This is a genomic window from Allobosea sp. 10L417 (assembly GCF_056395485.1).
Genome location: NZ_JBFTJP010000013.1, coordinates 1 through 115343, shown reverse-complemented (window position 1 = coordinate 115343; position 115343 = coordinate 1). Strand labels below are relative to the sequence as shown.

Here is a 115343-nt window from a genome sequence, read left to right as displayed (position 1 = left end):
TCAGCGCGAAGTCGAACAGCCGATGCGTGTAGTCATAGGTCGGGCCGAGCACCTGCCCGCCCGGCAGATCCTTGTAGGTCGCCGACACGCGGCGGCGGATCGCCATCGCGGCCGTATCGAGCGGCTGGGAAGAGCCGAAGCGCGGCAGCGTCGTGCGATAGGCCCGCATCAGGAAGGCGGCCTCGATGACGTCGCCCTGCGACTGCTTCAATGCGAGCGCGGCGAGATCCTGATCGTAAAGCGAGCCCTCGTTCATCACGCGGGCGCAGGCCAGGGCCTGCTGCTCGCGGATCTGGGCGACGCTGATTTCCGGAACGGCGGGGTCGCCGCGGCGCGCCTCGGCGACGAGGTCGTGCGTGGCGAGGATGGCTGCCTCGCCGCCCTTGACGGCAACATACATCAGCGGGCCTCCTCGATTTGCGTCGAGCGCGGCAGGCCGGTCATGCCGTCGCCATGAGTGAGCACGACATCGACACCGAGCGGGTAGAGCGCGTTGTTTTCGCGCAGCTCTTCGACGAAGCCGGGGCGCAGGCCCTGCGGCGCGACCGTGCGCGTGCCGGGAATGCCTGGGCCCGAGAGGGTGAAGGCGGTGCCGCCCTCCAGCGCTGCGACCTGCACGATCACGGTGGTCGAGCGATCCGGGAACTGGTCGTTGCCGAGATTGAAGGCGGAAAGCTTCGGTTCATTTGCCGCGCCGTCGAGCACCGCGAACGCGGCCTCGGCGGGATCGTCGACCAGCGCGACACCGCAGTGGAAGCGCAGCCAGGCGCCGGCCGCGCCGTCGCGCAGGGCTGCGGGCAGCCACACCGGCGTCTCGTAATCGGCGAGCGACAGCAGCGCGGTCGCCGTAGCAGCGGCAAGACCCTCCGGCGGTGCGATCTCGGCTGCGACACGCTGCAGCGTGCCGGGCTCGGAGAGGGCGGCGAGCAGCGCGCGGAAGGCCGCCTGGGACTGGAAGACCGGATCGGAGAAGCCGGGAGCGATCATCGATTGCGATGACATCACGAGCCCCTGACCAGCGTGAAGAAATCGACCTTCGTGGCCGCGGCCTTGCGGGAGGCGAGCTCTCGGGCGGCCGCCTGCTGCGCCGCGAGAGCTGCGACGCCTTCATGCAGGCCGCCTTCGGCCTCGTCCTGAAGCCGGGCGTCGAGCAACGCGGCCAGCCGCGCCTTGCGGCCGTCGCGGCCGAGCGCATAGGAGAAGCCCATCCGTCCGGTCGAAAGGCGCACGACGCAGCGCGTAACCGTGGCCTCGCCCAGATTGAAGCGGCGGCCGGCACCGCCGGCGCGGCCCTCGACCATCACGGTTCCGGTTTCGGGGGCCTTGAGCACTTCATGGTCGGGTGGATCGCCCAACAGGGTCTCGATCTCGATGCGGGAGGCGCGCGCCAGCGTCGCCATCCAGCCTTGTCTCGCGGTTTTCTGGCTCATCGGCGCGGGCTCGCTGGTCAGTTCCGAATGTCTAGACTATGCTAGAAGAGTTGATGGCAAAGGTCTATACTTTTCGGATGAAATTTTGATGACGGATGCGGCAATCGCGGAACGGGATGGCGGAACAGCCTGGCGGCGCATCGCCGATGAACTGGCTGATGCGATCGGGCGCGGCGAATACAAGCTCGGCGACACGCTGCCGGCCTCGGTCGCGCTGGCGGAACGCTACGGTGTGCATCGCCACACCGTGCGGCAGGCCTTCCGGCATCTGGCCGAGCAGGGGCTGGTCACTGTCTCGCGCGGACGCGGCACGCAGGTGACAGCGCCGCGCCTGCCTTATCCGATCGGACGGCGCGTCAGCATGCGCACCAATATGGGCAAGCTCGGCATCACCGGCACGAGCCGCATGTTGTCGGCCGAGACGGTCGTCGGCGAGGCGGCGGCCTGCACGGCGCTGGGCCTGAAGCTCGGGACGCCGCTCTGGTGCGTGCGGGGCGTAAGCCTCGCCGATGGCGTGCCGATGGGCACGGGCACGCATTGGCTCTCGGTCGAGCGCTTCCCGGATTTCGACAAGGCCTATCGTGAGGCGGCCGGTTCTATCACGGCAGCCTTCAAGGTCTACGGCATCACGGATTATGTGCGCCTCTCGACACGGTTGACGGCGCGGCTTGCCGATGAGCGGGAGGCAGAACTGCTGGAGATCGCGCCCGAGGCTGCCGTGATGATTTCGACGGCGGTGGATGCGCTGCCGGACCTGACGCCGGTGCATCTGGTCTCGAGCGTCTTCGCTGCCGAACGCATGGAAATGGTGATCGAGCCGTTCGGGGATCGTTGAGGAGTGTCATGCTCGGGCGTGACCCGAGCATCTCAGGACGAAGAGCCGCCTCTTGCCGCGGGAGCTTCCCGGGTCTTCGCTTCGCTACGCCCGAGAACGACGGCCCAGGAGGTCAGTTCGCCCGCTTGCCGATGATGGCGAAGCGCAGCTTGCCGGAGAGGAAGTCGATGGCGGAGACGGCGGCGAGGATGAGCAGGATCAGGAAGGAGACCTGCTGCCATTCCAGCGTGCGGATCGTCTCTGCGAGATAGAGGCCGATGCCGCCGGCGCCGACGATGCCGATGATCGTCGAGGAGCGGGTGTTGGATTCGATGAAATAGAGCACCTGGCTCGCGATGACCGGCAGCACCTGCGGCAGCAGGCCGAAGCGGATCTCATGCGCCTTGCCGCCGCCGACGGAGGCGACGCCCTCGACCGCCTTGCGGTCGGCGGCCTCGATCGCTTCCGAATAGAGCTTGCCGAAGGCGCCGAGATCGCTGGTCATGATCGCGAGCATGCCGGCGAAGGGGCCGAGGCCCACGACGTTCACCCAGATCAGCGCCCAGATCAGCGCGTCCACGCCGCGCACCGTGTCGAGCGAGCGGCGGGCCAGGAAATGCACGACGCGGTTGGCGACGACGTTGCGCGCCGCGATGAAGCCGAGCGGCAGGGCGAGTGTCGCCGCCAGAACGGTGCCGAGAAAGGCGATGGCGATCGTCTCGAACAGCGCCTGCACGAAGATCAGGGCGCGGGCCCAGGAGCCGGGGTTGGGAGGCAGCATCAGGCCGACGAAGGAGCCGAGATTGCCGAGCCCGGCGAGGATCTTCCAGAGCGAGGTCTCAAGGGTCGTCAGCCCGTAAAGGAAGAGGCCGAGCAGCACGGTGATGGTGCCGATGGTGGCGAGCTTCGTCTTGAGCGAGCCGCGGATCGCGGCCTGGTGGCGGTTGACGATGTCGGCGCGCTCGGCCGGGGTGAAGGCGAGGCTCATCGACCGTGCTCCAGGCTGAGGAGGGCGTGGCGCAGGCGCTCGGTGCCGTAGTCGATCAGCATCACCGTGACGATGATCAGCAGCAGGATGGCGCTGACATCGGTGAAGTAGAATTTGCGGATGGCCTCGATCAGGTCCTGGCCGATGCCGCCGGCGCCGACGAAGCCCATGATCGAGGCGCCGCGGACATTGATCTCGAAGCGGAGCAGCGCATAGCTGGCGAAATTGGAGAGCACCTGCGGCACGACGGCGAAGCGCACGATCTGCCACCAGCTGCCGCCGGAGGCGGTGACGCCGTCGACCGGCTTCAGGTCGATGTTCTCGACCACCTCTGAGAACAGCTTGCCGAGAGCGCCCATGGTATGGATGGCGATGGCAAGCACGCCCGGCAACGGGCCGAGACCAAAGGCGATGACGAAGATCAGCGCGAAGACGATTTCCGGAACGGTGCGGCAGAATTCGAGAAAGCGGCGGACAGTGAAGCGCAGCCATGCGGACCGGCCGAGATTGGCGGCGGCGGCGAAGCAGAACAGGAACGCGCCGACGGCGCCGAGCACGGTGCCGACATAGGCGATCAGAATGGTCTGCCAGAGCAGCTTCAGCCAGTTCTTGAGGCCCCAATACCATTCCGCAAGGTCTGAGCCGAGGCTGGCGAGGCGCAGCGTCGGCAGTGTCTCGTAGATGTATTTCGGGAAGCGGTGGATGTTCGCGAAGAACTTGGCGAGATCGACCTCCGAGCCGCGCGCGGCCAGCAGGACGCAGACGATGAAGACGGCGGCGCCGATGAGCGCCTGGCGGCGCTTGGCCACGGCCGCCTGCCGATATGTCTCGGCATGGGCCAGGATGGCCGGGTCGTTGCGGTCGATCGCGAGGGTCATGGCGGGGGCGCTTCCACTCCGTCTCGGGACCGGCTGGTGCCGATCCCGGACAAGGGCGTCATTCCCGGGCGAAGCGAAGCGCAGACCCGGGAATCTCTGTCGGGAGATGCCCGGGTCAAGCCCGGGCATGACGTGCTGATGATTACGACGACTTCTTCTTGCGGAGGTCGTCGACGAACTTGTTGAGCTCGATGATCGGGTCGTAAGCCTTGTTGTCGACGGCGACGAGCGGGCCCTGCTTGCCTTCATAGATCTTGTCGAAGGCGGCCTTGTCCTTGGTGGCGAGGTTCAGCACCGCGTCGCGGATCTTGGCCTTGAGGTCATCAGGCAGGTCGGTGAGATAGGCCATCGGCGAGTTCACGATCTGCTCGGACTTGTAGATGATCCGGAAGTCGTCGGCCTTGACCATGTTCTTGCGGGCCATGCGCTGCAGGTTCGACTCCTGCTCGTCGTTCCACCAGTTGGCGGCGATGTCGACGGTGCCCTGCTGCAGGGCGATGACCGCGTTCTCGTGGCTGCCGGTGTAGACGACCTTGGAGAAGAAGGTTTCCGGCTCGATCTTCATCTGGTTGAGGACGAAGCGCGGCACGTTGTTGCCCGAGGTGGAGTTCGGATCGACGAGGCCGAGATTCTTGCCCTTGAGGTCTTCGACCTTCTGATAGGGCGAGTCCTTCTTCACGTAGAAGACGGAGTGGTAGCCCTTCGTGCCGTCGAGGTTGGTCTCGATCGCGAAGGCGTCGACCTTGGCGCCGGTCATGCGGGCGCGGGCGAAGGAGGCCGGGCCGTACATGCCGATATGGATGTTGCCGGCGCGCTGGCCCTCGATGATCGCGGCGTAGTCATTGGCGATGCGCAGCGTCACCTTGGTGCCGAGTTCCTTGGCGAGATAGTTCACGAAGGGGGTGTAGCGCTCGACCACGCCCGAGGCGTTCTCGGCCGGGATGATCGCGAAGACGAGCTCCGGATACTTCGCCTTCCAGTCCTGGGCAAAGGCCGGGGCAGCGGTGGCGGCGAGGCCGGCGACGGCGAGCTTGAGGGTATGACGACGGGTCAGCATTGGGTCTGCTCCTGGTTGCTGTCGGGATGCTCTTTTCGCGGCGACGGCCTTTGGCCGCGCCGGCGATCCTTCGCTTGTCAGGCGATCTTCTGGCGGGCGCGCTTCGCCTCGGAGGCGGCGATGGCATCGAGCGCGTCCAGCGCCTCGGCGCCGGCATCCTTGGCTTCGATGCCGTAGAGTTCGGCTGCGACCTCGCGCGTCAGCGCCTGCGGCACGTCGTCGAACACGACCTTGCCGGCCGCCATGCCGATCAGCCGGTCGCAATACTTTGCCGCGATATCGAGGTCGTGCAGGTTGCACATCACGGTGATGCCGTCCTCGCGGTTGATGCGGAACAGCGCGTCCATGACGACTTGCGTGTTACGGGGATCGAGCGAGGCGATCGGCTCGTCGGCGAGGATGATGCGCGGCTCCTGGACCAGGGCGCGGGCGATGGCGACGCGCTGCTGCTGGCCCCCGGACAGGGTCTCGGCGCGTTGTGCCAGCAGATGCCCCATATCGAGACGTTCGAGCGCCGCAATGGCGCGGATCTTGTCGTCTTGGGAGAAGCTCTTGACCAGCGTCAGGGCGGCGGAGCGGTGGTTCAGGCGCCCGAGCAGCACGTTGGTCAGCACGTCCAGGCGGCCGACGAGGTTGAACTGCTGGAAGATCATCGCCGTGTCGCGGCGCCAGCGCCGCAGCGAAGCCCCCTTCAGCGCGGTGACCTCCTGCTCCTCGCAGGCGATCCGGCCGGATGTCGGCTCCGCCAGCCGGTTGAGCATGCGCAGCAGAGTTGATTTGCCGGCTCCGGACCTGCCGATCACGCCGACCATCTCACCCTTGGGGATCGACAGCGAGACATTGTCGACAGCATTCTTGTCGCCAAAGCGCTTGGTCAGACCTTCGATACGCAGCATGTGATGGGTTCTCGCGCACGATGCGGGCATGAGCGCAGCCCCGTCCGGCCCTGACCGTGGGGCAACTCATCTCCATGGCGACGAGAGCTAGCGGCGGCTGATGACAGCGGCGTGACAGTGGCCGAAAGCGCGATCCGGTGACCTTGGATGGCCTCGTCAGAGCGCGTTCAGCAGCGCGTCGACGCAGGCGCGAACATAGGCTTTCCGCTGGGTGGCCGGCATCGGCTTCACCCCGAGAAGGCCGCGCAGTTGGTGCAGGCCGCGCAGCATGCCGACGAACTGTTCGGCGAGGAGATCGGCTTCGGCAAGGCCGAGCGGGCGGGCAACGCCGTGGCCGACGCGTGACCGTTCGATGAGCAGCGTCACGATGGCGGCGCTCATTCTCTTGGCGCCGGCCTCATAGGCAGCGCGGCCGAGCTCGGGAAAGCGTGGCGAGGCGCTGACCACCAGCCGGTGCAGATCGAGGGAGGCCGGACGCAGCATGAGCTTGAGCATGTCCTCGCCCAGCTGCGTCAGGGCGCTGCGCAGATCGGCGGCGGGCGACGCCTGCTCGAGCGGCAGAGTCAACGTTTCCGTGAGGCCGGCACAAATCGCCTTGAACAGCGCCTCCTTATCGGCGAAATGGCTGTAGATCGTCTGTTTCGAAACACCGGCCCGATGGGCGATCTGGTCGAGGCTCGCGCGCTCGAACCCCTCCGCAAGGAAGGTTTCGGCGGCTGCGCGGGTGATGGCGTCGTGCTTGTCGGGGCGCGCGCGTTCGGCGGAAAGGGATTTGGCCGGGTTCGTTTCGGTCTGGTCGGAATCGAGCAGGCGTGTCTTGGCGCCGTTTCGCCGGAGGGGTTTCGGCACGGGTCTTGCCTCGCCGCCTGCCGGTTCGGTGAGAGGGGTTGCCCGGTGTCGACGGAGGGGGGTGTCAGCCATGCTCCCGCACACTTGGCCTCTTATCAAACTAGACTGTCCAGTCTAAGATAGTCGCGCGGTATTGGAGCGTCCAGTCTTATGAAGCGGTTTGTTCTCCTCGTCGTGGTCGCGGCGCTCGCGGGCGGCGGCTATTACGCCTACCGCAACCAGCGCGCCGGCACGCAGCAGGCCCAGGCCAGCGCCGTTTCCGGGCCGCGAGCCGTGCCGGTGGAGGTGGCTTCCGTCGAGACGATGACCGTCAACGAGGAGGTCGAGGCGCTCGGCACGCTCGCCGCGGATGAATCCGTGATCATCGCTTCCGAAATCGCCGGCCGCGTCGTCGCTCTCGGCTTCAAGGAGGGCGAGCGGGTCAAGGCCGGTCAGGATCTGGTCAAGCTCGATACCGCCATCCTCGATGCCGAGCTGAAGCAGGCGCTGGCCGATCTCGGGCTGGCGCGCGACACCAACGAGCGGCTGAGGGCGCTGGTGCAGCGCGGCTCGGGCACGCAGGTCGCGCTCGACGAGTCGACGGCGCGGCTCGCGTCCAGCGAGGCGCGCGTCCAGCTTGCCAAGGCCAAGCTCGCGCAATCGACCATCGTCGCGCCGTTCAGCGGCGTCGTCGGTCTGCGCTCGGTCGGCATCGGCGATTATGTCTCCGTCGGCAAGCCGCTGATCGTGCTGACCAGCATCGACCCGATCAAGGTCGATTTCCGGGTGCCGGAGATTTATCTGAGCCGCGTCAAGGTCGGCCAGCCCGTCCAGGTGCGCGTCGATGCCGTTCCGGACCGGACTTTCACGGGCCAGATCTTCGCGATCGACCCGGTCGTCGACGTCAACGGCCGCGCGATCCGTCTGCGCGCCAACGTTCCGAACGGCGATCTCGCCCTGAAGCCCGGCCTGTTCGCCCGGCTGTCGATCACGGTCGACCAGCGCGAGAACGCCATGGTCATCCCCGAGATGGCGGTGGTGCCTGATGGCGTCGGCAAGATGATCTACGTCGCCGAGAACGGCAAGGCGCGCCGCGTCGCGGTCGAGCTCGGCAAGCGCCTGCCCGGCAAGGTCGAGGTGGTCGGCGGGCTGAAGCCCGGCATGCAGATCATCACCGCCGGTCAGATGCGGCTGCGTGACGGCAGCACCATCTCCGTCAAGGAAAAGCCCGTCCAGACGAGCCAGCTCTGATGAGCCTGTTCGAGCTCTTCGTCCGCAGGCCCGTCCTTTCGACGGTTCTGAGCCTGCTGGTGATGCTGATCGGCATCGTCTGCTATGGCCGCCTCACCGTCCGCGAATACCCGAACATCGACGAGCCGATCGTCTCGGTGCAGACGATCTATCGCGGCGCCTCGGCCGAGATCATCGAGACCCAGGTCACGCAGATCCTGGAGAACTCGATCGCCGGCATCGAGGGCATCGAGATCATCTCCTCGGCCAGCCGCCAGGAGCGCAGCCAGATTTCGGTGCGCTTCCGCCCCGACATCGATCCCGACGTTGCGGCCTCCGACGTGCGCGACCGCGTCAGCCGCGTGCGCGGGCGCATGCCGGAAGAGATCGACGAACCGATCATCGCCAAGGTCGAGGCGGATTCGCAGCCGGTCCTCTACCTGTCGCTGACCAGCACGCGGCACAGCCCGCTCGAGCTGACCGACTTTGCCGATCGCTTCATCGCAGAGCGCGTCCAGAACATCACCGGCGTCGCCGAGGTCCGCATTCTCGGCCAGCGCCAATATGCGATGCGCATCTGGCTCGATCGCTCGCGCCTCTCCGCCTATGACGTTACCGTCCAGCAGATCGAGGCGGCGGTTCGCGCCCAGAACATCGAGATTCCATCGGGCCGGATCGAGAGCAGCGACCGCGAGTTCACCGTGCTGTCGCAGACCGGCCTGGTCACGCCGGAGCAGTTCCGCGAGATCGTGGTGAAGGATGCCGCCGGCTTCCCGATCAAGCTGAAGGATCTGGCGCGCGTCGAGCTCGGCGCGCTCGAAGAGCGCAACGCGGCCTGGTTCAAGGGCTCGCCCTCGGTGACCGTCGGCATCGTCAAGCAGGCGACCGCGAACCCGCTCGACGTCTCGTCCGGCGTGCGCGCGGCGCTGCCCGGCATCATCGAGGATCTGCCCGACGGCATGTCTATCGCGGTCTCCTACGACAGCTCGATCTTCATCGACCGCTCGATCAAGGCGGTGTTCCAGACGATCATCGAGGCGATCGTCCTCGTCGTTCTCATCATCTTCGTCTTCCTGCGCTCGCTCAGGGCGACGCTGATTCCGCTGGTGACGATCCCGGTCTCGCTGATCGGCTCCTTCGCGCTGATGTATGCGTTCGGCTTCACCGTCAACACGCTGACGCTGCTCTCGATGGTGCTCGCCATCGGCCTCGTCGTCGACGACGCCATCGTGGTGCTGGAGAACGTCCACCGCCATATCGAGGACGGCATGGAGCCGAACAAGGCGGCGATCCGCGGCATCAACGAGATCGCCTTCGCCGTGGTAGCGATGACGCTGACGCTGGTGGCGGTCTATGCGCCGATGGCGTTCTCGACCGGCCGCACCGGCAAGCTCTTCATCGAGTTCGCGCTCACGCTCGCCGGCGCGGTGCTGGTCTCCGGCTTCGTCGCGCTGACGCTGACGCCGATGATGTGCGCCAAGCTCCTGCGTCACCACGACAAGCATAGCTGGCTGTACAATGTGCTGGAGCGTGGCTTCGAGGGGCTGTCGCGGGGCTACAGGGCCTCGCTGCGCGCTGCGCTCACCGTGCGTCCGCTCATCGTCCTGCTGGCGGTTGGCGTCGCCGGCGGCGGCTATTACTTCTTCACCCATCTGCGCTCGGAGCTGGCGCCGGTCGAAGATCGTGGCACGATCAACGTGATCGGCGTTGCGCCGGAAGGGGCGACCATGTCCTTCACGGCGAGCTATGCCCGCCGGGTCGAGGAATATTTCAGCAAGCTCCAGGAGGTGGATACCTATCTCGTCATCGTCGGCTTTCCCGACGTGACCCGCGCCATCGCCATTGCCCGGCTCAAGCCCTGGGAGGAGCGCGAGCGCAAGCAGCAGGATCTGGTCGCCGACATCACCCGCGAGCTCGGGCAGATCCCCGGCATCCGCCTCTTCGCCAACAACCCGCCCTCGCTCGGCCAGGGCAACGCCAACAGCAAGCCTGTTGAGTTCGTGCTGCGCTCCTCGGAGAGCTACGCCCAGCTCAAGAGCTATGTCGACCAGCTGATGCGGGAGGTCGCAGACTCTCCGGCGCTCTCGAACGTCGAGACGAACCTCATTCTCGACAAGCCGCAGATCCGGGTCACGATCGACCGGCAGCGCGCCGCCGACCTCGGCGTCGGCGTCGATGTCATCGGCCGCACCATGGAGACGCTGCTCGGCGGGCGACAGGTCACGCGTTTCAACATGAACAGCAAGCAGTACGACGTGATGCTGCAGGTCGCGGGCTCCGAGCGCAACACGCCGCAGGCGCTGCAATCGATCTATCTGATGGGCCGCAGCGGCGCAGTCGTGCAGTTGTCGAGCCTGGTCAGGATCGAGGAGACCGTCGCGCCCAAGGAGCTGGTCCGCTTCAATCAGCTGCGCTCGGCCACGATCACGGCGCTGCCTGCGCCCGGCTATTCGCTCGGCGATGCGCTCAAGGTGCTGGAGGACGCGACCGCACGCGTGCTGCCATCCTCCGTCCAGGTCGACTATTCCGGCCAGAGCCGCGAGTTCAAGCAGTCGGGCGCGAGCATCTTCCTCGTCTTCCTGCTGGCGCTCGGCTTCATCTATCTGGTGCTGGCGGCGCAGTTCGAGAGCTTCGTCGATCCCGTGGTGATCATGGTCTCGGTGCCGCTCTCGCTCACCGGCGCGCTCGCAGCGCTCTACTACACGGGCGGGACGATGAATGTGTACAGCCAGATCGGCCTGATCACGCTCGTCGGCCTGATCACCAAGCACGGCATCCTGATCCTGGAGTTCACCAACCAGCTGCGCGAGGAGGGCAAGGAGATGATCGACGCCCTCGTCGAGGCGGCGGAGCTGCGCCTGCGCCCGATCCTGATGACCACGGGCGCGATGGTGCTCGGCGCCGTGCCGCTCGCCATCGCCCATGGCGCCGGAGCGGAAAGCCGCTCGCAGATCGGCTGGGTCATCGTCGGCGGCATGACCTTCGGCACGCTGCTGACGCTCTATGTGGTGCCGGTCGCCTATAGCTATCTCGCCCGCAAGGTCCATGGCTCGCGCCACGGCGCGGATGAAGAGGCGCACGGGGCGCAGCTGCATCCGGCGGAGTAGAACGCTCCGGCGTCATTCTCGGGCGAAGCGTAGCGGAGACCCGAGAATCTCCGGACGGGACGGCGCAGGAGTCTCTTTCGGCATGAGATGCTCGGGTTGAGCCCGAGCATGACGGCGTCTGCCGCCTGACTTATCCCCGCCCCTCCAACCCATGCCTATGCTGCGCGCGTTCCATCCGACCGAGGGGCTTCGCGAGGCATCGTGGGCCGGAGGGGATTGCGGGCTTCACGCCCCGGGCCGTTGCGGGCCTGTCAGGCGTGGAGGTGCCGACTTCGCACGGGCCGAAACAGGCAGGCCCGCGCCCTCGCCCGGCGTCGAAGCGAGGCGGACCCCCAGATACCCGTGCGCGGAGCCGGGCAGCGCGAGGTCGTCGCTGTTCGACACCCATCGACATCGACTCGACATCGGCACGCAGCCGTCGACTGCGAACGCCGCAAGGCTCCGCGCATCCCTCGGATACGCTCGCCCGAAAACCCCGCAGGCTAGTCCTGTACGGGGCTTTCGGTGCGGGGGCCGCAGTGATGCCGGCTCGCTACTGCAGCCGCACCGAGACGCTCTCGCTCGCGCCGGTGCCGTCGATCACCGAAATCCGCATGAAGCCTTTGCCGGGCGGCTGCCACTGCGTCTCGCGCCGGCGCTGCGGCTCGGTCACCGGCGATCCGTCGACCAGCCAGGTATAGGGCGGCGACCCGCCTGCGGCCTTGAGGTTGAGCTGGCCCTTGCCGTCGAGGGCGGCGGCGGAGAGGTCGATGCGCGCGCCGTCTGGCGGGAAGGCGAGCTTGAGCGTCGGCGTCGTCATTGCCGTCACGGTCTTGGGCACGTCCTGCCGGAGATGCCTGAGCGGCGGCGGCAGATGGCCGGTGCTGGCGACGATCGCGTCCGCCGGCTGCGGGAAGGGCCGTGGATCGATGCCGAGCCGCGCGAAGGCGTCGAACAGGATCGGCGCCGCAACCGTGCGCCCGACCAATCCGGGCACAGCGCCATTATCGGCGCGGCCGACCCACACGCCGATCGTGTGCTTGCGGTCGAAGCCGACGGCCCAGGCGTCGCGATAGCCATAGGAGGTGCCGGTCTTGTAGGCGATGCGCCCGGGCACCGCATTGAGCGGCGGAGGCGCGCCGAGCAAGGTATCGGCGACATACCAGGCCGCGACGGGGTCGACGAGGCGCGGGGCGGGGCCTGACGTGGCCGCCTGCTGGCGGAAGCGTAGCGGCAGCATCTCCCCGCCGCGGGCGAGGCCGACATAGGCGCGGGTCAGGTCCTGCAGGGTGATACCGAGACCGCCGAGGCCTACCGCAAGGCCGGGTGCGCCGCTGTCCCTGGGCATGGCGATGGCGACGCCGGCATCGCGCAGCCGCGAGAGGAAGCGCTGCGGGCCCAGCGCCGAGAGCAGTTCGACGGCCGGCACGTTGAGCGAGAGCTGCAACGCCTTGCGGGCGCTGACCATGCCCTGGAAGGTCATATCGAAATTTTCGGGGATATAGATGCCGTAGCGCGCCGGCCGGTCCTCCAGCATCGTCTCGGGATGGGCGATGCCGTTGTCGAAGGCGAGCGCGTAGATGAATGGCTTCAGCGCCGATCCCGGCGAGCGCAGCGCCCGTGTCAGGTCGAGCGAGCCGGCGCGTTCGGCCGCGAAGTAGTCGACGCCGCCAACCGAGGCGCGGACCTCGCCCGTCTCGTTGTCGACTGCGAGGATCGCGATCGAGACTTGCGGGGCTAGCCCCAGGCTGCGCTCGCGGGCGAGGCCTTCGAGCGAGGCTTGCAGCCTTGCGTCGAGCGCAAGCTTGTGGACCCGCAATGTCGGTGCTTCCGCAACGACCTGCTCGGCAACATGCGGGCTCAAATTGGGAAACGGGCGGCGCGTGGTCGGGATCGGTTCGTTGCGGGCGGCTGCGACCTCGTCCTGTGTCGCGAGCCCGGCCTGCTCGACCCGCTCCAGCACGCGCTCGCGCGCCTTGCGGGCGGCCTCGACGAAGCGGTCCGGCCGGCGCGTCTCGGGCGATTGCGGGAGCGCGACGAGCAGGGCGGCTTCGGCGGCCGAGAGCCGCTTCGGCTCCTTGCCGAAATAGGCAAAGCTCGCGGCGCGCACGCCTTCGAGATTGCCGCCGAAGGGGGCGAGCGTGAGATAGAGGTCGAGAATGCCGGCCTTGTCGAAGCGCCGCTCCAGTTCGACAGCGCGTACTGCCTGCCGGAGCTTGGCGGCGAGCGTGCGCTCCTCGCGCGGCTCCAGCAGGCGGGCGACCTGCATGGTGAGAGTCGAGCCGCCGGAGACGACGCGGCCATTCACCAGCATCTGGCTGGCGGCGCGCAGCATGCCCAGCGGGTCGATGCCGTGGTGGTTGTCGAAGCGCCTGTCCTCGAAGGCCTTGAGCATGGCGAGGTAGCGGGGGTCGACATCGCCGTTGGTGACCGGCAGCTTCCAGCGCCCGTCCGCGGTGAGGAAGGGGCGCAGCAGCTTGCCCTCGCGGTCGAGTACCACAGTCGAGCGGTCGGCCGCGGCGGAGAGGTCGAGCGGGGGGAGCGAGCGGGCGTAGAGGGTGAGGGCGGTGGCTGCCGCGATTATCGCGACGGCAAGAACACCGGCAGCGATCCTCAGTTTGCGGAAGCGGCCAGGGCACGGCGTCATGCTCGGGCTTGACCCGAGCATCTCCTGATCGAGATTCTCGGGTCTGCGCTGCGCTGCGCCCGAGAATGACGGGTGTTCTGGTCCGGGGCCGATCATCACCGCACCGCCGTGATCTCCACCGTCCCGAAGCCGGTACGGCCGAAGCGATCCGGCCGGTACATGTCCTCGATCACGGCGGCGGGGGAGACGTAGCGGCCGGGCGAGACCGCCCGCGCGATATAGGCGACGGTGTAGGCGAGCTTGTCGCTCTTCGCGCCCGAGCGCTCGAAGGCGGCGACGAAGCGGTCGTCGCGCGATTCGGTATGCACCGGCGAGACCTCCTGCTTCAGCCAATCCAGCCCAGCGACCGAGGCGCCCTCCGTCAGGTTGGCGTTCTCGATCTCAAGGCCCGCTGGGACCGGATCGACCAGCAGCAAACGGCCATAGCGCGGCGCGCCTTCCGAGACGGTCAGCGCCACCACATAGCGCTCGTTCTGGCGCAGGCGGGCGGGATCGGCGCGCTCGCCCTTCATCGTGTAGATCACGCGCTCCAGCCCGAAGCCCTGGTTCAGGGCCGGCTCCGGCGCGGTCGGGATGCCCGCCACGGTGATGACCGCCTGCGCACTGGCCGCGCCGGGATTGGCGATGGTCAGGGGCTTCCCCTCCAGTGCTTCGGCGGGAATCGTGCGGTAGAGGGCGCCCTTCCGAGCGGTGCCGTCGACCGTCAGCGTCATGCCCTCGGCGTCCTTGGCCATGGCCTGCGCCGCCAGCACCATCCACATCTGCTCCTGTGTCGACGTGTAGCTGTAGCGGGCGCTGTTGCGGGTGGCGTCGAGGATCGAGACGGCGCGGCTGATATCGGCGCGCTCGCCGTTGGATTCGGCGATCAGGGCGAGCACGCCGGCGCCGTCGCGCAGGCGGGAGCCGTAATCGGGCCGCGACAGGCCGTCATCACCAGCCTGCTGCAGCAGCCCGAGCGCGCTGCCGAACGCGGCGCGGCCGCGGCCACGATCACCCAGTGCGGAGAGCGCAGCGCCGATCTGGGCGCGGGCGAGTGGCGTCGCGAAATCGCCGAGCTTGTTGTCTGCGAGGTAGCGCAGATCGCCCATCACCGGCCGGCCGTTGCGGGCGAGCACATAGAGCGCATAGGCGATACCGGCAGCCTCTTCCTTGTTGATCTCGCTGGTGTTGACGACCTGGTTGCGCAGGCGGTCGAGCGCGAGGTTGAAGGCGATCTGCGGCACGGCGAACTGCTTCTCGCGGGCCCGCGTCAGGAAGTCGGTGACGAAGGCATCGAGCCAGAGATCGTCGCCGCCGACGCCCCAGAGACCGAAGGAGCCGTTGCCGCCCTGGCGGGCGAGTACGCGCTCGATCGCGTTGACGACGCGCTCGTCGGCCTTGTCGTCGAGCGCGAGCTGCTCCAGCGAGGCGAGCTGGTTGACGGCGAGCAGCGGCAGCGCGCGCGAGACGGTCTGCTCGGTACAGCCATAGGGGTAGCGGTCGAGCGCCTTGAGCAGAGCGGGCACGTCGAGCGAGCCGAAGGGCGAGACGCTCACCGAGACCTGTCCCGAATTCGGCACGAGATCGGCCAGCAGATCGGCGGAGACGGTGATCGCTCCGCCATTGCCGGGGATGGCCCGGACGATCCGGCGTGCGATCGTAGCAGTCGAGGGCTGCACCCGGACCGCGAGGTTCTGCACCGTGCCGATACCGTTCGGTCCGGAAACGCGCACGTCGAACTCGGCGCGGCCGAGTCCGGCGGCGGTGACGGGGATCGTCATCTGAGTCTTGGCGCCGGCGCCAAGCTGCATGGTGCGGCGGGTGGCGTCGGCCGCGACGAGCACCGGGCCCTTCACGTCGAGATCGACGGTATAGGCGCCGGCCGGCCCCTCGACATTGTCGACCTGGAGATGGAAGCGCGACTGGTCGCCGATGGCGAGGAAACGCGGCAGCGTCGCCTGCGCGACGATCTGGTCGCGCACGATCACATCGGCGCTGGCCTGGCCGGTGCGCCCGGCCGACCAGGCGACGCCCATGACGCGCACCGAGCCGTTGAAGGCCGGCATGTCGAAATCGATCTTCGCCGTGCCGTCCGGCCCGACCTTGACCACGCCGGAGTAACGCGCGAGCGGCTCCTGCGTCGGCTTCTCGCCTTCAAGCTGGGGAGCCCCGTCGCCGCCGGTGCGGATCGCGCCGCGCGTGCCCTGCATGCCGTCGATCAGATAGCCGTAGAGATCGCGCAGCTCATGGCCGAGCTGGCGCTGGCCGAAGAAGAATTTGCTGGGATCGGGGCTCTCATAGCGGGTCAGGTTGAGGATACCGATATCGACGGCTGCGAGTGTGACGTAGGCGTCCTCGCCCGGTTTCATACCGGTGACCTTGACCGGCAGCGACAGCGTCGAGAGCGGGCGCACCAGCTGCGGCGCGCCGAGATCAACAGCCAGCGTGCGCTGCTCCTTGCCGATCTGGAACCAGGAAAGGCCGATGGCGCGGCCGGGCAGGCGCTTGGCGGCGGCGTCCATGGGCCTGTGCGCGAGCACGACGAGATAGGCGCTGGCGCCCCATTCCGCCTTCACCGGGATCGAGGCGCTGGTGCCGCCCTCGGCGATGTCGATGGTGCGGATATCCGCGACCTTGTCGGTAATCACCGCGAGCGTCGCCTTGCCGGCGAAGCGCGGCGAGAGGCGAACCTGCAGGCTCTCGCCATCGGCGTAAGCGGCCTTGTCCAGCGCGACGTCAAGCACATCCGGCGTATCCGCCGTCTTGTCGCTCTCATAGCCGACGCTGAAGGAGACCGAGCTTTCGGCCGCTTCAACGCCGTCAGAGGTCACGTCGAGCCGGTAATTGCCCCATTCGACCGGCGCGGCGATCTTTGCGCCCGCGGCTTCCGCCACCGCGATCTCGCCATCGGCGACGCGGCGGGTGGTCTTCACGCCCTCATAGTTCCAGCGGCCGTCCTGGAAGAACCACTGATAGTTGCGGCGCACCTTCGACAGCACCCATTTGACGCCGGGCCGGGCGATGCGCTTGCCGTCGCCGGTCGCCATGATCACTTCGAAATTGGCGGTCTGGCCGTTGCCGAGGTCGCCGTCCCTGAAAAGCTTCTTGACGCCGATGGCGGCGCCCTTCGGCACGATCGGCAAGGTGACGGAGCGAGCGATGGCGCGCCCGCCGGGTTCGCCGACGCGCACGGTCATCTCGACCTCGAGCGGGCGGTTGGTGTCGGGCTGCTGGACCGGGTTGGTGATCACCGCCTTGCCGGCGGCGTCGGTCGTGGTGCTCTCCTCGAACTCGCTCTGGACGGGCTCGAAGGCCTCGTCGGTGAGGCCGACCTGATAGTCCTTGAAGCCGGGGATGGCGCTGGCGCCCGCGGCACGGATGGTCATCGAGCCGGTGACCTCGAGCTCGGAGCCAGGCGCGCCGTAGAGATAGCGGGCGGCGACGTCGAGCTCGGCCGGCTGGCCGGCCTGAAGCAGTGGCGCCTTTGGCGTTAGCGTCAGTTCCAGCCGCTCGGGCACATAGTCCTCGACGAGGAAGGAGGTCTCGCCGATCGCCTGCCCCTTCGGATCGGAATAGGCGAGGACCCGCCAGGTGCCGGTCGCGGCGCCGGAGACGAGCTGGATCGAATGGGCACGGCCGCCGGCACCCTGATCCTCCACCTGACGGCGGCGATACTCGACGCCATCAGGACGCTTGACGACGATGGTCAGCGGCAGACCCGTGACGGCGGCGCCCTTGGCGTCGCGCAGCAGGGAGGTGAGATAGACCGTCTCGCCCGAACGGTAGACGCCGCGCTCCGTGTAGAGATAGGCGTCGAGGCCGGCAGGCGCGACGCGCCCCTTCACCCCGCGATCGGAGAGGTCGAAGGCGGTCTGCTTCAGGTCGAGGAAGCCGTAATCCTCGGCGAGCGAGGCGGTGACGAGGCCGGGCGCATTGCCGCCCTGGCCCTTGGCAAGCCCTGCATCGAAGCGGGCATAGCCGTTCGCGTCGGTCTTCGCCGTGCCGAGCACCTCGTTGTTGCGCGCGATGAGGCGAAGTTCCGCATTGGCCACGGGCTTCGCATCGGCGAGCGAGCGTGCCAGCACATGCACGCCGTCCGGGCCGGTGAAGGAGGTCAGGCCGAGATCGGAGACGACGAACCATTGCGTCGCGCGGGTCGAGCCGTCGTCATAGGAATCGCTATCGTCACTGACGGGCGCGGAGGCCGGCCCGCCCGAAGGCTTGGCGAACATCACATAGACGCCGGGCTTGAGACTGCCGACAGCTTCCGTGACAGGGAAGGCGGTGATCACGTCCTGGTTCAATTCGGACTTCACGTCCATCGTGCCGGTCCAGACGCTCTGGCCCTTATCGCCCGAGATCTGCTTTCCCGACCATGAGCCGAGCTGACCGAGGAAGTCGTCGGAATGGACGGAGTTGATCAGGTTGCGGTCGCCGATCCGCATGACCTCGAGGTCGAGCTTGCCTGAATTGACCGAGACGACCGGGATGCCCTGCTGGCCGGTGCGCGGCAGCACGTAGTTCTTGCCGGTGAAGCGCACCGAGGGGGTACGGTCACGGACATAGATCTCGTAATCGGCCGATTTCAAAAGGGTCTCGTCGGGAATGGCCGAGGGCACGCCCTGGCGGATGACGACGCCATAGCGCTCGCCATGCTTGAGGCCGTCGACGCAGATCTGGCGATCCTCGGCGCTGACGGCGAAATCGCCTTTTCCGCCGGAGATGGCGACATAGGGCGCGAAGTCGACGCGTCCGCGTGCCAGCGCTTCCGAGAACTCGAAGCAGGCGCGCGGGGAGGCGGCGTCGGAATCGGTCTTGTTTGAGATCAGGCGGAAACCGCGCTTCTCGCGCAGGCTCTCATAGGAACTCTGCAGCGCAGGGTTGGCGGCAAGGTCGAGGCTGAGGCGATAGGTGGTCAGCGCCGGGCGCCAGAGCTCGTTCTTCTCGAAGGTCTGTGCGAGCACGCCGAGCGACGCCGCCTCGTCGCTGCGGGTGGTCGCTCGGCTGTAGGCGAGATAGGCAGCGGCGATGGCGCGCTCGCGCAGCTCCCAGCGCTCGCGATAGTCGCGCGGTTCGATGGCGTTGGCGGCGCGCGCCATCAGGCGCCAGCCGGCGGAACTGCCGGAATCCGCGACGATCGCGGCATTGGCCTGGGGCAGGGCGGAGCGGGCATCGCCGCGGGCGAGCGCGATCTCGCCGGCGCGGACGGCGTCAGTGGCGGAGCGGTTCCCGGCCGAGACCTCGCGCTTCAGCCGCTCCTCCAGCCGCTGGCCGTCGGAGAGCAGGTCGTTGCGGACATAGGCCTTCTGGGCGAAGGCGGGTGCGGCCGAGAAGGTCAGGCAGAGGGCGAGCGCGAGACGGGAAAGCAGGGTCATCGTCGTTCCTCTTCGTCGGCCGGTCCGCCAGGATCAGCGGCAAAGGCTTCAGGCCGATGACGGCGTGAGACGGGGCCGGCAGGCTATCACCGCCCGGCGCGCGTTCAAGTCATGCGAATGCAGGTCGCGCCGGCGGGGCGCAAACCGCCAAAACTTCCGACGGAGCTGCTTTGCCATGGTTGCGGCGCGGCGCGTTCTGACGCTCAATGCCGCCGCTCTGCCCCCGCCTTGAGGACGAGATGATGCCGCGCGCCTGCCAGACCCGCCTGCGAATCGGACGAGCCCGCGCCGCGGCGCTGGCGCTCGCGCTGGTGGCCGCGCCGCATGCAGGCGCTTGGGCGCAGGCGCCCGGCGCGCAGGCCCAGGCTGCGAATCCGCAGATGGCGGCGGCGCAGGCGAGCTTCGAGGCCCTGCCCGAGGCCGAGCGCAAGGCGATCCAGAGCGATTTGATCTGGGCTGGTCAGTTCAACGGCGCGGTCAGCGGCGCCTTTGGTCCCCTGACCTTCCGCGCGATCAACACCTTCAAGGGCGCGCGTGGGTTGGCCGACGGTATGCTCCTTCCCACCGAGCGGGTCGCCCTGGCGAGGACCGCGCAGGTCGCGCGCGACCTGGCCGGCTTCCGCACACTGGTCGACGAGAAAACCGGCGTTCAGATCGGCATCCCGACGAAGCTCCTGCCGAGGCGTGACGCGACGCCTTCCGGCGGCAGCCGCTGGCAGAGCGCCGACGAGAAGGTCACGCTCGACACTTCAGCCTCGCCGCCGGGCGAGGACCTCGCCGCGCTCTTCGAGAAGGCGACAGCCGTCAACCCGAACAGTCCCCGCAAGATCACCTACAAGCTGCTCCGGCCGGAGTTCTTCGTTGTGACGGGCGAGACGCCGACCGGGCGGTTCTATCGCCGGCTCGCGGCCGGGCCGCAGGGGCTGCGCGGCTTCTCGATCGGCTACGACAAGGCGGTCGCGCCGATGGTCGACAGGCTCGTCATCGCGATTGCGGCGAGCTTCGAGCCCTTCCCGACCGGGGCGGTCCCCGCCGCGCCTCCGTCGGTCGCCGGTGCGGCCAGCCCGCAGGCCGGGCTGCCCTCGCAGGCGGTGCCGGCCGCGCGCAGCAACGAACGTTATGGCGTCGCGATCGCGCTCAATGAGCGGATGGCCCTGAGTGTCGCGCCAGCGGTCGATGGCTGCCGCAGCCTGCGCGTCGGTAATCGCGCCGGCAAGCTGCGCCTGAAGGACGATGCGAGCGGGCTCGTCCTGCTCGATCTCGACGGCACGGGTGCTACGAAGCCACCCGGCCTGCGCGCAGAGGCGCCGCGTGCCGATGAGGCGCTGGTGCTCGTCGCCTATGGCAATGATGCCGGCAAAAGGGTTGCTCTGGCACTGCCGGGGCAAAGCGTGCTGGCGGCCGGCGGCAAGCCTGCGCTGCGGGCGCCCCTGCAGCCTGGACAGGCCGGCGCCCCCGCCTTCGACCGGCAGGGGCGTCTGGTCGGGATCGTCACCGACAACCCCTCCGACAAGGTCCTGATCGCCGGCATCGCGCCGCAGCGCAGCTACGCGCTGGCCGATGCCGCTGCCATCCAGGCGATGCTCGGCAAAGCCGGCGCTTCGCTATCGCCGGCTGCGGCGGGCACCGAGCTCAGCACCGGCGCGGTGGTCGAACGCGTCTCGGGCAGCGTTCTGCCCGTCATCTGCGGCCTGTAGCATCCGACTAAATCGCTGGTTGTCACCCGCCGCGCGATCGGCTCAGATAAGCCGTCGTACCAAGGGAGCCCCGTCGCGGACGAGGAGCGCCCGTATACTAAATCGATTTAGCGGAGGAGATGGGGAATGAGTGATTTCATCGACAGGCGAACTGTGCTCAAGGGCGCGGCCGCGGCGGGCGCTGCCAGCCTGATTGCGGCGCCAGCCATCGCGCAGGCGAAGTGGCCGGCCCGTCCGATTACGTTGATCTGCCCCTGGGGCGCCGGCGGCGGCACGGACGCAACCGCGCGTATCGTCGCCGCTATGCTGGAGAGGGGGCTGGGCCAGCCCGTCAACGTGGTGAACCGGACCGGCGGCTCGGGCGTGGTCGGCCATTCCGCCATCGCGACCGCCGCCCCCGACGGCTACACCATCGGCATGCTGACGGTCGAGATCAGCATGATGCACCATCAGGGACTGACCGATCTGACCCCTGCGAGCTATACGCCGCTCGCCCTGATGAACGAGGATCCGCCAGGCGTGCAGGTCAGCGCGTCGAGCCCACACAAGGACATCAAGGCGCTGGCTGAGGCGATCAAGGCCGCTCCTCCCGGCAAGCTCAAGGCTTCCGGCACGGGCCAGGGCGGCATCTGGCACCTCGCGCTGATCGGCTGGCTGGTGTCGATGGGACTGAAGCCTGACCATGTCGCCTGGGCGCCATCGAACGGTGCCGCGCCGGCGATGCAGGATCTCGCTGCCGGCGGCATCGACATCGTCACCTGCTCCGTGCCGGAAGCCCGCGCCATGCTCGACGCCGGCAAGGCCAAGTCGCTGGCGATCATGGCTAAGGAGCGCAACCCGCAGTTCAAGGATGTGCCGACGCTGAACGAGACACTGGGCGTCAACTATTCCGTTGGCGCCTGGCGCGGCATCGCCGGGCCGAAGGGCTTGCCCGAGAACGTTCAGAAAACCCTCATCGCCGAGCTCCAGAAGGCCTATGAATCGAAGGAATTCCAGGACTTCATGAATGCGCGCGGCTTCGGCATGACCTTTGCCGACCAGGCTGGCTTCACCAAGTTCATGGCCGATGGCGACAAGGCGATGGGTACCGCCATGGCCGCCGCGGGCCTCGCCAAGAAGGCGAGCTGAACCGACGCAGCCAAAGCGCGACGGGCGGCCCGGCCGTCCGTCGCAATGCCTTTCAGGCCTGCGTTCCGCGTTGCGGGCAGGCCGCTCGGACAAGGTCGAACCGATGCGTTTCAACGACACCATCGTCGGCGCCACGTTCATCGTGCTGGCCGCGATCATGATCGCGCTGACATTTTCCTTCCCGGCATTTCCGGGCCAGAATTACGGCCCGAGCCTGTTCCCGCGCATCCTCGGCACCGGCATCATCCTGTGCTCACTGCTGCTGATCCTGCGCGAACGGCGTCTGCCTGCGGCGGTGCCATGGCTCGTCCTCGCCGATTGGGTCAGGCAGCCGCGCCACATCGCTTCCTTCGCGCTGATGCTGGCTGCGATGCTGTTCTATCTCCTCGCGTCAGAGGCGCTCGGCTTCATTCCCTGCGCCTTCCTGATCCAGCTCGTGCTGTTCCTGTGGTTCGGCGTCCGCCCGCTGACGGCGCTGATCGTGGCCGCGGCGATGACGGCGCTCGTCCAGTGGTTCTTCGGCAGCATGATGCTCGTGCCCCTGCCGCGCGGCATCCTCGACAGCGTGCTCTGAGGAGTTGGCGATGCAAGCGATCACGACTGCCTTCGGGCTCGTCTTCGACATCCAGGTCCTGGGCGTCATCCTCGCTTCCGCGATGTTCGGCATGTTCGTCGGCGCCATGCCGGGCCTGACGGCGACGATGGCGACCGCGCTGCTCGTGCCCGTCACATTCTTCATGGCTCCGGTGCCGGCGCTCGGCGCCATCGTCACCGCGACGGCCATGGCGATCTTCGCCGGCGACATTCCAGCCGCCATGCTGCGCATGCCGGGGACGCCGGCCTCGGCCGCCTATGCGGATGAAAGCTACGAGATGACCAAGAAGGGTCAGCTCGACCTCTGCATGGGCGTCAACCTCGTCTTTTCGGTCCTTGGCGGCATCTTCGGCGTTATCGTGTTGATCCTGCTGGCGCCGGTTCTGGCCGAGGTGGCGATCAACTTCTCGTCCTTCGAGTATTTCTGGCTGGCCTGTCTCGGATTGACCTGCGCCGTCTTCATCGGCACGGGCGATCCGGTGAAGGGGCTTCTGTCGCTGTTCGTCGGCCTCGCCATCGGCTGCATCGGCATCGACCCTGCGGCCGGCCAGCCGCGTTTCACCTTCGGCAATGTCGATCTGCTCTCCGGCATCAACTTCATTCCGACGCTGATCGGTATGTTCGCCGTGTCCGAGCTCCTGCGCGGTGCGGTCTCGATGGAGGCCGGCGCGACGATGGTCAAGCAGCAGGTCGGCAACATGCTGGCCGGCGTCGGGGCCGTCTGGCGGAAATACTGGAGGAACTTCTTCCGCGGCTCGATCCTCGGTACCGTCATCGGCGCGCTGCCTGGCGCCGGCGCGGACATCGCGGCCTGGGTTTCCTACGCCGTCTCGAAGAAGCTCTCGAAGGAGCCGGAGAAATTCGGCACCGGCCATATCGAGGGCATCGTCGATTCGACCTCGGCCAACAATTCCGCGCTCGGCGGTGCCTGGATACCGGCACTCGTCTTCGGCATCCCGGGCGATTCGATCACCGCTATCGTCATCGGCGTGCTCTACATGAAGGGCATGAATCCCGGTCCCAGCGTCTTTCTGCAGACGCCGGAACTGATCTATGCCGTCTTCATCATCTTCATCCTCGCCAACATCCTGATGTTCCCGCTTGGCTGGGCGGCGATCAAGTCGGCAAAGCAGATCCTCCGGGTGCCGCGCAACATCCTGCTGCCTATCATCCTGATCTTCTGCATGGTCGGCTCCTTCGCCATGACCAATTCGCTCTACGGCGTCGTCCTGATGGTGGTGATGGGGGTCTTCGGCTGGCTTCTGGAAGAGCACGGCGTGCCGGTCGCGCCGCTGATCCTCGGCCTCGTGCTCGGCGAGATGCTCGAGCAGAACTTCATGACCTCGATGATCAAGTCGGACGGTTCGTTCCTGGTGTTCTTCGAACGGCCGATCGCCGGCGTTCTGGGCGTCAGCACGCTCGTCATCTGGGGCTTGATGGTCTGGCGGCTACTGCCCTTCGGGCGCCGTCCCGCGGGGGCGCTGGCTGGGGACACGGCGGCGCCCTGAAGCGGCGCCGACCCCTCACTTCTTCAAGAACGCGGCGAAGGCCGCCATCGCCTCCGGCGAGCGCAGGCGTTCGCCGAAATGGCGGGCCTCCGTCGCGATGGTCTCGGCCACGGCCTGCGCCGAGCCGCGCTTCAGCAGCATCTTGGTGAGCGCGAGCGATTCCGGCGGCAGAGCCGCCAGTGCCTTGGCTTTGGCAAGACCGGCTTCCAGCGCCGTGCCGTCCTCGACCAAGGCATTCACGAGACCAGCTTCGGCGGCCGCCTCCGCATTGAAGGCCTCGCCCAGCATCAGCAATTCGGCCGCCTTCTTGGAGCCGGCGACGAGCGGCAGCAGGTAGCTCGATCCGCCCTCGGGGGAGAGGCCGAGCGTGACGAAGGGCAGGCGGAAGGTCGCGGAGCGGGCGGCGAAGGCGAGGTCGCAATGCAGCAGCATCGTCGTGCCGATGCCGACGGCGAAACCTTCCACGGCCGCGACGATCGGCTTCCGGGCTGTCGAGATCACCTCGAGGAAGTCGATGGCGATGCGCGGGCCTTCGCCTGAGGCGGCGGCGATGGCGAAATCCTTGATGTCGTTGCCGCTGGTGAAGCAGCCGCCGGCGCCCGTCAGCAGGATGGCGCGGATAGAGGCGTCGGCCTCGGCGGCGCCGATCGCCGCGATCAGCCCGGCATAGCTCGCCCGATCCAGCGCATTCTTGCGGTCGGGCCGGTTCATGGTGACCTGCACCACGCCGGCCGCGACGGTTTCGCTCAGCACTTCGCTCATCGGTCCGCTCCTGATTGCCCAGCCCGGATGACATGGCCCTTCGGACAGGGTCAAGCGAGGCCGGATGCGTCTTTCGTCGTCGCCCTGTGCTTGACATCGCGCGGTCCCGATTCTCCCTTGCCCGCCAGACGCCTTCGCTGCCTTGGTTTGCGAGTCGGGCGCGGGACAGGAATTGCGGAGAGCGTCGATGACGAAGGTTCAGCTTGAGATGTGCGGCCCGGTCGCGCTCGCCACCATCGACAATCCACCGGTCAATGCGCTTGGCGCCGCGGTGCGCGAAGGGCTCGCGAGCGCAATCCAGCAGGCGAACGCCGACGCTTCGGTGGTCGCGATCGTGATCGCCTCCGCCGGCAAGGCCTTCATCGCCGGTGCCGACATCAGCGAGTTCGGCAAGCCGCCCGCGCCGCCCCTGCTGCCGGACCTGCTCGACGCGATCGAGGCCTCGGCCAAGCCGGTCGTCGCGGCGATCCAGGGCATCGCGCTCGGCGGCGGGCTCGAGGTCGCGCTCGCCTGCCATGGCCGCGTCGCGCTGCCCGCTGCCAAGCTCGGCATGCCCGAGATCAAGCTCGGCCTCATCCCCGGCGCCGGCGGCACGCAACGCCTGCCGCGGCTGATCGGCGCGTCGAAGGCCTTCCCGATCATGCTCTCCGGGGAGCCGATCTCGGCAGGGCAGGGGCTCGAATACGGACTGCTCGACGAGGTCGTCTCCAGCGATGTCGTCAAGGCGGCGATCAGGCTGGCCGAGGGGCTCGCCGCCGAAGGGCGCCGTCCAGTCACGAGCGCGGATGACGACAGGCTGACCGAGGCGGATCGCGAAGCTTTCGAGGCGCTTGCCAAGGACGCGCTGAAGAAGGCCGACGGCATGCCGAACGTGCCGGCGCTGGTCGAGGCGGTCCGCAGCGCCTTCACCATGCCCTTCGCGGAAGGCCTGGCCGTCGAGCGCAAGCTGTTCCTGTCGCTGATCGCCGACGAGCGCTCCAAGGCGCTGCGCCATGTCTTCTTCGCCGAACGCGAGGTCGCGAAGGTGCCGGGCATCGGGCCGGAGGTGAAGCCTCGGGAGATCGCCAGCGCCGCCGTGATCGGGGCGGGAACGATGGGCGGCGGCATCGCCATGTGCTTCGCCAATGCCGGCATCCCGGTGACGCTGATCGAGACGGCGCAGGCGGCGCTCGACAACGGCATCAACCGTATCGGCGCGATCTACGACATCTCGGTTTCGCGGGGGTCGCTGACGCCGGAGGCGAAGGCCCGGCGCATGGCACTGATCAGGCCGGCCGTCGGGCTCGCTGCGGCTGCCGGCGCCGATATCGTCATCGAGGCCGCTTTCGAAGAGATGGGCGTCAAGCAGCAGATCTTCGGCGAGCTCGACAAGGTCGCCAAGCCCGGCGCGATCCTGGCCAGCAACACCTCCTATCTCGACGTGCCCACCATCGCGGCGGCGACGAAGCGGCCACAGGACGTGATCGGCATGCATTTCTTCAGCCCGGCCAACGTCATGAAGCTGCTCGAAGTCGTCCGGCCGAAGGGCGCGGCCGACGATGCGATCGCCACCGCCGTCGCGCTCGGCCGAAAGCTCGGCAAGGTGCCGGTCGTGGTCGGCAACGGTTTCGGCTTCGTCGGCAACCGCATGCTGGAGCAGCGCACGCGCGCCGCCGAGCGGCTGCTGATCGCGGGCGCCCTGCCGCATGAGGTCGATGCCGCACTGGTCGGTTTCGGCTTCAAGATGGGGCCCTTCGCCATGGCCGATCTTGCCGGCAATGACATCGGCTGGCGCTCGCGCAAGGCGCGCGGTCTGAAGGCGCCCGTCGCGGATGCGATCTGCGAGGCCGGCTGGTTCGGCCAGAAGACCGGGCGCGGGTATTACCTCTATCCGCAGGGGGCGCGCAGCGGCCAGCGCTGCCCCGAGGTCGAGGCGCTGATCGCCCGCATCTCGGCCGAGCAGGGCGTGACACGGCGCAGTTTCACCCAGGAGGAGATCCTGGCGCGTCTGCTCGACCCGATGGTGAACGAGGGGGCGCGCATTCTGGAAGCGGGCATCGCGGCGCGGCCGGGCGACATCGATGTGGTCTGGATCAACGGCTACAACTGGCCGGCCTGGCGGGGCGGTCCGATGTACTGGGCCGATACGGTGGGGCTCGACGTCATCGCGAAGCGGCTGGAAGCACAGGCCGCCGAGACCGGCGACAAGGCGCTGGAGCCGGCGCCGCTGCTGAAGCGCCTAGCCGCCGAGGGCAAGGGTTTCGCGAGCCTGAAGGGCTGAGTCGGATTGAGGCTCGTCATGCTCGGGCTTGACCCGAGCATCTCTCTCACGAGAGGCTCCGGAGCCTCCTCGGCCTGAGATTCTCGGGTCTGTGCTTGCGCTCCGCCCGAGAATGACGGCTCGCGGAAAGCGGGCTAGGGTCGCGGCCGTTTGCGTCATCTCAGGAGAGGCGATTGGCTTCGGGATTGTTTGCGCTGCTCGACGACGTCGCCGGCATAGCCAAGGTTGCGGCGGCGTCGGTCGACGATGTCGTGGCCCAGGCCGGCAAGGCGGGGGTCAAGGCGGCGGGCGTCGTCATCGACGATGCGGCGGTGACGCCCCGCTATGCCGTGGGCTTCGCCGCCTCGCGCGAATTGCCGATCATCTGGCGGATCGCGCTGGGCTCGCTGCGCAACAAGCTCATCTTCCTGCTGCCGGGCGCGCTCCTGCTCGCGCTGATCGCGCCCTGGGCGATCACGCCGCTCTTGATGGCAGGCGGCGCCTTTCTTTGCTTCGAGGGCGCCGAGAAGGTGCTGGAGCTGGTGCTGCCGCATGGCGCGCATGGCACCGCGAAGGCGGGCGAGACGGCGGGAGACCCCGCGGCCCTCGAACAGCAGAAGGTCGCCGGTGCGATCAAGACCGACTTCATCCTCTCGGCGGAGATCATGGCGATCACGCTCGCCGGCGTCTCCGACCAGTCGTTCTGGATGAAGGCGGCGGTGCTCGCCATCGTCGGCATCGGCATCACCGTTGCGGTCTATGGCGTCGTCGCGCTGATCGTGAAGGCGGATGATGTCGGTGTTGCGCTTGCCGCCAACCAGCGCCCCGCCACGAGTCTGCTGGGCCTCAGGCGGCCGAAGCCGGGTGAAGCGAGCAGGCTCGACCGTGCGCTGCGCTGGCTGACGCGGCCGCTCGGGCGCGGCCTCGTGCGCGGCATGCCCACTTTCCTCAACCTGCTCGGCGCAGTCGGTACGGCGGCGATGCTCTGGGTCGGCGGCGGCATCATCATCCACGGGCTGGAGGGCTACGGCCTCTCGGGCCTCGGCCGCGGCGTCCATGACCTTGCCGTGGCGGCCGGCCGCGCCTTGCCGACCGCGGTCGCCGGTGCCGGGGAGTGGCTGGCCGGGGTGGTGCTGTCGGCGGTCTTCGGGCTCATCGTCGGCGGCATCGCGATCGTCGCGATGCATTGGCTCGTCGAGCCGGTGCTGAAACTGTTCAGAAAGGGTGCGGGCAGGCCTGCACCCGATGCCAGGCGCGAATCGTAGCGGGATTTCGCCGTCATGCTCGCGCTCGCCGCGAGCATCCACGTCTTGAACACCGCCCTCGCCGGAGGAAGGCGTGGATGGTGGGGACAAGCCCGACCATGACGGGCGGTTGACCCAGCCTCAATCCAGCCAGCTGGTGAAACTCTCGACCGGCTCGCGCTCCGGCACGAGGCGGTTGGCCGGCGCATCCGCATCGGCCTTGCCGATGGCGATGCCGCAGACCACGACTTCGTCCTCGGGGATGGCCAGCTCGCGCCGCACGATCGGATGGAACTGCGCGAAGATCGCCTGGGGGCAGGAATCGAGGCCGTGGCCCTGCGCGGCGATCAGCAGGTTCTGGATGAACATGCCGAGATCGAGCCAGGAGCCGATTTCGAGATCGCGGTCGATCGTCAGCATCAGCGCGACCGGCGCATCGAAGAAGCGCAGGTTTGCCGCGGTCTGCCGCTTCATGCCTTCGCTATCGCCCTTCGCCACGCCGAGCAGGCCGTAGAGATCCCAGCCGACCTTGCGGCGTCGCGAGAGATAGGGCTCGCGGAAGCGTTCGGGATAGTAGCGGTACTCCTCGACGCCGGGGCGCTCGCCGGTTTCGAGCGCTGCGAGCAGCGCTGCTTCGAGGCTTGCCCGGGACTGCGGGCCGATCACCCTGAGCTTCCAGGGCTGCATGTTGGTGCCGGAAGGGGCCTGTGCCGCCAGATCGATCAGGCGGCGGACGAGATCGGGCTCGACCGGATCGGGCAGGAAGGCGCGAACGGCCCGGCGCGAGCGGATGGCGTGCTCGACGGCTTCGATAGGTGTCATCGCCGCGATCATGCTCCGCGTCTCCGGGCTGCTTGCTCCACCGCGTTGTGACAGAGCCGCCGGCCGTGCGCCAGAGACCGCTAGTCGTCGCTCAGGCCGGCAGGATGCGCCCGCGGTTGAGGATGTTGCCGGGGTCCAGCGTCCGCTTCAGCGATGTCATCAGGGCGAGTTCGGCATCCGAGCGGCTCATGCCGAGATAGGGCCGCTTCAGCACGCCGACGCCATGCTCGGCCGAGATGCTGCCCTGCTTCTCCCGGACCAGTGTGTAGACGATGTCGGCAAAGCCGGAGAGATCCCCAGTCTCGTCGTGGATCGAGAGATGCAGGTTGCTGTCGGCGAGATGGCCGAAGACGATCGGGAAGGCCGTGCCGCTACGCGCCTTGACTCGCTGGCGCAGCAAGGCGACCGCATCCGCCATGGCGCCCAGGGGAATGCTGACGTCGAAATGGATGCCGGGCGGCAGGTCGCGGTAGAACTCGTAATTCGCCTCGCGATAGGCCCAGAAGCGCTGCCGGTCCCGGCCCGACTGGGCGATCAGCACATCGTCCAGCAGGCCTTCTTCCGCCAGTTCGGCGAGCGCTTCCGCAAAGCTCTCCTCGCCCGTGCTATCCGAGCCCATCGCCGCCTCGACGACGAGCGTGACCTCGGTCTCCCCGGCGAAGGGAGCGGGCAGGCCGCCCTTTTCGATCGCGGCCTTCATGTATTCGGACCACATCGCCTCGAAGGCGAGCAGGCCGCCGCCGAGCCGCGCTTCGAGACGGTTGAGCGCCGCGAGAGCTTGGGCGACGCTGCCGGCGGCGCAAAGCGCCGTCTGCGTGCCGGTCACCGCTGGCTGGAGCGCCAGCAGCACACGGGTGACGACGCCGAGCGTGCCTTCGCTGCCGATGAAAAGCTGCGTCCAGTCGTAGCCGGCATTGTTCTTCACCACCTTCTTGAGATGGCCCACGATGCGGCCGTCGGCCATCACCGCTTCGAGGCCGAGCACGCTGCGCCGGGTCATGCCGTAGCGCAGCACCTGCACGCCGCCAGCATTGGTCGCGACATTGCCGCCGATCGTGCAGGTCCCGCGCGCGCCGAGATCGACGCCGTAGAGGAAGCCGGCCGCCGCAGCCTTCTCCTGCACGACCGCGAGCGGCGTGCCGGCGAGCACGGTCATCGTCCGCGTCACCGGGTCGACTTCTTCGACGCCGTTCATGCGTTCGAGCGAGAGGGCGACCTCGCCTGCCTGCGGCGTGGCGCCGCCGGCGAGCCCGGTCATGCCGCCCTGGACGACGACGGGCAGCGAGAAGCGCGAGCAGATCGCCAGCACCGCGGCGACCTCCTCTGTCGTCCGCGGCGTGACGAGCACGGCCGGCAGGCCCTCCGGCGTATCGGAGGCGTCCTTGCGATTGCGAGCGGGGATCGCCTCGCTGCTGCGCAGGCCACTGGGGCCGACCACCTCCGCCAGCGCCGCGAGCGCGTCGTCGGGAAAGGTCATGGCAGGCTCCGTAGGCTCGTCAGTCGGCTTTGCGCGCCGCGAGGAAGGCGGCGTGTTCCTTGACCAGATCGCCCGCCAGCGCCTTGGCGATCAGGGCGCGGGTGTTGGACAGGCCGTAGATCGCCGCGAAGGAGCCGAAGCGCGGGCCCTGATCCTCGCCGAACATCACCTGGTAGATCGCCTTCCACCAATCGCCGGAAACACCGGGACGCTCCGGCGTCGCGTTCTTGGCGGTGAGGTTCTGGTAGCGCGGGATGGCGCGGGCGATGTCGAGCGCCGTGTCCTGCACCATTTCGGGCGTAGCGTCCGCGGGCAGGGCGGCGATCGCCGCGTCGAGCTTCGTGAAGGCATCGCGCTCGACCTCGTCGGCCGGGCGGTAGCTCTTCGCCGGCTTCACGAAATCGCGGAAATAGGCGATCGCATAGCCGACCAGCGCGTCGAGGCGCGGATGGGTCTGCGGCGACATGCCCGGCGCATAGCGCTGGAGGAAGCCCCAGAGCACGGCCTTGTCCTCGGAATTCGCGACGGCGACGAGGTTCATCAGCAGGCCGAAGGTGACCTGCGTCCTCACCGCGTTCTCGCCCTCGCCGGCAGCAATCACCTCCGGTGCAGGCGGATCGCCGGCATGGATGTGCCAGACCGGGTTGCCGAGACGGTTCTTCCAGTCCTGCCGCTCATAGCCGTTGAGGAACTGGAGATATTCGTCGACGGCGCGTGGGATGACGTCGAAATGGAGCTTCTTGGCCTCGCGCGGGCGCTGGAACATGTAGAGCGCCAGGCTCTCCGGTGGCCCGTAGGTCAGCCATTCCTCGATGGTCAGGCCGTTGCCCTTCGACTTCGAGATCTTCTGGCCGAGATCGTCGAGGAAGAGCTCGTAGTTGAAGCCCTCCGGCGGCGTGCCGTCGAGCGCGCGGGCGATCTGGGAGGAGACCTTGACCGAGTCGATCAGGTCCTTGCCGGCCATCTCGTAGTCGACGCCGAGCGCGACCCAGCGCATCGCCCAGTCCGGCTTCCACTGCAGCTTCACATGGCCGCCGGTGACGGGGGTGACGAAGCGCTCCTTCGTCTCGGGATCGGCCCAGACGATGGTGCCGGCCTCGACATCGATCTCGTCGATCGGCACCTGCATGACGACGCGCGTCTTCGGGTGGATCGGCAGGAAGGGCGAATAGGTCGCGGCCCGCTCCTCGCGCAGCGTCGGCAGCATGATCTTCATCACCGCATCATAGCGGGCCAGCATCATGAGCAGCGTCGCGTCGAACTCGCCGGCACGGTACGCGTCGGTCGAGGACTTGAACTCGTAGTCGAAGCCGAAGCTGTCGAGGAAGGCGCGCAGCCGCGCATTGTTGTGGCGGCCGAACGAGTCGTGCGTGCCGAACGGGTCCGGCACCTCGGTCAGCGGCTTGCCGAGATTGGCGGCGAGCAGCTCCTTGTTCGGCACGTTGTCCGGCACCTTGCGCAGGCCGTCCATGTCGTCCGAGAAGGCGATCAGCCGCGTCGGGATGGTGTTGCCGGTGAGCACGCGGAAGGCGTGGCGCACCATCGAGGTGCGCGCGACCTCGCCGAAGGTGCCGATATGCGGCAGGCCCGAGGGGCCGTAACCGGTCTCGAAGATCACCGATTTCTTGCCGGATTTCTCGATGCGGGCCACGAGCTTGCGCGCCTCCTCGAACGGCCAGGAGGCCGAACGCTGGGCGGCGTCAACGAGGGCTGCGTCGAAGGCGGGCATGAGCGGCGGTGTCCTCTCCTGAACGGGAAAGCCATATCGCAAAAGCGAAAGAGGGGCTTTCGCAGATTGCCAAGGGCGCCGTCAATGCGCGAACACGGTTGAAATGCGGCAAACGAGGGTGCGGCCCCTCGCCGAAGCGGCTTGCCGGCTTGCCACGCCGGTATAGGGTCGCCCCTGCCTTATTCGCTTTAGACCATGCCTTGAAAGGATGCCGCCTTGGACCGCGACCTGCTCGAAAAGCTGACCGCGTGGCGACGACATCTCCACGCCAATCCGGAGTTGTCGTTGCAGGAGGCGCAGACCAGCGCCTTCGTGCAGGAGAAGCTGAAGGAGCTCGGCATTCCCTTCGCCGCCAATGTCGGCGGCCACGGCGTCGTCGCGACGCTGTCGCGCGGCTCCTCGGAGCGCTCTGTCGGCCTGCGCGCCGACATGGATGCGCTGCCGATCCAGGAGGTGAACGACCTCCCCTACAAATCCGGCAAGACCAACGTCATGCATGCCTGCGGCCATGACGGCCACACGGTCTCGCTGCTCGGCGCGGCGGCGCTGCTCAAGAACGACGAGAGCTGGAGCGGCACGGTGCAGTTCCTGTTCCAGCCGGCCGAGGAAGGCTATGGCGGCGCCAAGGCGATGATCCAGGACGGCGTGTTCGAACGCTTCCCGATGGAGCGCGTCTTCGGCCTGCACAACTGGCCGGGGCTGGAAGCCGGCACCGTCGCCGTGCATCGCGGCCCGGTGATGGCCGAGCCCGGCAAGTTCAAGATCACCTTGTCTGGCACCGCCGGTCATGCCGCCAAGCCCGAGCTGACGCATGATCCGATCACGGCGATGGGCCATCTGATCGTGGCGCTGCAGACCATCGTTTCGCGCAATGTCAGCCCGATGGACAACGCCGTCGTCACGATCGGCCAGATCCATGGCGGGCTCGCCTCGAACCAGATCCCGACCCATGTCTGGATCGAGGGCACCTATCGCGTCTTCACGGTTCCGGTGCGCGAGCGCGTCGTGCAGCGCATCCGCGACATCGCCAACAACATCGCCGCGACCTTCGAGATGAAGGCCGATGTCGATTTCTCGCTCGGCGGGCTGGCGACGATCAATACGCCTGATGAGGAGGACATGGCGGCAAATGCCGGCAAGGCCGCCGGGCTGGAGGTCCGCCGCGACATCTCCGCCAGCACCACCTCCGAGGATTTCTGCTACTTCCTGCAGGATCGGCCCGGCGCCTATGTCTGGATCGGCAACGGCCCTGCCGTGGACGGCGGCGAGCTGCACAATGACCGTTACGACTTCAACGACGCGATCCTGCCCGCGACCTCGGGCTGGCTCGCCGCGGTGGCGAAGCAGGCGCTGGCCAGCAACGCGCCGTAACAGCCGTTTCGTCCATCTGAGCCCTTATGCTGAGGAGCGCGCCCGAGGCGCGCGTCTTGAAGGGTGATCCAGATGGTTCCGGAACCTCCAGAAGCATCCTTCGAGACGCCATTCCCTGGGGAATGGCTCCTCAGGATGAGGGCTTGGGGGATCGGAGTTCAGTACGGGCTGACCGGGAAGAAGCGCAGATAGAGGCGGGCATAGGTCCCGTCATCCCACAGGCCCTGCAGCGCGTAGTCGATCGCGCGCTTCAGGGCGGGATCGTCCTTGCGCAGCAGGAAGGCGACGCCTTCGCCAAAATAGCGGCTCTCCAGATAAGGCCCGCCCGAGAAGGCGAACTCCCCGCTGCTGCCGGCGAGAGACAGCGACAGTGCCACGCCATCGGCGAAGACATATTCCGCCTCGCCGCTGCGCAAGGCGGCGATGGCCGCGCCGAGATCGGCACTCTCGCGCCGTTGCACGAACGGCATCAGCCTTTCGAGGAAGGCCTGGTGCGCGGAGTTGGCGACCACGGCGACGCGGCGGCCCTGCAGGCCGGCACTGTCGAGTGTCGAACGCGCATTGCCGCGCGTGGTGGCGAACCGGGCGGGGGCGCGAAAATAGAGATGGCTCGCGGCGAAGCGCTGCCGCAGCGCCGGCGTCAGGTTCATCGCGGCTGCCAGCACGTCGCCACGTCCCTCGGCCAGCGAATCCGGCAAGGTGTCGAAACGGCGCGGCTGGATCGTGCAGGTCCAGGCGAGCCTGTCGCAGACGGCGCGGGCGAGCTCGACCGAGAAACCGGTCAGCGCCCCGTCCGGCCCGGCGAAATGGAAGGGCGGGTAGTCGTCGTCGGTGAGGAAGCGCACCACGCGCGGCGGGCCGGGTTCCGGCCGGTCGAGCCGGATGCGCGGGTCCCAGAGATTGGGGATCGCGATGCGCGGCGGCTCCTGAGCCATGGCGGTCGCGGCCAGCAGGATCGAGACGGCGAGGGCGGTCAGCGCACGAAGCATCACGCGCATCTGGCGCCGGATGGGGCGGCGGATCAAGGGGAGAGGCCGCGTCATGCTCGGGCTTGACCCGAGCAGCTCCTAAGCCAGCGCCTTCCCGTCCTGCGATCCCCGTGTCGAAGCTTTGCTTCGCCCGGGAATGACGGAGCGACCTTAGCCGACGCTTGCCGCCGTCGCCTTCGCGCCCTTGTCGAGGAGCGAGGCGAGGTGAGCAGTCACCGGCTTCGTAAACCGCGTGTCACTCGGCAGGTCGGTTCCGAAGATGGCCTCGATGCCGGTGAGCGCCGCGACCAGCGCCTTGGCATCCCGCCCGGCTGCCTCGGCGCGGCGCTTCAGCTCGGCCGCCAGCGGATCGCGGACGTCGATGGCGCCGCCCTTCTCGTCGGTGCCGGTGACGTAGCGCATCCAGGCGGCCACCCCGAGCGCGAGATGGTCGATTCCGCCGCCGGCCTTCAGGCGTTCGCGGATGGTGCCGAGCAGGCGTTGCGGCAGCTTCTGCGAGCCGTCCATGGCGATCTGCCAGGTGCGGTGGCGGATCGCCGGGTTCTGGAAGCGGGCGAGCAGGGCCTTGGCATAATCCGCGAGCACGACGCCCTGCGGCGCCGGCACGGTCGGCATGATCTCGGCCCAGAGGCCTTCGAGGAAGCGGGCGAGGACCGGGTCGCCGCTGGCCTCGGCAACGGTCTCGTGGCCGGCGAGATAGCCGAGATAGGCGAGCGAGGAATGCGCGCCGTTCAGCATCCTGAGCTTCATGAACTCGAAGGGCGCGACTTCCGAGACCATCTGCGCGCCGACCTCGTGCCAATCTGGCCGGCCATCTGCAAAGACATCCTCGATCGCCCATTGCCGGAAGGGCTCGCCGATGACCGGGGCGGCATCGTCCAGCCCGATCAGCTTGGCGACCTCGGCGATGTCAGCATCCGTCGTCGCCGGCACGATACGGTCGACCATCGTTGCCGGGAAGGCGCCGTTGGCCTCGATCCAGGCGGCGAGCTCGTCATCCTGCAGCGCGGCGAAGTCGCGGACGAGGCCGCGCAGCACATGGCCGTTGGAGGGAAGATTGTCGCAGCAGAGCGCGGTGAACGGTCCGCGGCCTTCGGCCCGGCGGACCCGCAGGCCGGCCACGAGGATGCCGACGGCGGAGCGCGGCGCGTCGGGGTTTTCGAGATCGTGCAGAATGTCGGGATGATCCGCCTTGAGGCGGCCGGTCGCCGGGTCGTGGCAATAGCCCTTCTCCGTCACCGTCAGCGAGACGATGCGGGTTTCGGGCGCGGCCAGCCGCGCGATCAGGGCGGAAGGGCTCTCCGGCGCGACCAGCACATCGAGTACCGAGCCGATGATGCGCAGCTCCGGTCCGGTCGGGGCGAGCTTGAGGAGGGTATAGAGCCCGTCCTGCGGCTTCAGCCGGTCGCGCTGGTCGGGGCGCTGGAGGCTGGCGCCGATGATGCCCCACGCGCCGAAGCGCTTCTCGAGCGCATCCTCGGTATACTCGGCAAGATGGCCGCGGGCGAAGGCGCCGAGCCCGAGATGGACGATGCCGGGCTTGAGGGCCGTGCGGTCATAGGCGGGGCGGCGGATGGAAGCCGGCAGGCCGGCAAGGGTCGAAGCGGAGAGACGGGTCACAGCTTGTAGGCCTCCTTGGCGAGGCGATAGGCGAGATCATGGGCGACTTCAGCCGCCTCGTCCTCTTCCAGCCGGTGCTCGGCGACGAGCTTGGCGAGATAGGCGCAGTCGATGCGGCGCGCGACATCGTGCCGGGCCGGGATCGAGAGATAGGCGCGGGTGTCGTCGTTGAAGCCGACGGTGTTGTAGAAACCGGCCGTCTCGGTCGTCAGCTCGCGGAAGCGCAGCATGGCTTCGGGCGCATCGAGGAACCACCAGCCCGGTCCGAGCTTCAGCGCCGGGTAATGCCCGGCGAGCGGCGCGAGCTCGCGCGAATATGCGGTCTCGTCCAGCGTGAAGGCGATGACGGTGAGATTGCGCTCGTTGCCGACGGCGTCGAGCAGGGGCTTCAGCGCTTCAACGTAATTGGTCTCGGTCGGGATATCGCAGCCCATGTCGCGGCCGAAATGCGCGAACAGTGCCGCGTTGTGGTTGCGATGGGAGCCCGGATGGATCTGGAGGACGAGCCTGTCGTCCAGGCTCATCTTCGCCATTTCGGTCAGCATCTGGCCGCGGAAGAGGTCGGCGTCCTTGGCCGAAACCTTGCCCTTCAGGATCTTGGCGTAGAGCTTCTCGGCATCGGCATCCGAGAGATTGGCGGTACGGGCCGTGGCATGGCCATGGTCGGAGGAGGTGGCGCCGCGTTCCTTGAAATAGGCGCGCCGTTTGCGATGGGCGGCGAGATAGCCGGTCCAGCTGCCGATATCCTCGCCGGTCAGCTCACCGAACTTCTCGAGGTTGTCGGCGAAGCCCTCGAATTCCGGATCGACCACGCTGTCGGGCCGATAGGCGGTGACGACCTTGCCGCCCCAACCGGACGAGCGGATCATGTCGTGCCATTTCAGATCGTCGAGCGCGCCTTCGGTGGTGCTGATCGCCTCGATCTTGAAGCGCTCGAACAGGGCGCGGGGCCGAAGCTCGGGCTCGTCCAGCTTGGCGGCGATCTTGTCGTAGATCCGGTCGGCGCTCTCAGGCGTCAGGCGCTCGTTGATGCCGAAGACGGTCGAGGTCGCGTGCTCGAACCAGAGCCGGGTCGGCGTGCCCCGGAAGAGATGCCAATTATCGGCGAAGAGGCGCCAGATCTTGCGCGGGTCGGTCTCGACTTCGCCGCCATCCTTGCGGGCGATGCCGAGCTGCTCCAGCCGGATGCCTTGGGAATAGAGCATGCGGAAGATGTAATGGTCCGGCTTGACGAAGAGCGTGGCCGGATCGGGGAAGGCGTTGTCCTCGGCATACCAGCGCGGATCGGTGTGGCCGTGCGGCGAGATGATCGGCAGGTCGCGGACGGTGGCGAAGAGCCGGCGCGCAATGCCGCGCGTCACCGGATCGGCGGGGAAGAGGCGATCGTCGTGCAGCAACATGGGTGTCTCCATCGGTCGCGTGATCGATTTCGCAATGTCGGAGCGGGATCGATGTGAAAGACCGCTTCCCACTTTTTCATATCCCGCTCTAGAGCCGGCTGCGACGGGGGTCAATCGTCTGGTATACTAGTGCGCCAGATCTTGTTTCTGCCCAGCGGGGATTGTGCCGGAAGCAGGCTTGCGCTCGCCGCGCCTCCCGCGCCATCCTCGCGCCGCAACGGCATCGGAGCGATGGATATGACGACGCGGCGTGAACTCCTGGCTGGCGCGGGGCTGGCGGCGCTGGCGGCGCAGCTTCCCGTCGTCGCGCTGGCGCAGGCGAAGGACAGCGTCACCATCGCCCAGACGCTGGAGCCGCCGACACTCGATCCGACCTCTGGTGCTGCCCAGGCGATCCGCGAGGTGACCCTGCAGAACATCTTCGAGGGTCTGGTGAAGATGGACCGGACCGGCAAGCTCCAACCTTGCCTCGCCGAGAGCTGGGAGATCGCGGACGACAACGTCACCTATCGCTTCAAGCTTCGGCAGGGCGCGACCTTCCATGACGGCACGCCCTTCACCGCCGAGCAGGTGAAGTTCTCCTTCGAGCGCGCTGTCGCGCCGGATTCCACCAACGCCCAGCGCCAGCTCTTCACGCCGATCGCCGAGATCGCGACGCCCGATCCGGCGACGGTGGTGATCAAGCTCAAGCAGCCCACCGCGAATTTCCTCTACGGTCTCAGCTGGGGCGATGCCGTGATCGTCGCGCCGGCGACGGCTTCCAGCAACAAGACCAGTCCGGTCGGCACGGGCCCGTTCAAGTTCGTGCGCTGGAACCGTGGCGACCGGCTCGAACTCGCCCGCTTCGACGGCTATTGGGGCGAGAAGCCGGCGCTGGCCAAGGCGATCTTCCGTTTCATGTCCGATCCGCAGGCGCAGGTCGCGGCGCTCAGGGCCGGCGATGTCGACGCCCACACCAATCTCTCCGCGCCCGAGGCGGTGCCGCAGCTCAGGGCCGACCCCAAGCTCAAGGTCACGATCGGCCGCACCGAGGGCGAGACCATCCTCGCCACCAACAACGCCAAGCCTCCCTTCGACAAGCCTAGGGTGCGACAGGCCATTGCCCATGCGCTCGACCGCAAGACCATCGCGCTCGGCGTCTACGGCTTCGACGTCAGCCTGATCGGCAGCCATTTCTCGCCGCTGCATCCGGCCTATGTCGATCTCACCGGCACCTACCCCTATGACCCCGCCAAGGCCAAGGCGCTGCTGGCGGAGGCTGGCTTCCCGAACGGCTTCAACTGCACGCTGAAACTGCCGCCGCCCTCCTATGCCCGCCGCTCTGGCGAGATCGTCGCGGCGCTGCTGGCGCAGATCGGCATCAACGCGTCGATCGAGCCGCTCGAATTCCCGCAATGGCTGGAGCGCGTCTTCCGCAACAAGGACTACGACCTCAGCATCATCGCCCATACCGAGCCGCTCGACATCGATATCTACGCGCGGGACGATTATTACTTCCAGTACCGGAATCCCGAGTTCAAGGCGCTGATCGCCAAGATATCCGGGACGCTGGACGAGGGGGCCCGCAACGAGCTCTACAAGCAGGCGCAGCGGATGCTGGCTCAGGACGCGGTCAACGGCTTCCTCTTCATCCTGCCGAAGATCACGGTCGCGAACGCCGCGCTCGACGGCGTGTGGACCGACTGGCCATTGCCCGTGACGCCGCTGGCGGAGCTGCGCTGGCGGTGAGGCCGGCGACAGGCGGCAGAACGCCATGATCGGCTACATCCTGCGCCGGTTCGTCGCGCTGGCCCTGACCCTGCTCGCGGCGGCGCTGGTCATCTTCATCGTGCTGGAGGTGCTCCCGGGCGATCCGGCGGCGGTGACGCTTGGTCTCAACGCCTCGCCCGAAGCACTGGCGGCGCTGCATGCGGAGATGGGGCTCGACAAGCCGGCGGTGCTGCGCTTCCTCCTCTGGCTTGGCGGGCTCGTCACCGGCGATCTCGGCCTGAGCTACACCTATCGCGTACCGGTGGCGCAACTCATCGCCGAACGCATGGCGGTGACGCTGCCGCTCGCGCTGATGGCGATCGGGCTCGCGATGGCAATCGGCATCCCGCTCGGCATGCTCGCCGCCTCGCGCCGCGGTCAGCTGGCCGATGCCGGCGTGATGGCCTTCGCTCAGGCTGGGCTGGCCATTCCGAATTTCTGGTTCGGCCTCCTGCTCGTGCTCGTCTTCGCGGTCGGGCTCGGTTGGTTGCCGGCCGGCGGCTTTCCGGGCTGGCAGGCGGGCTTTGGTACGGCGCTGAAGGCGCTCCTAATGCCCGCGCTGGCGCTCGCCTTGCCGCAGGCGGCGATCATCGCGCGGGTGACGCGCTCCGCGATGCTCGACACATTGCAGGAGGATTTCGTCCGCACCGCCCGCGCCAAGGGCCTCAGTGAAGCCGTGACGATGCGCCGGCACGCGCTGCGCAACGCGCTGATCCCGGTGGTGACGATCCTCGGCCTTCAGTTCTCGGTGCTGATCGCCGGTGCGATCATCATCGAGAATGTCTTCGCGCTGCCGGGGCTGGGGCGGCTGGTTTTTCAGGCCATCGCCCAGCACGATCTGATCGTGGTCAAGGACCTCGTCATGCTCTTCGCCGGGCTGGCGATCCTGATCAATTTCGCGGTCGAGCTGCTCTACGGGCTGATCGATCCGCGCCTGAGGCAGGCATGAGCGCGGTTCAGGACAAGGCGCCGGGCGGCCGTCGGCACTGGTGGCTCGCGCCCTCCTTCGCAATCGGGGCGGTACTGGCCGTGCTCGTCGTCGCAGCGGCGCTGACTTCCTACGTCTGGACGCCCTATCCGCCGACCCAGATGGCGATCCTGAATCGGCTCAAGGGTCCCTCGGCCGCCAACTGGTTCGGCACCGACCAGTTCGGCCGCGACGTCTTCTCGATGATCATGGTCGGCGCACGCAATTCACTTGCGGTGGGGCTGGGCGCGGTCGGCATCGGCATGGTGCTCGGGACGACGCTGGGGCTCATCGCCTCGGTCCGGCGTGACGGCATTCTCGACAACGTCATCATGCGCACGGCCGATTTCACCCACGCCTTCCCGGCCGTGCTGACCGCGATCATGATGACCGCTATCGCCGGGCCCGGCATGCTCAACGCCGTCGTCGCCATCGGCGTGCTGAATCTGCCCTATTTCGCGCGGCTGGCACGGGGGGCGGCGCTGCAGGTCTGGGCGCAGGACTTCATCCAGGCGGCGCGGGCGGCCGGGCTCAACAACCGGCAGATCACGCTGCATCATGTCCTGCCGAACATCGCCGGCATCCTGGTGGTGCAGGCGACGATCCAGTTCGCGCTCGCGGTGCTGGCCGAAGCGGGGCTGTCCTATCTCGGGCTGGGCACGCAGCCGCCGAACCCGTCCTGGGGGCGTATGCTCAACGAAGCCCAGACCTTCATGGCGACGCAGCCCTGGCTTGCGATCTTTCCAGGTGCCGCGATCGCGCTGACCGTGCTGGGGTTCAACCTGCTCGGCGACGGCTTGCGCGATGCCGTCGATCCGCGTCTGCGCCGCAGCCGGTGAGAACGGATGCAATTCGCAGCCCTCATCCTGAGGAGCCGCGTAAGCGGCGTCTCGAAGGATGTTCCAGTTGGTTCTGGAGCCTCATGGAGCATCCTTCGAGACGCAAGCCGTCGGCTTGCTCCTCAGGATGAGGGCTGAGGGGAATGAGGATGTTTCGATGACCGACCTTGCCGATCTGAGCGCGGCCGAACTGCTTTCCGCCTATCGCGACCGCGCGCTTTCGCCTGTCGAGGTGACGGAGGCGGTGATCGCGCGGATCGCTGCCTGGGAGCCTAAGCTCGATGCGCTCTACGCCTATGATCCGGAGGGCGCGCGGGCGCAGGCGAAAGCCTCCGAGGCGCGCTGGCGGAACGGGCAGGCGCTGCCGCTCGACGGCGTGCCCGGCACGATCAAGGAAAACATCAGGACGAAGGGCGTTCCGGTGCCCCTCGGCACGGCCGCGAACGATCTCTCTCCCGCTGCCGATGATGCCCCGCCGGCCGCGCGGCTGCGCGAAGCCGGTCTCGTCATCCTCGGCAAGACGACGATGCCGGATTACGGCATGCTCTCCTCCGGTCTGTCGAGCTTCCACAGGCCCGCGCGCAATCCGTGGGACGTCAGCAAGAACCCCGGCGGCTCCTCGGCCGGTGCCGGTTCGGCGGGAGCGGCGGGCTATGGGCCGCTGCATGTCGGCACCGATATCGGCGGCTCGATCCGCCTGCCCGCCGGCTGGTGCGGGCTCGTCGGCCTGAAGCCAAGCTTCGGGCGCGTGCCGATCGACCCGACCTATTATGGCCGCGTCGCCGGGCCGATGACGCGCACGGTCGAGGACGCCGCGCTGATGATGCGGGAATTGTCGAGGCCCGATGCCCGTGACGGCATGAGCCTGCCACCGCAGGAGATCGACTGGCTGGCGCTCGACATCGATCTGAAGGGGCTGCGCATTGGCCTGCAGCTCGATGCCGGGATCGGGCTCGCCGTCGAGCCGGAGACGAGAGCGGCCATCGATGCGGCAGCGAGGGCCTTCGCCAATGCGGGCGCCATCGTCGAGCCGGTCGAGCCCTATCTGACCCGCGAGATGCTCGACGGGCTCGACGACTTCTGGCGCCAGCGCGCCTGGGTCGATATCGGCGCGCTGCCGCAGGAGAAGCAGGCCAAGGTGCTGCCCTATATTTTCCAGTGGGCCGAGGGCGGCAAGGCGCTGCCGGGCGCCCGAGTCTATCGCGGCATGAGCCAGATGATGGCGATGCGCGACGCCGCGCTGAAGGCGATAGCGCCTTACGACTTCATCCTCTCGCCGGTCTCGCCCGTGCCGAGCTTCCCGGCCGAATGGGCCTCGCCCGTCAACGATCCCGCGCAGCCCTTCGAGCATATCTGCTTCACGGTATCGGCGAACATGTCGGACCAGCCCGCGATCTCGGTTCATGCCGGGCTGACGACGGGTGGCCTGCCGATCGGCCTGCAGATCACCGGCAGGCGCTTCGACGATCTCGGCGTGCTCAGGATGGCGCGCGCCTGGGAAAAAATGCGCGGCGGGGCGATCCGCTGGCCGTCCGCCTGAGACTAGAGCGGAGAGGGAGAAACGTCATGGACCTGAAGCTAGAAGGCAAGCGCGCGCTGGTGACCGGCGGCAGCAAGGGCATCGGCCGTGCCATCGCGCGGCAGCTCGCGCTGGAGGGCGTCGACGTCGTCATCGCTGCACGCAATCAGGCGGAGCTGGACGAGGCAGCGGCAGCGCTCGCGGCGGAGACCGGGCGCAAGGTGGTCGGCCGTACGGTCGACACCAGCGATGATGCGTCCGTGAAGGCGCTGGTTGCCGAGACCGTGGCGGTGCTGGGCGGCCTCGACATTCTCGTCAATGCGGCGGCCAAGCCCGGCGGGCAGGCGCCGCCGCCGAAGCTCGCCGAGATCACCGACGCGCTGTTCTGGGACGATGTGAACGTTAAGGTGATGGGCTATCTGCGCATGGCGCGGGAGGCCGCACCGCATATGGCGGCCAATGGCTGGGGCCGCATCATCAACATCAGCGGGCTCGCCGTCCGTCTGACCGGCTCGACCATCGGCTCGATGCGCAATGTCGCGGTGGCGGCGCTGACCAAGAACCTCGCCGACGAACTCGGCCCTCGCGGCATCAACGTCACCGTCGTCCATCCCGGCACGACCCGTACGGAGCGGACCGCTTCCGTCGTCGCGGCGCGGGCTGCCGCCCGCGGCAAGAGCGAGGCGCAGGTCGAAGCCGATATGGCGGCGAACAGCACCATCGGGCGGCTGGTCGACGCGTCGGAGATCGCCGACATCGTCGCCTTCCTGGCCTCGCCGCGCAGCGTCGCGATCAATGGCGATGCCCTCGCCTGCGGCGGGGGCATCCGCGGCGCGATCCACTACTGAGGCGCGGCAGCCTTAGAACAGCGCGGTGGGCGCGAACTGGGCCAGCGCCATCAGCGCGACGCCGGCGAGGCCGAGAAGGCCGCCGGTGAAGGCGAGCAGCGTGACGCCGGTGATGATCGCGGCGGACGAGATCACGATCGCGATCTGGATCAGCCCGGAGGCGATGTCGAACTTGTCGTCGCGGGCGGCGGCGATGTCGCGCTGCGCCTCGGCCGCCTTGGCGCGGGCGGCGAGTTCCTTGCGGCCCTCATTGGTCTCGGGCTCGGAATCGTAGCGCGCGACGGTCTGCTTCCAGCTTTCGATGCGCTTGCTCAGGCGCTGCCGGGCGGCCTCGTCGGCAATGCCGGCGAGTTCGACCTCCATCGCCTCGGCGGCGGTGCGCACGGTGGTGCCGCGGATGGTCTTGGCCTGGAAGAAGGCCCAGAGATTGGAGGCCTCGATATTCTTGGCGACGGCTTCCTGCTCGGCATTCTTGCCGCCGATCTCGGAGAAGGCGAGGGTGAGCGCAAGCAGCGCGATCAGCAGGGCGATACGCTTGTTGCCGCCCTCGGGCGTTTCGATGGAGTCGGACACGAATCACCTTGCAGGGCCGATATGGCGGCGCTGTTTAAGGCTTTCCGTTAAGGCAGGAAGATGTCAGCCGCCGCGGGCCCGCGGATGAGCGGCGTCATAGGCCGCCATCAGGCGGCTTGAATCGATGCGGGTGTAGATCTGCGTCGTCGAGAGCGAGGCGTGTCCGAGCAGCTCCTGGATGGCGCGCAGATCGCCGCCGCGCCCGAGTAGATGGGTCGCGAAGGAATGGCGCAGGCTGTGCGGCGTGGCGGAGGAGGGCAGGCCGAGCGCGCCGCGCAAGCCCTCGACCGCGAGCTGGATAATGCGGGGCGAGAGCGGGCCGCCCTTGGCGCCGACGAAGAGCGGGCCGCCTAGTGGCAGGCGCCAGGGGCAGAGCTTCAGATATTCGGCGATCGCCGTGACGACGACGGGGAGCACCGGCACCATCCGCGTCTTGCTGCCCTTGCCGATGACGGTCAGCGTGTCGCCGGCGCTTTGCGGGGCCTGCGCGCGGGCGAGCGAGAGCGCCTCCGAGATGCGCAGGCCGCTGCCATAGAGCAGGCCGAGCACGGCGGCGTCGCGAGCGAGGATCCATTGCTCGCGTTCTTCGCCGGCGCGGGTATCGGCCTGCGTGACGGCGCGGGCGGTGGGGGGGGCGAGCGGGCGTGGCAGGGACTTGCCGAGGCGCGGGCCGCGTGTCGCCGCGAAGGCGGCGGCGGTGAGCTTGCCGCTGCGCTCGCCGAAGCGGGCGAACGAACGCAGTGCCGCGAGCTGGCGCATCAGCGTGCGGTTGCCGACGCCGTCGCGGCGCCGCTGGCCGAGGAAGGCGCGCAGATCGGCGGGCTTGAGCCCGGCGATGTCGGCAAGCGATGGCGCACCGCCGAGATGCTCCGTCAGGAAGGCGGTGAACTGGCCGAGGTCGCGGCCATAGGCTTCCAGCGTCTTCGGCGAGAGACGCCGCTCGGCCGAGAGATGCTGGAGCCACTCCTGCCGGAAGCTGTCGAAATCGGTCATGCGCAAGCGTTCCGTCATGGTCGGGCTTGTCCCGACCATCCACGTTTTGGCTGATCGAGGTCGGTGTTCAAGACGTGGATTCTCGCCACAAGGGCGAGCATGACGGGTGGCCAAGCATCCAGCATGACGCTCCCGCCTTAACAGGTCACGAATCGATGCTAGACACTGGCGCCATGGACGAGATGGCGGACATGTTGGAAGGCGGCACGGTCGACGTGCTGATCCCGCTCGGGCTCGACCAGGCCTATAGCTATGCCGTGCCCGCAGGGCTCTCGCTAAAGCCCGGCGATGTCGTGCAGGTGCCGCTCGGGCCCCGCGAGACGGTCGGCGTGGTCTGGGATATCGGCAGCGGGCGCGGCGGCAATCTCAAAAAGGTCACCGGCAAATACGACATGCCGCCGCTCGACCCGGCGTTGCGCAAGCTCGTCGACTGGGTCGCCTGGTACACGCTGGCGCCCAAGGGCTCGGTGCTGGCGCTGGCGTTGCGCCGCCAGCCTGACGATACGCCCGAGCGCCCCAAGCTCGGCGTCCGGCTCGCCGGGCCACCGCCGGGAAGGATGACCCCCGCGCGGGCGCGGGCCATTGCAGCGGCCGAGGGCGGATTGCTGATCGCGAAATCGGCGCTGGCCGAGGCCGCCTCGGTCAGCGCTGCGGTAATCGATTCCCTCGTCGATGCCGGCACCTTCGTGGTCGAGCCATTGCCTCGGGACGCCATCGCGGCCCGGCCCGATCCCGACCATGCTGTGCCCGAGCTGTCGGAGGGGCAGGGAGAGGTGGCGCAGGCGCTGGTCGCGTCGGTGCAGGCGAAGACGTTCGGTGTTTCGCTGCTCGAAGGCGTCACCGGTTCGGGCAAGACGGAGGTTTATTTCGAGGCAGTCGCCGAGGCGATCCGGCAGGGCAGGCAGAGCTTGATCCTGATGCCGGAGATCGCGCTCACCGCGCAGTTTATCGACCGGTTTGAGGCCCGCTTTGGCGTCAAGCCGGGGCTCTGGCATTCGGCCGTGAGCGGCCGGCGGCGCGAGCGGCTCCAGGCGGCGATCGCGAGCGGCGAGGCGAAGGTGGTGGCGGGCGCGCGCTCGGCCCTGTTCCTGCCCTATAGCGATCTCGGCCTCATCGTCGTCGATGAGGAGCACGAGAGCGCCTACAAGCAGGAGGACGGCGTTTCCTACCACGCCCGCGACATGGCGGTCGTGCGCGGCAGGATCGAGAATGCCCCGGTCGTGCTTGCCTCGGCGACGCCTTCGCTGGAGACGCGGGTCAATGCCGAGCGTGGCCGCTACACGCATCTCAAGCTGCCGGAGCGTTTCGGCGGCCGCGAACTGCCGCAGCTCGGCCTCGTCGACCTGCGCCACGACAAGCCGGAGCGCGGGCGCTGGCTGTCGGGTACGCTGATCAAGGCGGTCGAGGCGAATCTGGAGGCGAAGGAGCAGTCGCTGCTCTTCCTCAACCGGCGCGGCTACGCGCCGCTGACGCTCTGCCGCGATTGCGGCCATCGCTTCCAATGCCCGAACTGCACGGCGTGGCTGGTCGACCATCGCTTCCGGCGCGCGCTGGTCTGCCATCATTGCGGGCATGTCGAGCGCCGGCCGCATGAATGCCCCGCCTGCCAAAAGCCGGAGAGCCTGATCGCCTGCGGGCCGGGCGTCGAGCGGCTGGCCGAGGAGGTCGCGACACTTTTTCCACAGGCGCGTTCGATTGTGCTCTCCAGCGATTTCCCTGGCGGGACCGAGCGGCTGAAGCAGGAGCTGATGGCGGTGGCCGAGGGCGAATTCGACATCGTCATCGGCACGCAGCTCGTCGCCAAGGGCCATAATTTCCCCGGTATGACGCTGGTCGGGGTGATCGATGCCGATCTCGGCCTCACCTCCGGCGATCCGCGCGCGGCCGAGCGGACCTTTCAGGCGCTGCGGCAGGTTACGGGCCGCGCAGGACGGGGCGAGAAACCGGGCCGCGCTCTGCTCCAGACGCATGACCCCGAGCATCCCGTGCTCAAAGCGCTGATCTCCGGCGACCCGGAGCGCTTTTATGCCGCAGAGGAGGCGTCGCGGGAGGCGGCAGGGCTGCCGCCTTTCGGCCGTTTGGCGGCGCTGATCGTTTCCGCGAGCGCGCAAGCAGAGGCCGAAAGTCATGCCCGTGCCTTGGCGCGCTGTGCGGAGGCCGGAGACGGAATCATGGTGCTGGGGCCGGCGGAAGCGCCGCTTGCGGTGTTGCGGGGGCGCCATCGCGTGCGCCTGATCGTCAAAACGACGCGCGAGATCAATCTGCAGGATTACCTGCGCGGCTGGCTGAAACGGGCGCCGCGCCCCAAGGGCTCGGTCAGGGTCGCAGTCGACGTCGATCCACAGAGCTTCCTTTGAATTGCTGAAAGCCGTGGCAAAATCGCCGCTTACGATGGCGAACTAGCGATTGCGTGGCCCGGAACCGCATGCTAGTGCACCGCCACATTTCGGTCGCGAAGTCGTCTTGCCGACTTTGCGCCTAAGATACTCGCAGCGCCGGGACGATGCACTCCACCTTCTCTGGAAGGTCGCCGGTGCAGTCCCTTGAAACGAGAGACGGGAAGCGTGGCTGAAGGCGGATCGCAGGGGACATTGGTGTCGGGCGTAGCTCAGCGCTATGCCACCGCTCTGTTCGAACTGGCTGAGGAGACGGGTGCGATCGATACCGTCGCCGCGGCTCTCGATGCTTTCAACGGCCTGCTCGCTGAGAGCGCCGATCTCACTCGCCTGATCGAGAGCCCGGCCTTCACCGCCGAGGAGCAGGTCGCCGCGATCAAGGCCGTGCTCGAGAAGGCCGGCATCACCGGCATTGCCGCCAATTTCATCGGGCTGGTCGCCAGCAAGCGCCGCCTCTTCGCGCTGCCGGGCATGATCACCGGCTACAAGCGCCTGGTCGCCGAGGCCAAGGGCATCGTCTCCGCCGAGGTGACGGTCGCCGAAGAGCCGACGGCCAAGCGCGTCGACGAGATCCGCGCGGCGCTCAAGGGCGTTGCTGGCAAGGATGTCGACATCTCGATCAAGGTCGATCCGACGCTGATCGGCGGGCTCATCGTCAAGATGGCTTCGCGGATGGTCGACGCCTCGCTGAAAACCAAGCTCAATTCAATTCGTCTTGCCATGAAAGAGGTCGGCTGATGGACATCCGCCCCGCTGAAATCTCCGCCATTCTGAAGGCTCAGATCTCGAATTTCGGCTCGGAAGCTTCGGTCACCGAAGTCGGCCAGGTTCTCTCCGTCGGTGACGGCATCGCCCGCGTCTACGGCCTCGACAAGGTCCAGGCCGGTGAGATGGTCGAGTTCGAGTCCGGCGTGCGCGGCATGGCGCTCAACCTCGAGAGCGACAATGTCGGCGTCGTGATCTTCGGTTCCGACCGCGAGATCAAGGAAGGCCAGACCGTCAAGCGCACCGGCGCCATCGTCGACGTTCCCGTCGGCAAGGAGCTGCTCGGCCGCGTCGTCGACGCGCTCGGCAACCCGATCGACGGCAAGGGCCCGATCAAGGCGAAGACCCGCGCCCGCGTCGACGTCAAGGCCCCCGGCATCATCCCGCGCAAGTCGGTGCACGAGCCGATGGCGACCGGCCTCAAGGCGATCGATGCCCTGATCCCGATCGGCCGCGGCCAGCGCGAGCTCATCATCGGCGACCGCCAGACCGGCAAGACCGCCGTGGCGCTCGACACGATCCTGAACCAGAAGTCGCTGAACGGCGAAGGCGCCCCGGAGAGCCAGAAGCTCTACTGCGTCTACGTCGCCGTCGGCCAGAAGCGCTCGACCGTCGCCCAGTTCGTCAAGGTTCTGGAAGAGCGCGGCGCGCTCGAGTACTCGATCGTCGTGGCGGCCACCGCCTCGGACGCTGCTCCGATGCAGTTCCTGGCGCCCTTCGCCGGCTGCGCCATGGGCGAGTTCTTCCGCGACAACGGCATGCACGCCGTCATCATCTATGATGACCTCTCCAAGCAGGCCGTCGCCTACCGCCAGATGTCGCTGCTGCTGCGCCGCCCGCCGGGCCGCGAAGCCTATCCGGGCGACGTGTTCTATCTCCACTCCCGCCTGCTCGAGCGCGCGGCGAAGATGGGCGAGGCCGCCGGCCTCGGCTCGCTGACGGCGCTGCCGGTCATCGAGACGCAGGCAAACGACGTCTCGGCCTACATCCCGACCAACGTGATCTCGATCACCGACGGCCAGATCTTCCTGGAGACGGACCTGTTCTACCAGGGCATCCGTCCGGCCGTGAACGTCGGCCTCTCGGTGTCGCGCGTCGGCTCCTCGGCGCAGACGAAAGCGACGAAGAAGGTCGCCGGCAAGATCAAGGGCGAGCTCGCCCAGTATCGCGAGATGGCTGCCTTCGCCCAGTTCGGCTCGGACCTCGACGCGGTCACGCAGCGCCTGCTCAACCGCGGCGCCCGCCTGACCGAGCTCCTGAAGCAGCCGCAGTTCTCGCCGCTGAAGATGGAAGAGCAGGTCGTCGTGATCTATGCCGGCGTGAACGGCTATCTCGACGCGCTGCCGGTCAACAAGGTCCGCGCCTTCGAGGATGGCCTGCTGTCACTGGTCCGCTCGAAGCATGCCGATTTCCTCAACGAGGTCGGTACGAGCAAGGACCTGTCGGACGCCAACGCCGCCAAGCTCAAGGACATCGTGACGAACTTCGCGAAGTCCTTCGCCTGATCGTGACCGCAGGCGCGGCGAGCCGATGAGGCTCCGCCGCGCCGCCTCTCTGGATTGCTTCGTCGTCGCACTGAGCGGCTGACGGGTAGGGGATAGAGACCGGATGCCGTCCCTTAAGGACCTACGTAATCGCATCGCCTCCGTGAAGGCGACGCAGAAGATCACCAAGGCCATGCAGATGGTCGCGGCTGCCAAGCTGCGCCGCGCGCAGTCTGCCGCCGAGGCCGCGCGCCCCTATGCCGAGCGCATGGAGACGGTGCTGGCGAACCTCGCTTCGGGCGTGACCGGGTCGAGCGCGCCGCGCCTGATCTCGGGCACGGGCTCGGACAAGGTGCATCTGCTGCTGGTTCTGACCGCCGAGCGCGGCCTGTGCGGCGCCTTCAACTCCTCGATCGCGCGCCTCGCCCGCGACAAGGCGAATGCGCTGAAGGCCGAGGGCAAGACGGTCAAGATCATCTGCGTCGGCAAGAAGGGCTACGATATCCTGCGCCGGCAGTTCGCGGCGGAGATCATCGAGTTCATCGACCTGCGCGAGTTCAAGCAGGTCGGCTTCGTCAACGCCGAGACGATCGCCCAGAACGTCCTGGCCCGCTTCGGCAATGGCGAGTTCGACGTCGCGACGCTGTTCTTCTCGCGCTTCCGCTCGGTGATCGCCCAGATCCCGACGGCACAGCGCATCATCCCGGCCGAAATCCCGGAAGGCACGCAGCAGACCGACGCGGTCTACGACTACGAGCCGGACGAGGGCGAAATCCTCGAGACGCTGCTGCCGCGCAACCTGACTGTGCAGATCCTGCGCGGGTTGCTCGAGAACGCAGCTTCCGAGCAGGGCGCGCGCATGTCGGCGATGGATTCCGCCACGCGCAATGCCGGCGAGATGATCAAGAAGCAGACGCAGCTCTACAACCGCTCGCGCCAGGCGATGATCACGAAGGAACTGATCGAGATCATCTCCGGCGCGGAAGCGCTCTAACCGCCTAGACTCTTGCCGGCGGTGCTCACCGCCGGCTGCCGAAACATCCGAATGCGCTAGTCCCGAGGTTCCGCCATGGCCAAAGCCGCTACCAAGACCACCAAGAAGACCGCCGACGAGAAGCCCGCCAACACCGGCACCGGCCGCGTTGCCCAGGTCATCGGCGCGGTTGTCGACGTGCAGTTCGACGGCGCCCTGCCGGAGATCCTGAACGCGCTCGAAACCGACAATCTCGGCAATCGCCTCGTCCTCGAGGTCGCCCAGCACCTCGGCGAGAACACCGTCCGCACCATCGCGATGGATTCCACCGAAGGTCTGGTCCGCGGCCAGCCGGTCACCGATACCGGCGCCCCGATCGCCGTCCCGGTCGGCGACGAGTGTCTTGGCCGCATCATGAACGTCATCGGCGAGCCGGTCGACGAAGCCGGCCCGATCCTGACGAGCCATACCCGCGGCATCCATCAGCCCGCTCCGTCCTATGCCGAGCAGGCCACCGAGGCGCAGATCCTCGTCACCGGCATCAAGGTCGTCGACTTGCTGGCGCCCTACGCCAAGGGCGGCAAGATCGGCCTCTTCGGCGGCGCCGGCGTCGGCAAGACCGTGCTGATCATGGAGCTGATCAACAACGTCGCGAAGGCCCATGGCGGCTACTCCGTGTTCGCCGGCGTCGGCGAGCGCACCCGCGAGGGTAACGACCTCTATCACGAGATGATCGAGTCGAACGTCAACAAGGACCCGAAGGAAAACGGCGGCTCGACCGCAGGTTCCAAGTGCGCCCTTGTGTACGGCCAGATGAACGAGCCGCCGGGCGCCCGCATGCGCGTCGCCCTCGCCGGCCTGACCGTCGCGGAAGACTTCCGCGACAAGGGCCAGGACGTGCTGTTCTTCGTCGACAACATCTTCCGCTTCACGCAGGCCGGCTCGGAAGTGTCCGCGCTGCTCGGCCGCATTCCCTCGGCGGTGGGCTATCAGCCGACGCTCGCCACCGACATGGGCAACCTGCAGGAGCGCATCACCACCACCAACAAGGGCTCGATCACCTCGGTGCAGGCGATCTACGTGCCCGCCGACGACCTGACCGACCCGGCGCCGGCGACCTCCTTCGCCCACCTGGACGCCACGACCGTGCTCTCGCGCTCGATCGCGGAAAAGGGCATCTACCCGGCGGTCGACCCGCTCGACTCGACTTCGCGCATGCTCTCGGCCGACATCGTCGGCGAGGAGCATTACGGCGTCGCCCGTCAGGTCCAGCAGATCCTCCAGCGCTACAAGGCGCTGCAGGACATCATCGCGATCCTGGGCATGGACGAACTCTCGGAAGACGACAAGATGACGGTGGCGCGCGCCCGCAAGATCGAGCGCTTCCTGTCGCAGCCCTTCCACGTCGCGGAAGTCTTCACCGGCTCGCCGGGCAAGCTCGTCTCGCTCGAAGACACGATCAAGGGCTTCAAGGGCCTGGTCGAGGGCAAGTACGATCACCTGCCGGAGGCGGCCTTCTACATGGTCGGCTCGATCGAGGAAGCCGTCGAGAAGGCTCAGCGCCTGGCCGCCGAGGCCGCGTAAGCTTCCGAACGCGTCGTCCCCGGGCCCAGCCCGGGGATCTCATGACCAGAAACTGCTGGTTTCCGAGATGGCCGGGGCAATTCCGGCCATGACGAGCCGGGGAGAATGAAACGATGGCCACCTTCAAGTTCGAACTCGTCTCGCCGGAGCGCATCCTGTTCTCGGGCGACGTCATCAGCGTCATCGTCCCATCGGTCGAGGGCGAGATGACCGTGCTCGCCGGCCATGCGCCGCTCGTCGCGACGCTCAAGGCCGGTATCGTCTTCGTCCAGACGACCGAGAGCAACGGCAAGGAATTCTTCATCAATGGCGGCCTCGTCGAGGTCAACCAGGCTTCGACGACGATCCTCGCCGAACAGGGCCGATTTCTAGAGGACGTCGACACCGCCGTCCTCGACGCCGAAATCCTGACCGCCGAGACGCGCCTTGCCGGCTCGCACAATGAGGACGAGCAGAAGCGCCTGCAGGACGCGCTGGTGCAGCTGCGCGAGTTCAAGCACGTCTTCGAGCAGCGCAAAGCGGCCTGAGCGTCGCCTGCAAGCCGAGAATGCAAGGGGCCGCGCGAGCGGCCCTTTTTCATGCGTACCTGATGAACTCCAGCAGCGAGCCGTCGGGGTCGCGGAAATAGACGCTCGTGCCATGGCCGCCCCGGCCGAAACGTTGGACCGGGCCGAGCTCGATCGCGACGTTCTGCCGTTGGAGATGGGTGATCGCTTCCGCGATCGGTTCCGGCCAGACGAAGCAGAGATCGCTGCCACCAGGCGGCACAGGCAGGCGGGCCACCGGGGTGGGATTGAGGCCCGGCCCGTGGCAGTTCAACTGCGCGCGGCCGACGCGATAGACGAAGCCATTCGTGTTCGGGATGATCTCGGCGCCGATCACATCGCGATAGAAGGCGTTCGAGCGTTCCCAGTCCGCGACATGGATCACGCAGTGGTCGAGTTCGACGATGCTCATCGGTCCATTCCTGCCGCCGTGATGGGCCTGGCGAAGGCCGTGAAGGCGGCGACGACCCGCTCGTACACGACCCGCTTGAAGGGAACGACGAGCCCCGGCATCTGGTTCGGCGGATGCCAGCGCCATTCGCTGAACTCCGCAGGCTCGTCGCCGTTCGGCTGGCTGATGTCGATCTCGTCCTCGTTGCCCGTGAAGCGGAACGCGACCCAGCGCTGGCGCTGACCGCGAAACGCCGCGAGCCTGTGCGGCGGTCCGTCATAGCGCGGGAAGTCGTAGCTCCACCAATCGTCGGTCGCAGCCAGGAACGTGGCACGGGTGACGCCGGTCTCTTCGGCGAGTTCGCGGCGCGCGGCGGCGATGATGTCCTCGTCGGGATCGATGCCGCCCTGCGGCATCTGCCAGTGGAAGCCGGGCAGGATCACCTCGGGGCCTGCGCTATGCGAGCGGCCGGCAAAGACGAGCCCCGCTGCGTTGAACAGGGCGATGCCGACATTGGGGCGGTAGGGGAGACTCATCCGCTGAGCATACGACGCAGCCCGGGCCCGTGAAACGGCCAGGCGGAGCGTAAGCTACCTGACGCAGCCAGCTCAATTCGGAGAATGGCAGCCGGCAAAATTCAACCTTGCCGCTTCAGAAGAACGCAGGCGAGAAGGCCGGGAAAGCGTTGCTCGATATCGTCGCGGCGCAGCGCGTTCATCCGTGTCGCGCCTTCATTGCGGGTGCGGATGAGGCCGGCCTCGCGCAGGACGCGGAAATGATGCGAGACGCTGGATTTCGGCCGGTCACCTTCAAGGGCCTGGCAGCTCGCCTCTCCTTCCGTCGCAAGCCGGCGGATGACCTCCAGCCGGAATGGGTCGCTCAGCGCGTGGAAGACGTCTTCCAGCGCGATTTCCTCCGAAGCGGGCAGGCGGGCATGTCGCATCGGAGAATCCTATCACAGGGATTTGATATTGCCAAAGTTCGAAAAATATCGAATTATCGAATAACCAAATTCCCTACGCGGAGCCAAGCATGTCCGGCCTGTTCGATCCTTTCAGCCTGAAGAACGTCACCCTGCGAAACCGCATCGTGACATCGCCCATGTGCCAGTATTCCGCGCAGGACGGCGTCGCCAACGAATGGCATCGCGCCCACCTCGCCGGGCTGGCGCGTGGCGGCGCCGGCCTTGTCGTCATCGAGGCGACCGGTGTCTCGCCGGAAGGGCGGATCACGCCGGCCTGCCTCGGGCTGTGGAACGACGCACAGGCCGAGGCGCTGGCGCCGATCGTCGCCGAGATGCGCAAGGCCGGCGCCGTGACTGGCATCCAGATCGGCCATGCCGGCCGCAAGGCCAGCGCCAACCGTCCCTGGGAGGGCGACGAYCACATCCCGGCAAATGATCCGCGTGGCTGGGAGACGATCGCTCCGTCTGCCATCGCTCAGGGCGGCGGCCTCTCGCGTGTGCCGCGGGCGATGACGCAGGCCGATATCGACCGTGTCCGCGCCGATTTCGTCGCCGCCGCCGAGCGCGCCCGGGACATCGGCATCGAATGGCTGAAGCTGCATTTCGCCCATGGCTATCTGGCGCAGAACTTCCTGTCGCGCCATGCCAACCAGCGCACGGACGAATACGGCGGCAGCTTCGAGAACCGCAGCCGCTTCCTGATCGAGACGCTGGCCGCCGTGCGCAAGGTCTGGCCGGAGGATCGGCCGTTGTCCGCCCGCCTCGGCGTGATCGAGTATGACGGCCAGGACGAGGAGACGCTTGCCGAGGCGATCGAGCTGGTGAAGCGCCTGAAGGACGAGGGGCTGGACTTCATCGACGTCAGCGTCGGCTTCTCGACCAACGAGGCGAAGATTCCGTGGGGCCCGGCCTTCCTGGCGCCGGTGGCCGAGCGGGTGCGCCGCGAGAGCGGGTTGCCGGCCTCGACGAGCTGGTACATCAGCAAGCCCGAGCAGGCCGACGCGCTGGTGCGCGAGGGCAAGGTCGATCTCGTCACGCTCGGCCGGCCGCTGCTGGCCGATCCGCACTGGCCCTATGCCGCCGCGCAGGCGCTCGGTGTCGAGAACCCGGCCTGGAAGACCCTGCCGGCGCCCTACGCCCACTGGCTCGCCCGCTACCGCGCGGCGTAACGAACCGGAACTGCGCCGTCATTCCGGATTGGCGCCGCTTCGCGGCTTGTCCGGAATGACGGGGAGCCCGGTCCTACTCGCCCATCGCGATCAGGCTGGCATTGCCGCCGGCCGCCGCGGTGTTGATCGTCACCGTCTGCTCCGTGGCGAAGCGGGCGAGGTAATGCGGGCCGCCGGCCTTGGGGCCGGTGCCCGACAGCCCGTGGCCGCCGAAGGGCTGCACGCCGACCACCGCGCCGATGATGTTGCGGTTCACATAGATGTTGCCGGCCGAGAGGCGCTCGGCCACGCGCTCGACCGTCGTCTCGATGCGCGAGTGGACGCCGAGCGTCAGCCCGTAGCCGGAGGCATCGATCGCATCGATCACCTTGTCGAGCTCGCCCGCCTTCCAGCGCACGACGTGCAGGATCGGCCCGAAATGCTCGGCGGTGAGGTCGGTGACGCGGTCCAGCCTGACGATATGCGGCGCGACGAAGGTGCCGCCGAGATCGGGTGCCTCACCGGCCCAGGCGACGCGGCCCTGCTGCCGCATGGCGGCGACATGGCTGTCGAGCCGCTGCTTGGCGGCGTCATCGATGACGGGGCCGATATGGATATCGAGCCGGCGGGGATCGCCGAGCTTGAGCTCCTTGGTAGCGCCTTCGATCATTTCGAGCATCTTGTCGGCGACGTCGTCCTGCACCACGAGCAGCCTGAGCGCCGAGCAGCGCTGGCCGGCCGAGCGGAAGGCCGACATCACGACATCGTCAGCGACCTGCTCCGGCAGGGCGGTGGCATCGACGATCATGGCGTTGAGACCGCCGGTCTCGGCGATCAGCGGCACGATCGGGCCGTCCTTGGCGGCGAGCGCCCGGTTGATGCCGCGCGCTGTCGCGGTCGAGCCGGTGAAGGCGACGCCGGCCACGTCCTTATGCGCGACCAGCGCCGCGCCGGCCTCGGTTCCGCCCGGCACGAGATGCAGCGCGCTGACCGGCACGCCGGCCTCGTGCAGGATCTTCACCGCGACCGTCGCGATGATCGGCGTCTGCGGCGCCGGCTTGGCGACGACGCTATTGCCGGCGACGAGCGCGGCGACGACCTGGCCGGTGAAGATCGCGAGCGGGAAGTTCCAGGGCGCGATGCAGACGAAGGCGCCGCGCCCGCGCAGGATCAGGCGGTTCTCCTCGCCGGTCGGGCCGGGCAGCACTGTAGGGGCCGCGAACTGCTCCTCCGCCTGTGCGGCGTAGTAGCGGCAGAAATCGACGGTCTCGCGCACCTCGGAAATGGCGTCGTCGATGGTCTTGCCGGCCTCGCACTGCAGCAGCGCGATCAGCAACCCGTGACGGGCCTCCATGATGTCGGCGGCCCTGCGCAGCGCAGCGGCGCGGATGCGGGCCGGCGTCTCGCTCCAGGCGCGGAAGCCGGCCTTCGCCGCGAGCAGGGCACGTTCGGCGGTCGCGGCATCGGCCTCGATGACCTTGCCGATCGGCTTGTTGTCGATCGGCGAGCGCACGTCGCGAGCGGCGCCGGGCTGGGCCCTGCCGTCGATGATCGGCGCGGCATCCGGGAAGCTCTTCGCCGCCGCGATGTCCTTCACCAGCGCGTCGAGGCTGGCTTCGTGGCCGAGCTCAGTGCCGGCCGAGTTCTTGCGCGACGGCCCGTAGAGATCGGCCGGAAGCGGGATGCGGCGGTGGCGGGCCGCGCCCGGCGTGCCGATGATGTCGGCGGGTGCGAGCAGAAGCTGCGAGACCGGCACGTCGGGATCGCCGGAGGCGCTGACGAAGGAGGAGTTGGCGCCGTTCTCGAGCAGGCGGCGGACGAGATAGGCGAGCAGGTCCTGATGGCCGCCGACCGGCGCATAGGTGCGGCAGGCATAGCCTTCGTTCTCGCGCAGCAGCTTCTCGTAGAGCGCCTCGCCCATGCCGTGCAGGCGCTGGAACTCGAAGCCCTCGGCATTACCAGCCATCTCGGCGACGGTCGCGACGGTCAGCGCATTATGCGTGGCGAATTGCGGGATGATGCGGGGCCTGAGCTTCAGGAGCTGGGCCGCGCAGGCCTCGTAGTTCAGGTCGGTCATCGCCTTGCGGGTGAAGACGGGATAATCGGCCAGCCCGCGCTCCTGCGCGCGCTTGAGCTCGGTGTCCCAGTAGGCGCCCTTGACCAGCCGCACCATCATGCGCCGGCTGTAGGTCTCCGCCAGCCGGCCGATATGGTCGATCACGGCCGAGGCGCGCTTCTGATAGGCCTGGATGGCCAAGCCGAAACCGTCCCAGCCGTCGAGCGAGGGATCGGCGAAGACGGCGTCGATCACATCGAGCGACAGCTCGAGCCGGTCGGCCTCTTCGGCGTCCACGGTGAAGTTGAGGTCGTAGCCCTTGGCCTGACGGGCGAGCTCGATCACCTTCGGCACGAGTTCGGACAGCACGCGCTCATGGTTGGTGGCGTCATAGCGCGGATGCAGCGCCGAGAGCTTGACCGAGATGCCCGGCCGATTGGGCAGCTTGTCATTGCCGGCGGAGCGGCCGATGGCGTCGATCGCATCAGCATAGGACTTGAAATAGCGGTCGGCATCGGCCTGGGTGCGCGCGCCTTCGCCGAGCATGTCGAAGGAATAGCGGTAGAGCTTGCCGGTGCCGGAACGGGCGCGCTTCAATGCCTCCTCGATCGTCTGGCCGAGCACGAAATGGCTGCCCATCACGCGCATCGCCTGGCGGGTCGCGGTGCGCACGGTCGGCACGCCCAAGCGCTTGGCAAGGCTGCTGACGATACCCGTCGGCGTCTCGCCCGGCTGGATGACGCGGGCGGTGATGCCGAGCGCCCAGGCCGAGGCCGAAACCAGGAAGGCATCGGATTTCGACTCGTGATGGGCGAAGTCGCCCTGGCCGAGCTTGTCCTCGATCAGTTGGTCGGCGGTGGCGGCGTCCGGCACGCGCAGCAGCGCCTCGGCCAGCACCATCAGGGCAAGCCCTTCCTTGGTGGAGAGCGAATACTCGCGCAGCAATTCCTCGATGCCGCCGAGCCCGACCTTGCGGGTGCGGATGGCATCGATCAGCCCGGTCGCGCGCGCGTCGATCCGGGCCTTGGCGGCGGGGTCGCGCCGGGCGCCGGCGAGCAGGCGGCCGGCGATGGCGCCGTCATCCTCGGCATAGGGCGCGCGGAAAGGCGGCATGGCGGTACGCGGGGCAGAGGCGACCATAAGGGGCTCCGAAGGAGGCTGGACTGGATTATCTGAAGGATGGTGGATCAACCGCCGCATATCAATTGGCATTTCATTGGTATTTCCAGTATGAAATCCAATTATATGGCAATTTTATAGAGAATTATCATGCTGGATAGGACGGATCGCCGTATCCTCGCTCTGCTGCAGGGCGATGGCCGCATAGCCGGCGTCGAGCTTGCCGAGAAGGTCGGGCTTTCTCCCACCGCCACGGGCGAGCGCCTGAAGCGGCTGACGCGCGACGGCTACATCACCGGCTACCGCGCCACGCTCGATCCGGAGAAGCTCGGCCTGCACCTCCTCGTCTTCGTCGAGGTCTATCTCGACAAGACGACGCCGGATGCCTTCGAGCGCTTCGCCGCGGCGGTGAAGCGGGCGCCGGAGGTCCTGGAATGCCACATGGTCGCGGGCGGCTTCGACTATCTGGTCAAGACGCGCGTGGCGGACATGAACGCCTATCGCCGCTTCCTTGGCGAGGTGCTGCTGGCTCTGCCGGCGGTGCGGGAGACGCGGACCTATGCGGTGATGGAAGAAGTGAAAACCGACGGCGCACTGCCCTTGTAATGAAACATCTGCCGCGTTGACGCCATTTCAACATCTTATGCTGTCAAGAAGCATGGACGATGCGGAGATGCCGCATCGCGGTCAGCAAGGCGCCCGGAGTCCTGCCATGCCCCTCGTTCCGCCCCCTCGTTTCCCAGTCCTGTGTCGGCGCGGGTTCGGGCAGCTGGCGGCCGGCGTTGTGGCGGCCTGCATCGCGGGCGGCGGCGCTGCCCGTGCGCAGGGCAATACGCCGGTTCGCTTCGCCCTGGACCGGCGTTTCGACGGCTTGACCGCGCCTTTCCTGGCCGCGCAGGACAAGGGCTATTTCGGAGCCGAGGGACTCGATGTCACCATCGAGCCGGGCAGCGGCTCGCGTGCCATGCTGCAGCGGCTGGCCGCTGGCGCGCAGGATGCCGGCTTCGGGGACGTCAATGCGCTCATCCGCTTCCGCGACGAGAACCCCGGCGCCGATCTGAAGGCGGTGATGATCATCCACGATCGGCCGGGCTTCGCGCTCATCGGCCGCAAGAGCCGGGGCATCACGGCCGAGCCGGCGAGCCTGGAGGGCCGCAAGCTGGGCACGGCGAGTGCCGAGGCCAGCTTTGCGCAGTGGCCGATCTTCAAGAGCCTGAACAAGATCGACGACAGCAAGATCAGGCTGGAGACCGTAGGTCTTCCGGTGCGGGAGCCGATGCTGGCCTCCGGGGAACTCGATGCCGCCTTTGGCTTCGGCACCTCGACCTATGTTTCCCTCAAGGGGCGCGGTGTGCCGGCGGACGACATCGTGCTGATGGAAATGGCCGATCATGGCCTTGTGCTTTATGGCAACGCCGTCATCGTGGCGGGCAAGTTCGCCGCCAGCAAGCCCGATGCGGTGCGCGGTCTTGTGCGCGCCGTCACGCACGGGGTCCGTGATGCCGTCCTGAACCCTGGCGCGAGCGCGCAGCTGGTGGTTCGCCGCAACGAGGACGCTCAGCCGGAGATCGAGCGCGAGAAGCTCGGCATGGTCAACGAGCGGAACGTGCTCACGCCCTATGTCCGGGCGCACGGCCTGGGCGGGATCGATGGCGAGCGCTGGTCGCAGGCGCTGGATCAGCTCACTTTGGCGGGAAGCTTCCGGGACAAGGCGCGCGCGGGCGATGCATTTTCGGACGCATTCCTGCCGCCAGCCGGCGAACGCATGTTCTGAGCGCATCGTGACGCACGGAGAGGCCGCGCTGCGGGTAGGTGACAGTGGCTGAGCGCGTGCCTATCGTGCCGCGCCTGCCACCGGACCTCCATCTTGATATTGCCAGACCTGACCGACTACGCCGCATTGCGTGACGCTTTCCGCTGGCGCATTCCGGATCGCTACAACATCGCCGTCGACGTTTGCGACCGCTGGGCGGCGAGCGCGCCGGAACGGTCGGCCATCATCGAGGTTTCGCAGGATTGGCGGGTGACGCCGGTCAGCTTCGGCTGGTTCCGCGAGCATTCCAACCGACTGGCCAGTGCCCTGCGCGCGCGCGGCGTCGGCCGCGGCGACCGTGTCGCCATCCTGCTGCCGCAGGGGCGGGAGGTGCTGACCGCGCATCTCGCGGCCTACAAGCTCGGCGCTATCGCGGTGCCGCTGGCGGCGCTGTTCGGCGTGGATGCGTTGGCCTACCGGCTGGAGGATTCCGGCGCGAAGGTCGTGGTGACCAACGAAGCCGGCCTCGCCAAGCTCCGCCAGATCGCGCAGCCGCTGCCGGAACTCGCTTTGCTGATTTCGACCGACGGGCCGGATCGCGGCGTGCAAGGTTGGGACGAACTCCTCGCCGAAGGCAGCCCCGATTTCACGCCGGTGGAGACCACGCCGGACGATCCCGCCTTGATGATCTATACCTCGGGCACGACTGGTAATCCGAAGGGCGCGCTGCACGGCCACCGTGTCCTGCCCGGCCATCTGCCGGGCGTGCAGATGCCGCATGAATTCATGCCGCGGCCGGGCGACCTCGCCTGGACGCCGGCCGACTGGGCGTGGGCCGGCGGCCTGCTCAACATGCTGCTGCCGGCGCTGCATTTCGGCGTCGCGGTGGTCGCGCGGCCGGTGACGCGCTTCGAGCCCGACGAGGCCTATCGTCTGATCCAGGATCTCGGCATCCGCAACGCCTTCGTGCCGCCGACCGCGCTGAGGATGCTGCGCGGCGCCGGCAATCCGCGCGGCCGCTGGCGGCTCAACCTGCGCACGGTCGCGGCGGCGGGCGAGGCGCTCGGCGCCGAGACGCTGGCCTGGGGGCGCGAGGCGCTGGGCCTCACGATCAACGAGGCCTATGGCCAGACCGAGTGCAATCTCGTCCTTGCCTCCAGCGCCGCCATCGGCGTGAGCCGGCCCGGATCGATCGGCAAGGCGGTTCCCGGCCATGATGTCGCGATCATCCGCCCGGACGGCTCGGTCTGCGCGCCGGGCGAGGAGGGGCAGATCGCCGTGCGCCGGCCCGACCCGGTGATGTTCCTCGAGTACTGGCGCAATCCGGAGGCGACGGCGGCGAAGTTCGTCGGCGACTGGATGACCACCGGCGACCAGGGCGCGCAGGATGTCGACGGCTATGTCCGCTTCATCGGCCGCGACGACGATGTCATCACCTCCTCCGGCTATCGGATCGGGCCGGGCGAGATCGAGGATTGCCTGCTGAAACATCCCGCAGTCTCGCTCGCTGCGGTGGTCGGCAAGCCCGATGCGTTGCGCACCGAGATCGTCAAGGCCTTCATTGTGCTGAAACCGGGTCAGGACGGCTCGCCGTCTCTGGTATCCGAGCTTCAGAACTTCGTGCGCTCACGGCTTTCGGCACATGAGTATCCGCGCGAGATCGCGTTTCGGGGCGAATTGCCGCTGACCACGACGGGCAAGATCATCCGCCGTGTGCTGCGGGCCGAGGCCTGAACAGCGACTGGCCGATCCGCCGGCGAATACGCGCTGCCAGATCGGCCGGGGTGCCGGCCCGTCGATGGTTGAGGCGCAGCGTTCCGAAGCCGCCGCTCACGGCTTCGAAGATCGGCAGGCCGCCAGCGAGCCTGATCGAGCGCGCGGGAGCGGCCTTGCGCATCATCGCCAGGAGCAGCGCCAGCGGCCTGGCCGGGGCCAGGCCGTCATCGCCGGCCGCCAGATAGAGCCAGCGCGACGGAGCGCGGCCGAGCGTCAGTGCTGCCGCTATCGGCTTTTCGTCCAGCATCAGCAGCGCGATCCGGCACAGTTTCTGTCGGCTGAGGTTGCGGCTCATGCTGCGCAGGAAGGCGGCCTCGCGGATATCCTGAAGAGTTGCCCGGCCGGTCTGCCCACGTTGGCCCGACGCCTCCAGCGCAAGCAGGATCTCGACGGCGTCGCGCCGGCCGGCAAGGGTCGAAGGTTCTTCGAGGCGCAGCGTTCCCTGTGCCTCCAAAGCCGTCCGTGCCTCCTTGGGGCCTGCCGAGTCCGCCAGCCGCGGGCCGGACAAGCCAAGATCTTGCCAGTCCGCCGCGAAGCCGTGCCTGCGGGCAATGCGGATGAGTGCCGTCGCGAACGGTCCGGCCGGATCGACCGCCGGGAATGTCAGGCCGGCGGTCGGCCCAGCCTCCCGGCGCCAGGCACGCAGCAGCGCGGACAGGGCTGGCGCCACGAAAGTGCTGTCGATCAGGGGCGTACCGTTGAACAGGCGGGGATCGGCGAATTCGTCGAGAGCCTCGGCCGCGAACAAGCGCTGGCGCCGGCGGAACGGCACGAGGCCGATCAGCCGGCGCGGTTGCCGTGCTGCCTCGCCCTGCCAGAGCAGCATGAGCGCGACGTCACGAAACGAGACGAGATGCTGGGCCGCAGCGAGCGCGAATCCGGGATCGAGAAAGGGATTGGGCTCGATCGCACGCGCTGCGAGATCAGCCCATTCTTCGACGATCCCGTCGCAGGAGGAGAGCGGGCGGATTTCGCAGTGCACTGCCGTGCCGGGATGCGATCGCGCCCCGGTCGGCACCATCGACGCCGTGCCGCCCACGCTAGCCAGGGCCATGATCTTGCTCATCCGCTCCCGCTCCCGATGCGTCGCTCCGGCGCAAGGCTGTGCCGTAATGGCGAGACACGGGCATGTGCCTCGCCATGCGGGAGAGATGCTTCAAGAAACAGGCCGCCGCGGCTGTGTCAGGGCGACCAGTCAAGGGTGGCTAGGATTGCGCGGCCTCGGCGCGCTCCGCCTGCTGGCCGAGGAAGGCCGACCACAGGCGTTGGACGGTCTCCTCCTCGATATCCTTGACGATCAGGACCAGGCGCGAGCGCCGGTCGGCATCAGGCCAGGAGTCGAGCGTGACGGGCGGATGCAGGATCTGCTGGACGGCATGCACGAGCAGCGGGCGCCCGGGCTGCTCGGCTACATCGACCAGGCCTTTCAGCCGCAGCAGGCGCGGGCCATGGACCGAGCGCAGCAGGGTCCAGAACAGATCGAAGGTGCTGCGGGTGACAGGCCGATCGGCCGTCAACGCGAAGGCGCGGATCGCTTCGTCGTGACGATTGACGTCATGCGGGTCCTGCCCGTGATGGTGATGTCCGTGTCCGTGATCATGGTGATGATGGCTGTGGCCGTGATCGGGGATTTCGGTTTCGGCCAGCCAGCGGCGCAGCGCAGCCGGGCGCTCAGCCAGATCGTAAAGGCCGGCGCCCGTCAGCGCGCTCGCCGCCGCATCCGGAGGAAGGATCTCGACGCCGGGATTCAGCGCGGCGAGGCGTGCGCGCAGCGCATCGGCCGGGCCTGCGAGGTCGGTCTTGGTCAGGACGAGCCGGTCGGCGGCGACGACCTGCCGGCGCGCCTCCTCATGGCCATCGAGCGTAGCCATGCCGTTGACGGCGTCGACGAGCGTGACGACGCCGTCGAGCCGGAAGCGCATGGCAAGATAGGGGTGGTTGATCAGCATGTTCAGGATGGGCGCGGGGTCCGCGAGGCCGGTCGTCTCGATGACGAGGCGGGCAAAGGCGCCGATCCGGCCATTATCCCTCCGGCGCAGCAGATCCTCGAGCGTGACGATGAGGTCGTCGCGGATCGTGCAGCACAGGCAGCCGGATTCGAGGAGGATCATGTTCTCCTCGACACCCTCGACCATCAGGTGGTCGAGCCCGATTTCGCCGAATTCGTTGACGAGCACCACGGTGTCCGCGAGCGCAGGGTCTTTCAGCAGCCGGTTCAGCAGCGTCGTCTTGCCGGCGCCGAGGAAGCCGGTGAGCAGCGTCAGCGGTATGGGAGCAGGGCGGGCATTGGCGCCGGTCATGATCTGTCGTCCGGTCTCAGCGCATCGGACCGAAAAGGCTAATCCACCTTCCGGGAAAATCCGACGCTTCGTCAAATAGCCGGAGCCCCGCCATGCATCCTGGGACACACGACGATCCAGCCTTCAGGCAGGCACCACGCTCCGCCTTGAGTGTTCTACTATTACATTAATGACCAGCGCGAGGATGACAAGGGCGCCCCCGGCATATTGCAGCGACCCCAGGCGCTCGGCGAGCACGATGGCGGCGATCGCCACGGCGAAGACCGGTTCGGCGCAGAAGGCGAGGCCGGCCGGCCCGGGCGCGATGCGCGCCAGCGCCAGGATCTGGAAGAGGAAGCCGATGATGTAGCCGCCATAGGTAATGGCGACGGCGATCGGCGCGAGCAGGAAGGTCTGCGGCGGCAGCAGCCCGCCCGTGATCAGCAGGATCGCCAGCGTCACCGGCAGGATGACGATATGCGACCAGAACAGCTTCGGCAGCGTCGCGACCTCGGCGCAGCGCGCGGCGGCGAAGAACTGCGCGGTGGCGCTGAGGCTGGCGATGAAGGCGAGGGCGAGCCCGCGCGGATCGAGCCCGCTGAGGTCGGGGCCGACGACCAGTGCGATTCCAAGGAAGGCCAGGAGCGCGACTGCGAACCGGTCGGCCCGGAAGGGGGCTGCCGTGAACAGCGGTTCGGTCAGCACGATCAGGATCGGAAAGGTGTAGAACACCACAGCCGCGACCGAGACCGGCACGAAGCTGACCGAGGAGAGATAGGCGGTGCCGACCAGCGCGGTCGCGAGACCGAAGAGCAGGACGGGCTGCCGTTCGTCGCGGGCGAGACTGAGGGAACTGCGCCAGGCCAGCGCGGCGCCCCCGACCAGAATCAGCATCAGCAGGACGCGGTAGAAGACGAGCAGCGGACCGCTGAGGCCGACCTGCCCGGCGATCTGCGCGCTGACGATATTGGTGCCGAAGGCGGCCGCCGAGGCAAAAGCCAGCAGCAAACCCTGGCGAGCGCTGGCTGCCCCCGTGTCCAATCAGGCCTCAGGCGTCGCTGGCGGGCTTGGCCTTCGCCTTGGCCGCGGGCTTGTCGGCCTGCGGCTTCACGGCGGCCTGCGACGGCCGGGGCTTGGGCAGCGCGCTCGTGCTGGCGGGCACCTTGCCGGGCTGGGGCTTGGTCGCCGGAGTCTTTGCGGGCTGGGGCTTGGCCGCTTGCGCCTTGGCGTTGCGGGGAGCGGGTTTGATGCCGGCGGCCGCGCCCGCACGCAGGCTCGCGGCATTCGCCGCACCGCGCTGGACCGCGCCCTGAAGCCGCAAGGGGCCGGCCTCGAAGGCATTGGCGGAGGGCTGGACCGGCGCATCGGCCGGGGCGAAGGCGGTGGTGCCACGCGGGATCGCGCCATTGCTCGACGCGGTGCGGCGCGGCGCAATGGCGAGCCCGGCGGCGACGGGAGCGCCCGGCTCGATCGTCGGGGCCGTGCCGCGCGCGACCCGCGATTCCGGCTGGGCCGTGGCGTTGGCGGCGAGCGGAGCGGCGGCGGAGCCGGCGGTTCGGCCGAAGGAGACCTGAACCGGCACGACCTGCGCGCGCTGGCCGAGAACGATGCGCCCGCGCGGCGAGCGCGTGGCGACGGGGCCTGCTGATTGCGTCGTGAAGCCGCCGAACCGGCCGCCGTCCGAATCATTGCCACCGGCGGCAGCCGAAGCGGCGATGGGGCCGGAGATGTCGGCATCGTCAGCCAGCGCCACGCCGCCGCCGCGATGGCGAACGTCGTCGCAGATATTCGGCGCGCGCGTGCCGCTAGGCGCCATGGAGGCGACGGTGATGCCGCCGCCGCCCCAGCGACTGAAGCCGTCGTCGAGGAGCTGGGCGGCCTTAACGGTGCGCTCGACCCCGGAAACCGAGCCGAGCACCACGGCGATCAGCGTCTTGCCGCCGCGGCTGGCCGTCGCAACGACGTTGAAGCCGGAGGCGCAGGTGAACCCCGTCTTCATGCCCTCGATGCCGGGATAGCGGCCGACCAGGCCATTGGTGTTCTGCATCACCTGCTTGCCGAGCTGCACGGCAGAGGTGTTCCAGTAGTCCGAATATTGCGGGAAGTCGTGCATCAGCGCCATGGCGAGCACGGCGAGATCACGCGCGCTGGTCTGCTGGTCAGGATGGTCCCAGCCATTGGGGTTGACGAAATTGCTGTCGCGCATGCCGAGGCGCTGAGCCTCGGCATTCATCATGCCGACGAAGGTCGGGACATCGCCGCCAACGCCCTCGGCCACGACATAGGCGATGTCGTTGGCCGATTTCACCATCATGATCCGCAGCGCGTTGTCGAGCGTGATCTCCTGCCCCGGCCGGGCATAGACCTTCACGCGCGGCTGGCTGGCTGCGAGCTTCGAAACCGGGATCGCGGTCTCCAGTGCGAGGCGCCCTTCCCGCACCGCCTTCAGCGCGAGATAGATCGTCATCATCTTGGTGGTGGAGGCCGGCCGCCAGGCCTGCGTCGCGTTTTCGCTCGAGAGAACCGCACCGCTCGATGCGTCGACGACCAGACTCGCCCCGGCGAGAGCGGGGCCCGTCGCGATGAAGCTGAGGGCGAGGACGGCGGCAAAGCGGGAGGGGGTCATCGGGCGGGCTTTGAACCTGTCTGGATGAAACTGGCGGGACGAAGAGGAAGCGGGCAGTCTGGACCAAGCGGGACGCGCAGCTTTCAACGCGACGCATGCGGCATTTTCGAGACGGCCGACGCAGTCGCCAGCCAGCAGATGCATACCTACCCTCTGCCGAGCGATTTGCCTAGACAGGAGCGTCGGTTCAAAAGCTGCGGGCAACCTTAGGCGCTCATTCCTTCCCGGAGCTTACCGTGGCTTTTGGCCTTCTCTGGATTCCGGCGACGATTCTCGCCTCGCTGCTGCAGACTGCCCGCAATCTGGCGCAACGCTCCCTCACGGACATCATCGGCGTCGTCGGCGCCACGCAGGTGCGCTTCCTCTTCGGCCTGCCTTTCGCCGTGCTGTTCCTGGTCCTGGCCTGCATCGGTCTGGAGCGGCTGCCGCCGGCCGTCGGCATGGCTTCCCTGGGCTATACGCTCTGGGGCGCGCTGACGCAGATTGCGGCGACGGCGCTGATGCTGGCGGCGATGCGCGAGCGCTCCTTCGCGGTCACCACCGCCTACACCAAGACCGAGCCCGTGCAGGTCGCGCTGTTCGGGGCGTTCCTGCTTGGCGACGCGCTGACGCCGCTGAAGTTCCTCGCCATCGCGATCGCGACGGCCGGTGTGATCGTCGTCTCGTGGAAACCCGGCGAGAAACTGACCCGCGCCGGCCTGCGCCCGGCCGTGCTCGGCATCGTCTCGGGTGCCTTCTTCGCCCTCTCGGCGATCGGCTTTCGCGGCGGCATTCAGGCGCTGCCGGAGGGCGGCTTCCTGATCCGCGCCTCGACCATTCTCGTGCTCGGCCTCGGCTTGCAGACGCTGATCCTCACGGCCTACCTGCTCGCCGCCAATCGCGAGGCCCTGTTACGGAGCCTCAAGAACTGGCGCCGGTCGCTCTCCGCCGGCTTCCTCGGAGCCGCCGCTTCGCAGTTCTGGTTCATCGGCTTCTCGCTGACCACGGCCGCGAATGTCCGCACGCTGGCGCTGATCGAGGTGCCGCTGGCGCAGATCGCCTCGCGTCGCCTCTTTTCCGAAGGCACAAGCCGGCGCGAGATCTTGGGCATGGCGATGATCGTCGGCGGCGTCGGGCTGCTGCTCTCGGTGGCATTGCGATGAGCCCAGCAGCCAGCTAGTGCTGGAGACAAGAAGAGTCAGCCGATCCACGCACGGCGATCATGCACGGATACCGGCTTGCCGGGCGGCGCAAGGCTGCCAAGATGACGTGTAGCTACACATTATAAGGAGAGCCGTCATGAGCGCTGCAATCGTCGGCTGGGCGCATACGCCGTTCGGCAAGCAGGATGCCGAAACCGTCGAAAGTCTCATCGTGCGGGTCGCGGCCGACGCACTGGTCGATGCCGGCATCACCGCCGATCAGGTCGACGAGATCGTGCTCGGCCACTACAACGCCGGCTTCTCGGCACAGGACTTCACCGCCTCGCTCGTCCTGCAGGCCGATCCGGCCCTGCGCTTCAAGCCGACCACCCGCGTCGAGAATGCCTGCGCCACCGGCTCCGCCGCCGTCCATCAGGGCGTGCGGGCGATCAAGGCAGGCGACGCCAAGATCGTGCTCGTCGTCGGCGTCGAGCAGATGACGAAGACGCCGGGGGCAGAGATCGGCAAGAACCTGCTCAAGGCCTCCTATCTGCCCGAGGATGGCGACACGCCGGCCGGCTTTGCCGGTGTCTTCGGCAAGATCGCCGCCGCCTACTTCCAGCGCCACGGCGACCAGTCCGACGCGCTCGCGATGATCGCGGCCAAGAACCACAAGAACGGCGTCGAGAACCCCTATGCGCAAATGCGCAAGGATCTCGGCTATGCCTTCTGCCGCGAGGAGAGCGAGAAGAATCCCTATGTCGCCGGCCCGCTGAAGCGCACCGACTGCTCGCTGGTTTCGGACGGCGCCGCTGCGCTGGTGCTGGCCGACGAGGCGACCGCCTTGCAGATGCGCCGCGCCGTCGGTTTCCGCGGCATGGCCCATGTCCAGGATTTCCTGCCGATGTCGAAGCGCGACATCCTGAAGTTCGAGGGCGGCGCGCTCGCCTGGCAGAAAGCCCTGGCCCAGGCCGGCGTGACGCTCGACGACCTCTCCTTCGTCGAGACGCATGACTGCTTCACCATCGCCGAACTCATCGAATACGAGGCGATGGGCCTGACCAAGGAAGGCGACGGCGCCCGCGCCATCAAGGAAGGCTGGACGCAGAAGGACGGCAAGCTGCCGGTCAATGCTTCCGGCGGCCTCAAGGCCAAGGGCCATCCGATCGGCGCGACCGGCGTCTCGATGCATGTGCTCTCGGCCATGCAGCTCACCGGCGAGGCGCCGGAGGGCATGCAGCTCAGCGAGCCGCGCCTCGGCGGCATCTTCAACATGGGCGGTGCCGCGGTCGCGAACTACGTCTCCGTGCTCGAACGCATCAAGTGAGGCGGGCGTCCCGGGCAAGCGCAGAGCGGCCTAGCGGACAGCGGGAGCGCCGGAACACAGGCCGCCGAGCAAAGGCGGCCTGATGTGACGAGCTTCCTCGTTCTGCTGCTCGCCTATATCCTGAGCCAGTTCTTCCGCGCCTTTCTGGCCGTGATCTCGGGGGATCTCACGCGGGATCTCGGCCTCGATCAGGGGCAGCTCGGCAGCCTGCAGGCCGCCTGGCTGATCGCCTTCGCGCTCTCGCAATTCCCGGTCGGATATGCGCTCGACCGGATAGGCCCGCGGCGGACGCTGGCCGGCTTCCTTCTCGTCGCCGTCGCCGGAACGGTGATCTTCGGCCTGTCGCAAAATTATGCGACTGCCCTGACGGCCCTCGCGCTGATCGGCATCGGTTGCTCGCCCATCCTGATGTCCGGCTTCTATCTCGCCGCGCGGCTCTATTCGCCCCGGCATTTCGCGACGATGTCGTCACTCCTGATCGGGTTCGGCTCCGTCGGCGATCCCCTGAGCGGCGCGCCGCTCGCCTATTTCCTGGCGGCCTATGGTTGGCGTGCGACTGTCTTCGGCCTCGCCGGAATCGTGGCGCTGACGGCCTTGCTGGTGATCCTGTTGTTGAAGGACCCGCCGCCGCTGCCCGACACTCCGCAACGGCATGTCTCGCTGCTGGAGGGGATCCGGCAGATCTTGGTGAAGCGGCCGCTCTGGCTGATCTTCCCCTTCACCTTCGTGAGTTACGGGGTGACGATCTCGATGCGCGGCTTGTGGATCGCGCCGTATCTCCAGACCGTGCACGGCTTCGACCTTGCCGCGACCAGCTATGCGGCGATGGCCATGGGCGGCTTCATCGCGCTGGGAGCGCTGCTGGTGTTGCCGCTCTATCGACGGATCGGCGCCAAGATCACAGTCGTGGGTTGTGGGGTGATCGTAGTCTTGGCGTGCCTGGTGCTGGCACTCTGGGGGCAGGGATCGCCCCGCCTCGCGGTCGGCCTCTTCCTCGTCATCGGTCTGTTCGGTGTCACCTATGCCGTGGTGATGGCGCATGCGCGCGCCTTCATGTCGCCTCTGGAGATCGGCCGCGGCGTCACCTTCATGAATTTCGTCTTCATGGGCGGGGCGGGCGTGATGCAATGGCTTTCGGGTCGGCTCGTCAACACCCTCGACAGGCACGGCTACGAGCCGCAGACCACCTTCGGCTGGCTGTTCGTCTTCATGGGCGTCGCGCTGGCGGCCACACTTGCCGTCTATGCGGCCTCGCCGTCGGAGTCGAAGGCTGCCGCCCCCGCGGTCAGGTAGCGCCGGACCGGCCTCCACAGGCTCGGATCGGTGGCCGCGGCGAGCGGCGCTCAGCTCTCGCCCGGCGCCTTCGCTGCGATCGCCAGCGCGTGGACGCGGTCGGCCAGTTCCTGCGCCAGTGCCGCATTGACCAGGCGGTGGCGCTCGAGCCGGCTCTTGCCGGCAAAGGCTTCCGACACGATATTGACGCGGAAGTGAGTCTCTCCGCCCTCGCGCCAGCCGCCATGGCCTTGATGCTGGTGCGACTCGTCGATCACCTTCAATTCCTGTGGCGCAAAGGCTTCGGTCAGCTTTCGCGTGATTCTTTCAGCGATTGCGGTCATGATCGTGCCACCGTTGCGATGATTGTCCTTTCGGTTCGGCGATGTGCTGCATCGCACTTGCCGGCCCGAACCCTGCGTCTCATAAACCGTCGACGATGAACATCAACTCACGCCTTTTCGACAGCATCAGGATCGGCTCTTCCGAGGCGGAAGCGACCGTCGACAGCGATGCGCCGCGCTGCGACCATCCCGGCTGCGCGCGCGGCGGCGAATTCCGTGCGCCGAAGGGGCGCGGCCGCGAGGGCCAGTTCTTCCTGTTCTGCATGGAGCATGTGAAGTCCTACAACGCGACCTACAACTACTTCGCCGGCATGGATGACGACGCGCTCGCGGCCTACGCGAAGCAGGAGGAGATCGGCCACAGGCCGACCTGGAAGCTCGGCGTCAATTCCAAGGCGGCGCGGATGTCGCAGCGCGGGCGCAAGGCGAATGGCGACGCCAGCGCCGACATGCACGACGCCTTCAACCTGTTCGGCGCTCGCAACAAGCAGCAGGCCGCGCAGCCGGAAACGCGTGTGGGCGTCGTCGCGCGCAAGGCGCTCGATACGCTCGGCCTCGACGACACCGCCGACTCGGTCGTGATCAAGGCGCGCTACAAGGAGCTGGTGAAGCGCTTCCATCCGGACGCCAATGGCGGCGACCGCTCGCGCGAAGGCACGCTTCAGGAAATCCTGAAGGCCTATCAGCAGTTGAAGAGCGTGGGGATGGTCTAGCCTGCGCCGTCATGCTCGCCCTTGTGGCGAGCATCCACGTCTTGAACATCACCTGCGACCGCCGGACGTGGACGGTCGGGACAAGCCCGGCCATGACGCGGAGAGCGATCAGCCCTTCTTCGCCGCCAGCCCTGCGACATCCGCGATGATGCCGTCCAGCGCGAAATCCTTCGGCGTGTAGACACGCGCCACGCCCATGTTGCGCAGGGCGTTCTCGTCGTCGGGCGGGATGATGCCACCGACGACCACCGGCACGTCCATTCCGGCGACCCGCAGCCGCGCGGTGACGTCGCGCACCAGCGGCAGATGCGAGCCGGAGAGGATCGAGAGCCCGATGATGTCGGCTTCGCTCTCCCGGGCCTCGCTGACGATCTCCTCCGGCGTCTGGCGGATGCCGCCATAGCTCACATTCATCCCGGCATCACGCGCTCGCACCGCGATTTGCTCGGCACCGTTCGAGTGCCCGTCGAGGCCGGGTTTGCCGACGAGGAAGCGCGGCGGGCGGCCGAGGCGTTCGGTCGCCTTCGCCACGGCTGCCTTGGCGGTGGCGAGGCCGCTCGCATCCCCGAGCCTGGTGGTGTCGACGCCGGTCGGGGCGCGGTACTCGCCGAAGATCTCGCGCAGGGTCTGCGCCCATTCGCCGGTGGTGACGCCGAGCTTGGCGCAGGCGATCGAGGCCGGCATGACGTTGCGGTTTTCGCGGGCACTGGCCGCGAGCTCGGCCAGTGCGGCTTCGGCGGCCTTCGCATCGCGGGCGGAGCGCCAGGCCTTGAGCCGGGCCACGGCCTCGGTCTCGACCGAATCCGGCACGGTGACGACGGCGCCATCGCCGGCCGAGAGCGGGGAGGGCTCGCTGTTGGTGAATTTGTTGACGCCGACGACGACTTGCTCGCCACGCTCGATCGCCTCGATGCGGCGTGCGCCGTTTTCGACCAGCGCCTGCTTCATGTAGCCGCTCTCGACGGCCGCGAGCGCGCCGCCCATGTCGTCGATCCTGGCGAGTTCCTCGAGCGCGGCTTCCTTGAGCTCGCGGACCTTGGCATCGATCACGGTCGATCCGTCGAAGATGTCGCCGAATTCGAGCAGGTCGGTCTCGTAGGCCAGGACCTGCTGCATGCGCAGGGACCATTGCTGGTCGAAGGGGCGGGGCAGGCCGAGCGCCTCGTTCCAGGCCGGCAGCTGCACGGCCCGCGCGCGCGCCTTCTTCGACAGCGTCACGGCGAGCATCTCGATCAGGATGCGGTAGACGTTGTTCTCCGGCTGCGGCTCGGTCAGCCCGAGCGAATTGACCTGCACGCCATAGCGGAACCGGCGCATCGCCTCATCGGCGATGCCGTAGCGGCCGAGCGTGATCTCGTCCCAGAGCTCGACGAAAGCCCGCATCTTGCAGAGCTCGGTGACGAAGCGCATCCCGGCATTCACGAAGAAGGAGATGCGCCCGACGGTGCCGGGGAATTCCTCCGGGCTGACTTCCGGCCGGGCGCGGATCGAATCCAGCAGGGCGATGCCCGTCGCCAGCGCGAAGGACAATTCCTGCACCGGCGAGGCTCCCGCCTCCTGCAGATGGTAGGAACAGACATTCGTCGGGTTCCATTTCGGCAGCTCGCTGGCCGTGAAGACGACGATGTCGGTGGTGAGTTGCATCGAGGGGCGCGGCGGGAAGACATAGGTTCCGCGCGAGAGATACTCTTTCACGAGGTCGTTCTGCGTCGTGCCCTGCAGCAGCTTGCGGTCGGCTCCCTGCTCGTCGGCGACGGCGATGTAGAGCGAGAGCAGCCAGGCCGCCGTCGCGTTGATCGTCATCGAGGTGTTCATCTGCGCCAGCGGGATCTGGTCGAACAGCGCCCGCATGTCGCCGAGATGGCTCACGGGCACGCCGACCTTGCCGACCTCGCCGCGGGCCAGCACATGGTCCGGGTCGTAGCCGGTCTGTGTCGGCAGGTCGAAGGCGACGGACAGGCCGGTCTGCCCCTTGGCGAGATTGGTCCGGTAGAGCCGGTTGGACTCGGCCGCGTCGGAGTGCCCCGCATAGGTGCGGAAGATCCAGGGCTTGTCGCGCTGGCCCGTCTGCTGGCCGCCAAGCTTCGTCGCGGTCATGGCGTCTCCCCGTATTGCAGAGCAATCTGAATGTTGCACTGCGGCGAAGATAACGCCAGAGCTTCCGCGATGTCCCCTTCGACGTTAGGCGGACGGTTTTCGGCTTGAGCCGGGCCTATGCTCAAGCCCTCATCCTGAGGAGTAGCCGAAGGCCGCGTCTCGAAGGATGCTTCAGGAAAGCTCTGGAACCATCTGAACCATCCTCCTTTGAGAGCGGGCCGATGGCCTGCTCCTCTGGATGAAGGCGGTGACTGTTCCCGCGCGCGTCGAGCGGCTATCGCGAGGAGAGGCTGCCCCGGATCTCGGACGCCGCAAGAAGAGCCACGCGGTTGTCGGCCTTCGCAGGCACGACGAAGGCGCGGACGGAGGCTTTCGGCAGATCGAGATCGAGCGGCCGGCCCGGCGGCAGCGGCGCGTTCTTGACCAGCATGACCGCCGGTGCCTGGAACGTTACGAGCTTCGGTGCTGCCGTCTCCGGAGCGAAGGCAAGCGGCGCCGAGGCGAAGGATGTGGACACGGCCGGTGTGGCGGTCGCGAGCGGCGCGGAGGTGGATGCCGAGGCCAGCTGGATCGTCGGCTCCTCGATCCGCCTGCGCTCGGGGCGCTCGCCCTTGAGATAGAAGGCATTGCCGCCGGCCACGGTCACGTAATGCATGTTGGCGTAGCCGAAGCGCATGCCGGCCATATGGAAATGCTTGGCCGATCCGACCGCCTCGTTCCGGCGGCCGTTGAGGATGTCGTCCGCGATGGCCTCGATCTTCGGCCGGGTGTGTTCCGGCATCGGGCGGGTGAGGACGCCGGCGGCGAACTGGCGGGGCGCGCCGACCACGCCGCAGATCGTCTCAGGATACCGCTGCGATTCGACCCGGTTCATCACCACCGTTCCGACGCCTAGCAGGCCGGCCTCGCTCGACCGGTTCGATTCGAAATACATCGCGCGGACGAGGCACTCCTTCTCGCGCGGATCGGCCTTGGCGAGCGCGACGGCGCGCTTGCGCGCGGCGGCCGGCTCCTTCGTCGTCGGCGCGGAGACCGCGGCCGAATCGACCGGCGACATGCTGCAGGCGCCCAGGGCCGGCGCAAGGAGAGCCATCAGAATCGGGACCGATCCACGTCCGCCGTACCTGAAAACTCCGCCAGAACGGAGACCATGCGCAGCGATCGCGGCCCGCTTCATGCGGCAACCTCCTGAGTTCGGGATCATGGGCAGCCGGGGGGGCGCACCGGGATCACCGGCAAAGAAACCCGAAATCAATAACAGAAAGTTAATCCGGGAAGGAAGGCCCCGCGACGCAAAGACCGGTCGGAGCGACCCTCCCTTGCATCGGGCTACATGCTAACGCTTTGTCAGAGAACGCAAAATTGGGCGCTTCGCGGCCTGAATATTTATGGGAACTCGCGCGCCGCCGGGCGGAGTTTCGCGCCGCTCCGGCCGGAGGCTTCAGTTCCGTGTGCCGGGCAAGCGCGGCAGCGGCAGGAAATCCACGCCTTCCTCATGCAGCATGCGGGCATCGTCGGCCGTTGCCTCGCCATAGATGGCGCGCGATTCCGCCTCGCCATGATGGATCTTCAGCGCCTCGTCGGCGAAGCGCTCTCCGACATGCTCGGCATTCTCATGCACGTGCTGGTGCAGCGCGGTCAGCATCTCGCGGAAAGCCTTCTCCTTGTCGCTCATCAGCGCGACCGGGGCTGGCGATGCGGCCGCAGGCGCAGGCGCTTCCGGCGAGGGCTCGGCCGGGCGCGCGCCGAGATCGCTGCGCGCGACATTGGGCGCCATGATCGCGCGCTCGACCTTGGCGCTGTTGCAGGCCGGGCAGGTGACGAAGCCGCGCCTCGCCTGTTCCTCGAAGCCGCCGGAGGAGGGGAACCAGCTCTCGAATTCGTGGCCGTTGTCGCAGATGAGCGTGTAGCGGATCATGTGATCTTAGATGGTGGCGCCGCGTCGCCAAGGCAAATCGGCACGCAAGGAGTGCTGCCTGCCGGCATGGCGGGGCAGTGAAGGCCAGGTGCCTCAGGCTGCGAGCAACTCGTCGAGCTCGCCGCGGGCATCGAGCGCGTGGATGTCGTCCGAGCCGCCGACATGGCGCTCGCCGATGAAAATCTGCGGCACCGAAGTGCGTCCGCCTGCCCGGGCCGTCATGGTCTGCCGCAATTCCGGCTGGCCATCGACATCGATCTCCGAGAAAGCGACCCCCTTTCGGGTCAGGAGCGTCTTGGCCGCCTTGCAATAGGGGCACCAGGAGGTGGTGTAGATCGTGACCGGCGGCATGGGCTGGGGGCTCTCGATAAGATGCTGCCCTCTCATGTAGTGCCTTCCCGGCCATCCGTCACGACCCGTGCGAAGGTCAGGATGTCGACATCGCGCGCGCCGGCCCGCAACAGCGCCCGCGCTGCGGCATTGGCGGTCGCGCCGGTTGTCAGCACGTCGTCGACCAGGAGGATGCGGCGGCCTTCGACATGCGGGCGCTGCGCATCCGGCACCCGGAACGCGCCCTGCAGATTGTCGGCGCGCTGCGAGCGGGTGAGCCCGACCTGCTGGCGCGTGCGCTTGACGCGGGCGAGCAGGGTGGGCGCGAGCGGAAGCTTCGCCTGGCGCGCGACGACGCCGGCCAGCGCGGCAGCCTGGTTGAAGCGTCGGCTCCAGAGACGCCCGCGGTGCAGCGGGATGGGCACGACGATCTCGGCCTCGCGGAGCAGTTCGCGGCCTGCCTGGGCCATCATCCGCCCGAGCGTCAGGGAGAGTTCGACGCGGTCGCCATATTTCAGCCGATGCACCAGTTCGCGCGCCGCGCCGTCGAAGCGGCAGACGGCACGGGCCCGCGTGAAGACCGGCGGATCGGCGATCGCGGCCGGCGAGAGCAGGCCGGGGCCGAGATCGACGGCGAAGGGCGTCCCGAGCCGTTCGCAATAGGGGCGCTCGATGAAGCCGATGCCGCCCCAGCAGGCCGGGCAGAGCGCCTGCGCCTCACCGGTCGCGGCCTGGCAGGCGACGCAGGTCGGAGGATAGACGATCGCGATGAGGCCGCCGAGCCCGGCCCGAAAGGCAAGGCGGCCGTGGTGCAGGGCGATGAAGGCCAGGGATCGTCGCTGCTCGCTTTCGCCGTCCACCGAAACGCTCCCCCAAGCTGCCTCGGCAATTTTCAATCTCGCCGGCAGGCTTGCAAGACCTGTTGGCCGCTTCCTGCGCGGCTCGCACCGCTCTTTTTCGCGTGCGTGGCGCATCGCTTGAGCCGGCTACCGACGGGATATTCCGCTCGTCTCCATCTCAAGGCCGCGCCCGCCTGGAAAGGCGGGGATGTTCGCCGCGTCAATTGAAGCCCTTCGGGCCGATCCGAGGATTTTTGTCGGGACAGCTTCAAAAAAGCAGTTGCGGCGTTGCGGCGCTCCGACTACAGAGACGCCCACGACCGGCGCTGCTCCCTTCGTCTAGCGGTCTAGGTCGCGACTGCCCCCCAGGTTGCCTACCAAGTGAGTAGGGGCAGGGGATTGAGGGTGGTAGGGTTACCAATGAGGTCCGATGGCGGGCTGAATTTGGCAAGCTAGACGAATGGAATTGACTTGTAAGTAAGAGAAGTAATAGTAAGGTATATCGCAGTATAACGTAAGTAACGCTCCCTTCGTCTAGCGGTCTAGGACGTCGCCCTCTCACGGCGAAAACAGGGGTTCGAGTCCCCTAGGGAGCGCCATTACTTAGATATACTAAGCCGCGCAAGGAACGTAGGCGCGCTCGGGTCTCAGACGCTCCCTGTATTTCAGACGCTCCCTGTATTGTAGATTTTCACAATCTTCTCTAATGCATCCAGGAAGCCTGGATCGGTCAGGCGGCGACCCTCCAAAGTTTCGATGCTGCCATCGTCCGCTTGACGCAAGCCTCGCGCCCGCATCCGTCTTGCGGCAACGAAATCCTTGAGCGCACTGACTTCCGCTTCGCTTAAAGTTTGTCGGTTCGCGACGGCAGGCGGGACGCCTTCGAGTTTGCTCGCCACGGCCAAATAGATGGTGGGTGCTTCCCGTGCCCGTCTGAGTATGTCAAGCTGCGCCTTATAGCTTCTGTTTTGGGCAGCAAGCAGGGCAACGCGGTGCTTCAGCTCCGGGTTAAGTCGGGCCAAATCTTCGTCGCCGACAAGGTCAACCGCGGCAAGTGGGCCACCCCTCTGTTTTCGCGGGCGCAGAATCACTTCGGAAGCGGCCTCCCAAGCCCGGTACAAACCATGATAAGGATTTGCCCCACCTCGCTTATTGCGTATCGACGGCTCAGCTAAGCTCTGCTCCTTGGCATGGATCCGCGCCGCGTAGGTCTGGACCACCAATGGTACGGTGAGCCGTTGCTTCCCGTTGACGACGAGATGGTGAAGTACGCTGTGAAGGTTTTGAAGCTTCAACCTGATTGTCGAATTGGTGGCGCGCTCAACAAGTTCTTTGAGCGTTGCGTCCACAATATCCAAAGCTTGTTTCCCTTCGACGTTCATTGACATAGCTCTCTCAACAAATGCCCTCCCGATCGGATGAGGGATGGGACTGATGATTCGAGGTCGAGAAACCGATCCGGGTCGCCTTCAACGAGGACGCCGTCGGCAGATCTTCAACGGTGCTTGCCCAGCGGATATCGCGGATGAGGTATCCATCGAAAGGACCACGCGGAATGGTGCGGCGAAACTACTGCGCATTCAATTCGAGCAATATCTCGCGGCCGGGCTGGGTGAGTGTGGTCCGCTCAAGCGGACGCCCGATGCTGTTCCGGGCGACTTCTTGGATGCGCTCCTGGAGACCGAGTTCTTCAAGCGTCTTTCGCCCCTCGATTAGATTCTGGGCCTCCTGAGCACCAAGTTCGCCCAGCAGCATGGCCGCCATCGCGTCCGCCCCAGCGCGACGCTCTTCCAGGGAAAGCGGCGCCAAGGTTATAGGAATATAGCCGTTCTGGTAGAGAATGCGGTTCACGAATTCGTCTCTCTCCCTTTCAATTTCTGGTCTGTCTAGAGATACAAAGAATCGACTCATCTGGACGATTGAGTCCGTGAGTTCGAAGCGGGTGGATTCTCGCCCAGATACCTCGGGTATACCCTTTGGTCGGATCACCATCGGGATGCCGTCTTCACCCGCTTCGGCAGTTACTTTTCGGATCGCGCGGACCATCTCAATGAGCATCATAGTTGCGTGTACGTCAGCCACAGACTGCTCCTGTGATTGAGTCTCAGCATCCCATTCGGCTTCGAGGGCTGCGATCCGTTGGCGCAGAACGGGAGGTACAGGCTCTCCTTTGGCGTTGGCATCTCGGCGCTCGGCCTTGAGCTTCTTAATCTCAGCCTCGCGTTCCTCAATTCGCTCTTTCAACTGGTCCACTCGTGCAGAAATGAGGTTGGAGTGGCCCCACAATGGAATCAGAAAGGGTAGCCCGGTAACCAAGAAGCGGCACCGCACACAGTTTCTCGAGCCACCCGGGACGGGCTTGTGGCGTGACTTGTTCGCTCCTAGGTCATTACGGGCCTGCCAGAGTTCTCCGCCGATATGGCAGAGTGTTCCTCCATTCGGACAAATTCCGATGTCCATTCGAGACCACGTAGAGCCGTCGGAATAAGGGCCCTTCAACTGCGCCAGGCCATCATCGTGAAGGCGAGCTGTCATTCTGGCGGCCTGTTCAAAGGTCGCTTTCTTCAGGAAGACCGGGAAGGCATCGGCCGCCTTAGCAAGGGCCTGAAGGCGCGCTCGCGTCAGAATTTCACTTACATGCGGCGGCTCAAATTTGGCCTCGTTGCCTCTTGGTCCGACATTCAGAGGGTATCTAAAAATATAGAATCGGTCGGGAATCAGGGCTTTCACCGCGTCAGTCGGGTCGTCAATAAATATCCCGTATGGAATCTTTGAGAGCGGCAAAGGTCCTGCTACGGGGTTATATTCTTCTTGCCATTCTCGCATCTCCGAAAGATTGTTTAGCGCCTCAATAAATTCCCAAGGCATCTCATATCCCGAATTTTCGTCAAATAGATTGGGCCTGTCCTGTGTTTTATTCGAGTTTATCCAGAATCCCGTTAGAGTGCTGATATTTCCACCAAATTGGGACTGAATCTCTCTAAATACTCCACGTCGGGTGTTTTTTGCGCCGACAGATTTCCAGTAATCGGCATGTGGTCCTTCGGCTGGGCCCCATTTATTCTCCGTGGGATTCCAGTACCGGCTGTCGCCCTCGCCGCTATCGAGCCGTCGGACCTGAACATTTCGCAGAGGCAAATCCAACATAAGCAGGAGCATTCTAGGCAATACCTCGCAGAATACGGGTTCTGCATGCCCAGTGTCAGGATTTTTCCACGTAATCCAATGGAGCGGTCGCCCGTCGGCGCGAGATTTAAGGCCTCTTGCCCAAGCAAAGTTATTGTCGGATATTATTTTTTTCAGTTCGACATGCATTCGTGTTGGCATCGGCTTGGCCGCGACATCGCCGTTTTTCGATGTCGTATTTTTCGACGCCTGAGACATTCTGAATCGTTCAACGTCTCCGTACGAGAGAGCCACTTTGAATAAAGTATTTCCATCTCGATCACGATTTTCGTCTTCCATCCAGCAGAAAAAATCGAAGATCCGCCCGATCGAATTTATGCGTTGAGTTGAAGTTGACCAGGTCTTCGCGAACTCAAGTAGGCCAAGCATGTTGGACCGAGAGAGCGCTTTATCCGGTTTGTCGACCTCCAAAGAAGGGCGGGTGCTAAAAAATTCTTCCAGCAAGCGTAGCGCGCGAAGATAAGCTTTTTTTTGAAGTAGCACTCTCTCGCCTAGCCAACGGTTGAAATTTTCTCGGAGCCATTGCAGGTGGGTAGTTTCAGAAAGAATGCTTTCGGTTCGGCTGCTCTTCCTCCTGCGAACTTGTCGATTTACTTGAATGCAGAATTGCGGATTGTCCGTAACATCAGCAACTAGGCGCACCAGGCGATTCAGGGTTCGTCGGTTTGACTCAGATGTCCATTCCGCCCAGATCCCGCTGGGCCGCAGCAATCGTCCTAGCTCAACGATGTGCGCTTCTTGAATACTTTCGAGATAATCAATATGGTCTGAGGAGAACTTGAGCACGGCAAGCCACTTCCAGATTGCGAATGAGCGATCTTGACGTTGTCTCGCTGGGAATTTCGAAAGATGCGAAAGCTTCTCTATTTCGGAACGTAGTAGCACGAAGTCGGGGTCAAGTTCTTGGAGGAAGAACTGGAACCATTGTGCGTTTATATCGCCGATAGCAGAGCGGCCGAAGAGGATACCCAATGGCCACAGGACGGCCCGCTGCGCGTGCAGGCCATGCAGTTCGTATAGGAAATCGTCCTGAGCCGCTCGGCTGCCATCCAGGCGACAGCTCTCCACCATCTCCTCGATCAGAGTAGCTAACTTCTCGCTGTCGGTATCGTTGATGCTTGGTATCAGGGCGAAACGTCGTTCGTCCGGGTTGAACCAAGCTTCGCCGAGATTCTGCGCAATTGTTACGTGGTTGAAGCGAGTTTCAAACACGCGCTCCTCCTGAGGTTATAAACTCGCTGAGAGCAAGTAACGCGGCCGAGCTTTCATGGCCGATAGGAGGGATCTGAACGACCTCTCCCAGCATGCGTCGGCGGGCTGCTTCTAACTGCGCGTTAATCTGCGCCTTGGTCGGTACGACGTAAGGTACATGTGAAAGGTAGTGTCGGTGGTGCAGTCCCTTCTTGATCACAGAGGGGGGGACACCAAGGTTCGAAAGGGTTTGGCCGTAGAGATGGCGTAGTCCGTGGGTTGTCGTCCCGCGCGCTTTCGAATGCTCTAAACCGATCCGGCGCACGGCGGCCGCGTGGTTTCGTTCGTAGCCCTTTGGGGAGTAAGGGTCTCCAATCATTGCGCCGCTGGCTTGAGGAGTTCGTTCGGTTACAAAGAGAAATGGATGGTCCCTACCTCCAAGGCTTCGACGTCTTTCCATTATCGGATCGCGGATAAACCGCAGATAACCAAGGAATAGGATCCAAAACAGTGTCGAGGCATTGTCGTCGAGCCAGTACACGAAAGCTTGGTTGTCTTTGTTGAGATCCATACCTTTCCAACCCGCGTGATAGCGGTCTCGAAGAACTTCATTGCGGGGGCGCAAGCCGTATCGGCGCTCAAGAATCTCCGCTCGTGACAGCGAATATTCGCTTCCGCTCAACGGGTCCGAATATCGTATCCTGGCTTCGGCCGGATGATTGATTACGATCAGGGCATGACCCGGCTTTTCTGGCTCTTCCACAACGTCCTGGACCCAGAGATGCAAGCCTTCGCTGCGGCGGAAGCCTCCGTACGCATCAAGCAGAACCATCATTTGGTCCCGGATATTGTATCGTAGGTAAGGATCAGTCGTGTGGAGTTTTCCTGGTCGCTGATGGCCGATCCAAAGGAGCGGCTCCAACTGGTCAGGCGGGAAGAATTTTACCTCCTCCGCCGATTGTCCTTCCGTCGTTCGACCAAGATCGATGAGGCGAGGCGTTGTCCGCCTCACGTTTGTAGGGGTCAGGTGAGACAACATCGAAACTTGGCGTCGACGTGCCCAGACAAGGTGCTCGGAGAACGACAATGCATCGCTCGGAACGCAGCGGACAGGGAGTGTACGCAACGGGTTGTCGAGCCCCTCGGCATGAGCCCAGTCAGAGAAGCGTTCGATGGCATGCGCGAGCATTTTGGCTCTTGTGACCGGCGTGCGCGGCCAAAAGAGCCCGTCAGGATCATCGCCCGCTTCGATGGTGCCGCTGAGAAGAGAAATGGCGAACGCACGGTACAGTCGGCGTTGGACATTGAGGTTACGCTCTAGGGCATCGTCGGCGATTGCCTGTCCTCGAGTCTGGCAAAAGTCCCAGAACAATCCGAGGCCGCGAGATATGGTGTCCTGCCAAGTTCTAGACCGGCTTGGAAACGCCATCATGTAGTCGACGAGGGGTGTGAAAATCTCCACGGACCCGTCGGCTTTTCGTAAGAATAGGCCTCGGGCTGACCATCCGCACGGCATCGATTCAACGTTGATAGCGCTCGTCGCGTGATGAAGTGGTTGTGGCTCTCTCACGGGCGCTGAATCCTTCTGTCAGTGTAAATCTAGAATCGGACAGCAGAAATTCTTGATAACCGACCCTAAACAGGTCCGATTTCGGTGTATATATCGGCGGGAAATCCTTTATAAAGTGTGAATTGATCTGATTGAAACTTGTAATTGTCTTCAGTTAATAAAATATAGAGCGTATATTAGTGGGAGATCGGCGTTTCTGTATTTTGGTAATCTCGTGTTTCGGGGGCGTCTCGTTCTCTCGCTCCAGCAGATCTGCGTTCCGGTAGGGGGGGAGTCTCCCGGAACGCAGCTCCGGGAGACTGGCGGAGCGCTACAGGATTCAGGGAGCTGAATCCTTGGGAGCGAACATGGGATCCTTCAGCTATGCTCCGCTGTTGATCGGAGCCGACATTGTCCCCGTATCGCAGGGGACGGGCCGCATGCTTGCCGAGCCCTAGTTGCGCACGTGGCGACTCTTCGCTTCACCCCGCCCAACATGGACGGACACGCCGTGGTTACGTGTGGCGAGATTGCGGCCAGTACCCGCATCGAGACTTCGGCCGGGCTCCCGCTGGCAACGGCGGGGCGAGATGGCGCCAAAACGCAAGCCGATCGTCGTCGGCCGCATCGGTACGCGACCTATAGACTTGCGGGCGTATCCCGTGTCGAGTCAGGCCTGCCGGCTGCCAATAGGCCGAACGTGGCTGCCTTGAAGGATTCCGGCTGACTGCGGAAGGATTCGTTCGCGATGATCATGTCAGTCGGCCCGCGTTCCCTCGGCGCTTTCATACGAACCCCGCCGCGGTCGCGCGGTCTGGACATCCTGCGCGGTAGAGTCGCGGAATTATCGATCCGCGACAATCACACCTATGCTCGTTCGATGTCAGCGGTACGCGAGGCTGGGAGGAGAGAGCGGAGAGATAAGGTTTCGCCCGAAGCGGGGCCATTTGCGCCCGACGAAGTCGGAACCCGTGGCGGTCATCACGCGACTGTCTGCCGCCGCCAACTCTCCACGGCCCGATCGAGCTTGGCGCAGTCCTTTTCGTCAGCCCAGCGATCCCAGAATTCGATTGTTCCGCTTAATGGCTCATTGATGGGCTTTGCGATGCGGATGCGTGTTGGCAGCAGGATCGCATCGCCGACCACGAGCGCCTCCCCGGTATCGAGCACAGGCAGGAGATCGCCGAAACCTCCGAGACTGTCGGGCAGGAGGCGACGGACGACGGCCTGGTCGTCGCCATTCGTCAACCTCATGGCGATCAGGTTGTTACGCTGGCTGACGACTGTACGGTTCACCTCGGCCGGGCGCTGGCTGATAACGACCAGGCCGACGCCATACTTGCGACCTTCCTTGGCGATTCGCTCGAAGGTCGCTATCGCGTTCTCGGCCACGCCGGAGGTCGCCTCCTGCGGAATGTAAAGATGCGCCTCGTCGCAGAAGAGCGCCACCGGATGGCGGGAGTCCTGCGGGCTCCACTGCTGCACCGAGAACACCAGTCGCGCGACCATACCCACGATCAGCGGCAGGATGTCGGAGGGCACCTCCGAGAAGTCGATGATCTTCACGCCGCCCTTGCCGCCTCTGGCGCTTCGGCCGCCCAGCAACTGCCTGACGACGTCGTCCAGCCACGCGTAGCCATCCGCCACCCCAGCGGCGGGAAACAGAAACCCGAGACGGCGGTCCGTCAGCTTGCCTTCGAGCCGCGGGATCAGGCGGCTCAGTTTCCCATTGAAATCACCCTGCTTCTCGCCGCGGCTGGACGGCACCATCTCCGTATTCAGTGCATTCAGCTCCGCCAGCACGTCCGCTATCGAGAACGGAACGGGGCTGTCGATGGTAAAGTTCGCGAGCGCCTCGGCGTGCCCGCCGCGTTCGAGAAAGGCGGTCTTCGCCTTCACGATGGCGCGTGACATGACCATGGCCTGATTGGGAGCGGTCAGGTCCGAGCGGTCGACGAACATCGAGACGAGCGCCTCGTAACTCAGCAGCCAATAGGGCAGATGAAGGACGCCCTCGTCGAGGGGTCGGTCAGCGTCGATGTCCGCCGGGCCGGCCACTTTCAGGTGCGCGAAACCATCACCGACTAGGGAAGCGTACTCGCCATGCATGTCGAAGACGATCGCGTTGGCGCTGCCAAGCTCCGCCACCTGCTCCAACAGCCGCGCCGTCGTCCAGGACTTGCCCGATCCGGTGCTTCCGACGATGACGGCGTGACGCTGGAACAGCCGGTTGCCGTCCACGAAAGCTTCCGCGCCTAGGTCGAGAGTATAGGCACCTAGGGAAAGCCGTCGTCCCTCGCCGGACAAGCGTTCGCCCTCGAGCGCGAAGCACCAAGCGTCGATCTCGGGCACGGTCTCCAGCGTGCGGCGGAAGATGTTTGACTGCGATCCGTCCCGGTCAATCAGCGTGCCGATCAGCACGACACGGACCAGGTTGAGTTCGGTGTGCGCCCTGTCCCGGCTTCTATGTCGGCTAGCTTGACGTCCTCCAGCGCTGTTCGCGTGATCTTGTTGATGATCCCGATGAGCTTGTGACCCGATCGGCTGCTTTGTAGCGCGACCAGCCTGTTGACTTGCAGCTTGCGGAGGGAGCTGACGTCGTCGACACGGACGATCACCACCGTGGTGTCGACGGACTGGACGTGCCCGAGCGCTTCGCCGTCGTCGAAATCGAGAATGCTCACGGTCCGCTCCCTATGGTGAAATCGAGGAAGACATCGAGGCGCCAGACGGGCCGTTCGATGAAGAAGCCGTCCGGCACGTCGTGGGTGTAGGCGGTGGCACCCTCGCCGCATTCCTCGAAGGCCACGTATCTTCGGCATCGGCCTCCCGTCAGCAGCGCCTTGGCCGCGGGCGAAAGCACCTTGGCGAGGATGACGAGGGGAACCCTGTCCCGGCCGCAGCGCTCGACCAGCTTTTCCTGGAGATGCTGGTCGTTGAAGCCGTAGCCGACGCAGAGATAGGCCCTGGCCGCCTCGAGCGCGGCGTCCGCACAGCCGATGATTGTGCGGAACGGTTCGGTGTGAGTGAGCCGGTACTTGTCGAGGCCGGGCGTCACCATCAGCGGCTCGTAGTTCGCCGGCGGCTCGATTCCACCGCGTAGGCCGATACTCTCTCGCGTCGGCGTCTGGAACCAGTCGAGCGAACCGTGCACCTTCCAGATGCAGACTGTCCGGGAGCGTCGGCTGCCGACGTGGACGCGCGTGCCGGGAATTGCCCCACCCGCCGAGGCGTTCGGACATGCTCAGGTCATTCGCGAGCACGCGGCAGCGCACTCGCTCTGACGGGCCTCGTGGTTCAGGCGTTGCTGCGCAACCCGCTGGCCGAGTCCTATGTGCTCGGCATCTCCGCCGGTGCCTCGACCGGGGCGGTCTCGGTCATGATCCTGGGGCTTGGCGCCGGTGCACTGACCCTGTCCGGTGGCGCCTTCCTCGGAGCACTTGCCGCATTCGGGCTGGTTCTGATTCTCGCCCGCGGCGCGCACGGCGGCTCCGACCGCACCATCCTCGCCGGTGTCGCCGGCTCGCAGCTCTTCAACGCGCTCACCGCCTATATCGTCACGAGTTCCGCCGATGCCGAGCAGGCGCGGGGCGTGATGTTCTGGCTGCTCGGCAATCTCGGCGGCGTGCGCTGGCCGGATGTCTATCTCGCTGCGGCCGTCGCCATGGTCGGCCTGATCATCTGCATCAGCCATGCCCGCTCGCTCGATGCCTTCAGCTTCGGGGAGGAGGCGTCCGCGACCCTCGGCGTGCCCGTGCCCCGGCTCCGCCTCGTCCTGTTCGGCGCGACGGCGCTGATGACGGCGAGCATGGTCTCCGTCGTCGGCTCGATCGGCTTCGTCGGCCTCGTCATCCCGCATGCGGCGCGCATGCTAGTGGGCTCCGGCCATGGGCTGCTGCTGCCCGCATCGGCGCTTGCCGGCGCGATCTTCATGGTGATCGCGGACATCCTGTCCCGCATCGTGGTGCCGGGCCAGATCCTGCCGATCGGCGTGGTGACGGCACTGATCGGAGCGCTGGCCTTCGCCTTGCTGCTCTACCGCGCGAGGAGGCCGGAATGACCTTCTCGGTTCGTGATGTGAGCTGGGGCGCCGGGAGCCGGCTGATCTTCGACGAGGTGAGCCTGAACGTCCCGGAGGGGGCGACGCTCGGCCTGATCGGGCCGAATGGCTCCGGTAAGTCCAGCCTGCTGAAGCTGCTGTGCCGGCGGCGGCAGCCGCAGGGCGGCGTCATCACCCTGGGCGGCAATGATCTCGCCGGGCTGAGCCAGATAGCCATTGCCCGACGGGTCGCCGTCGTCGAACAGCAGGCGGCGACGCTGGAGGAGTTGACGGTGCGCGACGTCGTCCGGCTGGGCCGCACGCCGCATCGCGGCCGCTTCTCGTCCTGGACGGCGCAGGACGAAGCGATCGTCGGCCGGGCGCTCGATCAGGTCGATCTCGGCGGACGCGGCGGACAGTCCTGACACACCTTGTCCGGCGGCGAACGCCGGCGCGTCCAGATCGCACGCGCCCTGGCGCAGGAGCCGCGCGAACTGCTCCTCGACCAGCCGACCAATCATCTCGACGTCCAGCACCAGATCGAGATTCTCGCCCTCGTCGAGCGCCTGCCACTGACGAGTATCGTCGCCCTTCACGACCTCAACCTCGCCGCGGCATTCTGCGATCTCGTCGTGGTGTTGAAGGCCGGGCGCATCGTCGCGGCAGGGGCACCGTCCGCCATCCTCACACAGGCGTTGCTGTGGGACGTCTTCGGCGTACGCGCCCAGATCGGCCGCTCGGCGCGTGCCGGCCGGCCCATATCCAGTTCCTCTATGATGACCCCGTGAGGCGGGCGTGACTGGTTTCGAGCTTCCTCTACCGCCGCACGGACTCACCTGCGCTGCCGCGCCTGACGCCTCGATGGAGCGCCGCGCCGCCGCGCGCCGCTTCTGTTTGGACACGATCAGGGAAGTCTATGGCACTGAGTATCGACTGGACTGGCATGCCGATCTCGATTCGCTTCTGCGTCCGCCAGCGCAATGCTGGTTCTCCGGAGAGAACCGCGGCGCGTTTTGGAGCCTTCATTCTCCTGATGGAGAGATCGTCGCCTCGGCCGGGTTCTATGGGCTGATGTGGAAACCGAACTTGGTCGCCGCCTTCGCGGACCGCTACCCGTCGCCAGCCGGCGTCACGCAACTCGTCCGCGTCTACGTTCGGAAGGATCTGCGGGGGAGAGGGATCGGCCAATGGCTGACCACGCTCGCACAGACAGAAGCCCAGCGACCGGGATTCGAGACACTCTACCTCCACGCCAACACCGACACGGCGGCGACGATTGCGTTCTGGCGCGCACAGGGCTTCTGCGAATTCGCTGCGGCCGAGGGCTCCACGCATTTCGACAAGGCGTTGACGACAGACCCCGTGTCTCCTTGAAGGCGCTGGCCCAGCCGAAATTCTCGACGCCGCGATCGAGCAATCGCATTTGTCACATTGGTCTTTTGCTGAGCTGCTCGGACAGGGGTTTCCACCATGTGGCAAAGGTCCGCTTTCGGGCAAGGAGCCAGAGTCCGCTTCCGACGCGAAACGGACCTCTGGAAGGTCCGCTATGGGCGCTCCAACGCGCTTAGCAGAGCGGTTTGCGCTAGCAATCGCACTCCGCCAAGAGATTGCGCACGAGGCCTCCTGTCCTCAATCGTCGAAACTCAGTTCAGCCACCGTATTCTAAGTGAATGATTGGATAAGGCCGGCCTTGCCCGTCCAGTGGCGATCGACCTGTGCGCCTAAATCCGATTTTCTCGTAGAAGCCCACGGCTTGGCCGTTCTGTTCATTCACGTCAGTGGTCATTCTCGGGTAGAGTTCCAAGCCGTGGCGCGCGAGCGCAGCTCCAATGCCCCTTCCGCGGCAAGCTGGATCGACAAAGAGCGCCTCCATATGCCCCTCGTCGATAAGCATGAAAGCCAGCGCGTGATCATCTGGATCGACGGCAAGCCAAAGCGGCGCTTCGGGGAGAAAGCTGCAAACCAGCTCGTCGATCGCGAGGCGATCCTCCGGCGTCAGAAAATCATGGGTAGCGTCAACGGCGCGTCGCCAAATTTCGATTGCGCGCTCAGCATCGCTGGGGCGTGAAAGTCTAATCACATGCATGATCGAATTACATTCTAACTTTTTGAGCGCGCGCTCTATTTCGTTTCTATGAGGATAGCAAGCAGTCCTGCGACTGGCCCGTCCCGTTGGCTACGCGCTATATCCACTGCTCGCGAGGACGAGGAAGCCATGTTCACCGGCATTGTTCAGGCTGTGGCCAAGATTGCAGCCATCGAAGACGACCACGGCATTCGGATATTCACGCTCGATTTTCCCGCGTGGTTCACCGACGGGCTCGCAATCGGCGCTAGCGTGGCGGTGGATGGCGTTTGCCTGACCGTTACGACCGTCGTATCGAGCGAACGCGTCCTCTTCGACGTGATGCTCCAAAGCCTAACGGTCACTGCGCTTGGGAACTGTGAACCGGGGAGCCTGGTCAACGTCGAGCGTGCCGCGAAGGATGGCGCCGAGATCGGTGGGCACCCACTATCAGGTCACATAGACTTTGCGGCTCCGATCGAACTCATCAAGGAGTACGGAGGCAATAAGGCTATCCGGTTTTCCATTCCTCGCCCCTTCGAACGGTACATCTTCGCGAAAGGCTACATTGCCATCAACGGATGCAGCCTGACGGTCTCGGAATGCGACAAGGTCGAAGGCTGGTTCGAGATTTGGCTGATACCGGAGACGCGCCGGGCAACGAATCTTGATGCCAAGCGAGTCGGTGAGACACTCAACGTCGAGATCGAACGGGGAACGCAAGTCGTTGTTGATACAGTCCGAGACTCTGTTGCGGAAAGCCTCGGAGAGTTGCGGCCGATGCTCGAAGCCCTCCTGAAGGAGCGTGGCCTGGCTTTGGACGAGTTGGTGACCCCGCCAGCACTGTTGCCTCCACGGCACTGAGTCCCTAAGCGCCTGCTTCCTACCCCGTTGCAGACTTAGCGGGGGCCGGCTCCATTCCGGGAGAGGGCAAAGTCGGGTGAAGCGCTCAGATCCAACCTCGGCTTTTGAATATCGCCTGATAGATATCAAGCACCACATCCTGCTTGCGTCGATTATAGTCGTGGGCGGTGTCCACCCCATCTTTCGCCAGCATCTTCGCTTCAGCGTAGCGTTTCCTGTCCGCCGGCTGCTGGCGTAGCCAGTCACGGAACAGGACATGTCGCGCATGCTCCGGACAAGCGGGGCCGAACACATGCAGGTTCACGCGCGGCTCCTCGCGGCGCAGCATTCGATGCTGGTACCATGAGCGCTCCCTGATCGTCAGATCGTAGCCAAGCGCCTGCAAAGCCGGGACATACTGTTCCTCACGTTCGGGATCAGGAACGATGAGATCGATGTCGATAACCGGCTTGGCAGGAAGATCTGGAACTGCCGTGGAACCAACGTGTTCGATCTCTAGCAAGCCGGGAACGGCGGCGTTGATCTCTGCCTTGCCAATCTCATACTGCTCAGCCCAGCGCTGTACGCCTCTACCTTGATCCGTTCTTGCTTTGGTTGACCGTTGATCCAGGGGTTTTCGGCAGGATCACCTTCCTCAAACCGGACAATTGAGGCCTCAGTCGGCCGGGGCTGCATTCTCAAATCCATATCTCCAGCACTTGCATCGAATGACATGCGAGGCTAGCTTCGATCGCCGCCGTCAACTTATCGAGGTCATCGGCCTGACTAAACGACGCCATCGAGGAATGGGCTTGCGCAGATTGCATAGGGCTTGCCGCATAGTCCGCTTTCGACCGATTGTGTTGAAGAAGTCGGCGTTGGATTGCCTCCCGACCAAGGCTGGGTGGATCGGTGAGAGAGCGTTTGCTCTCATGCGCGGCCTGGGGTGGCGCTGGCGGCGTCATCAGCTTTGCCATTTTCCTGAGGTTCTGGGCGGTAGCGGCGAGGAGGAACTCGTCGCGGGCGCCGCATGGCGCTCGCAGCCGCAGGCGGTCGAGCTTGAGGATGCGTTTGAGATGCGCGAACAGCATCTCGACCTTCTTCCGCTCGCGCCTTGAGGTGACGTAGGCATTGGTGGTGGCGATGTCGCGCGCCATGTCACGGGCGCCTTCATGGATCGAGCGCAGGAGCTTGCGGGCGGGCGCTTTCGGGCAACAGCGCAACTTCAGTGAACAGGCGTCGCAGTCGAGCTTGCTGGCGCGGTAGCGCATCAGGCCTTCGGCATCGACGCCGTCGCGCGGCGTGTCGAACCGGCGGCGGAACTGCCGGAGCTCCTTGCCGCCTGGGCAGGTGTAGAGATCGCGAGCGTGGTCATAGGCGAAGTCGGACCGGCTGACGGTGCCGTCGCTGCGCTGGGATTTGTCGAACACCGGGATGTGCGGCTCAATCCCGCGCTCGTGCACCAGCCAGGCGAGGTTCTCGGCCGAGCCGTAGCCGGCATCCGCGACCAGCTTCTCGGGCCAGGTGCCGAACCTATCCTGCGTGCGCTCGATCAAACCCGAAGTTCCCACCGCCGCCTCCTGCAGCGCCGGCAGGTTGGTCTCGTCGATGGTGTGGGCGGTCATCCGTTGCCGACGAGCGGACAGTGAGCCACGGCCGTCGGTTTGAGGCTCGCAATGTCGCCACTCGCGAAAATCTTCGGCATTAGGTAGCAAAAACCACCAAGCATAAGCAACTGAATCTGAAAGGGTTCAGGCGGCGAGGTACGCCGATATTTTGACGACGCTTGCCGCATCGCCCATCTTCTAAGACGGTCCTAGTGAACCCAGACAGACAGCCAAGCTTACCCACCCATCTGCGGCACATGAAGCGGCTTTGGCACTAGCTTGATGTCGTTTTCCGCCAGGGTGATCCGGACCTTGGAAAGGATCGCCTTGCGGATCTGGAATTGACGTCCGGCCCGGGCCTTGTATTTGCCGCGGATCACCAGAGTGCCTTCCTCGAGCGCGGCAATGCCCTGGCTCTTGAACGGCTCAAGGAGATCGGCGTTCAGTTCCGGATCCGCCGCGACTTCCTGCCCGATCTTCTTGAACAGTTTTCGCACGGCTTCGACATCGGTGTCCAAAGCAACCCGGAACAGCATCTTCTCTATGACCCATTCGCGGCTGAAGTTCTGGATCTTCCCTATCTGCCCGAAGGGGATTGTCGCAACCGGGCCGCGCGGGTGCCTCAAGGAGACTGAGCGCAACGAAATTCTCTCGACGGTGCCCTTGGCACCCGAGGTCTCGATGTACTCGCCGTGGCGGAAGGCATCATCGACGAGGAAGAACAGACCGGCCACCACATCCTTGACCAGTGTTTGCGAGCCGAGGCCAATCGCCAGGCCGAAGATCGAGAGGCCGGTGATCAGCGGCCAGACATTGATGCCCAGCATGACCAACACGGTCAGGGCCCCCAGCGTCAGAAGCGCCGCCTTGGTGAGGCCTACAAGCAATGGGCCGACGGTGGTCAGCCGCGTGCCGATCACCGCGGTGGGGACCTGCTGATCGCCCTGGGTTTGGGGCCTGATGCGCGCGGCCATGATGGCCACCCAGTTCCAGCAGAAGGCAATGACCAGCACGAGCATCAGGATCTCGGTCGCTTTCAGCAGGACAGTGCCCCGCGGAATGTCGACGACATCCAGAATCGGCAGGAGCCAGAGCGTGGCCAGGGCCGCGAGGATCGATGCGGCCACCACGATGCGGAACGTGCGCCACAGCGCGCCGGTCAGTTCGCCGCCCTGCGACCGAGCCGCCTGCCAGCCGCGTCTTTCGATGGCGACGTCGAGATGAGGCCCGGCAAGAACGAGCAGAAGCGAAAGCAGCAACAATCCACCTCGCGTCGGCCTTCCGATCGTCAAGTCCAGTTGGAGGAAGACGAAGGCGAGCGTGACGACCGCCACCACGAGCCAGGGCCAGATTGAGGCCAGTTTCCGGCGAAGGGGTGCTGCCCTGCCGCCGAAGGACAGAGCCCTTATCACCAGCCGGCGATGACGAAGATGCGCCGCCGCGACCAGAACGGTGAACGGCAGGGACACCGCGAATGTTGCGAAGAGATCGCGTAGCGGATCGGCCGCATTCCAAACACGCAGACAGGCTAGTACCACCAAGCCGCCGGCCGCGATCCCGATCGCGACAGCAAGATCGCGTCGCCAACGCCAGAAGATCGACCTGCGATCAGCGGTCAATGGGAAACATATCATTGTCGCCACGGCCGAGATCACGACGCAGTTCAGCAAGGCGCGGCGCAGCGCTGAATCGGTGACGAGGCTCAGAATTAGAACCCACGAGGCCAGTATCACGAGCAAGGTGGCCGCGAACCAGGCCGCCGCAGCTAGAAGCGGCCTGGCCTTCGATCTGCCGAGGATTGAGCTGGCAACCGCTGCCGTTGCAACAACGGCAGTCAGACAAGTCGCTACAATGCCGAGAGCCAGCAGCGCGGGACTATGACCGGCGGTTTCGAATCCCTGGATGAAATCGTGCCATGCACCACCAGAAGAGAGCCATCCCGAGAACCTCGCGGCCAGCCCGTTCTCGATCAGCATAGAGAAACGATGGAGCATCGCGGATGCAGCCTCGAGCTCGTCGGTCCTTGAATCGGCAGCCATGGTCTCAGTCTCGGGTAGAAGTCGACAACACTCGTCTGTCCGCGCCAAACGGTTGTCCAGCATGGAGAACGTTTTGAACCCTGGGCACAGCGAGGGCGGCTCGTTCCGCTCGGACAGAACCGCAGCCTCGGCGGCCCTAGCGGGCAGCCTTCTACGATGCAGGCTGCGCCTCCGGCATCTTCCACTTGCCGTTCAGGATCACGGCGCGAGGACGGTAGAGCCGGAATGTGTAATTCCACCCCTGCGTAATCGGCAGGCAATTCACGATCTTGCCGTCGCAGCCGCCGAACTGGATGTCGATGGCGCCATCAGCATTCTTCTTGCMGGTGATGCTGTTGACCGAATAGGCGTCGTAATCGTTCTTCTGGAAGAAGCCCTTGTCGTTATAGACGCTGATCGACCAGAATGCGTCGACGGGGACATCCTTGACCCTGAGCTTGTAAACCGTCTTGCCGTCGTTTTTGGCGGGGGTCACCGAGGGGTAGGATGCGTCCTTGTCGGGGTTGCCGCCCCAGCCGGCCGCCGTGCCGATCAGGTGCATGACCGGATCGACCTTTCCCTTCGGGCCAAAAGCGTTGGTGAAGCTGCCCGATGCGGCGGACAGCGCTTCGAGCGCGTCACGGATCTTCTTCTGCTGAGCCAGGTCCCAGTTCGGGGCCTCGAACTTGCCGGCCGACTTCTGCTGCACCTTTAGCGCATCCTGCAAGGCGTGAACCTCCGCGAGGTCCTTGGTGTCATTGGGATCGACAAGGATTCGGACCGCAACGAACGCATAGCGGGTGCCGACCTTGTCCTTGGTGAGCGTCGTGCGGCCCGGCTTGTAGACCACCATCGGGGTGTAATGGTCTTCGCTGATGACCTGCATCGAGACGAAGCGCTTGCCGGCATCGGGTAGGGTGATGGTCACCGGACCGGCGTCAAGGTCGAAGAGCGCCTGGGAATAGAGCGTGTCCCGGTTCATCCGGACGACAGGCTGCTTGTCGATTGGAGTCGGCGCCCTGTTGTGGACGAACTTGCCGAGGGCGCCGTCGCTGGCCGTTTTGGCCATGTAGAAATCGGACTCGGCTCGCTTGAAATTGCCGACATTGACCGGAACCGGCTGCGCGGACGCCACGCACGGCGCGAGAACCAGGAACCCCAGGCTACAAGCCATCATCATTCGCATTGAATGGTACCTCATTGACGTCGTCGATCCATTTGCTTGTTGGAGCGAGGCTGAACAGTCCACCCGCGCATTTCGGCTGAACACGATTGATGGGTCGAGATGTGATCTATGAAAAATCAGCGATGATGCTTGGTAATGTAAATCAGGTTATATCCGTATAAATAAACAATGGAATTGCGATAATCGTAATCTCAACGATATCTATCTTCATAAATATTACGAAAAACAGGAGTCGCAGCCGCGGTGCGGTGCGGGGATTTTCTCTATCGATGACGCCTGGCGTTCGAAGCTTAATCTAAGGTCGCAAGGGGCATTCACGACTCTCGGAGGCGCCGGACGACCCCGTCACTGTTCGGACAAAGCTGTCGTCTCAGCCGCGCAATCTGGCATCGGGCTCACCTGCTTCGCCTTCGCCGCCTTCACCTCTGCTTTTGCGGCCTTGAGATCGGCGAGAAAGGTCGGGTCGGTTTGCAATCGCGCAACCGTCGCCGCGCCCATGATCCGCCCAGCATCGACATCGCTCTGCCAATGGGCGTTGCAGATCACGCGGCTATGCCCGAATTCGATCCCGCGCTTCAGCAGCGCATCGGCGCGTTCGGGGTTGATCTGTGCGAAGACAAGGGCCCAGCCCCAGCCGGCGGCAGTGTGTCCGGACGGATAGGAGCCGTCGCTCCGCAGAATGGTCTCCTGATCCGCTCGGCAGGTCGCCTCGTTGTGAACCACGAAGGGGCGGACCCGGTTGTACCTGTTCTTCACGCCATAGGTGGAAAGGCCAAAATCCGACAGCATCTTCTGCATCGTCGCATAGAGTTGCGGGGTCTGTCGGCTATCGATCCGGAAACCCATCGCGCAGGAGAAATTGTCGGAGGCCTGCGGAAAGGCCAAGTCGGCGTCGCTATGAGCGAGCTTCCAGCGTGCGGTGTTTCGCAGGGGAATCGTCGCCTTGCGCGCCTCCTCGTCGCGCGCTAGTGCGGCCGAGTTCGCCTCCGGCGGTGGACCGAGCAGAACCAGGCTGTTCGGCAGATCGGACTGTTTGAGATAGCCCGGCGCAATCTTGAAATGCGGATCGGTGATCTTCGGCCGCGCCTCGTCCGTCTGCGCCACGGCTTGCCCACAGAGCGCGAGCAGCGCAAGCAGGGGAACAGATGCGCGCCTGACCGCACTCCCGATCTTCGGCATTCTCATCCCTTTCAATCCATGAAGCTCCGGTCAAACCGGTATGTTGCGGCAATGGCGGGCCCGAGCCGGGTCATGTCGTACGAAAAGCCGCCTCTGCGACAGTCGACATGGAGCGGGTTCGGGGAAGTCGGTTGCCCTAGCCGAGGCGCGAGGGGAAGCGCACAGCAAGCCGATAGCGATAGCGCGCGCTCGTTACGCCTGACATTGCTGCTTGTCCCCCCGCTTGCCCGACTTCCGCGAGCGCCCAGGCCGGGCAGCATGCGATCGCGGCCGCATCGGCCAGCGAATGTCGTTGTGAGCATTTCGTGCATGGGGAGCCCGCTCGTCTTGCCTTTTCGCGACAATCGCCTCCGGGTACGGTTCGATCTCTTGGAGGCGCTGACCGGATGATCGCGGCGAGGTTCGATGGCTGATATCCCCTTGACGCGCGGCCAGTTCCTCCTGCCCTTCGTCAGCATCCTCGAGGAAATTGGCGCTCCGACCGAGACGCTTCTGGAGCGGTGCCGGCTGCCGGCGTCTCTCGCCGAGAAAAGCGATCTCTACCTTCCTCTCCTGCCGGCGCTGCGTTTCGTCGACAACGCCCAGAGAACACAGGGCATCGAGGATTTCGGCTTCCTGGCAGCGCAACGCCTGCATTTCTCCCACCTGAGGGAAAAGACACGCTCCTTGATTGCGCATTCCCCCACGCTGCTCGTCGCGCTCCGGCACGCCTGCTATTGGGCGTCGCGGGAAGACACCATTCTGAGCATGTGGATCGAGCATGATGCGGATCACGTGCGGGTTTGCAGCAGGCTCAGCGGCACGAGGGGGCTGCTGCATCTGAAGTATGCGCAATGGATCCAGAACATTTTCTCGATCGACATCGTCCGCGAATTCGCCGGTCTTGAGTGGATGCCGACGGCGATCGCCTTTGAATCGTCTTATGCGCCGAGCCCGGCGACGCGGTCCTCGTGGCCTGGCGTGCACTTTCTGTCAGAGCAGAATGCCGCATGGATCAGCCTGCCAACTGCGCTTCTCGGTCTCCCCAATCGATCGCCCGCTTCCGGCGTTCCCCTGCAAGATCACGACGCCAGGGCTTTCCAGTATGACATGGTCGGACTGCTCAAGCTGATGCTGCCAGCATATCTGGAGCAGGGAACGACCGCTCTTGCCGACGTCGCCGAGATCGCCGGCGTCACCTCGCGGACACTTCAACGCAGGCTTGCGCGTGCGGGCCTGACCTATTCGGACGTGCTCGACACTGTACGGTACGAGCATGCGAGCAGGCTCCTGCGGGACACCGATTGCAGGATCATCGATGTCGCCTTTTCCTCCGGCTACGCCGATCCGGCGCATTTCAGCCGCGCCTTTCGCCGGATGACAGGCGTCACGCCACGTCGGTTCCGCGAGCAGTCGCAGCCGCAGCTCGGCTGAATGTGTTTCGCCTTGAGCGGCCTGTCGATCAAATGACCGGCACCGCACTCGGTCGCGACGGCCGGAAGGGCGAATATCTCAGTGCCTACAAGCGCCTAAGGAGTTGCGCTGTCAAATCGCGTTGAAGGGCAGCCCCGTTATCGCGTTGAAGGCTAGTGCCAGGGATCAAAGACGACCTGATCGCGCTTGAAGCTGCGGGGATGGTCGGCGACCGTCTCGCCATCGAGCAACACAACGATCCGGTCGGCATAGGCGCGCACCAGCACGGCGCGGCCGGCGGCCCGGGCATCGACGCTGTACTTGTTGCGATCATGCGTGATCAAGCAGGTCGTGGTCGCCCGCATCGGCTTCTCGACGAAGCCGGCGAAGGGGCCCAGATACGGCATCAGCCGCGCCTTCTCCTCCTCGAAGACCTCGATGACAGACCGATCGCGGAACTCGGGATGCTTGGCCCGCCGAGCGTAGGCGACACATTGGTCGGCGAGCCAGGCGTTCAACTCGTCGAGCGTCTTCACCTTCGGCCGCGGGCGGAACAGCAAATCGCGGATCGTGCCGACCTGGTTCTCGACCTGGCCCTTCTCCCAGCCGGCCGCCGGCGTGCAGGCCACCGGCTCGACGAGGTGATGCGAGCAGAGCTGAAGGAAGCGCCGGTTGTACTCCCGGGCGCGGCCGACGAAGACGGCTTCCACCGCGGTCTTCATGTTGTCGTAGATGCCGCGCCGACAGACCCCGCCATAGAAGGCGAAGGCCTTGTCATGCGCGTCGAAGACCATCTCCTGCGTCTCGCGGAAATAGGCGCGCACGATCGGCATCCGGCTATAGGCCAGTCGCATCTGAGCGACCTTCACCACCACGGGCGGCCCGTGGAGTTCGATCGCCTCGTGGCTCCAGTCGAACTGRTAGGCCTCGCCGGGATCGAAGCGCAGCGGAATGAAGGCCTGCGCCGGCAGCCGGGCGCGATCGGCACGCCAGGCCTTCACGAACCGATGGACGCTGTCATGGGCTCCGTCGTAGCCGCGCCCGCGCAGCTCCTCGAACAGCCGGATTGTTGAGCGTCGCTAGCGCCGCGGCAGCCGGTCTTCGGCCTCGAGGATCGCCGTCAGCGTATCGACCCAGGCTCCCAGCTTCCGCCGCGGCTGGACCTCGCGCTTGTAGATGAACTCGGTCGCGCCGGAGCGGAGCACTTTGCGAACCGTGTCGCGCGCGAGGCCGAGTTCCCGCGCGATCCGCTTGATCCCCTTGCCGTTCTGGAAATGCTCGAACCGGATCCGACCGATCGTCTCCACACCCGTCATCCCCGGACCCTTCCGAAAAGACGGAAGGATCAGCCGCAGCCGATAACAGGGGGGCTAACCTTCAAAGCGATAACCGCCCCTCACGGGGCCAACATTGCAGGCGATCTCACAGCCCAACCTTGTTGAAAGCATGCCGGGGGGGCCGGCCTTCAACCCATCCCAATTGGCGTTTGCTGGGATTGTTTCGTTGGTGCTCTACGGCGCCTTCGTTTTCATCCAGCTCGTGCGACGAGGACGCGCATGCGTCTCCGCCATCGAACCGAATTGCCTTGGTAAGTGTCGGGCTGCTGCTCGTTGCGCTCGTGCCGATCGTCGCGCTCGCCGAGTCTTTGACGCCGACTCTCTAGGTAGGCATTGCCTGGCTCGGTTTGCCCAAGGCGGTGATCGGCATCGTCATTGCAGCCGCCGTTCTGCTGCCTGAAGTCCTGGCAGCGCTAAATGTGGCCAAGGCCAACCGATTACAGACTAGCCTGAACCTCGCGCTCGGGTCCGCATTGGCGGCGATCGGGCTGACGATCCCCGCGGTTGCGGTCGTCTCGATTGTGCTTGGTCAGCCCCTGGAACTCGGGTTGGATGACAAGAGCCGCCTCTTGTTGGCGCTGACGCTCATTATGAGTGTCATCACCCTTGGTACCGGTCGAACGACGGTGCTCCAGGGCGCCGTTCACCTAGTCATCTTCGGGGCATTTCTGTTCTTTTCCATAGTGCCCTGAGACGGGCCCGAGTGGACCCACCTCGGCGGCATGTCGGCACCGCCAACACAACGAGGGCGGACATGACTAGAAGATCACCGTTCGCCCTCTTGGCGCTTCTCACGGCCCTATCGGTGACGCAGGCCTCAGAAGCGGTCGCCTCACGGCCCAGACCGATCCGCGCGGTTTACATCCTTCCCCACAACAAGGCGCATTTGCCAATCTTCCCCACGCTTCGCGACTGGAGGGTTCTCGAACGTATCCGCGAGAGGCGATCGCGCTTTCACGGTTTTATTTCGGAAACAGGAACTGGAGCTGGGCTCGGAGCTGCCAGTTGGCGGCTCCGCTGGGCTTGGCGACATTGTAGTACGCCGCAAACTGGGCGTTGACCGGCTGATGGCCGACGTGGAAGACGCGCCCAAAGCCTCCTCCAATCGGCACCGTCCAACGGTCGCCATGGCCGGCCTCCCAGTCGGCAGTGATGATGGGAGACGAGGTCAGATACCAGCCGCCGTGGAAATTATAGTTCACGAAGGGCTGCAGGGTCATAAGGTTGACGGCACTACGATTGCTCTTGCCTGCGAAAGACCAGACATTATTGGCCAATATTCCGACGACCCACGGCCCTTCGATGGCCAAGGCGACGAAGGCTGGCCCCGCCGAATACTTGCCGCTGGTCAGGCTCTTGTCGGTGCCTGTCGGGAATACAAAGGTCGGGCCGACCCCCCAGATGATGCCGTGCGTCGGTTGCTTCGGCGAGAAGAAGAAGCTGGGGTTGATGTCGCCCAGGCCGAACTCGCGGTCGCCATTCGCCGTCAGGGCCGGTTGCGCGATCACCGGCGTGATCCAGCGCGTGATCAGATTCCAGTCTTCGTTGAGCGTGATCGGGATCACGGGCTGGATGTTGAGGACATTCTGGAGCTGTTTGTGTGGACCGACGTTGAAATTGAAGTTGTTCTGGAAAGGCAGGCTAATCATGTCGGCAACGGGGTTCTGCGCCGCCTTGGCCAGATCGTCGCTGCTTTTCTCGCGTTCCTCCTGTGCAATGGCCAAGGAGCTTGGCAAGCCTATTGAGACGGCGAGCGCGAGTTTCAGTCCCAACCGTCCGCAGCGTTTGCGTCGTCCAGTCATGATGCGTTCCGTCTGAAGTCCAGACTGCCAGAATGCAGAAGAACAGAGTTCTCTTTGGCACGCCAGATTAAGCACCGCCCAGTCGCGCAAATCTAAGTTTGTGTTGCTTTCAGGATACATGCGGCGAGGGTTTCAGCGAGTTTCCGCTATACCTGAGGACAATAATCGGGCGTTAGGCTGCGATCCCGTCCGGAGAAAAAACCGGACGCGATGTTCGGAGGCTTTTGCACAAACTGGGACACGAATTCGACGGATCGTTTTTGCTGCGGGTCATGAACAGCAGGAAATTCATTTCCATGTCGGCCAGGCGAGGGGGGCCGAGTTCGGGTAGTCCGGATAAGTAAAAATGTCACAGCCATGGCTGCTTTGTGGAGGGAAGCAAGTTTCGCATTGAGCGGACGCAGTGTTCGGCGAAAGCTGGGCGTGGAATTCGCAGCATGAATCGCAAAAAAGGGGATTGCGATGACACTAAGCCACGCGAAGGCCTGCGGCTTCATGTCGATCATCCTCGGGCTCGGCAGCGCCGTGGCGCAGGCCGCCGACCTGCCGCCCCCGGCTGCACCCGTGCCACCCGTGATGACCTCGGCATGGACCTACCGGTTCACGCCCTATGGCTGGCTGATTTCGCTCAACGGAGATCAGACCGTGAAGGGGCGAACTGCGAAGGTCGATGCGAGCTTCATCGATATCGTCGATGCCACGCTCGGAGATGGCGGAACGTTATTTGCCCTGATGGCCGATATGGAGGCCCGCAACGGCCGGCTTTCCCTCCTCGGCAATTTCGCCGCGCTCAAGGTCGGCGTGGATCGCGGCGGCGTCCGGACACGCGGCGTGACGCCGGATATCACGGGGGCGATCGGCGCGTCCGGCGATGCCAAGGTCTCGATGGCGATCCTCGAAGCGGGGGCGGCCTACGAGCTGGCGCGCTACGGATCGGTCAGCTTCGACGTGCTGGCGGGCGCGCGCTACTGGTATCAACGCGCCGAGCTTTCCTTCGATGCGGGCGCGACCGTCGATGTCGGCGATCTCAGCTTCGGGCGTAACGTCGCGATCGCCCGTTCCGGCGCGGTGGACTGGGTCGACGGCTTTGCCGGCGCGCGCATGCGGGTCGCCGTCGCGCCCGGCCATGAAATCTTCCTGCGCGGCGACCTTGGTGGTGGCGGCAGCAAATTCTCGTGGCAGGGCATTGCAGGCTACAGCTTCGATTTCGCCGAGAAGAACGGGGTCACCTATTCGGGCGTCTTTGGTTACCGGGCGCTCTATGCCGACTATGCGCAGGGAGAGGGACGTCGGCGTTACGCTTTCGATATGTTGATGCATGGCCCGGTTGTCGGGCTCAGCCTGCGATTCTGAAGCAGGGCCAGATTGCGGTTTCGAAGGCGGGCGGATGCTGTCGAACTTGCTGCGCGCGGCAATGGCGCCGACCGGAGACGCCTCGTGACAAATACAGTCTGCGCGTAGGGGAAATGCGGATGAGAAGCGAGCTTTCGCTTTTCGTGGGCACCTTCACGACCTTGCTGGCCATCATCAACCCGTTTGAGGGTCCTGCCGGTCGTCCTCAAGCTGTTATCCGGCAAGGATAGCGTCACGCACAGCAAGGTCGCGTTGAAAGCCTCGGTCTATGCTCTATTCTTCTTCATTTTCGGAACGCTTCTGCTTCGGATTTTCGGTGTCCCACTGTGGGATCGTCGGCGGCATCATCCTGATGAAGATCGGCTTCGAGTTGTTCATGCCTAGAAAATCGGACGACGATCTGGGCTTTTCGGGCACCGACACCGACGAAGCGAACATTGCTTTCGTGCCGCTGGCAATGCCGCTCATGTTCGGTCCCGGCGGCATCGCCACGATCATCGGGATGACCGCGACAATTAAAGATTCATCCAAGGAGATTGTCTCGTTCCTCGCTATATCAGCGGCAATCGTCGCGACGATGTTCACCACTTATCACTGCTTGCTCTATGCCGAAAAGCTCACGCAAAGAATCGGCCCGATGGGGATCGATGCTATCACGCGCATTGTCGGGTTCTTCGTTTCCGCGATCGGGGGCGGGTTGATTTTTGACGGCGTGGTCGAAGCCCTGCAAATGCAAGGCATGACCAATCTGCACTGAGCGTCGCCTCCATCGGCGATCACTGCTCAACTGCCGGTATGGCGAACGACAAATCGTTTCCATGGTCCGTCACCTTCCGGTGGATCTTCCGCCTCATCTATATCTGTGGGTTTCGACCTCTCTTAAGGGGCGCCCGCTTTTGCTTCGACGATGAGAGGTCGATCGCGAGCACGCCGATGACGCGTCCGACGATTGCGGAAGGTGTCGCATTATCCCAACTCCGGTCCGGCTAAGCCGAGGACGGCTTAAGAACGGGCGAAGTGTGCGAAACGCCATCTTCATTCCTGGAAGGCAAAGACCTTTTTCCAATCCTTCTTCATGTCGACCACGGCCCATTTGTTCACAGCCGCGGCGTCGAGCGCCTTGTCGAGTTTTCCAAAGTGGGAATCGCGGTCGTAGGCGTATTCGCGTTCCGCGTCGGTGTGGTGAACGATCAGGCCGAAGCGCACCCCGCCGGACATGGTCGTCCATTGCAGCATTTCGAGATCACCATCTGAATTCCCGAACGCCGCAATCGGCCGGCGGCCAATCTGCTGATTGATGCCGATGGGCTTGCCCACCTTATCGTCGATGAAATTGATCTGCGGCAGACGGAAAATGACGGGCCTGCCATCGCGCATCTCGAACTGCGTCTTGATCGAGGAGCCGATGACCTGCTCGGGTGGGATTCCATAGACCCCGTCGGTCCAGGGACGCATGAATTCCACACCGCCGCCAGAGGCGATGTAGGTCTTGAAGCCATTGGCCCTGAGATAGGCGAGCAACTCCAGCATTGGCTGGTAGACCAACTCGGTATAGGGGCGCTTGAAACGCGGATGGCGCGCCGTGGCAAGCCAATCCGAGGTGATTTTCGCAAACTCTTCCGAGGTCATGCCGGCGTGCGTGGTGCCAACAAGCTGCATCAAGCCCAGTTCACCCGATGCCGCCAGCGCCCTCAAGTCGCCATCGAGGGCCGCCTTGAAAGGCTGTTTGGTCTTCCAGCCAGGGTTCTGCGGGGCGAGCGCCTTGACGCGTTCAAGCACGAACGCAAGCTGAACATACATCGGCTGCTCGACCCACAGGGTTCCATCGTTGTCGAACACCGCGATGCGTTCGGTGGGCGCGACGAAGTCTGGCCCACCTTGGGTCGCGACGCGCGTGACGAAATCGATGATCGCTGCCTTGGTCGGACCGTCGTTCCAGGACGGAAGCTGCTCAGCCTGTGCGTACGCCGACGATGATAGAAGGCATAGGGGCGGGATAAGAGTTGGCAGAGCAGCCAGCGTGCCAAGCAGCACGCGGCGGCTGAGATGGACCCGGGAGTTGGTGAGCTTCATGTTCGTCTCCCGTCAACGTGTGAGAAATCCGCCTCAATACATGAAAGGCGCGTCCCAGGGGCCGAAGTCGAAGCTGTTCTGCGTCATCGCGGCGGTCATCTGCCGCTCGTCGGCCAGTCTCTGCTGGAACACCATGCTACGATACTGGGCGTAGGCTGCTTGGTTGCCGAAATAGACGCATTGGCAGGCGATCGGATCAGCGTAGACGTAGACGATCTGCGAGTTCTTGGTTTGCTGGACGAACTTGTTGGGCGAGAGCTTTTTCATCGCCGCGATGCGCTGCGGCGTGTTCGCGGGCTGTGGCGTGAAGCCGGCCGCCGATAGCAGGTCTTCCTTCTGCTGCACCACCTGTTGTGTGGACTGGCAGCCTGTCAGGGCCAGCCCGAACGAGATCGCAAATCCGGCTACGGCATATTTCGTCACGACGTCCTCCCATGATTAGGTCTGTGCGCGCCAACTCGACCTGAACGTTTGCATTGCAGCCTCCCGGTCTTCTTTCCTGCCAGGCTCGGGCGCAGCGCGAGCAGGCATTCACTTGCATAGCTCGGCGATCGTCCTGCGCGGGGCCGTCTCGGTCTGCTGCTGCGGTCCGGCTCGGCATCGAACTCAATCACCCGTAGGGGCCCCGAGTAGGTAGTCCTTTTGCCGCTGCCGGCTCGTCGAAGGATAGAGCGACTGGCACTCTCCCCAGTAAGAGCTTTTGGGCTGCCGATTGACGGGATCAGCACAGATCCGGGCGAGCTCGGCCTGTCTGGACTGCGGTGTCTGGCAGGCTGACAGAGCGATGCCAGCGAGGAGCGCCAAGCATATCAATCGAATGACGGTCATTGTCGCGCCTCCCTTTTGAAACCAGGTCTGCTGGGTATGATTGCAGAGCCATCATCGACCGCCTGGGTGCCAGCGAGGGGGGTTCCGACCGGATTTCCGTCCCATCGGCGCTCGGCCGCGATGCCCCCAAGCATCCGCCCTTCCCGTAATTTTCCAAACTGCGTGGAGTGTGCTGATGGCAGTCAGTCATGCGCACGAAGGTCGGGGGAAGCGGCCGCCCCATTCGGGACGGCCGCGTTGTCGCATTGTGAGCGGTCAATCGGACCGGCCCTTTGCGTTCTTGATCTGATCCATGACCTGATCGAGGTTGTAGCTCGCCGGGTCCTGCATGGGCGGGAAGTCCCTGTAGGAAAGTAGTTCCTTCATCCACAGCGCCTGGCCGATCGGCAACATGTTCCAATCGTAGACATAGGCGGTGGAAGGTGAGCCGATCGTGCCGCCCATGCCCATGAGCGTCTTGTATTGCGAACCGATCGAGGTCTCGAAGGGATCACGCTTGATATTGACGACCTGGGCCCAGTGGAAGGGCTGCACGCCCGAGATGAAGCCTGCCGGCGAGTCGGACACCATCGCGAAGTAGATCTTCCAGTTCTTGTAGCGCACCGCCGACGGGTCCTTGCCGGAATAGTAGAAGAACGTGTCGCGCGCCGATTTGTCCGACCGCCCGAGAAGATATTCGGTCTGGTCGAAGCCATCGAGCTTGGTCTTGACGATGCCCGGATAGTTGCCGGCCATGATGCGCTGGTTCAGCGCGTCGCCCTTGTCTCCGCCCGCGAGGTTGACGAGCGTCGGCAGCCAGTCGAGCGACGCGAAGATGTCGTTCTTGATCGTGCCCGCCCGGATACCGCCGGCAGGCCAGCGGACGAGGAGCGGCGCGCGCATGCCGCCTTCCCAGGTGCTCAACTTGCCACCTTTGAAGGGGGTGGTGCCGCCATCGGGGAAGGTGATCGTCTCGGCGCCGTTGTCGGTGGTGAAGACCACGATCGTATTATTGAGCTGGCCCATATCCTCGAGCTTCTTCAGCACGACGCCGATATTGTCATCCAGTTGCTTCATGCCGGCCTCGTTGAGGCCCCAGTCCTTGCCTCCGGGCTCGCCGATCATCGCCTCGTATTTCGGCGACAGCACGGTGGTGATGTGCATGCGCGCCGGGTTGTACCAGGCGAAGAACGGCTTGTTGGTTCGTCTCGGGTCGTTGCGCTCCAGGAAGTCGACCACCTTGGCGGAGATTTCCTCGTCCACGGTCTTCGAGCGTTCCAAGGTCAGCGGACCTTCGTCGCGGCAGGTCTGATTGGCCGCCGTGCCGTTGGAGGATGTGCAGAACATCACGGGACGTGGCGGCGTCAGGCAAACCGAGGTTCGCGGATCCACCGCACCGGGAACCGGAGGAAGACCCGGGATCGTCGTGTTGACGCATGGCGGAGCCACACTCTGCTGGGTCGGGCTCTTGTTGATGTCGGGGAAGCTCACGCCCTGCATCGCATCGAGGTGATACAGATAGCCCCAGAATTCCTGGAAACCGTGCGCGGTCGGCAGCGCGTCAGTGTGGTCGCCGAGATGGTTCTTGCCGAACTCGCCGGTATTGTAGCCGAGGTCGAGCAGGAACTTGGCCAGTGCCGGCGTGCCCGGCCGCAGGTAGGAGGGGCTGCCCGGCAGTTGGGGCGGGATCATGCCGGTGCGGAGCGGATGCATGCCGGTGAAGAAGGCATTGCGGCCGGCCGTGCAACTTTGCTCGGCGTAGTAGTGCGTGAAGAGCGCGCCTTCCTGGCCGATCCGATCGATATTGGGGGTTTCCCCGACCATCAGGCCGCGGTGGTAGATGCTCGGCTGCATGATGCCGATGTCATCGCCCATGATGAACAGGATGTTCGGCTTTGACTGCGCCGGCGCAGGGGCCTGGGCGACAGCCGGCGTCAACGCTGCAGCACAGATGAGCCCGGTGGCGCCCAGCAGAGCCGTTCGCGACGCGTCGCGCGCGCTGGCAAGCAGGCACTTCAGCCTGAGGCGACTATCCGTGGAGCCGGTGTTGCTCGTTTCAGCGAGAATTCCATGTTGCACGACATATCCTCCTCTTTCAGCTCTCTGGACCTTCTCGCCGGACGCATCGGAAGCCGATATGGCTTGCCGAGGTGTCGACGAGTTGGGGATGGCGGGCCGCCGGGCGGTAGCGCCGGCAGTAGTTGGGTGCGCACAGATGCGAGCCGCCTTTCAGGACCCTGCGCGGGATCCTGAGTTCCGGATGGCACGGGTCGTAGCTCTGGTCTTCGCGCCCGCCGCGCGGGTTTTCCGGGATGCAGCAGGCTTTCGGCGCATCGGCGGCGTGTCTTGGCGCATAAAAATCGCTCGTCCACTCCCAGAATTGCCGATCATATCGTGGAGGCCGTAGCCGTTGGGCGGGAAGGCGGTGACCGGCGAGGTGCGCGTGAACCCGTCCTGCGCAAGGTTCTGCCGCGGGAAATCGCCCTGCCAGGTGTTCGCCATGTGCCTGCCGCCGGGCGTGAACTGGTCACCCCAGGCAAACTCCGCGCCGTCGAGCCCGCCGCGGGCCGCGAACTCCCATTCGGCTTCGGTCGGCAGGTCTTTGCCGACCCAACGCGCATAGGCGAGCGCATCTGAAAAGGCGACGTGAACGACGGGATGGTTGTCGAGGCCGTGGACGCTGCTTTTCGGGCCGTGTGGATGCCGCCAGTCGGCTCCCTTCAAGTACGCCCACCACTCGCCCCAGAAGCGCAGATCAGCGGGATGGTCCGGTGGTGAGAAAACGAGCGAGCCCGCATGGAGCATGTGCGGCAGGGCAGCCGGGTAGTCTTTAGGATCGGGCGGGATCTCGGCCATGGTGACATGGCCTGTCGCGCGGACGAACTCCTTGAACTGGCGGTTTGTCACCGGTGTGCGGTCCATCCAGAACGCATCGACGGTGACGCGGTGGACCGGCGCCTCTTCGGGATAGTGAGCGTCAGACCCCATGTGGAACGTGCCCCCCGGAATAAAGATCATAGGAACTGGGAAGCCAAACTCCCTGACGCTTTCAGCAAGAGTTGGCGTAGCCTGCAATTGGACCTGCGCTATCACGGCGGCCTCCGATATTCCGGCCTGGATGTTCGGCTAGCTGGGGAGTGACGGCTATCAGGGTTTGCCCGGAAACAATGGGAGCGCGACCCTGATTTTGACGCAACGGTAGGTGCCCCATGACGACGCGCAGGAGCTCTGCCCCGAAAAGCTGACATCCAATCAATCAAGCAACTCGCCAACCGCCGCATTGCGCACGTTGCAGGTTACGACTCCTGATCACCTTGTCGGCATCTGTGAGCGCACGGAATGGCGCAACTCGACAGCGCAATGCCTCAGGGTTTAACGTGGGTTTTTGTAACCAATCTGCTCTGGAACTGTCTTCCTCTCTCGTTCACCAAAGGTGGCCGCGATGGACGACCTCGTCGCGCACGAGCTTGAGGTGGCGCCCAAGGGTTTGACCCGGCACCTCCGGCGGAGCGTCGCCGTAACCTTCGCGATCGTGGTCGTGGCGGCTTGCGCCATTCTCGTCACCATTCTTTTCTCGCGTGCGCTCAGCGAGCGACAGGCGATTCTCTACAAGGCCAACAGTGCCGCCTCCGCGCTGTCCCTCGCCTTCGATCAGGAGGTCGCAGCCGTTCAGTACTTGCTCAAGGGATTGTCAACATCGCCCGCGCTTCGCTCTGGCGACACCAAGGCCTTTTATGAGCAGCTCAAGGCGACACCGGTTCCGGATGGGTCCTGGCTGATCCTCAACGATCTCGAACGGCAACTCATAAATACATTGCTGCCCTATGGCGATCCGTCGCTTCCGGCCCACACGGCCTTTCCGACCTCCCCGGAGGCGCTTGTTAGGATTCGCGACCGGGGTTGGTCCGTTTCCGGTCGTCGGTTCGGAGTGGTTAAGCAAGCCGTCGTCGTTGCGCTCAGTCTCAGGATCGACGGACGTGACGGTAAGATGAGTCACTGGCTTACAACCATCCTCTCCGATGTGCGGCTGAACGCGATCCTGCACGATCAAACGAGTGGCCCGTCGTGGACGAAAGCGCTTTACGATCGCAACCTTCACATCATCGTCGCGGAGCGAGGGGGACATGCGCTAGCGGAACTGCCCGCATTGGCGGATTTGATCCCGCGCCTGGCCAATGCCGATCCGACAACCACAACGGTCGGACTGACCGAGGGTGTCGATGAAAGAGGTGTACCGGTCGTTGTCGCATATCGCCGGTCCGGAGCAACCAATTGGACAACGGCCGTCGCGGTGCCGCGTGCCGTCGTCAACGCTCCGTTGACCGCGGTGCTCTGGCAGATGGCGCTGCCGGCGGCGCTTCTATTGCTTGCGGGCGGGGCCGCCGCACTCTTCACGACCCGAAAGGTCGAACAGCCGCTGAAGTTCCTCTCGGATCTCATCAGTGTCGCGGAGGGTCGGGTTACGCAACTCTCGGATCAACTGCTCGCGGTGCAGGAGGACGAGCGCCAGCGTATCGCGCGTGAACTCCATGACTCAACGGCGCAGCATATCGTCGCCGCAAATATCGGCCTGATGCACTTGGAGACCGAGATCTCGCAAAGCTCCTCAGCTCGAAAGGTCTTCGCTCAGGTCGAGAATCTTCTCGAACGTGCCCTCCTGGAGCTTCGGGTTTTCACATACCTGCTGCATCCTCCCAATCTGGCAAGCGATGGCCTCAAGCTCACTCTACAGGACTTTACTGAAGGGTTTGCTGAGAGGACCGGGCTGAGCGCTTCAGTCAGAATCTCTCCCATGGTGAGCACGATCTCCCCTGACATCCAGCGGTCCATTTTGCGTGTGGTGCAGGAGGCGCTCTCCAACGTGCACCGGCATGCCGGGGCTACGCAGGTCATAGTCGGGATCAAGTTGGCGTCCGGCAGGCTGGTCATCCGGGTGCGCGACAACGGACGAGGCATGAAGGTCGCAGACGGATCTGGGGCGCGCCCTCGACTGGGCGTGGGCATTTCAGGTATGCGAGCGCGGTTGCAGCAGTTCGGCGGCGACCTGAAGATCAAAACGGGTGCTCATGGGACGGCGCTGATCGCGTTTGTCCCGATGTCTCCACGCGCCTCAACCCAAAACCGATCGGCCGCGTGACGCTTTGCGAGCGCCGTGCATTTCAGGGTCTCACGCATCAAGTTTCAGGGTTTTACGACAGCGAAGGCGCTTGTGTCGGCGGTATGACCGGCGCACGCTCGCGCTGGCCCGTAAGAGACTTTTCCCGTGCACTGCAATGAGGGGATCTACTGCTGATGCGGATCCTGATCGCAGATGACCACGACGTCGTTCGCTCTGGCGTGCGAGCCATCTTGGAAGGCCAGGCCGGTTGGGAAGTGGTTGGGGAGGCTGAGGACGGTAAGGCTGCGATTGACCAAGCGCTGACCACGCACCCTGATGTCGTCGTGCTCGACTACAGCTTGCCGGTGCTCAATGGCATCGAGGTCACGCGTCAGATCCGCACCCGGGTGCCCGGCGCGGAGGTGCTGATCTTCACCATGCACGACACGGCCACTCTTGTGCGCGAGGTGCTGGAAGCGGGGGCCAAAGGCTTCCTGCTGAAGTCGGACGCCAAGAAATTTCTGATCGCGGCGGTTGAGAGCCTGGCCGCTCACAAACCTTTCTTCACGGGCAAGGTCTCCGAAGCTCTCCTGGCCACCTTTTTGTCATCAGGGAAATCATCTGTCTCCCTCCTGACCGCTCGCGAGAAATCTGTCGTGCAGCTCATCGCCGAGGGCCAAACGAACAAGAAAATCGCTGAAGTGCTCAGCGTCAGCCTCAAGACGGTCGAAACCCATCGGGCATCAGCGATGCGCAAGCTTAATGTCGATACGACCGCGGCCCTGATTCGCTACGCGATTCGCAACAAGCTGGTGCAGGCCTGACCGCAGTGTGATCCGGATTGATCCACCCCCACTGAATTGGTCCACCCTGAAGTATGTCTTTTGGCAGACAGGAGGATCGAGATGCCGAGGAAGCGCCACAAGCCCGAAGAAATCGTCGCGAAGCTGCGCCAGGTCGATGTGCTGGTCTCGCAGGGGCAATCTGTTGCCGACGCGATCCGTTCGATCGGCGTGGAGGTGAGTTACTACCGCTGGTGTCGTGAGTTCGGCGGCCTCAGGTCAGATCAGGTGAAGCGGATGAAGGAGCTTGGCCGAGAATGCCCGGCTCCGCCGCGCCGTCGCGGACCTGACGACGACAAGCTGATCCTGAAGGAGGCGGCTTCGGGAAACTACTGAGCCAACGGTCGAGCCTCTTCCCAATGTGCTACGGCAGCGATTCACCTCGAACGCCATCGGCTCGGGTCGCATGGCACTACGTCGCGCCGGGCAAGCCGATGCAGAATGCCTTCATCGAGAGCTTCAATGGGCGCCTCCGCGATGAACTTCTCAATGAAACCCTGTTCTCGACGCTCGGCAAGGCCAGAGCCGCCCTGAGCGCATGGAGGTCCGACTATAACGGATCCCGACCTCACTCGGGGCTTGGCTGGCAGACACCGTCTGCCTTCGCCGCCACCTTCCACCCACGACGAGATTTGCCGCTGCGCTATACCAACGGCTTCGCACCAGATCCCGTCATCCACCCCGGCCAAAAGGCCACAACCTACCGCCCGAGCGAACTCCGCGCTGGATAGAAACTGGGGGCAACGTCACGCGATATACTAACTGGCTTAGCGTCTTCCTGCCCGATTGACGGGGCCTCCACGGTTCATTGGCGTGCCGGGGCGCACGCCGACGCCCGGCGCACCAACGCCCGGTGTCGCAGCCGCGCGGGCAACTGGCCTCGGACGCAACACAACGCCTGCACGAGCAACGCAGCCAGTTGGGTAGCCGATGTATTGGCAGTAAACGACGGCGCGCGCTTCTTTAGTGGTTACGCTGATGCTTCCTGCAATGAGTGCGGCGAACACGATTAACGTCTTCATTTTCCCCTCCATTCGGACAGGACAGCCTGGTTCTTTCCAGTTCGTTGGTTGGCAGAGCCTGTAGCCGTAAATACTGGCCGGACTTATCAGAAGGCGCGCAATCGTCCGGCCGTGCTATTGTACGCAAGTACAATGCGCCGCCAGGAAATAAAGCGCTCAAGGCGTACCTCGCGCGCCGGAATTTATTTGCGCAGAACGAATTCGTTCGCCAACTGAGCCGCTTTTCATGCTCTTACCCCTCGGAATAGGAATGTGGGGAATGCTCGTCTGGCTCCAGAAAGCGCGCTATGATCGCCAACCGGCCGGGTGGGCTTCCCGGAGACGTCGCCTTCTTCCGGTGTCGGACTTGGGGGGCACTTATGAAACAAAATGATCAGAAGCCGCTCAAGAAGGAAGATTACGAGCGCAAACTGCGCGATCTGCATGGCGAACTCGTCAAGCCCAAGGAGTGGGCGAAGCATGTGGGCGCAAAGGTCTGCATCGTCTTTGAAGGGGGGGATGGCAAGGGCGGCGTGATCAAGGCAACTACCAAGCGCGTAAGCCACCGGACCTTCCGGGTGGTGGCTCTACCGCCGCCCACGGAGCGCGAGAAATCGCAAATGTATGTGCAACGCTATCTGCCGCATTTGCCTGCCGCGGGCGAAATTGTGATCTTCGATAGCAGTTGGTACAACCGGGCCCGCGTCGAGCGGGTGATGGATTTCTGCTCCGAGGAGCAGGGCAAGAGCTTTTTGCAGGACGTATCGGGCGTCGAAAGGGCGAACGTCGATTCCGGCACCATCCTTCTGAAACTGGCTGGAAGTCGGCCAAAAAGAGCAAACGCACCGGATGCAGGAGCGCATCGGCGATCCGCGGAAGATCTGGAAACAGTCTCCCATGGATCTAAAATCATACTTCGCTGGCACGATTATTCGCGGGCCCGTGACGAGATGTTTCGCGCCAGCGATACGGCTTGGCCGCCCTCGTACGCCGTCTGCTTCGACGACAGGCGCCAGGCACGTCTCAACATCATCTCCCACATCCTCAGCTCGGTCCCGTATGAAGCGCCGCCACGGGAGAAAATTGAGTTACTGATGCGGCAGAACCCGGATGGGTACGAGGAGCGCGACTTCGCGCGGAATTGAATCGGCTGATAGGCTTGCGAAGCCGCTTTTTTCTGCGTGAAGGGGGCGCCAATCGCGGCAGACCTTGATCCCTTAGCTTATACCATTCGCTGCGAGGCGTAGCTCGGGGCAAATGCCATGAACATTGCGATCTCGCGTCTCTTCCTGTTGGCCGCTGCGGCGCTCGCGCTGCTTACGGTGGCCATCGTGGCATTTCTGATGTGGTCGCGGCCTCTGCACCTGCGGGTCGCTGCGGGACCGAAGGACGGAATCGATGCCAAGCTGTTGATTGCATTCAATCGTCTGCTCGAGATCAACCAGGCTGGGGTCCGCCTGGATTTGGTGCCTACGGCCGACGTCCATGCGAATAATCGCTTGCTTGAAAAACGAGAAGTCGATCTGGCGGTCACGCGTCTCGACGATCCGTTGCCTACAAGCGCGGCGCTGGTGGCGTTGCTGCGCACCAACGTCGTGATCGCTGTCGCGCCGGCACGACACAAGCTGGAGAGCCTTTCCGATGTGAAAGGCAAGCGCCTTGGTCTCGTTTCCCGCACGCCGCTTGACGAGCCTTCCTTCGTCAGGCTGCTCGAGATGTTGGGCCTCACGCCAGCGGACGTTCAATTGGCAATTATCAAGCCCGAAGATGTCGCCGGGCTGACCGCCCGCGGGCGAATTGACTGCCTCGCCGTTATCGGCGTGCCAGCAGATCCAGTGGTCAGGGCAGTTGTTGCGGCGGCGGGTGACAGAAAAAAGAACCCTCCCACCATCCTCAGTATCGAATTCGGTGAATCTCTTAAGAAGAATACTCCGGCCGCAAGTTCCGAGGCGATCGAGAAATTCGCATTTCCTCGCTTATCTATTCCAGACGAAGACGTCGACACAGTCGGCGTTCCGACCGTGCTTGCTGCCAATCGCGCCTCAACCGGCCCACTGCGCGTGCGGGTCTACAACAATGCGATCACGGAGGTTACCCGCAGCCTACTCGAGCGGCGCAGCGAGTTGGCGCGCGAAGTTGCAGTAGCCAACCTGATTGCGCCGCCGGAAAGCGAGAAGGAAGATGCACGCTTTCCAATTCACCCAGGCACCGCCGCATATCTTGAGGATACGGATACGAGCTGGGCGACCCTCTTTAGCGATCAGATCTGGAACGTCGTGCTCGTGGGCGGTGTCGCGAGCTCGATTCTGGCTGCCGCCAGTGGCTACCTCAAGAAAGGCGATCCTGATCGCATACCCGAGATCTTGGACCGCCTGAAGAGCATTACCGAGCGCGCCTGGGCCTCGATCGACCCCACCGACGCAATCGACCTGTCGCGGGAGCTCGGTGCTCTTACGATCGACATGGCAACCCTCGGCTATCGACGTCGTTGCAGCTATGAGGAGTTCGCGCCGCTGCATCTTGCATACGAGAGCGCCCGCGACGCTGTGGCCATGTTGCATTTAAGACGTGACCCTCCGCCGAAGGCCACGATCAGGCAGCTTTGAGATGGGCGTCGTGCTGGAGCCGCCAGTTCCAGGGGAGCAACTCGCTGAGGCGGCTCTGCGGCGTGTCGGCGATGTGGGCGAGGACGTCGGCGAGCCAAGCCTGCGGGTCGATATCGTTGAGCTTGGCGGTGCCGATGAGGCTGTAGATAACGGCGGCTCGCTCGCCACCACGGTTTGATCCGGCGAAGAGCCAGGCTTTGCGGCCGAGAGCCAGCCCTCTCAGGCTTCGTTCCGCAGCATTGTTCGTGAGGCAGATGCGGCCATCGCTGAGGAAGCGGGTGAAGCCATCCCAGCACCGAAGCATTTAGTCAATGGCCTGGGCGACGGGCGCATGCCGCGAGAGCGTGGCGCGATGCTCGCGCATCAGGCTTCGAGATCGGCGACAAGTGGAGCGCTGCGGTCCCGGCGGACGGCGAGGCGCTGCTCGGCCGCGATGCCGTTGATCTCGCGCTCGATGTCGAAGAGCTTGTCGATGCGAGTGACGGCTTCGAAGGCGATCGGCGAGATCGGCGCGGCGTTACGCCCGCGCCGGCGACTCGTGGCGATATCGGCAAGCTCGAAGATCTTCCCGCGAGCATGGGCCCAGCACAGGGCTTCGACGACCGGCCCAGGCTGGCGATCGGGCGCGAGCAGCCGGTTATAGCCGGCATAGGCGTCGGCTGCAGGACGCCGGTGAAACCGCGCAGGTGATCATTGGGGTGCCCGATCGCTTCGTCTGCGGTGTAGCCGAACAAGCGTTCTGCGCTGGCGTTCCAGCTCGTGATCGTGCCGTCGAGCGACTTGCTAACGATGGCGTCGTCGGCCCGTGGGAGTTGGTTTCGCAAACCAGCGTCTCCGGCTCGCCTGGCGTCTTGGCTGTTCGCCTGGGCTTCGGGCGCGAGGACCATGAGGGCATGGGAAGTAATCTCATGAGCGTCGGCGAAAAGGCCGCGCAGCGATTGCCGCGTTTTCGGATTCATCGCGATTTCGCTTGCCCTCAAACAATGAAACCGCGCCGGCTCGGGGGGACCGACGCGGCTCCGGTGATCGAGACGCTCAACCAATCACCACCGCAATCCGAGAGAGGCTAGGGC

87 protein-coding genes, 1 tRNA gene and 10 pseudogenes (1 of these 98 running past the window's edge) are annotated in these 115343 nt (G+C 65.4%); 45 read left to right on the top strand and 53 right to left on the bottom strand.

All coding sequences use genetic code 11. The annotated features are described in order from the left end of the window. The 3 genes in view from AC1DE3_RS24960 to phnG are tightly spaced (each overlapping or abutting the next) and all read right to left on the bottom strand, a layout consistent with a single transcriptional unit that may run on beyond the window. Nucleotides 1-400, bottom strand: partial view of a carbon-phosphorus lyase complex subunit gene (locus AC1DE3_RS24960; RefSeq protein WP_476780670.1) — the 5' end (the start) only. 788 nt of this gene lie to the left of the window's left edge; the window shows 400 of its 1188 coding nt (coding positions 1-400); it begins with the start codon at nt 398-400; its stop codon lies beyond the left edge, outside the window. Next, nucleotides 400-1002, bottom strand: coding sequence for a phosphonate C-P lyase system protein PhnH (phnH, locus tag AC1DE3_RS24955; RefSeq protein WP_476780671.1), 603 nt, complete (start codon nt 1000-1002; stop codon nt 400-402). The genes AC1DE3_RS24960 and phnH overlap by 1 nt, the downstream gene beginning before the upstream one ends. Further along, the gene (gene phnG / locus AC1DE3_RS24950) at nt 1002-1430 is read right to left on the bottom strand and encodes a phosphonate C-P lyase system protein PhnG (RefSeq protein ID WP_476780672.1); all 429 of its coding nucleotides are present in this window, start codon (nt 1428-1430) and stop codon (nt 1002-1004) included. Before phnG ends, phnH begins: the two co-directional genes overlap by 1 nt. 88 nt (nt 1431-1518) lie before the next feature. Between phnG and phnF the strand changes: the two genes are divergently transcribed. After that, entirely contained in the window at nt 1519-2265 is a 747-nt protein-coding gene (gene phnF, locus AC1DE3_RS24945) for a phosphonate metabolism transcriptional regulator PhnF (protein ID WP_476780673.1), read from the top strand. Nucleotides 2266-2377: 112 nt separating this feature from the next. On the opposite strand, the gene phnE (AC1DE3_RS24940) is transcribed toward phnF, so the two are convergent. From phnE (AC1DE3_RS24940) to AC1DE3_RS24920, 5 genes are all read right to left on the bottom strand, one after another. Beyond that, entirely contained in the window at nt 2378-3232 is an 855-nt protein-coding gene (phnE, locus tag AC1DE3_RS24940) for a phosphonate ABC transporter, permease protein PhnE (RefSeq protein WP_476780674.1), read from the bottom strand. Continuing rightward, the gene (phnE, locus tag AC1DE3_RS24935) at nt 3229-4110 is read right to left on the bottom strand and encodes a phosphonate ABC transporter, permease protein PhnE (RefSeq protein WP_441509629.1); all 882 of its coding nucleotides are present in this window, start codon (nt 4108-4110) and stop codon (nt 3229-3231) included. Before phnE (AC1DE3_RS24935) ends, phnE (AC1DE3_RS24940) begins: the two co-directional genes overlap by 4 nt. 142 nt (nt 4111-4252) lie before the next feature. Then, nucleotides 4253-5167: a phosphonate ABC transporter substrate-binding protein gene (gene phnD, locus AC1DE3_RS24930; protein ID WP_441509628.1), complete on the bottom strand. Its 915-nt coding sequence runs from the start codon at nt 5165-5167 to the stop codon at nt 4253-4255. Between the two features lie 77 nt (nt 5168-5244). Then, entirely contained in the window at nt 5245-6063 is an 819-nt protein-coding gene (gene phnC / locus AC1DE3_RS24925) for a phosphonate ABC transporter ATP-binding protein (protein WP_441509627.1), read from the bottom strand. Between the two features lie 156 nt (nt 6064-6219). After that, nucleotides 6220-6912, bottom strand: a complete 693-nt coding sequence (locus AC1DE3_RS24920) for a TetR/AcrR family transcriptional regulator (protein WP_476780675.1) — start codon at nt 6910-6912, stop codon at nt 6220-6222. Nucleotides 6913-7062: 150 nt separating this feature from the next. Between AC1DE3_RS24920 and AC1DE3_RS24915 the strand changes: the two genes are divergently transcribed. Beyond that, nucleotides 7063-8142 carry an efflux RND transporter periplasmic adaptor subunit gene (locus AC1DE3_RS24915; protein ID WP_476780676.1) on the top strand — a complete coding sequence of 360 codons (1080 nt, stop codon included), beginning with the start codon at nt 7063-7065 and terminating at the stop codon, nt 8140-8142. Next, nucleotides 8142-11228, top strand: coding sequence for an efflux RND transporter permease subunit (locus AC1DE3_RS24910; RefSeq protein WP_476780677.1), 3087 nt, complete (start codon nt 8142-8144; stop codon nt 11226-11228). Before AC1DE3_RS24915 ends, AC1DE3_RS24910 begins: the two co-directional genes overlap by 1 nt. A 532-nt stretch (nt 11229-11760) precedes the next feature. Here AC1DE3_RS24910 and pbpC read toward each other — a convergent pair. Beyond that, entirely contained in the window at nt 11761-13854 is a 2094-nt protein-coding gene (gene pbpC, locus AC1DE3_RS24905) for a penicillin-binding protein 1C (RefSeq protein ID WP_476780678.1), read from the bottom strand. A 95-nt stretch (nt 13855-13949) separates the two neighbouring features. After that, nucleotides 13950-19208: an alpha-2-macroglobulin family protein gene (locus AC1DE3_RS24900; protein WP_476780679.1), complete on the bottom strand. Its 5259-nt coding sequence runs from the start codon at nt 19206-19208 to the stop codon at nt 13950-13952. A gap of 242 nt (nt 19209-19450) precedes the next feature. On the opposite strand from AC1DE3_RS24900, the gene AC1DE3_RS24895 reads away from it, so the two are divergent. From AC1DE3_RS24895 to AC1DE3_RS24880, 4 genes are all read left to right on the top strand, one after another. Next, nucleotides 19451-20905 carry a peptidoglycan-binding protein gene (locus AC1DE3_RS24895; RefSeq protein WP_476852846.1) on the top strand — a complete coding sequence of 485 codons (1455 nt, stop codon included), beginning with the start codon at nt 19451-19453 and terminating at the stop codon, nt 20903-20905. Between the two features lie 126 nt (nt 20906-21031). Further along, nucleotides 21032-22033 (top strand): tripartite tricarboxylate transporter substrate binding protein, encoded by a 1002-nt coding sequence (locus AC1DE3_RS24890; RefSeq protein WP_476780681.1) that lies wholly within the window; start codon nt 21032-21034, stop codon nt 22031-22033. 103 nt (nt 22034-22136) lie between these two features. Next, entirely contained in the window at nt 22137-22607 is a 471-nt protein-coding gene (locus AC1DE3_RS24885; protein ID WP_441509619.1) for a tripartite tricarboxylate transporter TctB family protein, read from the top strand. Between the two features lie 10 nt (nt 22608-22617). Next, entirely contained in the window at nt 22618-24135 is a 1518-nt protein-coding gene (locus tag AC1DE3_RS24880) for a tripartite tricarboxylate transporter permease (RefSeq protein WP_476780682.1), read from the top strand. Nucleotides 24136-24150: 15 nt separating this feature from the next. On the opposite strand, the gene AC1DE3_RS24875 is transcribed toward AC1DE3_RS24880, so the two are convergent. After that, the gene (locus AC1DE3_RS24875; protein WP_476852845.1) at nt 24151-24897 is read right to left on the bottom strand and encodes an enoyl-CoA hydratase-related protein; all 747 of its coding nucleotides are present in this window, start codon (nt 24895-24897) and stop codon (nt 24151-24153) included. A gap of 187 nt (nt 24898-25084) precedes the next feature. Here AC1DE3_RS24875 and AC1DE3_RS24870 point away from each other — a divergent pair, with 187 nt between their 5' ends. Both AC1DE3_RS24870 and AC1DE3_RS24865 read left to right on the top strand, forming a co-directional pair. After that, nucleotides 25085-27157 carry a 3-hydroxyacyl-CoA dehydrogenase NAD-binding domain-containing protein gene (locus AC1DE3_RS24870; RefSeq protein WP_476780684.1) on the top strand — a complete coding sequence of 691 codons (2073 nt, stop codon included), beginning with the start codon at nt 25085-25087 and terminating at the stop codon, nt 27155-27157. A gap of 173 nt (nt 27158-27330) precedes the next feature. Next, complete coding sequence (locus tag AC1DE3_RS24865) at nt 27331-28401, top strand: DUF808 domain-containing protein (protein WP_476852844.1); 1071 nt, start codon at nt 27331-27333, stop codon at nt 28399-28401. 120 nt (nt 28402-28521) lie between these two features. Here AC1DE3_RS24865 and AC1DE3_RS24860 read toward each other — a convergent pair whose 3' ends face one another. From AC1DE3_RS24860 to AC1DE3_RS24850, 3 genes are all read right to left on the bottom strand, one after another. Continuing rightward, on the bottom strand, nt 28522-29202 hold the full coding sequence (locus AC1DE3_RS24860; RefSeq protein WP_476852843.1) for a nitroreductase: 681 nt from the start codon (nt 29200-29202) through the stop codon (nt 28522-28524). A gap of 91 nt (nt 29203-29293) precedes the next feature. Then, nucleotides 29294-30679, bottom strand: a complete 1386-nt coding sequence (locus AC1DE3_RS24855) for an FAD-binding oxidoreductase (RefSeq protein WP_476780687.1) — start codon at nt 30677-30679, stop codon at nt 29294-29296. Nucleotides 30680-30698: 19 nt separating this feature from the next. Next, nucleotides 30699-32408 carry a lysine--tRNA ligase gene (locus AC1DE3_RS24850; RefSeq protein WP_476780688.1) on the bottom strand — a complete coding sequence of 570 codons (1710 nt, stop codon included), beginning with the start codon at nt 32406-32408 and terminating at the stop codon, nt 30699-30701. 216 nt (nt 32409-32624) lie between these two features. Here AC1DE3_RS24850 and AC1DE3_RS24845 point away from each other — a divergent pair, with 216 nt between their 5' ends. Then, nucleotides 32625-33779 (top strand): amidohydrolase, encoded by a 1155-nt coding sequence (locus tag AC1DE3_RS24845; protein ID WP_476780689.1) that lies wholly within the window; start codon nt 32625-32627, stop codon nt 33777-33779. Between the two features lie 158 nt (nt 33780-33937). Here AC1DE3_RS24845 and AC1DE3_RS24840 read toward each other — a convergent pair whose 3' ends face one another. From AC1DE3_RS24840 to uxaC, 3 genes are all read right to left on the bottom strand, one after another. Next, on the bottom strand, nt 33938-34822 hold the full coding sequence (locus AC1DE3_RS24840; RefSeq protein ID WP_476780690.1) for a transporter substrate-binding domain-containing protein: 885 nt from the start codon (nt 34820-34822) through the stop codon (nt 33938-33940). Between the two features lie 96 nt (nt 34823-34918). Beyond that, complete coding sequence (locus AC1DE3_RS24835; protein WP_476852842.1) at nt 34919-36388, bottom strand: mannitol dehydrogenase family protein; 1470 nt, start codon at nt 36386-36388, stop codon at nt 34919-34921. Further along, nucleotides 36385-37788 carry a glucuronate isomerase gene (gene uxaC / locus AC1DE3_RS24830; protein ID WP_476780692.1) on the bottom strand — a complete coding sequence of 468 codons (1404 nt, stop codon included), beginning with the start codon at nt 37786-37788 and terminating at the stop codon, nt 36385-36387. The genes AC1DE3_RS24835 and uxaC overlap by 4 nt, the downstream gene beginning before the upstream one ends. 237 nt (nt 37789-38025) lie before the next feature. Between uxaC and AC1DE3_RS24825 the strand changes: the two genes are divergently transcribed. From AC1DE3_RS24825 to AC1DE3_RS24805, 5 genes are all read left to right on the top strand, one after another. Continuing rightward, a complete protein-coding gene (locus AC1DE3_RS24825) occupies nt 38026-39516 on the top strand; it encodes an ABC transporter substrate-binding protein (protein WP_476780693.1) in 1491 nt (496 codons plus the stop codon). A 25-nt stretch (nt 39517-39541) separates the two neighbouring features. After that, nucleotides 39542-40486: an ABC transporter permease gene (locus AC1DE3_RS24820; RefSeq protein ID WP_476780694.1), complete on the top strand. Its 945-nt coding sequence runs from the start codon at nt 39542-39544 to the stop codon at nt 40484-40486. Then, nucleotides 40483-41343 (top strand): ABC transporter permease, encoded by an 861-nt coding sequence (locus AC1DE3_RS24815; protein ID WP_476780695.1) that lies wholly within the window; start codon nt 40483-40485, stop codon nt 41341-41343. The genes AC1DE3_RS24820 and AC1DE3_RS24815 overlap by 4 nt, the downstream gene beginning before the upstream one ends. A gap of 157 nt (nt 41344-41500) precedes the next feature. Then, nucleotides 41501-42883, top strand: coding sequence for an amidase (locus AC1DE3_RS24810; protein ID WP_476780696.1), 1383 nt, complete (start codon nt 41501-41503; stop codon nt 42881-42883). 26 nt (nt 42884-42909) lie between these two features. Then, on the top strand, nt 42910-43710 hold the full coding sequence (locus AC1DE3_RS24805) for an SDR family NAD(P)-dependent oxidoreductase (protein WP_476780697.1): 801 nt from the start codon (nt 42910-42912) through the stop codon (nt 43708-43710). A 12-nt stretch (nt 43711-43722) separates the two neighbouring features. Here AC1DE3_RS24805 and AC1DE3_RS24800 read toward each other — a convergent pair whose 3' ends face one another. Further along, nucleotides 43723-44283 (bottom strand): DUF4337 domain-containing protein, encoded by a 561-nt coding sequence (locus AC1DE3_RS24800; RefSeq protein ID WP_476780698.1) that lies wholly within the window; start codon nt 44281-44283, stop codon nt 43723-43725. Nucleotides 44284-44346: 63 nt separating this feature from the next. Beyond that, the gene (locus AC1DE3_RS24795) at nt 44347-45294 is read right to left on the bottom strand and encodes a tyrosine recombinase XerC (protein ID WP_476780699.1); all 948 of its coding nucleotides are present in this window, start codon (nt 45292-45294) and stop codon (nt 44347-44349) included. A 137-nt stretch (nt 45295-45431) separates the two neighbouring features. On the opposite strand from AC1DE3_RS24795, the gene AC1DE3_RS24790 reads away from it, so the two are divergent. The 6 genes from AC1DE3_RS24790 to AC1DE3_RS24765 all read left to right on the top strand — a co-directional run bounded on the left by AC1DE3_RS24790 (nt 45432) and on the right by AC1DE3_RS24765 (nt 53005). After that, nucleotides 45432-47633: a primosomal protein N' gene (locus AC1DE3_RS24790; protein WP_476852841.1), complete on the top strand. Its 2202-nt coding sequence runs from the start codon at nt 45432-45434 to the stop codon at nt 47631-47633. Between the two features lie 207 nt (nt 47634-47840). Beyond that, nucleotides 47841-48410, top strand: a complete 570-nt coding sequence (locus AC1DE3_RS24785) for a F0F1 ATP synthase subunit delta (protein WP_476780701.1) — start codon at nt 47841-47843, stop codon at nt 48408-48410. Then, nucleotides 48410-49942 carry a F0F1 ATP synthase subunit alpha gene (atpA, locus tag AC1DE3_RS24780; protein ID WP_441509597.1) on the top strand — a complete coding sequence of 511 codons (1533 nt, stop codon included), beginning with the start codon at nt 48410-48412 and terminating at the stop codon, nt 49940-49942. The genes AC1DE3_RS24785 and atpA overlap by 1 nt, the downstream gene beginning before the upstream one ends. Nucleotides 49943-50045: 103 nt before the next feature. Continuing rightward, complete coding sequence (locus AC1DE3_RS24775) at nt 50046-50915, top strand: F0F1 ATP synthase subunit gamma (RefSeq protein ID WP_476780702.1); 870 nt, start codon at nt 50046-50048, stop codon at nt 50913-50915. Nucleotides 50916-50990: 75 nt separating this feature from the next. Beyond that, nucleotides 50991-52478 carry a F0F1 ATP synthase subunit beta gene (gene atpD, locus AC1DE3_RS24770; RefSeq protein ID WP_476780703.1) on the top strand — a complete coding sequence of 496 codons (1488 nt, stop codon included), beginning with the start codon at nt 50991-50993 and terminating at the stop codon, nt 52476-52478. 113 nt (nt 52479-52591) lie between these two features. Next, on the top strand, nt 52592-53005 hold the full coding sequence (locus AC1DE3_RS24765; protein WP_441509594.1) for a F0F1 ATP synthase subunit epsilon: 414 nt from the start codon (nt 52592-52594) through the stop codon (nt 53003-53005). Nucleotides 53006-53054: 49 nt separating this feature from the next. On the opposite strand, the pseudogene AC1DE3_RS24760 reads toward AC1DE3_RS24765, so the two are convergent. The 3 genes and pseudogenes from AC1DE3_RS24760 to AC1DE3_RS24750 form a co-directional block, all read right to left on the bottom strand. Continuing rightward, nucleotides 53055-53372 (bottom strand): annotated as a pseudogene (locus tag AC1DE3_RS24760) (VOC family protein); the annotation flags it as partial. A gap of 59 nt (nt 53373-53431) precedes the next feature. Beyond that, complete coding sequence (locus AC1DE3_RS24755) at nt 53432-53950, bottom strand: RNA pyrophosphohydrolase (RefSeq protein ID WP_476852840.1); 519 nt, start codon at nt 53948-53950, stop codon at nt 53432-53434. Nucleotides 53951-54051: 101 nt separating this feature from the next. Continuing rightward, nucleotides 54052-54357, bottom strand: coding sequence for an ArsR/SmtB family transcription factor (locus tag AC1DE3_RS24750; protein WP_441509591.1), 306 nt, complete (start codon nt 54355-54357; stop codon nt 54052-54054). An 89-nt stretch (nt 54358-54446) separates the two neighbouring features. Between AC1DE3_RS24750 and AC1DE3_RS24745 the strand changes: the two genes are divergently transcribed. Then, complete coding sequence (locus AC1DE3_RS24745; protein WP_476780705.1) at nt 54447-55547, top strand: NADH:flavin oxidoreductase/NADH oxidase; 1101 nt, start codon at nt 54447-54449, stop codon at nt 55545-55547. Nucleotides 55548-55620: 73 nt separating this feature from the next. Here AC1DE3_RS24745 and putA read toward each other — a convergent pair whose 3' ends face one another. Beyond that, nucleotides 55621-58722: a bifunctional proline dehydrogenase/L-glutamate gamma-semialdehyde dehydrogenase PutA gene (gene putA, locus AC1DE3_RS24740; protein WP_476852839.1), complete on the bottom strand. Its 3102-nt coding sequence runs from the start codon at nt 58720-58722 to the stop codon at nt 55621-55623. Nucleotides 58723-58848: 126 nt separating this feature from the next. Here putA and AC1DE3_RS24735 point away from each other — a divergent pair, with 126 nt between their 5' ends. From AC1DE3_RS24735 to AC1DE3_RS24725, 3 genes are all read left to right on the top strand, one after another. Continuing rightward, the gene (locus tag AC1DE3_RS24735; protein ID WP_441510104.1) at nt 58849-59307 is read left to right on the top strand and encodes an Lrp/AsnC ligand binding domain-containing protein; all 459 of its coding nucleotides are present in this window, start codon (nt 58849-58851) and stop codon (nt 59305-59307) included. A 106-nt stretch (nt 59308-59413) separates the two neighbouring features. After that, nucleotides 59414-60475 (top strand): ABC transporter substrate-binding protein, encoded by a 1062-nt coding sequence (locus AC1DE3_RS24730; RefSeq protein ID WP_476780707.1) that lies wholly within the window; start codon nt 59414-59416, stop codon nt 60473-60475. A gap of 96 nt (nt 60476-60571) precedes the next feature. Beyond that, a complete protein-coding gene (locus tag AC1DE3_RS24725) occupies nt 60572-62188 on the top strand; it encodes an AMP-binding protein (protein WP_476780746.1) in 1617 nt (538 codons plus the stop codon). On the opposite strand, the gene AC1DE3_RS24720 is transcribed toward AC1DE3_RS24725, so the two are convergent. The 4 genes from AC1DE3_RS24720 to AC1DE3_RS24705 all read right to left on the bottom strand — a co-directional run bounded on the left by AC1DE3_RS24720 (nt 62157) and on the right by AC1DE3_RS24705 (nt 67135). Then, complete coding sequence (locus AC1DE3_RS24720; protein ID WP_476780708.1) at nt 62157-63296, bottom strand: GNAT family N-acetyltransferase; 1140 nt, start codon at nt 63294-63296, stop codon at nt 62157-62159. The genes AC1DE3_RS24725 and AC1DE3_RS24720 overlap by 32 nt on opposite strands. Before the next feature lie 139 nt (nt 63297-63435). Continuing rightward, nucleotides 63436-64530 (bottom strand): CobW family GTP-binding protein, encoded by a 1095-nt coding sequence (locus tag AC1DE3_RS24715; RefSeq protein WP_476780709.1) that lies wholly within the window; start codon nt 64528-64530, stop codon nt 63436-63438. 123 nt (nt 64531-64653) lie between these two features. Continuing rightward, entirely contained in the window at nt 64654-65550 is an 897-nt protein-coding gene (locus AC1DE3_RS24710) for an EamA family transporter (RefSeq protein WP_476780710.1), read from the bottom strand. 7 nt (nt 65551-65557) lie between these two features. Continuing rightward, nucleotides 65558-67135 (bottom strand): D-alanyl-D-alanine carboxypeptidase family protein, encoded by a 1578-nt coding sequence (locus AC1DE3_RS24705; protein ID WP_476852838.1) that lies wholly within the window; start codon nt 67133-67135, stop codon nt 65558-65560. Nucleotides 67136-67371: 236 nt separating this feature from the next. On the opposite strand from AC1DE3_RS24705, the gene AC1DE3_RS24700 reads away from it, so the two are divergent. From AC1DE3_RS24700 to AC1DE3_RS24690, 3 genes are all read left to right on the top strand, one after another. Further along, nucleotides 67372-68277, top strand: coding sequence for an EamA family transporter (locus tag AC1DE3_RS24700; RefSeq protein WP_441509583.1), 906 nt, complete (start codon nt 67372-67374; stop codon nt 68275-68277). 136 nt (nt 68278-68413) lie between these two features. Further along, nucleotides 68414-69583, top strand: coding sequence for an acetyl-CoA acetyltransferase (locus tag AC1DE3_RS24695; protein ID WP_476780712.1), 1170 nt, complete (start codon nt 68414-68416; stop codon nt 69581-69583). An 84-nt stretch (nt 69584-69667) separates the two neighbouring features. Beyond that, nucleotides 69668-70876, top strand: a complete 1209-nt coding sequence (locus AC1DE3_RS24690) for an MFS transporter (RefSeq protein WP_476780713.1) — start codon at nt 69668-69670, stop codon at nt 70874-70876. A 50-nt stretch (nt 70877-70926) separates the two neighbouring features. Here the strand turns inward: AC1DE3_RS24690 and AC1DE3_RS24685 are convergent, their stop codons facing one another. Then, complete coding sequence (locus tag AC1DE3_RS24685) at nt 70927-71199, bottom strand: BolA family protein (RefSeq protein WP_441509580.1); 273 nt, start codon at nt 71197-71199, stop codon at nt 70927-70929. Nucleotides 71200-71294: 95 nt separating this feature from the next. On the opposite strand from AC1DE3_RS24685, the gene AC1DE3_RS24680 reads away from it, so the two are divergent. Further along, on the top strand, nt 71295-71912 hold the full coding sequence (locus AC1DE3_RS24680; protein WP_441509579.1) for a J domain-containing protein: 618 nt from the start codon (nt 71295-71297) through the stop codon (nt 71910-71912). Between the two features lie 108 nt (nt 71913-72020). Here the strand turns inward: AC1DE3_RS24680 and AC1DE3_RS24675 are convergent, their stop codons facing one another. From AC1DE3_RS24675 to AC1DE3_RS24655, 5 genes and pseudogenes are all read right to left on the bottom strand, one after another. Continuing rightward, nucleotides 72021-74009 carry a methylmalonyl-CoA mutase family protein gene (locus AC1DE3_RS24675; protein ID WP_476852837.1) on the bottom strand — a complete coding sequence of 663 codons (1989 nt, stop codon included), beginning with the start codon at nt 74007-74009 and terminating at the stop codon, nt 72021-72023. 606 nt (nt 74010-74615) lie between these two features. Continuing rightward, nucleotides 74616-74973, bottom strand: a pseudogene (locus AC1DE3_RS24670) (cell wall hydrolase); the annotation flags it as partial. Between the two features lie 477 nt (nt 74974-75450). Continuing rightward, nucleotides 75451-75927 carry a DUF1178 family protein gene (locus AC1DE3_RS24665; protein ID WP_476780715.1) on the bottom strand — a complete coding sequence of 159 codons (477 nt, stop codon included), beginning with the start codon at nt 75925-75927 and terminating at the stop codon, nt 75451-75453. Nucleotides 75928-76020: 93 nt separating this feature from the next. Beyond that, nucleotides 76021-76278, bottom strand: a complete 258-nt coding sequence (grxC, locus tag AC1DE3_RS24660) for a glutaredoxin 3 (RefSeq protein WP_441509575.1) — start codon at nt 76276-76278, stop codon at nt 76021-76023. Between the two features lie 32 nt (nt 76279-76310). Further along, nucleotides 76311-77078, bottom strand: a complete 768-nt coding sequence (locus AC1DE3_RS24655) for a ComF family protein (protein WP_476852850.1) — start codon at nt 77076-77078, stop codon at nt 76311-76313. Nucleotides 77079-77619: 541 nt separating this feature from the next. Here AC1DE3_RS24655 and AC1DE3_RS24650 point away from each other — a divergent pair. Then, nucleotides 77620-77695 (top strand) — tRNA-Glu (locus AC1DE3_RS24650). 66 nt (nt 77696-77761) lie between these two features. Here AC1DE3_RS24650 and gmtX read toward each other — a convergent pair. The 6 genes from gmtX to AC1DE3_RS24620 all read right to left on the bottom strand — a co-directional run bounded on the left by gmtX (nt 77762) and on the right by AC1DE3_RS24620 (nt 86176). Continuing rightward, the gene (gene gmtX, locus AC1DE3_RS24645; RefSeq protein ID WP_476780716.1) at nt 77762-78484 is read right to left on the bottom strand and encodes a gamma-mobile-trio protein GmtX; all 723 of its coding nucleotides are present in this window, start codon (nt 78482-78484) and stop codon (nt 77762-77764) included. A 181-nt stretch (nt 78485-78665) separates the two neighbouring features. Further along, entirely contained in the window at nt 78666-81494 is a 2829-nt protein-coding gene (locus AC1DE3_RS24640) for a VPA1269 family protein (RefSeq protein ID WP_476852836.1), read from the bottom strand. After that, on the bottom strand, nt 81487-82935 hold the full coding sequence (locus tag AC1DE3_RS24635; protein ID WP_476780718.1) for a hypothetical protein: 1449 nt from the start codon (nt 82933-82935) through the stop codon (nt 81487-81489). The genes AC1DE3_RS24640 and AC1DE3_RS24635 overlap by 8 nt, the downstream gene beginning before the upstream one ends. A gap of 1068 nt (nt 82936-84003) precedes the next feature. Next, entirely contained in the window at nt 84004-85443 is a 1440-nt protein-coding gene (locus AC1DE3_RS24630; protein ID WP_476780719.1) for an ATP-binding protein, read from the bottom strand. Further along, on the bottom strand, nt 85437-85706 hold the full coding sequence (locus AC1DE3_RS24625; protein WP_476780720.1) for a hypothetical protein: 270 nt from the start codon (nt 85704-85706) through the stop codon (nt 85437-85439). The genes AC1DE3_RS24630 and AC1DE3_RS24625 overlap by 7 nt, the downstream gene beginning before the upstream one ends. Next, nucleotides 85703-86176, bottom strand: a complete 474-nt coding sequence (locus AC1DE3_RS24620) for a hypothetical protein (RefSeq protein ID WP_476780721.1) — start codon at nt 86174-86176, stop codon at nt 85703-85705. The genes AC1DE3_RS24625 and AC1DE3_RS24620 overlap by 4 nt, the downstream gene beginning before the upstream one ends. Before the next feature lie 111 nt (nt 86177-86287). On the opposite strand from AC1DE3_RS24620, the pseudogene AC1DE3_RS24615 reads away from it, so the two are divergent. The 3 genes and pseudogenes from AC1DE3_RS24615 to AC1DE3_RS24605 all read left to right on the top strand — a co-directional run. Further along, a pseudogene (locus tag AC1DE3_RS24615) lies at nt 86288-87082 on the top strand (FecCD family ABC transporter permease); the annotation flags it as partial. Continuing rightward, nucleotides 87079-87860, top strand: a pseudogene (locus AC1DE3_RS24610) (ABC transporter ATP-binding protein). The pseudogenes AC1DE3_RS24615 and AC1DE3_RS24610, both read left to right, overlap by 4 nt. A 62-nt stretch (nt 87861-87922) precedes the next feature. After that, a complete protein-coding gene (locus AC1DE3_RS24605) occupies nt 87923-88435 on the top strand; it encodes a GNAT family N-acetyltransferase (RefSeq protein ID WP_476780722.1) in 513 nt (170 codons plus the stop codon). 274 nt (nt 88436-88709) lie between these two features. Here the strand turns inward: AC1DE3_RS24605 and AC1DE3_RS24600 are convergent, their stop codons facing one another. Next, nucleotides 88710-89147 (bottom strand): acetyltransferase, encoded by a 438-nt coding sequence (locus AC1DE3_RS24600; protein WP_476780723.1) that lies wholly within the window; start codon nt 89145-89147, stop codon nt 88710-88712. Nucleotides 89148-89276: 129 nt separating this feature from the next. Here AC1DE3_RS24600 and AC1DE3_RS24595 point away from each other — a divergent pair, with 129 nt between their 5' ends. After that, a complete protein-coding gene (locus AC1DE3_RS24595; protein WP_476780724.1) occupies nt 89277-89990 on the top strand; it encodes a riboflavin synthase subunit alpha in 714 nt (237 codons plus the stop codon). A gap of 85 nt (nt 89991-90075) precedes the next feature. On the opposite strand, the gene AC1DE3_RS24590 is transcribed toward AC1DE3_RS24595, so the two are convergent. The 5 genes and pseudogenes from AC1DE3_RS24590 to AC1DE3_RS24570 form a co-directional block, all read right to left on the bottom strand. Then, complete coding sequence (locus AC1DE3_RS24590; RefSeq protein WP_476780748.1) at nt 90076-90600, bottom strand: GrpB family protein; 525 nt, start codon at nt 90598-90600, stop codon at nt 90076-90078. Between the two features lie 316 nt (nt 90601-90916). Beyond that, a pseudogene (locus tag AC1DE3_RS24585) lies at nt 90917-91573 on the bottom strand (transposase); the annotation flags it as partial. Nucleotides 91574-91812: 239 nt separating this feature from the next. After that, nucleotides 91813-93615, bottom strand: coding sequence for a mechanosensitive ion channel family protein (locus tag AC1DE3_RS24580; protein WP_476852835.1), 1803 nt, complete (start codon nt 93613-93615; stop codon nt 91813-91815). A 151-nt stretch (nt 93616-93766) separates the two neighbouring features. Beyond that, on the bottom strand, nt 93767-94771 hold the full coding sequence (locus AC1DE3_RS24575) for a DUF1254 domain-containing protein (protein ID WP_476852849.1): 1005 nt from the start codon (nt 94769-94771) through the stop codon (nt 93767-93769). A gap of 354 nt (nt 94772-95125) precedes the next feature. Next, entirely contained in the window at nt 95126-95959 is an 834-nt protein-coding gene (locus tag AC1DE3_RS24570; RefSeq protein ID WP_476780728.1) for an acid phosphatase, read from the bottom strand. Nucleotides 95960-96364: 405 nt separating this feature from the next. Here AC1DE3_RS24570 and AC1DE3_RS24565 point away from each other — a divergent pair, with 405 nt between their 5' ends. Beyond that, nucleotides 96365-97372, top strand: a complete 1008-nt coding sequence (locus tag AC1DE3_RS24565) for a helix-turn-helix transcriptional regulator (protein WP_476852834.1) — start codon at nt 96365-96367, stop codon at nt 97370-97372. 164 nt (nt 97373-97536) lie between these two features. On the opposite strand, the pseudogene istA reads toward AC1DE3_RS24565, so the two are convergent. Beyond that, nucleotides 97537-98667: pseudogene (istA, locus tag AC1DE3_RS24560) on the bottom strand (IS21 family transposase); the annotation flags it as partial. A gap of 380 nt (nt 98668-99047) precedes the next feature. Here istA and AC1DE3_RS24555 point away from each other — a divergent pair. Continuing rightward, nucleotides 99048-99380 carry a hypothetical protein gene (locus AC1DE3_RS24555; protein ID WP_476780730.1) on the top strand — a complete coding sequence of 111 codons (333 nt, stop codon included), beginning with the start codon at nt 99048-99050 and terminating at the stop codon, nt 99378-99380. Between the two features lie 270 nt (nt 99381-99650). Here the strand turns inward: AC1DE3_RS24555 and AC1DE3_RS24550 are convergent, their stop codons facing one another. Continuing rightward, nucleotides 99651-100610, bottom strand: coding sequence for a hypothetical protein (locus AC1DE3_RS24550; RefSeq protein ID WP_476780731.1), 960 nt, complete (start codon nt 100608-100610; stop codon nt 99651-99653). Nucleotides 100611-100952: 342 nt separating this feature from the next. On the opposite strand from AC1DE3_RS24550, the gene AC1DE3_RS24545 reads away from it, so the two are divergent. Together AC1DE3_RS24545 and AC1DE3_RS24540 are read left to right on the top strand one after the other, a co-directional pair. Further along, nucleotides 100953-101843: a hypothetical protein gene (locus tag AC1DE3_RS24545; RefSeq protein ID WP_476780732.1), complete on the top strand. Its 891-nt coding sequence runs from the start codon at nt 100953-100955 to the stop codon at nt 101841-101843. A 268-nt stretch (nt 101844-102111) separates the two neighbouring features. Beyond that, the gene (locus AC1DE3_RS24540; protein ID WP_476780733.1) at nt 102112-102600 is read left to right on the top strand and encodes a MarC family protein; all 489 of its coding nucleotides are present in this window, start codon (nt 102112-102114) and stop codon (nt 102598-102600) included. A 278-nt stretch (nt 102601-102878) separates the two neighbouring features. Here the strand turns inward: AC1DE3_RS24540 and AC1DE3_RS24535 are convergent, their stop codons facing one another. From AC1DE3_RS24535 to AC1DE3_RS24520, 4 genes and pseudogenes are all read right to left on the bottom strand, one after another. Then, nucleotides 102879-103916: an HAD family hydrolase gene (locus AC1DE3_RS24535; protein ID WP_476780734.1), complete on the bottom strand. Its 1038-nt coding sequence runs from the start codon at nt 103914-103916 to the stop codon at nt 102879-102881. Between the two features lie 33 nt (nt 103917-103949). Continuing rightward, the gene (locus AC1DE3_RS24530) at nt 103950-104339 is read right to left on the bottom strand and encodes a hypothetical protein (protein WP_476852833.1); all 390 of its coding nucleotides are present in this window, start codon (nt 104337-104339) and stop codon (nt 103950-103952) included. 660 nt (nt 104340-104999) lie between these two features. Then, on the bottom strand, nt 105000-106661 hold the full coding sequence (locus AC1DE3_RS24525) for an arylsulfatase (protein ID WP_476780749.1): 1662 nt from the start codon (nt 106659-106661) through the stop codon (nt 105000-105002). A gap of 157 nt (nt 106662-106818) precedes the next feature. Then, nucleotides 106819-107741: pseudogene (locus AC1DE3_RS24520) on the bottom strand (formylglycine-generating enzyme family protein). Nucleotides 107742-108165: 424 nt separating this feature from the next. On the opposite strand from AC1DE3_RS24520, the gene AC1DE3_RS24515 reads away from it, so the two are divergent. From AC1DE3_RS24515 to AC1DE3_RS24500, 4 genes and pseudogenes are all read left to right on the top strand, one after another. Further along, on the top strand, nt 108166-109860 hold the full coding sequence (locus AC1DE3_RS24515; protein WP_476780736.1) for a histidine kinase: 1695 nt from the start codon (nt 108166-108168) through the stop codon (nt 109858-109860). A gap of 152 nt (nt 109861-110012) precedes the next feature. Then, nucleotides 110013-110645, top strand: a complete 633-nt coding sequence (locus tag AC1DE3_RS24510) for a response regulator (protein ID WP_476780750.1) — start codon at nt 110013-110015, stop codon at nt 110643-110645. An 81-nt stretch (nt 110646-110726) separates the two neighbouring features. Beyond that, a pseudogene (locus AC1DE3_RS24505) lies at nt 110727-110990 on the top strand (transposase); the annotation flags it as partial. Nucleotides 110991-111061: 71 nt separating this feature from the next. Continuing rightward, nucleotides 111062-111394 (top strand): annotated as a pseudogene (locus tag AC1DE3_RS24500) (integrase core domain-containing protein); the annotation flags it as partial. A 36-nt stretch (nt 111395-111430) separates the two neighbouring features. Here the strand turns inward: AC1DE3_RS24500 and AC1DE3_RS24495 are convergent. Then, a complete protein-coding gene (locus AC1DE3_RS24495) occupies nt 111431-111685 on the bottom strand; it encodes a hypothetical protein (RefSeq protein WP_476780737.1) in 255 nt (84 codons plus the stop codon). 359 nt (nt 111686-112044) lie between these two features. Between AC1DE3_RS24495 and AC1DE3_RS24490 the strand changes: the two genes are divergently transcribed. Together AC1DE3_RS24490 and AC1DE3_RS24485 are read left to right on the top strand one after the other, a co-directional pair. Further along, entirely contained in the window at nt 112045-112809 is a 765-nt protein-coding gene (locus AC1DE3_RS24490) for a polyphosphate kinase 2 family protein (RefSeq protein WP_476852832.1), read from the top strand. A gap of 117 nt (nt 112810-112926) precedes the next feature. After that, nucleotides 112927-114270, top strand: coding sequence for a TAXI family TRAP transporter solute-binding subunit (locus AC1DE3_RS24485; protein WP_476780739.1), 1344 nt, complete (start codon nt 112927-112929; stop codon nt 114268-114270). On the opposite strand, the pseudogene tnpC reads toward AC1DE3_RS24485, so the two are convergent. Further along, nucleotides 114257-115073 (bottom strand): annotated as a pseudogene (tnpC, locus tag AC1DE3_RS24480) (IS66 family transposase); the annotation flags it as partial. The gene AC1DE3_RS24485 and the pseudogene tnpC overlap by 14 nt on opposite strands. Here tnpC and AC1DE3_RS24475 point away from each other — a divergent pair. Further along, entirely contained in the window at nt 114969-115340 is a 372-nt protein-coding gene (locus tag AC1DE3_RS24475) for a hypothetical protein (RefSeq protein WP_476780751.1), read from the top strand. The pseudogene tnpC and the gene AC1DE3_RS24475 sit on opposite strands and share 105 nt — an antisense overlap. The last annotated feature ends 3 nt before the right edge of the window (nt 115341-115343 follow it).

Excerpts from the sequence above, each read along its gene's own strand:
- phnH (WP_476780671.1), bottom strand. The coding sequence starts at position 1,002 with ATGTCATCGCAATCGATGATCGCTCCCGGCTTCTCCGATCCGGTCTTC.
- phnG (WP_476780672.1), bottom strand. The coding sequence starts at position 1,430 with ATGAGCCAGAAAACCGCGAGACAAGGCTGGATGGCGACGCTGGCGCGC.
- phnF (WP_476780673.1), top strand. The coding sequence starts at position 1,519 with ATGACGGATGCGGCAATCGCGGAACGGGATGGCGGAACAGCCTGGCGG.
- phnE (WP_476780674.1), bottom strand. The coding sequence starts at position 3,232 with ATGAGCCTCGCCTTCACCCCGGCCGAGCGCGCCGACATCGTCAACCGC.
- phnE (WP_441509629.1), bottom strand. The coding sequence starts at position 4,110 with ATGACCCTCGCGATCGACCGCAACGACCCGGCCATCCTGGCCCATGCC.
- phnD (WP_441509628.1), bottom strand. The coding sequence starts at position 5,167 with ATGCTGACCCGTCGTCATACCCTCAAGCTCGCCGTCGCCGGCCTCGCC.
- phnC (WP_441509627.1), bottom strand. The coding sequence starts at position 6,063 with ATGCTGCGTATCGAAGGTCTGACCAAGCGCTTTGGCGACAAGAATGCT.
- AC1DE3_RS24915 (WP_476780676.1), top strand. The coding sequence starts at position 7,063 with ATGAAGCGGTTTGTTCTCCTCGTCGTGGTCGCGGCGCTCGCGGGCGGC.
- AC1DE3_RS24910 (WP_476780677.1), top strand. The coding sequence starts at position 8,142 with ATGAGCCTGTTCGAGCTCTTCGTCCGCAGGCCCGTCCTTTCGACGGTT.
- pbpC (WP_476780678.1), bottom strand. The coding sequence starts at position 13,854 with ATGACGCCGTGCCCTGGCCGCTTCCGCAAACTGAGGATCGCTGCCGGT.
- AC1DE3_RS24900 (WP_476780679.1), bottom strand. The coding sequence starts at position 19,208 with ATGACCCTGCTTTCCCGTCTCGCGCTCGCCCTCTGCCTGACCTTCTCG.
- AC1DE3_RS24895 (WP_476852846.1), top strand. The coding sequence starts at position 19,451 with ATGCCGCGCGCCTGCCAGACCCGCCTGCGAATCGGACGAGCCCGCGCC.
- AC1DE3_RS24890 (WP_476780681.1), top strand. The coding sequence starts at position 21,032 with ATGAGTGATTTCATCGACAGGCGAACTGTGCTCAAGGGCGCGGCCGCG.
- AC1DE3_RS24885 (WP_441509619.1), top strand. The coding sequence starts at position 22,137 with ATGCGTTTCAACGACACCATCGTCGGCGCCACGTTCATCGTGCTGGCC.
- AC1DE3_RS24880 (WP_476780682.1), top strand. The coding sequence starts at position 22,618 with ATGCAAGCGATCACGACTGCCTTCGGGCTCGTCTTCGACATCCAGGTC.
- AC1DE3_RS24875 (WP_476852845.1), bottom strand. The coding sequence starts at position 24,897 with ATGAGCGAAGTGCTGAGCGAAACCGTCGCGGCCGGCGTGGTGCAGGTC.
- AC1DE3_RS24870 (WP_476780684.1), top strand. The coding sequence starts at position 25,085 with ATGACGAAGGTTCAGCTTGAGATGTGCGGCCCGGTCGCGCTCGCCACC.
- AC1DE3_RS24860 (WP_476852843.1), bottom strand. The coding sequence starts at position 29,202 with ATGACACCTATCGAAGCCGTCGAGCACGCCATCCGCTCGCGCCGGGCC.
- AC1DE3_RS24855 (WP_476780687.1), bottom strand. The coding sequence starts at position 30,679 with ATGACCTTTCCCGACGACGCGCTCGCGGCGCTGGCGGAGGTGGTCGGC.
- AC1DE3_RS24850 (WP_476780688.1), bottom strand. The coding sequence starts at position 32,408 with ATGCCCGCCTTCGACGCAGCCCTCGTTGACGCCGCCCAGCGTTCGGCC.
- AC1DE3_RS24840 (WP_476780690.1), bottom strand. The coding sequence starts at position 34,822 with ATGACGCGGCCTCTCCCCTTGATCCGCCGCCCCATCCGGCGCCAGATG.
- uxaC (WP_476780692.1), bottom strand. The coding sequence starts at position 37,788 with ATGTTGCTGCACGACGATCGCCTCTTCCCCGCCGATCCGGTGACGCGC.
- AC1DE3_RS24825 (WP_476780693.1), top strand. The coding sequence starts at position 38,026 with ATGACGACGCGGCGTGAACTCCTGGCTGGCGCGGGGCTGGCGGCGCTG.
- AC1DE3_RS24820 (WP_476780694.1), top strand. The coding sequence starts at position 39,542 with ATGATCGGCTACATCCTGCGCCGGTTCGTCGCGCTGGCCCTGACCCTG.
- AC1DE3_RS24815 (WP_476780695.1), top strand. The coding sequence starts at position 40,483 with ATGAGCGCGGTTCAGGACAAGGCGCCGGGCGGCCGTCGGCACTGGTGG.
- AC1DE3_RS24810 (WP_476780696.1), top strand. The coding sequence starts at position 41,501 with ATGACCGACCTTGCCGATCTGAGCGCGGCCGAACTGCTTTCCGCCTAT.
- AC1DE3_RS24805 (WP_476780697.1), top strand. The coding sequence starts at position 42,910 with ATGGACCTGAAGCTAGAAGGCAAGCGCGCGCTGGTGACCGGCGGCAGC.
- AC1DE3_RS24795 (WP_476780699.1), bottom strand. The coding sequence starts at position 45,294 with ATGACGGAACGCTTGCGCATGACCGATTTCGACAGCTTCCGGCAGGAG.
- AC1DE3_RS24790 (WP_476852841.1), top strand. The coding sequence starts at position 45,432 with ATGCTAGACACTGGCGCCATGGACGAGATGGCGGACATGTTGGAAGGC.
- atpA (WP_441509597.1), top strand. The coding sequence starts at position 48,410 with ATGGACATCCGCCCCGCTGAAATCTCCGCCATTCTGAAGGCTCAGATC.
- AC1DE3_RS24775 (WP_476780702.1), top strand. The coding sequence starts at position 50,046 with ATGCCGTCCCTTAAGGACCTACGTAATCGCATCGCCTCCGTGAAGGCG.
- atpD (WP_476780703.1), top strand. The coding sequence starts at position 50,991 with ATGGCCAAAGCCGCTACCAAGACCACCAAGAAGACCGCCGACGAGAAG.
- AC1DE3_RS24765 (WP_441509594.1), top strand. The coding sequence starts at position 52,592 with ATGGCCACCTTCAAGTTCGAACTCGTCTCGCCGGAGCGCATCCTGTTC.
- AC1DE3_RS24755 (WP_476852840.1), bottom strand. The coding sequence starts at position 53,950 with ATGAGTCTCCCCTACCGCCCCAATGTCGGCATCGCCCTGTTCAACGCA.
- AC1DE3_RS24750 (WP_441509591.1), bottom strand. The coding sequence starts at position 54,357 with ATGCGACATGCCCGCCTGCCCGCTTCGGAGGAAATCGCGCTGGAAGAC.
- putA (WP_476852839.1), bottom strand. The coding sequence starts at position 58,722 with ATGGTCGCCTCTGCCCCGCGTACCGCCATGCCGCCTTTCCGCGCGCCC.
- AC1DE3_RS24730 (WP_476780707.1), top strand. The coding sequence starts at position 59,414 with ATGCCCCTCGTTCCGCCCCCTCGTTTCCCAGTCCTGTGTCGGCGCGGG.
- AC1DE3_RS24720 (WP_476780708.1), bottom strand. The coding sequence starts at position 63,296 with ATGAGCAAGATCATGGCCCTGGCTAGCGTGGGCGGCACGGCGTCGATG.
- AC1DE3_RS24715 (WP_476780709.1), bottom strand. The coding sequence starts at position 64,530 with ATGACCGGCGCCAATGCCCGCCCTGCTCCCATACCGCTGACGCTGCTC.
- AC1DE3_RS24705 (WP_476852838.1), bottom strand. The coding sequence starts at position 67,135 with ATGACCCCCTCCCGCTTTGCCGCCGTCCTCGCCCTCAGCTTCATCGCG.
- AC1DE3_RS24695 (WP_476780712.1), top strand. The coding sequence starts at position 68,414 with ATGAGCGCTGCAATCGTCGGCTGGGCGCATACGCCGTTCGGCAAGCAG.
- AC1DE3_RS24685 (WP_441509580.1), bottom strand. The coding sequence starts at position 71,199 with ATGACCGCAATCGCTGAAAGAATCACGCGAAAGCTGACCGAAGCCTTT.
- AC1DE3_RS24680 (WP_441509579.1), top strand. The coding sequence starts at position 71,295 with ATGAACATCAACTCACGCCTTTTCGACAGCATCAGGATCGGCTCTTCC.
- AC1DE3_RS24675 (WP_476852837.1), bottom strand. The coding sequence starts at position 74,009 with ATGACCGCGACGAAGCTTGGCGGCCAGCAGACGGGCCAGCGCGACAAG.
- AC1DE3_RS24665 (WP_476780715.1), bottom strand. The coding sequence starts at position 75,927 with ATGATCCGCTACACGCTCATCTGCGACAACGGCCACGAATTCGAGAGC.
- grxC (WP_441509575.1), bottom strand. The coding sequence starts at position 76,278 with ATGCCGCCGGTCACGATCTACACCACCTCCTGGTGCCCCTATTGCAAG.
- gmtX (WP_476780716.1), bottom strand. The coding sequence starts at position 78,484 with ATGTCAATGAACGTCGAAGGGAAACAAGCTTTGGATATTGTGGACGCA.
- AC1DE3_RS24605 (WP_476780722.1), top strand. The coding sequence starts at position 87,923 with ATGGAGCGCCGCGCCGCCGCGCGCCGCTTCTGTTTGGACACGATCAGG.
- AC1DE3_RS24600 (WP_476780723.1), bottom strand. The coding sequence starts at position 89,147 with ATGCATGTGATTAGACTTTCACGCCCCAGCGATGCTGAGCGCGCAATC.
- AC1DE3_RS24595 (WP_476780724.1), top strand. The coding sequence starts at position 89,277 with ATGTTCACCGGCATTGTTCAGGCTGTGGCCAAGATTGCAGCCATCGAA.
- AC1DE3_RS24580 (WP_476852835.1), bottom strand. The coding sequence starts at position 93,615 with ATGGCTGCCGATTCAAGGACCGACGAGCTCGAGGCTGCATCCGCGATG.
- AC1DE3_RS24570 (WP_476780728.1), bottom strand. The coding sequence starts at position 95,959 with ATGCCGAAGATCGGGAGTGCGGTCAGGCGCGCATCTGTTCCCCTGCTT.
- AC1DE3_RS24565 (WP_476852834.1), top strand. The coding sequence starts at position 96,365 with ATGGCTGATATCCCCTTGACGCGCGGCCAGTTCCTCCTGCCCTTCGTC.
- AC1DE3_RS24550 (WP_476780731.1), bottom strand. The coding sequence starts at position 100,610 with ATGTATCCTGAAAGCAACACAAACTTAGATTTGCGCGACTGGGCGGTG.
- AC1DE3_RS24545 (WP_476780732.1), top strand. The coding sequence starts at position 100,953 with ATGACACTAAGCCACGCGAAGGCCTGCGGCTTCATGTCGATCATCCTC.
- AC1DE3_RS24540 (WP_476780733.1), top strand. The coding sequence starts at position 102,112 with ATGCTCTATTCTTCTTCATTTTCGGAACGCTTCTGCTTCGGATTTTCG.
- AC1DE3_RS24535 (WP_476780734.1), bottom strand. The coding sequence starts at position 103,916 with ATGAAGCTCACCAACTCCCGGGTCCATCTCAGCCGCCGCGTGCTGCTT.
- AC1DE3_RS24515 (WP_476780736.1), top strand. The coding sequence starts at position 108,166 with ATGGACGACCTCGTCGCGCACGAGCTTGAGGTGGCGCCCAAGGGTTTG.
- AC1DE3_RS24495 (WP_476780737.1), bottom strand. The coding sequence starts at position 111,685 with ATGAAGACGTTAATCGTGTTCGCCGCACTCATTGCAGGAAGCATCAGC.
- AC1DE3_RS24490 (WP_476852832.1), top strand. The coding sequence starts at position 112,045 with ATGAAACAAAATGATCAGAAGCCGCTCAAGAAGGAAGATTACGAGCGC.
- AC1DE3_RS24485 (WP_476780739.1), top strand. The coding sequence starts at position 112,927 with ATGAACATTGCGATCTCGCGTCTCTTCCTGTTGGCCGCTGCGGCGCTC.